At 65.6% G+C, this 114,231-nt stretch carries 100 protein-coding genes, 4 pseudogenes and 1 riboswitch (2 of these 105 only partly in view); of the genes and pseudogenes, 35 read left to right on the top strand and 69 right to left on the bottom strand.

The window, feature by feature from the left end:
• The 9 genes from THSYN_RS32740 to THSYN_RS32700 form a co-directional block, all read right to left on the bottom strand.
• Positions 1-156, bottom strand: the 5' end (the start) of a protein-coding gene (locus THSYN_RS32740; RefSeq protein ID WP_100923227.1) for a hypothetical protein. It extends 606 nt beyond the left edge of the window; the window shows 156 of its 762 coding nt (coding positions 1-156); its start codon is at positions 154-156; its stop codon lies off the left edge, out of view.
• Positions 153-1,979 carry an SUMF1/EgtB/PvdO family nonheme iron enzyme gene (locus THSYN_RS32735; protein WP_236849070.1) on the bottom strand — a complete coding sequence of 609 codons (1,827 nt, stop codon included), beginning with the start codon at positions 1,977-1,979 and terminating at the stop codon, positions 153-155. Before THSYN_RS32735 ends, THSYN_RS32740 begins: the two co-directional genes overlap by 4 nt.
• Positions 1,980-2,241: 262 nt before the next feature.
• Entirely contained in the window at positions 2,242-3,456 is a 1,215-nt protein-coding gene (locus THSYN_RS32730; RefSeq protein WP_100923331.1) for an FtsX-like permease family protein, read from the bottom strand.
• Positions 3,457-3,762: 306 nt separating this feature from the next.
• Complete coding sequence (locus THSYN_RS32725; protein WP_157818105.1) at positions 3,763-4,251, bottom strand: DcrB-related protein; 489 nt, start codon at positions 4,249-4,251, stop codon at positions 3,763-3,765.
• A 4-nt stretch (positions 4,252-4,255) separates the two neighbouring features.
• Complete coding sequence (locus THSYN_RS32720) at positions 4,256-5,035, bottom strand: HEAT repeat domain-containing protein (RefSeq protein WP_100923225.1); 780 nt, start codon at positions 5,033-5,035, stop codon at positions 4,256-4,258.
• Positions 5,036-5,146: 111 nt separating this feature from the next.
• Entirely contained in the window at positions 5,147-6,319 is a 1,173-nt protein-coding gene (locus THSYN_RS32715) for a zinc metalloprotease (RefSeq protein WP_100923224.1), read from the bottom strand.
• A gap of 5 nt (positions 6,320-6,324) precedes the next feature.
• On the bottom strand, positions 6,325-6,834 hold the full coding sequence (locus tag THSYN_RS32710) for a peptidoglycan-binding domain-containing protein (protein WP_100923223.1): 510 nt from the start codon (positions 6,832-6,834) through the stop codon (positions 6,325-6,327).
• A gap of 17 nt (positions 6,835-6,851) precedes the next feature.
• Positions 6,852-7,496, bottom strand: coding sequence for a peptidoglycan-binding protein (locus THSYN_RS32705; RefSeq protein WP_100923222.1), 645 nt, complete (start codon positions 7,494-7,496; stop codon positions 6,852-6,854).
• A 181-nt stretch (positions 7,497-7,677) separates the two neighbouring features.
• Positions 7,678-10,017, bottom strand: coding sequence for a type VI secretion system Vgr family protein (locus THSYN_RS32700; RefSeq protein WP_157818104.1), 2,340 nt, complete (start codon positions 10,015-10,017; stop codon positions 7,678-7,680).
• A 639-nt stretch (positions 10,018-10,656) separates the two neighbouring features.
• Between THSYN_RS32700 and THSYN_RS32695 the strand changes: the two genes are divergently transcribed.
• Genes THSYN_RS32695 through THSYN_RS32685 form a run of 3 tightly spaced genes read left to right on the top strand, consistent with a single transcriptional unit; the run spans position 10,657 to position 13,619 of the window.
• Entirely contained in the window at positions 10,657-11,040 is a 384-nt protein-coding gene (locus THSYN_RS32695) for a PAAR domain-containing protein (protein WP_100923220.1), read from the top strand.
• 50 nt (positions 11,041-11,090) lie between these two features.
• Complete coding sequence (locus tag THSYN_RS32690) at positions 11,091-12,224, top strand: methyltransferase domain-containing protein (protein ID WP_100923219.1); 1,134 nt, start codon at positions 11,091-11,093, stop codon at positions 12,222-12,224.
• Positions 12,225-12,266: 42 nt separating this feature from the next.
• The gene (locus tag THSYN_RS32685) at positions 12,267-13,619 is read left to right on the top strand and encodes a tetratricopeptide repeat protein (RefSeq protein WP_100923218.1); all 1,353 of its coding nucleotides are present in this window, start codon (positions 12,267-12,269) and stop codon (positions 13,617-13,619) included.
• Between the two features lie 296 nt (positions 13,620-13,915).
• Here THSYN_RS32685 and THSYN_RS32680 read toward each other — a convergent pair whose 3' ends face one another.
• The 17 genes and pseudogenes from THSYN_RS32680 to THSYN_RS32605 form a co-directional block, all read right to left on the bottom strand.
• Positions 13,916-14,674: an RDD family protein gene (locus tag THSYN_RS32680; protein WP_100923217.1), complete on the bottom strand. Its 759-nt coding sequence runs from the start codon at positions 14,672-14,674 to the stop codon at positions 13,916-13,918.
• Entirely contained in the window at positions 14,628-15,086 is a 459-nt protein-coding gene (locus THSYN_RS32675) for a DUF2846 domain-containing protein (RefSeq protein ID WP_100923216.1), read from the bottom strand. Before THSYN_RS32675 ends, THSYN_RS32680 begins: the two co-directional genes overlap by 47 nt.
• A gap of 156 nt (positions 15,087-15,242) precedes the next feature.
• Positions 15,243-15,800, bottom strand: a complete 558-nt coding sequence (locus tag THSYN_RS32670) for a hypothetical protein (protein WP_157818103.1) — start codon at positions 15,798-15,800, stop codon at positions 15,243-15,245.
• A gap of 623 nt (positions 15,801-16,423) precedes the next feature.
• Positions 16,424-16,900 (bottom strand): hypothetical protein, encoded by a 477-nt coding sequence (locus THSYN_RS32665; protein ID WP_100923214.1) that lies wholly within the window; start codon positions 16,898-16,900, stop codon positions 16,424-16,426.
• Entirely contained in the window at positions 16,897-17,478 is a 582-nt protein-coding gene (locus THSYN_RS32660; protein ID WP_100923213.1) for a hypothetical protein, read from the bottom strand. Before THSYN_RS32660 ends, THSYN_RS32665 begins: the two co-directional genes overlap by 4 nt.
• 561 nt (positions 17,479-18,039) lie before the next feature.
• Entirely contained in the window at positions 18,040-20,163 is a 2,124-nt protein-coding gene (locus THSYN_RS32655) for a polysaccharide deacetylase family protein (RefSeq protein WP_100923212.1), read from the bottom strand.
• Between the two features lie 308 nt (positions 20,164-20,471).
• A complete protein-coding gene (gene pqqE, locus THSYN_RS32650) occupies positions 20,472-21,623 on the bottom strand; it encodes a pyrroloquinoline quinone biosynthesis protein PqqE (RefSeq protein ID WP_100923211.1) in 1,152 nt (383 codons plus the stop codon).
• Positions 21,589-21,894, bottom strand: coding sequence for a pyrroloquinoline quinone biosynthesis peptide chaperone PqqD (gene pqqD / locus THSYN_RS32645; protein WP_100923210.1), 306 nt, complete (start codon positions 21,892-21,894; stop codon positions 21,589-21,591). Before pqqD ends, pqqE begins: the two co-directional genes overlap by 35 nt.
• Positions 21,891-22,628 (bottom strand): pyrroloquinoline-quinone synthase PqqC, encoded by a 738-nt coding sequence (pqqC, locus tag THSYN_RS32640; RefSeq protein ID WP_100923209.1) that lies wholly within the window; start codon positions 22,626-22,628, stop codon positions 21,891-21,893. Before pqqC ends, pqqD begins: the two co-directional genes overlap by 4 nt.
• Positions 22,629-22,865: 237 nt before the next feature.
• Entirely contained in the window at positions 22,866-23,780 is a 915-nt protein-coding gene (gene pqqB / locus THSYN_RS32635; RefSeq protein WP_100923208.1) for a pyrroloquinoline quinone biosynthesis protein PqqB, read from the bottom strand.
• Positions 23,781-23,875: 95 nt separating this feature from the next.
• Complete coding sequence (pqqA, locus tag THSYN_RS37565; protein ID WP_100923330.1) at positions 23,876-23,950, bottom strand: pyrroloquinoline quinone precursor peptide PqqA; 75 nt, start codon at positions 23,948-23,950, stop codon at positions 23,876-23,878.
• A gap of 415 nt (positions 23,951-24,365) precedes the next feature.
• Entirely contained in the window at positions 24,366-24,962 is a 597-nt protein-coding gene (locus THSYN_RS32625; protein ID WP_157818102.1) for a PQQ-dependent catabolism-associated CXXCW motif protein, read from the bottom strand.
• Between the two features lie 142 nt (positions 24,963-25,104).
• A complete protein-coding gene (locus tag THSYN_RS32620) occupies positions 25,105-25,503 on the bottom strand; it encodes a type 2 periplasmic-binding domain-containing protein (protein ID WP_157818101.1) in 399 nt (132 codons plus the stop codon).
• 265 nt (positions 25,504-25,768) lie between these two features.
• Entirely contained in the window at positions 25,769-27,355 is a 1,587-nt protein-coding gene (gene tnpC / locus THSYN_RS32615; protein WP_100918359.1) for an IS66 family transposase, read from the bottom strand.
• A 223-nt stretch (positions 27,356-27,578) separates the two neighbouring features.
• Positions 27,579-28,016, bottom strand: a complete 438-nt coding sequence (locus tag THSYN_RS32610; RefSeq protein WP_100923205.1) for a hypothetical protein — start codon at positions 28,014-28,016, stop codon at positions 27,579-27,581.
• Between the two features lie 37 nt (positions 28,017-28,053).
• Positions 28,054-28,191 carry a hypothetical protein gene (locus tag THSYN_RS34660; RefSeq protein ID WP_157818100.1) on the bottom strand — a complete coding sequence of 46 codons (138 nt, stop codon included), beginning with the start codon at positions 28,189-28,191 and terminating at the stop codon, positions 28,054-28,056.
• Positions 28,191-29,087: pseudogene (locus tag THSYN_RS32605) on the bottom strand (PQQ-binding-like beta-propeller repeat protein); the annotation flags it as partial. The pseudogene THSYN_RS32605 and the gene THSYN_RS34660, both read right to left, overlap by 1 nt.
• A 229-nt stretch (positions 29,088-29,316) precedes the next feature.
• On the opposite strand from THSYN_RS32605, the gene pip reads away from it, so the two are divergent.
• The gene (gene pip, locus THSYN_RS32600) at positions 29,317-30,267 is read left to right on the top strand and encodes a prolyl aminopeptidase (RefSeq protein WP_100923204.1); all 951 of its coding nucleotides are present in this window, start codon (positions 29,317-29,319) and stop codon (positions 30,265-30,267) included.
• A gap of 514 nt (positions 30,268-30,781) precedes the next feature.
• Here the strand turns inward: pip and THSYN_RS32595 are convergent.
• The gene (locus tag THSYN_RS32595) at positions 30,782-30,952 is read right to left on the bottom strand and encodes a UPF0175 family protein (RefSeq protein ID WP_236849069.1); all 171 of its coding nucleotides are present in this window, start codon (positions 30,950-30,952) and stop codon (positions 30,782-30,784) included.
• An 816-nt stretch (positions 30,953-31,768) separates the two neighbouring features.
• Between THSYN_RS32595 and THSYN_RS32590 the strand changes: the two genes are divergently transcribed.
• The 4 genes and pseudogenes from THSYN_RS32590 (at position 31,769) to THSYN_RS32575 (ending at position 39,593) form a co-directional block, all read left to right on the top strand.
• Positions 31,769-32,983, top strand: coding sequence for an efflux RND transporter periplasmic adaptor subunit (locus THSYN_RS32590; RefSeq protein WP_100923203.1), 1,215 nt, complete (start codon positions 31,769-31,771; stop codon positions 32,981-32,983).
• Between the two features lie 3 nt (positions 32,984-32,986).
• Positions 32,987-36,166 carry a multidrug efflux RND transporter permease subunit gene (locus THSYN_RS32585; protein WP_100923202.1) on the top strand — a complete coding sequence of 1,060 codons (3,180 nt, stop codon included), beginning with the start codon at positions 32,987-32,989 and terminating at the stop codon, positions 36,164-36,166.
• 889 nt (positions 36,167-37,055) lie between these two features.
• A pseudogene (locus THSYN_RS32580) lies at positions 37,056-38,295 on the top strand (NAD-binding protein); the annotation flags it as partial.
• Between the two features lie 365 nt (positions 38,296-38,660).
• The gene (locus THSYN_RS32575) at positions 38,661-39,593 is read left to right on the top strand and encodes a glycerophosphodiester phosphodiesterase (protein WP_100923201.1); all 933 of its coding nucleotides are present in this window, start codon (positions 38,661-38,663) and stop codon (positions 39,591-39,593) included.
• Between the two features lie 63 nt (positions 39,594-39,656).
• Here THSYN_RS32575 and THSYN_RS32570 read toward each other — a convergent pair whose 3' ends face one another.
• Together THSYN_RS32570 and THSYN_RS32565 are read right to left on the bottom strand one after the other, a co-directional pair.
• Positions 39,657-40,943 carry an ISKra4 family transposase gene (locus tag THSYN_RS32570; RefSeq protein ID WP_100917720.1) on the bottom strand — a complete coding sequence of 429 codons (1,287 nt, stop codon included), beginning with the start codon at positions 40,941-40,943 and terminating at the stop codon, positions 39,657-39,659.
• 1,305 nt (positions 40,944-42,248) lie between these two features.
• Positions 42,249-43,276: pseudogene (locus tag THSYN_RS32565) on the bottom strand (DEAD/DEAH box helicase family protein); the annotation flags it as partial.
• 823 nt (positions 43,277-44,099) lie between these two features.
• Here THSYN_RS32565 and THSYN_RS32560 point away from each other — a divergent pair.
• Together THSYN_RS32560 and THSYN_RS32555 are read left to right on the top strand one after the other, a co-directional pair.
• Positions 44,100-44,966, top strand: a complete 867-nt coding sequence (locus tag THSYN_RS32560) for a hypothetical protein (RefSeq protein WP_100923200.1) — start codon at positions 44,100-44,102, stop codon at positions 44,964-44,966.
• A 10-nt stretch (positions 44,967-44,976) separates the two neighbouring features.
• Positions 44,977-46,290: a glycosyltransferase family 4 protein gene (locus tag THSYN_RS32555; RefSeq protein ID WP_100923199.1), complete on the top strand. Its 1,314-nt coding sequence runs from the start codon at positions 44,977-44,979 to the stop codon at positions 46,288-46,290.
• A gap of 403 nt (positions 46,291-46,693) precedes the next feature.
• On the opposite strand, the gene bchO is transcribed toward THSYN_RS32555, so the two are convergent.
• From bchO to bchI, 3 genes are all read right to left on the bottom strand, one after another.
• On the bottom strand, positions 46,694-47,587 hold the full coding sequence (gene bchO / locus THSYN_RS32550; protein WP_100923198.1) for an alpha/beta fold hydrolase BchO: 894 nt from the start codon (positions 47,585-47,587) through the stop codon (positions 46,694-46,696).
• Positions 47,588-47,827: 240 nt separating this feature from the next.
• Complete coding sequence (locus THSYN_RS32545) at positions 47,828-49,723, bottom strand: magnesium chelatase subunit D (RefSeq protein ID WP_100923329.1); 1,896 nt, start codon at positions 49,721-49,723, stop codon at positions 47,828-47,830.
• Positions 49,724-49,731: 8 nt separating this feature from the next.
• Entirely contained in the window at positions 49,732-50,760 is a 1,029-nt protein-coding gene (gene bchI, locus THSYN_RS32540) for a magnesium chelatase ATPase subunit I (RefSeq protein WP_100923197.1), read from the bottom strand.
• A 247-nt stretch (positions 50,761-51,007) separates the two neighbouring features.
• On the opposite strand from bchI, the gene THSYN_RS34655 reads away from it, so the two are divergent.
• Positions 51,008-51,178, top strand: coding sequence for a hypothetical protein (locus THSYN_RS34655; protein ID WP_157818099.1), 171 nt, complete (start codon positions 51,008-51,010; stop codon positions 51,176-51,178).
• Positions 51,179-51,504: 326 nt separating this feature from the next.
• On the opposite strand, the gene THSYN_RS32535 is transcribed toward THSYN_RS34655, so the two are convergent.
• Positions 51,505-52,560 (bottom strand): alpha/beta fold hydrolase, encoded by a 1,056-nt coding sequence (locus THSYN_RS32535; protein ID WP_100923196.1) that lies wholly within the window; start codon positions 52,558-52,560, stop codon positions 51,505-51,507.
• A gap of 106 nt (positions 52,561-52,666) precedes the next feature.
• Here THSYN_RS32535 and THSYN_RS32530 point away from each other — a divergent pair, with 106 nt between their 5' ends.
• Positions 52,667-53,911 (top strand): Coenzyme F420 hydrogenase/dehydrogenase, beta subunit C-terminal domain, encoded by a 1,245-nt coding sequence (locus tag THSYN_RS32530; RefSeq protein WP_100923195.1) that lies wholly within the window; start codon positions 52,667-52,669, stop codon positions 53,909-53,911.
• 114 nt (positions 53,912-54,025) lie between these two features.
• Here the strand turns inward: THSYN_RS32530 and THSYN_RS32525 are convergent, their stop codons facing one another.
• The 7 genes from THSYN_RS32525 to THSYN_RS32495 all read right to left on the bottom strand — a co-directional run bounded on the left by THSYN_RS32525 (position 54,026) and on the right by THSYN_RS32495 (position 60,011).
• A complete protein-coding gene (locus tag THSYN_RS32525; protein ID WP_157818098.1) occupies positions 54,026-54,571 on the bottom strand; it encodes a phospholipase effector Tle1 domain-containing protein in 546 nt (181 codons plus the stop codon).
• 35 nt (positions 54,572-54,606) lie between these two features.
• Entirely contained in the window at positions 54,607-55,965 is a 1,359-nt protein-coding gene (locus tag THSYN_RS32520) for an IS4 family transposase (RefSeq protein ID WP_418219969.1), read from the bottom strand.
• A gap of 211 nt (positions 55,966-56,176) precedes the next feature.
• On the bottom strand, positions 56,177-57,334 hold the full coding sequence (locus tag THSYN_RS32515) for an IS91 family transposase (protein WP_100917452.1): 1,158 nt from the start codon (positions 57,332-57,334) through the stop codon (positions 56,177-56,179).
• Entirely contained in the window at positions 57,327-58,175 is an 849-nt protein-coding gene (locus THSYN_RS32510) for a tyrosine-type recombinase/integrase (protein WP_100917453.1), read from the bottom strand. Before THSYN_RS32510 ends, THSYN_RS32515 begins: the two co-directional genes overlap by 8 nt.
• Before the next feature lie 161 nt (positions 58,176-58,336).
• The gene (locus tag THSYN_RS32505; protein WP_418219967.1) at positions 58,337-58,504 is read right to left on the bottom strand and encodes an IS4/Tn5 family transposase DNA-binding protein; all 168 of its coding nucleotides are present in this window, start codon (positions 58,502-58,504) and stop codon (positions 58,337-58,339) included.
• A complete protein-coding gene (locus THSYN_RS32500; RefSeq protein WP_100917814.1) occupies positions 58,501-59,379 on the bottom strand; it encodes a DUF4338 domain-containing protein in 879 nt (292 codons plus the stop codon). The genes THSYN_RS32505 and THSYN_RS32500 overlap by 4 nt, the downstream gene beginning before the upstream one ends.
• Positions 59,380-59,483: 104 nt before the next feature.
• A complete protein-coding gene (locus THSYN_RS32495; protein ID WP_100923194.1) occupies positions 59,484-60,011 on the bottom strand; it encodes a phospholipase effector Tle1 domain-containing protein in 528 nt (175 codons plus the stop codon).
• A 378-nt stretch (positions 60,012-60,389) separates the two neighbouring features.
• On the opposite strand from THSYN_RS32495, the gene THSYN_RS32490 reads away from it, so the two are divergent.
• From THSYN_RS32490 to THSYN_RS32485, 3 genes are all read left to right on the top strand, one after another.
• Entirely contained in the window at positions 60,390-61,850 is a 1,461-nt protein-coding gene (locus tag THSYN_RS32490) for an NAD(P)/FAD-dependent oxidoreductase (RefSeq protein WP_100923193.1), read from the top strand.
• 111 nt (positions 61,851-61,961) lie between these two features.
• Positions 61,962-62,120 carry a hypothetical protein gene (locus tag THSYN_RS35105; RefSeq protein WP_172965425.1) on the top strand — a complete coding sequence of 53 codons (159 nt, stop codon included), beginning with the start codon at positions 61,962-61,964 and terminating at the stop codon, positions 62,118-62,120.
• A 305-nt stretch (positions 62,121-62,425) separates the two neighbouring features.
• Positions 62,426-63,352, top strand: a complete 927-nt coding sequence (locus tag THSYN_RS32485; protein WP_100923192.1) for an alpha/beta hydrolase — start codon at positions 62,426-62,428, stop codon at positions 63,350-63,352.
• Between the two features lie 267 nt (positions 63,353-63,619).
• Here THSYN_RS32485 and THSYN_RS32480 read toward each other — a convergent pair whose 3' ends face one another.
• Positions 63,620-64,234, bottom strand: coding sequence for an NAD(P)-dependent oxidoreductase (locus tag THSYN_RS32480; RefSeq protein WP_100923191.1), 615 nt, complete (start codon positions 64,232-64,234; stop codon positions 63,620-63,622).
• 195 nt (positions 64,235-64,429) lie between these two features.
• On the opposite strand from THSYN_RS32480, the gene THSYN_RS32475 reads away from it, so the two are divergent.
• Positions 64,430-65,326 (top strand): phosphate-starvation-inducible PsiE family protein, encoded by an 897-nt coding sequence (locus THSYN_RS32475; protein ID WP_100923190.1) that lies wholly within the window; start codon positions 64,430-64,432, stop codon positions 65,324-65,326.
• Between the two features lie 156 nt (positions 65,327-65,482).
• On the opposite strand, the gene THSYN_RS32470 is transcribed toward THSYN_RS32475, so the two are convergent.
• The gene (locus tag THSYN_RS32470) at positions 65,483-66,460 is read right to left on the bottom strand and encodes a lipase family protein (protein WP_216644830.1); all 978 of its coding nucleotides are present in this window, start codon (positions 66,458-66,460) and stop codon (positions 65,483-65,485) included.
• 311 nt (positions 66,461-66,771) lie between these two features.
• Here THSYN_RS32470 and THSYN_RS34650 point away from each other — a divergent pair, with 311 nt between their 5' ends.
• Complete coding sequence (locus THSYN_RS34650; RefSeq protein WP_157818097.1) at positions 66,772-67,011, top strand: hypothetical protein; 240 nt, start codon at positions 66,772-66,774, stop codon at positions 67,009-67,011.
• A gap of 710 nt (positions 67,012-67,721) precedes the next feature.
• Positions 67,722-68,648 carry an alpha/beta fold hydrolase gene (locus THSYN_RS32460; RefSeq protein WP_100923188.1) on the top strand — a complete coding sequence of 309 codons (927 nt, stop codon included), beginning with the start codon at positions 67,722-67,724 and terminating at the stop codon, positions 68,646-68,648.
• A 185-nt stretch (positions 68,649-68,833) separates the two neighbouring features.
• On the opposite strand, the gene cbiB is transcribed toward THSYN_RS32460, so the two are convergent.
• The 6 genes from cbiB to THSYN_RS32430 all read right to left on the bottom strand — a co-directional run bounded on the left by cbiB (position 68,834) and on the right by THSYN_RS32430 (position 74,564).
• Positions 68,834-69,787, bottom strand: coding sequence for an adenosylcobinamide-phosphate synthase CbiB (gene cbiB / locus THSYN_RS32455; RefSeq protein WP_100923327.1), 954 nt, complete (start codon positions 69,785-69,787; stop codon positions 68,834-68,836).
• Between the two features lie 253 nt (positions 69,788-70,040).
• Positions 70,041-70,421: a type II toxin-antitoxin system VapC family toxin gene (locus THSYN_RS32450; protein ID WP_100923187.1), complete on the bottom strand. Its 381-nt coding sequence runs from the start codon at positions 70,419-70,421 to the stop codon at positions 70,041-70,043.
• The gene (locus THSYN_RS32445) at positions 70,421-70,675 is read right to left on the bottom strand and encodes a type II toxin-antitoxin system VapB family antitoxin (protein ID WP_100923186.1); all 255 of its coding nucleotides are present in this window, start codon (positions 70,673-70,675) and stop codon (positions 70,421-70,423) included. The genes THSYN_RS32450 and THSYN_RS32445 overlap by 1 nt, the downstream gene beginning before the upstream one ends.
• A 247-nt stretch (positions 70,676-70,922) precedes the next feature.
• Complete coding sequence (locus THSYN_RS32440; protein ID WP_100923185.1) at positions 70,923-72,044, bottom strand: Fic family protein; 1,122 nt, start codon at positions 72,042-72,044, stop codon at positions 70,923-70,925.
• A 25-nt stretch (positions 72,045-72,069) separates the two neighbouring features.
• On the bottom strand, positions 72,070-73,536 hold the full coding sequence (locus THSYN_RS32435; RefSeq protein WP_100923184.1) for a cobyric acid synthase: 1,467 nt from the start codon (positions 73,534-73,536) through the stop codon (positions 72,070-72,072).
• An 8-nt stretch (positions 73,537-73,544) separates the two neighbouring features.
• Positions 73,545-74,564 carry a helix-turn-helix transcriptional regulator gene (locus THSYN_RS32430; protein WP_100923326.1) on the bottom strand — a complete coding sequence of 340 codons (1,020 nt, stop codon included), beginning with the start codon at positions 74,562-74,564 and terminating at the stop codon, positions 73,545-73,547.
• A 304-nt stretch (positions 74,565-74,868) separates the two neighbouring features.
• On the opposite strand from THSYN_RS32430, the gene THSYN_RS32420 reads away from it, so the two are divergent.
• The 11 genes and pseudogenes from THSYN_RS32420 to THSYN_RS32365 all read left to right on the top strand — a co-directional run bounded on the left by THSYN_RS32420 (position 74,869) and on the right by THSYN_RS32365 (position 83,071).
• Positions 74,869-75,444 carry an AAA family ATPase gene (locus THSYN_RS32420; protein ID WP_418219966.1) on the top strand — a complete coding sequence of 192 codons (576 nt, stop codon included), beginning with the start codon at positions 74,869-74,871 and terminating at the stop codon, positions 75,442-75,444.
• Between the two features lie 31 nt (positions 75,445-75,475).
• On the top strand, positions 75,476-76,105 hold the full coding sequence (locus THSYN_RS32415; RefSeq protein ID WP_100922866.1) for an IS607 family transposase: 630 nt from the start codon (positions 75,476-75,478) through the stop codon (positions 76,103-76,105).
• Positions 76,102-77,505, top strand: coding sequence for a transposase (locus THSYN_RS32410; protein WP_100923182.1), 1,404 nt, complete (start codon positions 76,102-76,104; stop codon positions 77,503-77,505). Before THSYN_RS32415 ends, THSYN_RS32410 begins: the two co-directional genes overlap by 4 nt.
• A 15-nt stretch (positions 77,506-77,520) precedes the next feature.
• Positions 77,521-77,883, top strand: a pseudogene (locus tag THSYN_RS32405) (AAA family ATPase); the annotation flags it as partial.
• Positions 77,884-78,077: 194 nt separating this feature from the next.
• On the top strand, positions 78,078-78,308 hold the full coding sequence (locus THSYN_RS32400) for a type II toxin-antitoxin system Phd/YefM family antitoxin (protein WP_100923181.1): 231 nt from the start codon (positions 78,078-78,080) through the stop codon (positions 78,306-78,308).
• A 25-nt stretch (positions 78,309-78,333) separates the two neighbouring features.
• Positions 78,334-78,714 (top strand): type II toxin-antitoxin system VapC family toxin, encoded by a 381-nt coding sequence (locus THSYN_RS32395; RefSeq protein ID WP_236849067.1) that lies wholly within the window; start codon positions 78,334-78,336, stop codon positions 78,712-78,714.
• Positions 78,715-79,097: 383 nt separating this feature from the next.
• Positions 79,098-79,331, top strand: a complete 234-nt coding sequence (locus THSYN_RS32390; protein WP_100923179.1) for a hypothetical protein — start codon at positions 79,098-79,100, stop codon at positions 79,329-79,331.
• Between the two features lie 438 nt (positions 79,332-79,769).
• Positions 79,770-80,861, top strand: coding sequence for a cell division protein FtsZ (gene ftsZ, locus THSYN_RS32380; RefSeq protein WP_100923325.1), 1,092 nt, complete (start codon positions 79,770-79,772; stop codon positions 80,859-80,861).
• An 80-nt stretch (positions 80,862-80,941) separates the two neighbouring features.
• Positions 80,942-81,781 (top strand): SIR2 family NAD-dependent protein deacylase, encoded by an 840-nt coding sequence (locus THSYN_RS32375; protein ID WP_100923178.1) that lies wholly within the window; start codon positions 80,942-80,944, stop codon positions 81,779-81,781.
• Positions 81,782-81,958: 177 nt separating this feature from the next.
• Complete coding sequence (locus THSYN_RS32370) at positions 81,959-82,582, top strand: hypothetical protein (RefSeq protein ID WP_100923177.1); 624 nt, start codon at positions 81,959-81,961, stop codon at positions 82,580-82,582.
• Positions 82,583-82,780: 198 nt separating this feature from the next.
• Entirely contained in the window at positions 82,781-83,071 is a 291-nt protein-coding gene (locus THSYN_RS32365; protein WP_100923176.1) for a DUF6915 family protein, read from the top strand.
• A gap of 61 nt (positions 83,072-83,132) precedes the next feature.
• Here THSYN_RS32365 and THSYN_RS32360 read toward each other — a convergent pair whose 3' ends face one another.
• Positions 83,133-83,789: a hypothetical protein gene (locus THSYN_RS32360; RefSeq protein ID WP_100923175.1), complete on the bottom strand. Its 657-nt coding sequence runs from the start codon at positions 83,787-83,789 to the stop codon at positions 83,133-83,135.
• Positions 83,790-84,485: 696 nt separating this feature from the next.
• Here THSYN_RS32360 and THSYN_RS32355 point away from each other — a divergent pair.
• From THSYN_RS32355 to prfH, 4 genes are all read left to right on the top strand, one after another.
• Positions 84,486-84,752, top strand: coding sequence for a hypothetical protein (locus tag THSYN_RS32355; protein ID WP_100923174.1), 267 nt, complete (start codon positions 84,486-84,488; stop codon positions 84,750-84,752).
• A gap of 736 nt (positions 84,753-85,488) precedes the next feature.
• Positions 85,489-87,204 (top strand): hypothetical protein, encoded by a 1,716-nt coding sequence (locus THSYN_RS32345; RefSeq protein ID WP_100918684.1) that lies wholly within the window; start codon positions 85,489-85,491, stop codon positions 87,202-87,204.
• A gap of 361 nt (positions 87,205-87,565) precedes the next feature.
• Positions 87,566-88,558: a hypothetical protein gene (locus THSYN_RS34645; RefSeq protein WP_157818096.1), complete on the top strand. Its 993-nt coding sequence runs from the start codon at positions 87,566-87,568 to the stop codon at positions 88,556-88,558.
• 141 nt (positions 88,559-88,699) lie between these two features.
• Complete coding sequence (gene prfH / locus THSYN_RS32330; protein ID WP_100923170.1) at positions 88,700-89,368, top strand: peptide chain release factor H; 669 nt, start codon at positions 88,700-88,702, stop codon at positions 89,366-89,368.
• Between the two features lie 71 nt (positions 89,369-89,439).
• Here prfH and cobD read toward each other — a convergent pair whose 3' ends face one another.
• From cobD to THSYN_RS32310, 3 genes are all read right to left on the bottom strand, one after another.
• Positions 89,440-90,483 carry a threonine-phosphate decarboxylase CobD gene (cobD, locus tag THSYN_RS32320; RefSeq protein WP_236849066.1) on the bottom strand — a complete coding sequence of 348 codons (1,044 nt, stop codon included), beginning with the start codon at positions 90,481-90,483 and terminating at the stop codon, positions 89,440-89,442.
• 196 nt (positions 90,484-90,679) lie between these two features.
• Positions 90,680-91,336, bottom strand: coding sequence for a 5,6-dimethylbenzimidazole synthase (bluB, locus tag THSYN_RS32315; RefSeq protein ID WP_100923169.1), 657 nt, complete (start codon positions 91,334-91,336; stop codon positions 90,680-90,682).
• Positions 91,333-92,625, bottom strand: a complete 1,293-nt coding sequence (locus THSYN_RS32310) for a cobyrinate a,c-diamide synthase (protein WP_100923168.1) — start codon at positions 92,623-92,625, stop codon at positions 91,333-91,335. The genes bluB and THSYN_RS32310 overlap by 4 nt, the downstream gene beginning before the upstream one ends.
• A gap of 122 nt (positions 92,626-92,747) precedes the next feature.
• Positions 92,748-93,003: riboswitch (cobalamin riboswitch) on the bottom strand.
• Positions 93,004-93,211: 208 nt separating this feature from the next.
• Here THSYN_RS32310 and THSYN_RS32305 point away from each other — a divergent pair.
• Positions 93,212-94,501, top strand: coding sequence for a DUF1015 domain-containing protein (locus tag THSYN_RS32305; RefSeq protein WP_236849065.1), 1,290 nt, complete (start codon positions 93,212-93,214; stop codon positions 94,499-94,501).
• A gap of 262 nt (positions 94,502-94,763) precedes the next feature.
• On the opposite strand, the gene THSYN_RS32300 is transcribed toward THSYN_RS32305, so the two are convergent.
• The 14 genes from THSYN_RS32300 to THSYN_RS32235 all read right to left on the bottom strand — a co-directional run bounded on the left by THSYN_RS32300 (position 94,764) and on the right by THSYN_RS32235 (position 106,520).
• Positions 94,764-95,222 carry a chromate resistance protein ChrB domain-containing protein gene (locus THSYN_RS32300; RefSeq protein WP_157818095.1) on the bottom strand — a complete coding sequence of 153 codons (459 nt, stop codon included), beginning with the start codon at positions 95,220-95,222 and terminating at the stop codon, positions 94,764-94,766.
• Positions 95,223-95,224: 2 nt separating this feature from the next.
• On the bottom strand, positions 95,225-95,962 hold the full coding sequence (locus tag THSYN_RS32295) for an ABC transporter ATP-binding protein (RefSeq protein WP_100923165.1): 738 nt from the start codon (positions 95,960-95,962) through the stop codon (positions 95,225-95,227).
• On the bottom strand, positions 95,959-97,554 hold the full coding sequence (locus tag THSYN_RS32290; RefSeq protein ID WP_100923164.1) for an ABC transporter permease: 1,596 nt from the start codon (positions 97,552-97,554) through the stop codon (positions 95,959-95,961). Before THSYN_RS32290 ends, THSYN_RS32295 begins: the two co-directional genes overlap by 4 nt.
• Positions 97,555-97,556: 2 nt before the next feature.
• Positions 97,557-98,579, bottom strand: a complete 1,023-nt coding sequence (locus tag THSYN_RS32285; RefSeq protein ID WP_100923163.1) for an extracellular solute-binding protein — start codon at positions 98,577-98,579, stop codon at positions 97,557-97,559.
• 38 nt (positions 98,580-98,617) lie between these two features.
• Positions 98,618-99,556 (bottom strand): TolB family protein, encoded by a 939-nt coding sequence (locus THSYN_RS32280; protein ID WP_100923162.1) that lies wholly within the window; start codon positions 99,554-99,556, stop codon positions 98,618-98,620.
• Positions 99,557-99,563: 7 nt separating this feature from the next.
• Positions 99,564-100,661 carry a FlgD immunoglobulin-like domain containing protein gene (locus tag THSYN_RS32275; RefSeq protein WP_100923161.1) on the bottom strand — a complete coding sequence of 366 codons (1,098 nt, stop codon included), beginning with the start codon at positions 100,659-100,661 and terminating at the stop codon, positions 99,564-99,566.
• Between the two features lie 3 nt (positions 100,662-100,664).
• Entirely contained in the window at positions 100,665-101,723 is a 1,059-nt protein-coding gene (locus tag THSYN_RS32270) for a hypothetical protein (RefSeq protein ID WP_100923160.1), read from the bottom strand.
• A gap of 35 nt (positions 101,724-101,758) precedes the next feature.
• A complete protein-coding gene (gene tnpC, locus THSYN_RS32265; protein ID WP_100918781.1) occupies positions 101,759-103,360 on the bottom strand; it encodes an IS66 family transposase in 1,602 nt (533 codons plus the stop codon).
• A 64-nt stretch (positions 103,361-103,424) separates the two neighbouring features.
• The gene (locus THSYN_RS32260) at positions 103,425-103,826 is read right to left on the bottom strand and encodes an ankyrin repeat domain-containing protein (protein WP_157818094.1); all 402 of its coding nucleotides are present in this window, start codon (positions 103,824-103,826) and stop codon (positions 103,425-103,427) included.
• A gap of 181 nt (positions 103,827-104,007) precedes the next feature.
• Positions 104,008-104,574: a hypothetical protein gene (locus THSYN_RS32255; RefSeq protein WP_100923158.1), complete on the bottom strand. Its 567-nt coding sequence runs from the start codon at positions 104,572-104,574 to the stop codon at positions 104,008-104,010.
• A gap of 65 nt (positions 104,575-104,639) precedes the next feature.
• Positions 104,640-104,963 carry a DUF1493 family protein gene (locus tag THSYN_RS32250; RefSeq protein ID WP_100923157.1) on the bottom strand — a complete coding sequence of 108 codons (324 nt, stop codon included), beginning with the start codon at positions 104,961-104,963 and terminating at the stop codon, positions 104,640-104,642.
• A 5-nt stretch (positions 104,964-104,968) separates the two neighbouring features.
• Complete coding sequence (locus tag THSYN_RS32245; protein WP_100923156.1) at positions 104,969-105,196, bottom strand: MafI family immunity protein; 228 nt, start codon at positions 105,194-105,196, stop codon at positions 104,969-104,971.
• 353 nt (positions 105,197-105,549) lie between these two features.
• Positions 105,550-105,900, bottom strand: coding sequence for a hypothetical protein (locus THSYN_RS32240; protein WP_100923155.1), 351 nt, complete (start codon positions 105,898-105,900; stop codon positions 105,550-105,552).
• A gap of 311 nt (positions 105,901-106,211) precedes the next feature.
• Positions 106,212-106,520 (bottom strand): hypothetical protein, encoded by a 309-nt coding sequence (locus tag THSYN_RS32235; RefSeq protein WP_157818093.1) that lies wholly within the window; start codon positions 106,518-106,520, stop codon positions 106,212-106,214.
• 88 nt (positions 106,521-106,608) lie between these two features.
• Between THSYN_RS32235 and THSYN_RS32230 the strand changes: the two genes are divergently transcribed.
• Positions 106,609-107,895, top strand: coding sequence for an ISKra4 family transposase (locus tag THSYN_RS32230; protein WP_100917720.1), 1,287 nt, complete (start codon positions 106,609-106,611; stop codon positions 107,893-107,895).
• A 1,677-nt stretch (positions 107,896-109,572) separates the two neighbouring features.
• Here the strand turns inward: THSYN_RS32230 and THSYN_RS34640 are convergent.
• The 3 genes in view from THSYN_RS34640 to THSYN_RS35100 are tightly spaced (at most 20 nt apart) and all read right to left on the bottom strand, a layout consistent with a single transcriptional unit that may run on beyond the window.
• Positions 109,573-109,923: a hypothetical protein gene (locus tag THSYN_RS34640; RefSeq protein ID WP_157818092.1), complete on the bottom strand. Its 351-nt coding sequence runs from the start codon at positions 109,921-109,923 to the stop codon at positions 109,573-109,575.
• Between the two features lie 8 nt (positions 109,924-109,931).
• On the bottom strand, positions 109,932-114,080 hold the full coding sequence (locus tag THSYN_RS32220; RefSeq protein WP_172965424.1) for an RHS repeat-associated core domain-containing protein: 4,149 nt from the start codon (positions 114,078-114,080) through the stop codon (positions 109,932-109,934).
• Positions 114,081-114,100: 20 nt separating this feature from the next.
• A protein-coding gene (locus THSYN_RS35100; protein WP_172965423.1) for a hypothetical protein crosses the window boundary here: on the bottom strand, positions 114,101-114,231 show its end. The gene runs 226 nt beyond the window's last position; 131 of the gene's 357 nt are visible here — the last part of the coding sequence; its start codon lies beyond the right edge, outside the window; it ends in the stop codon at positions 114,101-114,103.

Here is a 114,231-nt window from a genome sequence, read left to right as displayed (position 1 = left end):
GAAGTCCTCACCACAGCCGCCGATCGGCAGCCCCGCGATCGTGAAGCAACCCCCCACCTCGGCCGGCGGCTGATCGGTCCGGGTTTGCTCGCCGGGACCGCAGCCGGGGACGCTGAACGCAACGACGAGCACCAGTCCCAGCCTGGGTAGGTTCATGGCTGCGGCCCCGGCTCGAGCTGCAACAGGTCCTGTTGCCAGCGCGCCTTGTCGGCCGCCCCGCTGTCCCGATAGGCCGCCAGGTGGCGGGCGAAGACCTGGGCATAGGGGATCAGGTAGGCGTTGTCCTTGGCCTTGAGTTCGGCCTCGACGACCTTGAGTTCGCTTGCGATATCCCGGTCGCTGTAGTCCCGCGCGACGCTGACGACCATGTCGGCGTAGTAGGAGAGACTGTTGCTCATGCCCTGCTCGATCTCGGCGAGATTGAGCGTCCACTTGTCCATCTTCCCCGCGAGGGCGGCGCGCGCCTCGGCGACCAGCCGGGGGCCGTCGCGTGACCCCTGCGCCTGGGTGCTGAAGGCGTCGAAATTGTCCTGGGCCAGACGCATCAGGCCGCGCAGCACCTCGGCGCGCTTGGCGTCCGTCACGACCCGCTTGCCCATGAAGGCGCCCATCCGCACCAGGGCGCGCACGGTCCGCTCGCGCGCCTCGTTGAGGCCGGCGTGGGCCTGTTCGACGTTGCGCTGGATGAGCTCCAGCCGGGTGCGCAGGGCCTCGTCCTGGGATTGGCGGGCGGCCTGCTGCAGCTCGACCAGGGCCCGGTCCGCGTCCGCCCGCACATCTCCGGTGCCGGTGAGGCTCGGCAAGCCGGACCAGGATTCCTTGATGGCGTCCAGGCGCCCCGCGGAGACGATGACCGGGGCCGTCACGACCAACCGGAAGCCCAAGCTGTCCAGCGACTTGGCGCGCCCGGTGGCGGCGTTGAAATAGTTGTACTCCTGGCGCGCGGCGCTGCCCAGTTGACCCGGGGCGGTCAGGTAGTCCCCGCCGCGGCTGACGAATCCGCCGGCCTGGCCGTGGGGTCGGCCGCGCCGGTCCAGGTGGAAGGGGGCGAGCGTCATCTCCGCGGCGTTGCCGAGCACGTCATGGAGCCCCAGCGGGTTGGGCTTGAGCAGCCCCGCCGGGTGCAGTTCGCCGGCCGCCGAGCCGGTGCTCTCGTGCCAGGCGTAGCGGGCCAGGTCCCCGTCCGGCATGGGAAAGAGGGGGGCCAGAAAGTCCGCCTCGTCCACCACCAGGCCGCCGCGGGCGGCGAACTCCCATTCCTCCTCGGTGGGCAGGCGCAGGAACCCGGGCTCCTGGTCCTCCCGCGGCAGGGCGGCCGGGGCTTGGGTAAGCAGCCACTCCGTATAGCGGCGCGAGAAGTCCACCGCGTCGAACCAACTCACGGCGGTCACCGGCAGGCGCCCGCGCATGGACGGCGTGGGGCAGGTCGCCGCGGTGAGTGCGGCATACTGGTCACGGGTGGTCTCGTATTTGGCGATGTAATAGCGCCGCGCGGCGGCGCCCGGTTCGCTGAAGGCCCCGGCCAGGTGGCTCAGGCGTCGGCCCTCCTTGTACCCGCGTGCAGCGTCGGCCTGACCGAGTTCGACCGGGCGGTCGTCCAGCAGACCACTGCCCGGGATCGCGACCGGCCGAAAGGCCATGGCACCACCGCAGGCCAGGGGCAGGATCAGGTCGTCCGCCGCCGGGGCCGGGTTGTAGAGCTTCTCGGGCCAGGTGATCTGGGGTCCCGCCGCAGGCGCGGGCGGCGGGTCCGCTAAGGCCGGGGTCAGGGCGAGGCACAGCACGGCGGCGAGGGCCGGAAGGACGTTTTGCCGCAAATGAACGCTAATGAACGCGAAAAATGGAGTCCAGACCATCCGTGCACCGGCGCCCTGACTGCGATCCCGCAGTACCCCCTGCGGATGCAGCAAAGCGACCCCGCAGCGGCGCGGAATCCACGTTGCCAGGTGGGCCGTATTCAGGTCGGTTAGAGGGATCATCCGAAGACTCAATTTGCGTTTATTTGCGTTCATTTGCGGCTGGATAAGTTCATTAATATGTTAAGCAATTCTATTAGGGACTGCACTATAGCGCGATTGTCGTTGTCGTTGTCGTGGTCGTAATCGAGGTTATCGTAGCGCCCCGGATTCTCTCGCGCTCCGAAGTGAATCGTTTCTCCGATTACGATTACGACAACGACAACGACAACGATAACGACAACGACAATGATTGGGTCTGACTGGTTCTTGACCTGTTACTTCGTCAGACATCGCGCAGACCTTCCGCGGGTTCGATGCGCGCCGCCCGCCACCCGGCCCAGGCGGCCGCCGCGGCGGCACCGAGCAGGGTCGCGGCCAGCGCGCTCAGCAGATGAGACGGCAGGAGCCGACAGATGGACTCACCGGCCTGCAGGCTGGCGGCGAACCAGGAATCGAGTGCGACCGCCACCGGCAGATAGACCAGGAGGGCCGCGCCCGCCCCCAGCAGGGCCACCAGCACCGCTTGGGCCACCGGGAACAGGATGAGGCTGCGGGTCGGGAAGCCGATCAGGCGCACCACCGCCAACTCCCGGCGCTTGCGCTCCACGTTGGCCAGCAGATTGGCCGCGAGCGAGGCGAAGAACCCCAGGCTGCCGATCAATGCAATCAGCCAGAAGACCCGCGACAGGTTGCGGTCCAGGCCCTGCATGGCGGCGATCTCCACCGCCGCCGTGCGCACCTGCACCCCGTCCGCGGCCAGATCCGCGGCGAGCCCGGCGACCGCGTAGATACTCGCCGCATAGAGCCGGAAGCGGGCGAAGCCGCGCGCCGTCGGCGCCGCCGTGCCCTCCCAACCCAGCGCGGGTACCGCCCGGCCGTCGCGGTAGTCCTCGGTGGCCACCAGCAAGGGCAGCGCGACCAGGGCCGCCTCCTCCCCCAGCGCGCCCTCCGGCAGGACGGCGCTGACGGCGACCTCCCACACCGCGTGCTCGTCGCGCTCGCCGCGGCGGCGGTCGATGCGCGCCACCAGGCGATCACCGACCCGAGCCCCGAGCGTGCGGGCGGCACCGAAGCTCAACGCCAGTTCGGCGAGCCCGGTCGGCGCGGCCAGCCCGGCGGGGAGCAGTGGATCGCTCGCCCCGGTGGGGATCATGGAGACGACCCGCAGGTCTTGGCCGGTGTCCGGGTTGAGCAGCCGGCTGAGGCTGGCCGCGATGCGTCTGGTGTTGGGGACGAGGAAGGCGACATCGGGGCGGGCCCCGACCCGGTCGAACCAGGCCTGGTCATACTCGCGGCTCCCCAGCGGTTGGATCTCCCGGTTGGCGGGGGACTGAACCAGCCGCTGGGCCAGGGTATCGACCAGCCCGAACTTGAGCCCGAACAGGATCAGGAGCGGGGCCAGCACCGCCATCAGCGCCAGCACGAAGCACAGCGAGATGCGCCGCTCATAGGCGAAGTCCCGGTAGGCCAGGCGCAGGATCTCGGGGGTGGCGCGCATCGGTTGCCCTTGCGTCGGTAGCCGGCCGCCTGGACCGCGAAGCGGGGGTCCGATAGCAGCCGGACGATTGATCAAGTAGGTACTATAAATTAAACAAGTCCACTCGGGAATACCTTTGGTGTCGTTGTCGTTGTCGTTGTCGTTGTCGTTGTCGTAATCGTAATCGAAATCGAAATCGAGGTTATCGTAGCCACCAGGATTCTCTCGTACGCCAAATTGCATCGCTTCGCCGACAATAACGACGACAACGACAACGACAACGACAACGACAATGATTGTCCTCGTGTGTAAATTATTCTTGAGTCGTTACTGGTCCTGTCTTTGTCCCAAATCAAATGCCGATTCTCGACTGGTCGGCGGATCTGCGCTTCGCGGCACGAAGCTCAGGATGGCCCGGTTGAACAGAGCCTCGTTGGACTCGAAGCTGTCCGCGGTATCGGTCGCGGTGAGGCACCAGAGGTGCTGCGGCTGACCGGCGCTATCGACATAGACCAGGCGTTGGCGCAGGCGCGCGCCCGGCTCGCCGGACTCGACGAGCAGGTCGAGCGCCGCGCGGTCGTGCCACCGGCCCGCACGGCGGCGCAGGACCTCGAACCCCGGGGTCGCGCCCTTCAGCAGCGCCACCTGCCCGTCGACATAGTCCGCCAAGGGCCGCGGCGTCCCATGACGCTCGCTGCGGATGACCAGGGTCGGGGTGAATGGCCGTCCTTGAGGAAACGCGAAGGCATACACGGATACGTCGATAGCGTCATCCGGAAGGTCGATTGCGAACCCGGCGCCGAGATAGGTGGGCATGGGTCTATTCCCGCAAGCGCAGTTGAGCGATCCGGCGCACCTCATCGAGCTGCGCCGCGCTGTACCTGGTCGGCAGCGCCGCTGCAAACGAGACCTGGGCCCTGGTCATCCGGATGATGGCGCCCGCCGCCAGGTCGCAGACCCGCATGAACCTGGGCTGATCCGGTGCGATCTCCAGGTTGAGGAAGATGGCATCGTCCTGGTCGTCGAGCATCCCGCTCAGGGTGTCGATGACCCAGCGCCGGCCAATGTACTCCAGGAGCCGAATGATCTCCACCCGCTCGCGCCCGCGCGCGGCGTCGACCCGCCGCCCAAAGGCCGCTTGCGCGTCCGGATTACCGGTCCGGGCGAGGGCGGCGAGACAGCCGGTCTTGGCCTCCTCGACCCGCTCACCCTGACACCGGGCGGCGAGCCTGGTCAGGTCCTCGTCGCTCACCGGTGTGCGCCCGAGCGCGAGCGACAGCAGGCGGCGCGCGGTGGGGTCCGGCGCACGCTCGAGCGCGGCGAGCAGCGGCCCGGCCTCGAGCTGGTCGGGGTAGCGTTCCAGTTGCTCGATCGCCTCGCGCGCGACCATGCCGTCCGCGTCGGCCGCCGTCAGCAGCAGCGCCGCGCGCGCCGGGGGCTGCGGTATCTCGCCCAAGGAGCGCACGGCAACGATGCGCACCCAGGGGTCCAGGTTGTCGAGCAGCCGCGTCAGTTCCGGCACCGCGCCCGACCCTTGGTCGCGCGCGATGGCCGAGGCCCGCAGGTCACCGTCGAGCACGGCAGTCGTCAGGTCGGACATCTCGGTTCCCCCCCTGCCGGCGCCGCCGACAGGCCAATCGCACACAGGAGCCAGGCGGTCGCGGCCGGCGCGCGTCCCCGGTGCCGGGTCGCTGCCCCCGGCGCGGCCGTATCAGTAGATGGTGCCGGACTTGACATAGTTGCGGGCGAGCACGCCATGGGCGTCGCGGCCGGCCTGGTCGCGTCCGGTGCGTACCTCCTTGAGTGGGATCAGGGCACCGCGAAGGTTCGCCCCATAACCGACGTCGTCGTAGTCGGCCCAGGGCGGGGCACCGTAGGGTGGGCGTGCGGTCTGGTTCCAATTGTGCATCAGCAAACGCCTCGACCAGGTCTCATACCTGGCCCAGGGCCAGCCGGCGGCGGGCAGGGTGCCGGTCGTGGGCCCGTCGCTGGGGTGCCAGAGCGAGAAGAAATGCCCGAGTTCATGGGCCAGGTCGTTCGCCCCCCAGGGGCTCGTCCGCCCGCCGCCGCAGACCTCGCCCAGATAGATGCCCGGCTGGAGCCCGGTGTACCCGGGCAGGTTCGCGACGACGCTGCGACTCAGGCCCACGCCGCAGGCACCGAGGACCTCGCGAACGATATAGAGGTTGATCGTGCCCGGGTTGAAGTTGACCGCGGCGATGCGGCTGAAGTCGTCCGGGAAGCGCAGCAGATTGGCGCTCGGGAGGTTGACCGACCAGGCCCGTGGGGCCTGCACCGCCAGGCTGATCCCGCAGCAGGCCCAGATCGCCTTGGTCTGGGTCATGAGCGCCTCGAGGTCGATGGCGGGGGCCACGCCCGCGCTGCCCGCCGGGTTGTTGATGGTGACGAGATGGGGCGTCACGGCGACGGGCAGCGGGCTGAACACATAGACGGTGAGCACGCCGAGGATGGGACCCTGGTCGCTCTGAAACCGCACCTGGACCTCGGCCGACTTGGGCGTGGTCCCGGTGTAGGACTGGCCCTTGAGTGCGATCACGGTGCTGGGACCGGCGGCCACCGGGGCGCCTTTGGCGGGGGTCTCGACCGTCACCACGGTCTCGTCGCTGCTGACCAGATACAGCGGGGCGGCCGGGTCGATCGCCGCGCGCACCAGCCGCAGCCGGATGCGCTGGTCCTTCTGCATCCCCACCACCGGGCCGCGCAGTGCGGGCGAGGCAGCGAGTCCGTTGACCGCCGGGACCTTGGCCGTGTGACCACGGTCGTCCAGGTCCGGCATGGTGCTGTCCGCCGCCCCCGTGGCCGCGCGCTCGAAGCGCACTGGGACCAGGTGCAACTCCTTGTACACTTTGGCATTGATGGCCATCGCCGCTACTCCCCGAACACGGACTTGAGCTTGTGGTAGGTGGTTGCGTCGAGCTTGGCGTCGGGAAACCGGGTCCGATCGAGTCCACCGTCCGGGTCGAGACCGTGGTCCGCCTGGAAGTCGAGCAGGGCGGCATCGGTGCGGGCATCGAAGGCCCCGGTCAGGTCGCCCGCGTAATAGCCGAGCAGCGTCAGTCGCTGTAACTGGCCCGCGAGGTCCGTCTCCGGCGCTAGTCCATCAAGGACCTCCAAGGCGTAGGTCGTGCCCAGGGTCTCGATCGCGACGGCGACCCGCCCGCCCGGGACCAGCACCTCGGCACTGCCATCCGTCGCGAGCTTGCCGAACTGCGTGATCCGGCCGTCGATGCGCACCCTGTACTGCGGTGTCTCGCTGACGCCGCGCTGGTCCGGGTCTCCGATCTTACCCGCAAACCGCTGGAAATAGACCTTGATCCGCCTGAAGCGGAGCCGGTTCCTGTTCTGTTGGCCGTCGCCGGCCCGGCTCACGTCGGCCATGGATCACCCCGTATCCGTTAAAAACCGTAGACGACCCTGGCCCTGTCCTTGGTCGCAGCGTCGAGGTCGCCGCTCTCGGCAAGCCCGTGCTGCCTCTGGAAGGCCTTGATCGCGGCCTGGGAGCGTTCATCGGTCGCGCCGTCGGCGAGGTTGTCGAGACCCAGGTTGTTGAGCCGCTCCTGGGCCCCCGGGGGCTCGTCGTGCGGGTCCAGAAATCCGATCCGCAGCGGCCAATAGAGCGCGTTCTGCTGCTCGTCGTCGAGCCATACCGTCAGTTCCCCCGCATCGGCATCGACCGCAATCTCGTGCTCGACGAGGCCATCGCCCCCGGTGCGGCCAGCGAAGACCTCAGTCCCCACCTCGAGGTGATAGGCCCGGCCCGCCACCGCGGTACCGTCGAACTCCTCGACTAAGAGGCGCAGGTGGATGCGCCGACCCTTGACCTTGAAGGTGAACGGCTGGCCGACCGGCTGGTCGGTCAGCTTCGCGGTCTTGTCCGGGATCCTGACGATATCGCCGGGATAGAGCAGGTTCGGATTGGGCCGCCTGGCCCGCAACGCCTGGTTGGCGGGATCATGGTAAATCGCTTGCCAGTCGCGCAAGCCATATTGCTTCGCGATGCTGCTCACGCATTCGCCCTGACTGACTCGATGGATCAGCATACCGGTAGGTCCACATCGTCGTGACTGGATCGACCCGGCCGCCTCGCGGGCCGACCGGCCGGGTAAGGTCGTTGCGCCGGGATTATAGACCCGCGGACGGCCCGCGGTCGGCGCCAGGATCGACTTCTGTCAGGAGGGTTGACGAGCGAAGCGCTGCCCGCCGCGCCCCACCGGCGCCTCCTCAGGAGTCCTCCCACGCGCCCTGATCGATCGCGGGGAAAGAGACCTGGCAGGGTCCGGACGCGACGGTCGCGACCCGCGCCTTCCCCCGTTCGTCCAGGGTGCCGCTCGCCAGAGTGCCGTCGGGCAAGGTGATCTCATAGGGCTCCCCGGGCACCGGCCTGCCGGCCTCGTCGACCAGTTCGATGTCGATCCACTGGGTGTTGTCCCCCCCGCCCTCTCCCGGCTCCGGCGCCCGGTAGGGCTTGACCTGGACGCTGCCGTACTTGCCGGTCTTGCGCTGTCGTTGCTCGGCCTTGATCCTGGACACCTCACCCGGGTCGGCCTGGTCCGCCTCCGCCGCCGCGTTCGGCGCGAGCGGGGACACCGGCGTGCCGGGCGTGCCGGGGCTGGGTGGTGAACCGGGGCCGGAGGCGATGTTGATCAGGGCACCGTCGATGACGATCAGTGAACCCTTGATGGTCACGCCGGACGGGTCGATGACGACCGCGTTGCCGCCGCACTTGAGGGTGATCCCGGACGAGGACTCGATGACCACGCCGAGCGCCTTCAGGAAGTATTGGGCGCCGGTCTTCTCCGAGTGATTGGCCTTGAATTCGTGCACCATGTCGCCGCTGACCTTGACCGTGCGGCCGGCGCTGACCGCGATCGCCTCCTTGCCCTTGACCCTGAGGTGACGGTCGCCGCCGATCTCTTCGAGATGGTCGGTCCCTACCTTTTCATGGCGCTTGTTCTTCACCTCCTCCAGCTTGTCGCGCGTGACGATCAGGTGGCGGTCGTTGCCGATCCACTCGAAGCGATCGTGTTTCACGCGCAGGTCGAAGTTCTTTTGCGCGTGGATGAAGACCTGCTCCTCACCCAGCCGGTCCTCGAAGCGCAGTTCATTGAAGCCGCCGCCGCCCTTGCTTGAGCAGGACTTGATGCCGGTCAGGGTGGCGTTGGCGGGCAACTCATAGCCGGGCATACAGTCGCCGTTGTAGACGCGCCCGGTCACGATGGGCCGGTCCGGATCGCCCTCGAGGAAATCGACGATGACCTCCTGGCCGATGCGTGGCAGTGCCTGAGCGCCCCAGCGCTTACCCGCCCACACCTGGGCCACACGCACCCAACAGGAGCTGGTCTCATCCGCCTTGGAATAGCGGTCCCAGTGGAACAGGACCTTGATGCGCCCGTGCTGGTCGACCCAGATCTCCTCGCCCGCCTTGCCCGCCACGATGGCGGTCTGGGGGCCGTGCACGATTGGCTTGGGGGTCACCCGCTCGCTGCGGTAGGGGACCGTGGCGGCGATGGCCGTGAAGTCGACCTTGACGTCGAGGCTGGTCGTGGCCGCCGCCGTCGTCTCGTAGTCGTCGCTCGCGATGCAGTAGTCGGTCGCGCTCAGCAGGTATTCCCGATTCTGATCGGCACGCGCAAACCCGGTGAGCGTAAAGAGCGAACCGGCGGCCAGGGTGCGCACGTTGCCGCTCCCGCTGACTTGCTCCTGGCGGGCGCCCAAGACCTCCATGCCGATACGCGAATAATGGTCACCGTCGTCGCGATCGGTGTAGTTCCCCGGATAATCGAAGACCTCCAGGTCGCCGCCATCATGTGGCCAAGGCTGTTTGGTGACGCTGTTGAGGTCCTTTTGCGGCACCTTGAAGTCGAAGTCTCTGAGCGAGTAGCCCCCGCTTTGCACCTGGCGGCCGATAGTGAAGTCGGAAATGGTCTCCTGTAACTGCTCGCGGCGGCGATCGGGGGGCAGATAGGTGACCGTGGCATCGCCGGGAACAGGGCCGTGTGAGCTGTAGGCGTCCGCGAGCACCAGGTTATGCTTGCCGTTCTCATGGGTAAAATAATAGTAAATGCCCTCCTGCTCCAGCAGCCGGCTGACGAAGTCGAAGGCCGTCTCGCGATACTGGACACAATACTCGCGGGGGCGGTAACTGCCGCTGAGCGAGTCCTGGAAGGCGCCGCTGAAACCGGCATCCCTGAACACCTGTTTGACGATCTCGGGGACGCTCTGGTCCTGGAAGATCCGGCAATCGGCGGTGCGCGTCAGGAACCACAGCCAGGGCTTCAAGACTACCGTATAGAGCGCGTAGCGCCCGCTGCTGCCCTGGTAGTTCAGGTGGCTGACGTAGCCATTGAAATAACGGGTGCCGGCGTCGGCCAGGGACAGGCGTACCGTCATGTTCTTGCCGAGCAGATCGTCGAACTTGAGCGTGTGCTGTTCGCTCAGCAACTCGAGCCGAAACTCGAACAGACGGCCCAGCTCCTCGTGGGCGAGCAGGCGCCGGAACAGGAGCACATCCTCGCCCAGGGGCGAGTTGACGGCGACTTGGCGAGCGGTTTGAGTTGGCACGCGGGTCCCTCGGTCCACTGAATCGGTGCTACAGTCTAGAAGATTTCGGCCCGGCGGCCTACCCGCCGCGGCATCGGCGGGGGAGGGGGCGGGTCGGGCCCGCCCCCCAGACCGAGGACAATGCCATTAAGTTTAAGCCCGGCGCGGGCCTCTCGTTCCCACGCTCCGGCGTGGGAATGCAGTGCGGGCGCTCCGCGTCCTGTCTGGTTACTGGACGCGGAGCGCCCGCTCTTGCTCCCACGCAGGAGCGCTCCACCTTATACAGAAGTCCGTAAGTATCTGTTTTTACGAGCTTCGTCACGCGTACCAAAAAGTGCCGTCACATCATAAAATCATAGACTTACGTTGAGCCGGTGACACTTGTGTATAACGAAGAGCGCAGGAGCGTGGGAGCCAGCGGCGGGGCCGGGCCCGCCCCTCCCAGGCCGAGGATTTTCCCAAGAGAGTATTTGGCCGCAAATGAATGCCGATAAGCGCAAATAAATCTGCTGGTTAGCATCGTCGCAGGCGTCACCCGTACGGTGAACATGCAGTAAAGGCCAAGTCTCTGATCATTTGCGTCAATTTGCGTTCATTTGCGGCTAAAATGCTTTTTCTGGGATCACTGTTTCTGCACCGTCACTCAGCGCGGAGGTTCACATGCCCTTTGCCGCTCGCCTCGGCGACCTGATCAGACAGGATGTCCCCCATTGCCATGCCCCGATCCATCCGCCGGGGCCCACGCCCACGCCGATGCCGCATCCGGCACTGCCCCTGGCCATCGTCACCGGGTGCCCTCAGGTCATGATCGGTTTCATGCCGGCCGCCCGGGTCTCCGACCAGTCGCTCCCCTGCATACTCCCGTCCTGCGTGCCGGCAGGTCCTGGGGTGATCGCGAGGGGGTCGACCACGGTGACGATCGGGTTCCTGCCCGCGGCGCGGGTCAACGATCCCACGGCCCACTCCACCTGTGTCGCCCCCATCCCCAGCCCCACCGGCAAGGTGCTGCCGCCCTGCTGCACCAAGGTGAATATCGGTGGCTGAGCCGGTCGTCGGCCCGCCGCCCGGCCCCGGGACGCGTTAGCGCGCCGCCGATGCGCCGCGGCCACTTTGAACTGTTCCGGCCGGTGTGCCCCTATTGCCTGACCGCACGGGGCGCCCTCGCGCCGCTCGTGATCGGGCAGGTGCTGCACGAGGAGGCCGGGCACATCATCGAAGGCGTGCTGCACTGCGCCGATCCGAACTGTTTCCTCGAATACCCGATCATCGACGCGATCCCCTTCCTGGTCCCGGACCTGCGCCGCTTTCTCAGCGACCACCTGTTTCAGGTGTCCATGCGCGAGGATCTCAGCGCGACCGTCGAGGGCCTGCTCGGCGACTGTTGCGGCCCGGGGAGTGCCTTCGACGCCACCCGGGCGCAGTTGAGCAGCTACGCCTGGGGCCACTACGCGGACCTGGACCCGCTGGAGCAACCGGACGGGGTCCCCGGCGGTTCGATCCTGGACTGTCTGGCGCAGGGGCTCGCGCTGCTGCCCGCGCCGCCCGCGGGACCGGTCCTGGATCTGGGTTGCGCGGTCGGGCGTACCAGCTTCGCCCTGGCCGCGGCGACCGGCGGACCCGTGCTCGGGGTGGATCTCAACGTCGCCATGCTGCGACTCGCCCAGCGGGTGCTGCGCCACGGCGCGGTGCGCTATCCCCGGCGCCGGATCGGCATCATCTACGACCGGCGCGACTTCCCGGTCGACCTGCCCGGCGCCGCGGCGGTCGACTTCTGGGCCTGCGACGCCCTGGCCCTGCCCTTCGAGCCGCACCGCTTCGGGCTGGCGGCCGCCCTGAATGTGCTCGACTGCGTCGCCTCGCCGCGCGACCTGCTCCAGGGCCTGTCCCGGGTCCTGACGCCGGGCGGCGACCTGATCCTTTCCACCCCCTACGATTGGTCCCCGGCCGCGACCCCGCTGGAGTGCTGGATCGGCGGTCACTCCCAGCGCGGGCCGACCCGCGGCGACCCCGAGCCCTTCCTGCGCACCCTGCTGACCCCCGGCGCACACCCGCTGGCGGTGCCCGGGCTGTCACTGGTGGGCGAGTGCGAGTCAGTCCCCTGGCAGGTGCGGCTGCACGCGCGCAGCCGTGTCCACTATCGCAGCCATCTGGTCGCCCTGCGGGCCTCGGGCGCGCACGACCCGGCGCCCCAGGGCGGGGGGCCGGCCGCCAGTGAGCGCGCGTGTTGATCCGATCAATTTCTGAATCGCATCGGAGCCTCTTGATTCACTATGACTTTGCCCCCTGAAACCCCCCGCGAGATCGATCTGCGCCAGCCCCTGGCCATTGAGGATGCACTGCAGGTCGCGACGCAACTGCACCGCGCCGGCCATCACGCGGACGCCCAGGAGATCTATCGGCGCGTGCTCGCCCTGGCGCCGGATCACCCGGACGCGCTGCACTTTATGGGCGTGCTGGCGCACGACCAGGGCCGCGACGAGGAGGCCCTGCGGCTGCTTGCCCGCTCGGTCGAACTGGTGCCCGATCATGCCGGGTTTTGCAGCAATTACGGCAATCTACTCCTCGACAACGAGCGTTTCGAGGACGCGGAACGGCAATATCGCCAGGCCCTCGCGCTCGACCCCGATCGCCCGGATGCGCTCCACAACTACGCTGTGCTCTGCAAGGCACTGCGCCGCTACCCCGAGGCGGAACGCCGCCTGCTGCGCGCCATCGAGCTGGCCCCGGACTTCAGCGAGGCCAGGAATACCCTGGCCGGTCTCTATTTCCGGCAGGGGCGGATCGAGGAGGCCGTCACCCAGGCGTGCGAGGCCTTGGTGCGCGAACCGAGCAATGCCTTTACCCGCGAGATGCTGGGCAACGCCCACTGTCGGTTGGGACACCCCGAGCAGGCCGCACAGATCTATCGGGAGTGGTTGGCCGAAGAGCCCGACAACCCCAAGGCCCTGCACCATCTGGCGGCCTGCACCGGGGAGGGCGTTCCGGCGCGGGCCTCCGACGCCTATGTGCAGTGCATCTTCGACCATTTTTCCAAGAGCTTCGATTCCCGCCTGGCGCTCCTGGAATACCGCGCACCCACCCTGGTCGGCGAGGCCGTCGCGGCCTGCGTGGGCGAGCCCGCGGCCGACCTCGACGTGTTGGACGCCGGCTGCGGGACCGGCCTGTGCGCGGCGCTGCTAAAACCCTTCGCCCGGACCCTGACCGGGGTCGACCTCTCCCAAGGGATGTTGGGCAAGGCGCGCGGGCGCCGGGTCTACGACGCCCTGCATCAGGCGGAACTCTGTGCCTATATGCACCAACACCCCGGGGACTATGATCTTATCGTCTCCGCGGACACCTTGGTCTACTTCGGTGCCCTGGATCAGGCCATGGCGGCGGCGGCCGCCGCGTTGCGCCCGGGCGGCTGGCTGTGCTTCACGGTGGAGGCGCTTGGTGCGGGCGAGGCGGCGGACTATCGCTTGCAGCACCATGGCCGCTATGCCCATTCCCGCGCCTATCTGGAGGCGCTATTGGGGTCAGCGGACCTTGCCGGACTGCGATTGGAGCCGGTGGTCTTGCGCTTGGATGCCGGGGAGCCGGTCGCCGGCTGGCTGGTCCTGGCCCAACGGCCAGGCAGCCGCTAAACCCGCGGTCCAAGGCTTGTGCATTGGCCCCGACGCCGCCCGATCGTGCATCCGACCTTTCGTCTCCCAGGAGCTATCCGTGAACAAAAGAGGACTGGAAGATCGGCGACAAGACCGGGACCAATAACACCAACGCCAATGACATTGGGGTGGTATGGCCACCCCGCCGAGCGCCGCTGGCGGTGGCCGCCTACTTATCCGACAGCGCGGCAACCAGTCAGGTCAAGGATGCCATCATCGCCGCGGTCGGCACGTTGGTGTCGGACCTCGCGGTCTGAGCCTGCGCGCATTTGCGGCTAAGCGGCCTTTTCCGGGTTCACGCGCCGCCGGGACCCGATCAGGCGCCCTTGCCAGCCAAGAACGATCGACGCCACCACGCCGGCGATCCAGAGCACGGACAGCACGGCATTCAGCGCATCCTCAGCACTGGAGCAGCGACCAGACACGCTGCAGCGCTCTGAGATCAAAGAAGCCGAGACGAGGGCAATAGCGAGAAGACCCAGAACGTTAGAAATGATGATCATCAGAATCCGCCGTGCTCGCGAGGGGTAGAGATACCCATGCTCCTGCTGCTCTACCCGTCTTTCTCCGAGCACTTCATATGCCGGCAGTTGCTCCGGATGTTTCAGCACCACAAGCGACCCGACCAGCACATCATGGATCGCTTGATGCTGCTTGGTCAGCAGGATGGAGGCAAGAGAAAACAACCCCAATAGCGTTTTCGCGAGAAACCGCACCCCGGCCGCAAAAATTGTGATATTGCCACCGCTGCGCCTGTTCACCACGCGAAGACCTAACAGGTGATGTGCCAGAGTACCCCCGGTGACAGAGATCAGAAAGGGCTCCAGCATAAACACCGCCAGAGCCGCCGTGCCTGCCGCGTAACCGCCCTGCAACCCAAGCTGCGGCGCCAGGACCAATGCTCCGATCGCCGAGATAGGCACGATCAATCCGTCAATCAGCAGGGCTTGAAGACGCCTTGAGATTCTTGGATAGCCTATTCTTCGGCTACCTGCTGCAGGTTCCTTTCCTTGCCAGTTCCAGGTCGGACACATCTCTTTTCCCCTCCTCGTTGTTTACCAGCTCCAGATTGGCGCCGCCAACGAAGACTCCCATTTTGATGTACTGCCTGATGAAGTAATCCTTTCCGTTCTCGGTTCTCACGAGAAGATCGTTCGGCGAAAACTCGGACTCGGTTGAAATCTTGTGCGCCCGGCCGCCTTTCACTTCTTCGTAAAAGAAAACATTCGGCGCAGATTCGCCGATGCATTTGTCGTCGACCCAAATGTCTTTCTTGAGCGCGGTTCCCACCCCCGACCCCCTGTAGAGGTACAGTCCGGCATTGCCTTCAGACGGCGGCTTAAAGGCTTTAACCCTTGCCGAAACCTCTGTGGATTCCATCGGTACAGAGGCGCATCCAGCAAGCAAAGATGCCGCCAAAGCAATCAGTGAGAGTCTCTTGAACATTTCTTTCGCCTCGTTTGTGATATGGTTATCCCGGCGCCGGGGGAGCGTGGTTACCCAGGGTCCCCGGCACGGTCCCGGATAGGATGCCTTTCCGCATCCGGTTCCTCGGTGGTACTCGGATTCGCGCCGATGATCACGGTAGCCTGCTCCGGATGTTCAGTCCAGGAGATCGGAATGACCAGAGCCGTCTGGAGGGGTCGGTGAAGTCTGTCTCGCGTTACCTTCTTTGTCGAACCGCCAGATCTGTCCTTCAAAGTCGTCAATTACGCCGCCTTGAAAAAGAAATTGGTAGTCTGAGATATTCGTTTTCTGGTCCGTATCCGCCGCGTAGACGACCGCTTTGGCAGCCCTTGCCATTGTCTTGCAAAAAAGTTGGCCGCTGCTTCCCGCCGCGGCTTGGCAGGCGTCGATATAGATACGCTCAACCAGTCCTTGAATGATAGTGAAATGTCTGAGATCATCAATGCCGATGCCGGTGCCGAGGCTGAGTCCGGAAAAAGGACCGCCGACACTAGTCACAACCCCATGACAGTGGAGGACTAATCCCCGAATCTTTCCACCGGGAGCACCCCCGGCGATTGACTTGACATTCGTTAGAAGCCAAAACGGTTCGTCACCTTTCTGTACGATACGTGTATTAAACATTCTAGGAGCGGTCGCTGCATCAAGGGCGACATCGTTCAGCGCCATGTTCGGGAAGGGTATCTTTATCATTGTCGGATCTCGCAATCGCGTGTTCTACAACCATTCATGTTCGTTGCACAAAACAAGGACTCTGCCGCGATCCTACGCTGCCGCCGTCGGGGCTCCTCTCGCCCCACGCCACCGGGACCTTCCTGACTGAGGTCGCTATCGATGCTCTGCCTGCCATTGTAGGTCTGGGCCTGCGGGGCCCTGCGTGTGCCTTCCCGGGTCGTCTCCGCGGGGCAGCGGACATCCGTAAAATATGCCTTTCCGTTGGCGTCCCGACAGACAATCATGTTCTTTGCGGCATGGGCCGCGGGGGGGCAACATGGTCAAAGCGATCACCGCGGCGGGCAGCGAACTTTGCATGGTCTCGATCCTCTATTCGATGTGCGACCGTTGCGGCCGTGCTGGGCGGCGGTGCCGTTCCGGGTCATCTCGAGCAATATCGGGAGAGCAATATCAGGAGCGAGATATCGGGACAGACTCCGGACCGACCAGGCTCAATTGCTCAAGGACGCGATGGAGAGTGCGAAGAGCACCGTGGTCCGTCGCCAACTACCCTTATTAGCTCATCCCGCTTATCCTCACGTTAGAGCCCCTAACGAAGCATGGTCCGTAGCCCCTGATTACGCGCGAGTATCAGAGTGAGTTCAGGGACACGGCGCTTCGGATATCCAGCCGGTCAGCGAGGCTTCGGTCACCTCCACCGGCGCCGGAGCGAAGCACACGACGTTTTCGCCAATAATGCCGATTGCAGCAAGCGAGCCCTCGCGCGCCCCCCGGAGTTCTACCTTGGGGATGCGAAATCCGATCCTGATACCTTTGGCTGCCAAACCCGGCCGTTCTACGGAAATGACATCCGCCTGAACGCGCTGAGGATCGGGCAGCGAACCGCCAAGCGACGGGGAGCGACCAATGCCGAACAAACCACTTCCCTCTATCTTGATCTGGATGAGCCGCAGACCCACTCGTTGCTCAAGCGCGCGCTCGGCGCGCCATTCCCACCCCATTTGCACAGACGGATCGGTCATGGCGAAAAGCTCCTCTCTATTTAGGCTGAACACGGTGAGCGCCGCCGCGAGCGACGCAGCCGCCGCAAACCTGAAGCGCCGCAGGTGCGCGCTCATGGGTCTTCGACGACCATGGTCGCGTTGCCCCCCGCCGTCGTGAAGCCGATGTATCCCGAGTAGCTTTCGCAGAGGTCGCGTCGCTGTCTCACGAGTTGCTTATAGAGATTATTCGGCGTGTCGAGCCCGGGGATGCCGGCGGCAAGGATGCCGGCATGGCGAAAGGCGCCCGAAGCGCGGGTGGAGCAGTTCTTGCCGAGCAGGCGGAACGTGCTTGGGTCCGCGCTGAGACGGCTCCAATAGTCGTCGAAGCGCTCTGCCTGTGAACCCGGTACGCGCACTACCAGAGCCGTCGAGACTGTACCGTAGCCGCGAGCGACCTTCGCATCAATGTAGTAGGGTCGATTCTTCTTGAACCCGTCCAAGTCGTAGACCTCGCCGCGGATACCGATGAGCACCGCCGACGTGAGGTAAGCGCTACCCTCGCCAGGCGCGCCGAAATAGCCCACGGGCGAGCCATTCGAGCGCACGCAATCGGCGTGCTGTGCGAGATTTCCAGGTGAATGCTTCGCGGAGGTCTTGCCCCGGACAATAAGCGCTACCTTGTCACCAGCAAACACAATGCTTCGGTCAGGCAAATCGCATCCTCCCCGCAGCGACGGTCTCGATTATGGGAAAAGGGGCCTGGAAAAAGCGGCCGGGGTCAATCCAGAGGTCTGAAGCGAGAAAAGGCTGGTTCGCTGACGCGAATTAACCGACGATGGTCGTAAACATTCCGGCAAAGAGGAGAAACACTTCACGAGATCGCCAAAACCTTTCCTCAATGGCGCCGTCAGCAACGAATGGTACGAGCAACGTCGGTCGCCGGAGCCCCCCGTCGCCGCCGTCCCGCCCGCCCCCGTGCATTCACCTGTTGAGGTTAGTCCACGATCTACAACCCGTCAACCTATGCAGAGAAATGTTCGTCTTTTCAGGACCGAGTCGTTAAGAAACGTTCACCATCGAAGCGCTCAGCCCCCCGTCGACCGCCGCAAGGTGCGTACGCCATGTGGGATGTCACCAGACAGGCGGGCTTGCTGGTGCGGGTTGCGGGTCGGCCAGAACCCGAGCGCGAAACCTCGCTGGCAGATCGCCGGGGGTCAGTCGATCGACAGATACGCGGAGCAGGTCTTCCGCCTCGTCGTCGACGGGGGGCCGGGTCAGGCCAGCCAAATGCGCTCCAGCGCACCCCTGGCGACATTGCCGCAGCGGTCCTCGGCCTCGATGTAGTAACGCACATCACCGACCCCGACCGGCAACTCGGCGGTGAAATAGTGTGCCGTCACCCGCGCGCCGGTATGGGAGGGATAGGGCCCCTGGTTCTGCATCGTCAGGCGGCGTTCTCCGTCTGCTGTGCGCAGCACCAGTTCGACCCGTTTCAGACCGGAACAGTCGGCGACGAAGGTGTGGGCGGTGCCTTGCGCCGGCGCATCGCGCAGGCAGCCCTGTCCCCAGCGCTTGCCGCCGGGATTCTCCGGCATGACCCAGGGCGCGAAGATGGTGGGCGCGGCGCGGTCACGGCCGGTGGCGACCAGTCCCTCGATCGCGGGTTTGATGAGGTCGATGGCCAAGTTGGCGGCGTCGGTGACCTGCTGGTCCCAGATCTGCTGGCCGGTCCAGTACCAGTAGCAACTGGTCTCGGCAGTCAAGAGCAGGCGGGTGGCGGCGGCCAGTTGCGGATGGTCGGGCTCGCAGCATTGCAGGGTATGTACCAGGTCCTGGAAGGCGGTGAGTACGGCCCAGGAGTTGAGATCGGGCGAGTAGGGCTGGTCGTAGCGGCTGAACCACTTCATGAATTGCGGGTCGCCATTGTCGGCACCGGCCCAGGAGCCGGGTTCGATATGGATCACCCGGGCGGGGTCGGGCGGGAAGCGCTGGAGATAGTCCTCGACGGTGGTAAGCTCGAAGCGGCTGTCCTGGCGCAGCCAGTCGACCAGCCGGCCGGTGTTGTCCCGGTAATAGCTGTCCGCCCCGCCGCCGTGATTGTCGCCGTCGGAGTGAAGCAGGAAGAAGGGCGGATGGGCGGGGTCGAAGCCGCCGGTCGTAACGATGCGCTCATAGACCTGGCCCAGCACGTCCGGATATTGGAGCGCGCCGAAGCCGCCGCGGGCGTCCTCGTTGCCGATGTAGCGTTCGGCCGGGACGGCGATGATCTTGTGGAGTGTGCCGTCCGGGTCCTCATAGCCGACATACTCGGGCCGCAGCAGGCCGGGCGAGATGGTCGAGCCGGCCCAGATGTTGCGCAATTGCAGCCAATCATCCATCGGCGGATTGACCTGCTCGGCCGCATTGGGCGGCAGCATGCCCTCCGCGAGGCCGGCATAGGGGTAATCGCGGCAGGCGCGGGCGCGGTGGATCGAGTCATAGATCACCGCCGTCACCCCGGCCTCCACCAGGGCCGGGATCATGCGTACATGGAAGGCCGTCTCCGGTGGAAACAGGACCCGCGAGGCCGCGACCCCGAAGACACGCTGGATCAGGTCGCGATGCCAGAGGATCTGGCGCACGATATCCTGGTGCGGGATCAGCGGCATCAGCGGATGAAAGAAACCGAAGGCCGAGAAGGCGAGACGCGGGTTGCCCAGTTCGGTGTGAGCCCCGGCCAGCCGGCGCAGCGCCTCGCTCCAGCTGGCGAAGCGCCCGCCGCAGAGCCCCTCGGCGGCGCAGCGATCGAGTTGTTCGATCAGCGAGCCGCTCCAACTGGTCGAGAGTCCGGCGTGCGGGAGCCCGCCATCGATGTATTGCTGCACAGCGATGGGAATGTAATCGGTATAGCTACCGCCGCGCGAGCCGAAGATCTGGTCTTTCTCGCCGTCCCAGGCGTTGCGGTCAGTCGTATTGTAATACGGCTGGTGCATGTGCTTGTGGATGCCGAAATACAGCTTGACCTCGGCACCATCGCAAAGTGTCGCGCGGATCTCCGCCCGCGGGCGCGGCGGATGAATGAGACGCAGCTCGCGGCCCTCCTTGATCCAGTCCCCGCCCTGGGCCAGGCCGATATCGGCGCGGCGACAGCCCTCGACCTGGATGTCGATACGGTCGCCGATGACGGTCCCCGCGGGCACGGCGACGGCATAGGTCCACTCGGCCGGTCCGCCTTGGTCGGCGTGAATGGCGTCGCCGTTGAACAAGGTCTCCGTTCCGGCCGCACGCAGTATGACCTGGGGAAAGGGGACCGCGCCGTCTGCGGTGAAGGAAACGGTAAAGGCCGGGTGCTTGCCGCCGGGCTCACAGTGCAGTTCCAGCGGGCAGTCGATGGCCGGAAAGCGGGTGAAAATATTCATCGGTAACTCCGTTCAATAGGCCGGTCGGGCTTGATTGTAACTTCGGCCGTCTTGGTGGGCTAGGGGGGAACCAGACCTTGATGCCAGCTTATCAGCAAACGGCGAGGGGGGCCTTGATGATAACTGCGCCCACAGGTCCTTGCGGCAACCCGTCGCGGCCTGGGGGCCGCTCCTACGCCGTAGGAGCGACCCCCAGGCCGCGACGGATGTCACCCTCAAAGGGGGCCGGAGTGTTGGTGGACTGCGCTGCGCTTGTGCACCCTACAGCCGCGGCGCCAGCGGCGGCAATGGTGGTGGAGGCCCGTCGGTCAGTCCGGTAAGTCGCTGCCCATCTGCCGCTTGGAATTGCGGAAGTTGCGATAGATCAGCGGCGCCGCCGGCCCGGGCCAGGGCGCCGCTGCGTTGATGGCCTGCACCTTCTGCGTCAACTCGGCATGATGGGGCGACTTGGCACAGACCGGGTCGGCGTTGGCGGGATCGCCGGTGAGCAGATAGGCCTGGCAGCGGCAGCCGCCGAAATCCCTGGCCTGCTCCGGGCAGGTCCGGCACGGCTCCTTCATCCACCCGAAACCACGGAATTTATTGAAGTCCGGGGACTCGTTCCAGATCCATTCCAGGCCGTGGTCGCGCACGTTGGGGAAGCTGAGACCCGGCAGTCCGCCGGCGGCGTGGCAGGGGAGCGCGGTGCCGTCCGGGGCGACGGTGAGGAAGATGGCGCCCCAGCCCTTCATGCACGCCTTGGGGCGCTCCTCATAATAGTCCGGGACGACATAGAGTGTCTTCATGCGGCCCTTGAGCTCTTTCTGATAGCGGTGGGCCACGGCCTGGGCATGTTCTACCTGGGCGCGGGTCGGGAGCAGTTGATCGCGGTTCAGCAGCGCCCAGCCGTAATACTGGGTGGTTGCCAGCTCGACATAGTCCGCCTTCAGGGCGTGGGCCATATCCAGGATCTGCTCCACCTGGTCGGTATTGTGGCGGTGCAGGACGAAACACAGCACCATGGGGTAGCCGTATTGCTTGACGAGGCGCGCCATCTCCAGCTTGTGCTGGAACGAAGCGGTGCCGGCGATGAAGTCGTTGAGTTCCGCACCGCTCGCCTGGAAGCTGATCTGGATGTGGTCGAGCCCCGCCTCCTTGAAGGCGCGGATGCGCGGCTCGTCCATGCCGAGGCCGGAGGTGAGCAGATTGGTATAGTAGCCGAGGCCGTGGGCCGCGGCGATCAACTCCTCCAGGTCCTTACGCACCAGGGCCTCGCCGCCGGAGAGGCCGAGTTGCACGGCGCCCATGGCCCGCGCCTCGCGAAAGACCCTGATCCATTCGTCCGTACTGAGCTCATTGCGGTAGCGGGCAATATCGAGCGGGTTGGAGCAGTAGGGGCATTGTAGCGGGCAGCGATAGGTCAGCTCCGCCAGCAGCCATAGCGGCTTAGGCCGGGGCGTAGTCGATCCATTGGTTTTCATGGGCTTTATCGAGGAATTGGTAGACGTCATTGCTCAGGGTCGCCGCGTCGGGAAAGCGCTCGGCCAGTTCACCGATGATCGCCGCCACCGGCCGTACCCCGTCGCAGCAGTTGAGGATCTCGCCGGCCGGCCCGTTGAGCCGGACCATGCCCTCCGGGTAGAGCAGGACCCGGCACCCCTGAGCCTCCTCCCACTGGAGGCGAAACATGGGCGACAGACGCGGCACATCGTCCGGACCTATGCCGCCCGGCGCCTGCTGGGCGGGGCTCATGGCCGACCCCCGACATTGTGATAGGGCGGACGCTTGGCGACATAGGCGAGCCACATGCAGTCCAGCATGGTCCAGAGCACATCGAGCTTGAACTGGAGCACCTCGAGCATACGCTCTTGCTGGGCGCGCGTGCGGTAATAGTCGAGCGTGATTGCGAGCCCGTGCTCCACGTCCCGCCTGGCCTCGGCGAGGCGCTTGCGGAAGTAGGCATAGCCCTTGGGCTCGATCCAGGGGTAGTGTTCCGGCCAGGCGTCGAGTCGCGCCTGGTGGATGGTCGGGGCGAAGAGTTCGGTGAGGGATGAACTGGCGGCGACCTCCCAGGGCTGGCGGCGCGCGAAGTCGACATAGGCGTCCACCGCGAACCGCACCCCCGGCAGCAGGTGCCGGTGGGACAGCAGGTCGTCACGGGTCAGGCCCACCGCCTCCCCGAGTTGCAGCCAGGCCTCGATCCCGCCCTCGTCGCCCTGGGTGCCGTCATGGTCGATGATGCGCTGTACCCACAGGCGGCGCACATCGCGGTCCGGGCAATTGGCCATGATGGCCGCGTCCTTGAGCGGGATGGCGGTCTGGTAATAGAAGCGATTCGCCACCCAACCCTGGATCACGGGCTTCTCCACCTGGCCCGTGTTCATCAGGACATGGAGCTCATGGTGGATATGGTAATAGCGCTCCTTGTCGCGCAGGCGCTGCTCGAATTCGGCCCTGGTCCAGGGCGCGTCCAGGTCTGTAGTCATCGGTGCTCCGCAATTAGGCGCGGCAAAGCGCTAAGTAACCAGTCAAGAACAAGTTAAACACGACACAATCGTTGTCGTTGTCGTTGTCGTAATCGAAGAGGCGATGCAATTCGTGGTGCGAGAGAATCCGGGGCGCTACGATAACCTCGACAACGACAACGACAACGACAACGACGCTGAAAGCAATTCTTAATCGACTTCCTTAAGGAACTTGCTTAACTTATGAGTGAACCGTTCCTACAACTCGATCGTCATGCCATCATACGCAACCTCGATCCCGGCCGCCTCCAGGGCGTGCCGCTCGGGGCTGTCCTCGTCCAGGATCGGATTGGTGTTGTTAATGTGGATCAATATCTTGCGCGGCCCGGTGAGGCGGCCCAGGTGCTCCATGATACCGCCGCGGCCGGATTGATCCAGGTGCCCCATGGCGCTGCCGGGCTTGTCGCCGATGCCGGAGCGGATCATCTCGTCGTCGGTCCACAGGGTCCCGTCCACCAGCAGGCAATCGGCCTCCTGCATACAGGCGAAGACCTCATCGTCGACGCGGCCCAGGCCCGGGGCATAGAAGAGGGTCCCGTGGGTGCGCTCGTCGCGCACCCGCACCCCAATGTTGTCGCCCGGGACCGTATTGTGACGGTGCGGTGAGTAGGGGGGTGCCTCGCTCTTCAGGGGCACGGCGGTAAAGGTCAGCCCCGCCGCCCCGGGGATGGCGAAGTCGGACCGGTCGGTCAGGACCTCGTGCCAGTTGACCCCGCGAAAGTGGGCCAGGATATTGAAGATGGGGAAGCCGCTGCTGAGATCCTGTGCGATCGCCGCGGTACAGTAGATATCCCAGGGCGCCGTGTGCTCGCGCAACATCAAAAGGCCCGTAGTATGGTCGATTTGGGCGTCCACCAGCAGGATGGCGCGGATGGCGGTATCGCGCACCCGGCGGCCCGGCTGCAGGGCCGGAAATGACGCCAATTGGGCGCGGATGTCGGGCGAGGCATTGAAAAGAATCCAGTCGTCACCGTCGGCACTGACCGCGATCGAGGATTGGGTGCGCGGCGTGGCCCTGATGAGTCCGGCGCGGACCCCTGAACAGTTGGGGCAGTTGCAGTTCCATTGCGGGAAGCCGCCGCCGGCACCGGAACCCAGGACGCGGATATGCATAGGCGGACTGCCGAGGGTGCCGTGGGCGATTGACGGGAGTTCGGTGCTCGGTGAAAGGCCCCGGGAGTCCCCGGGGCCTGGTTGTCGCGGGCGATCTACCGGTTGTTGATATACAGGTTGATCTCGAAGCCCAGACGCAGATCCTCGTAAGCGGGGGTTGACCAGGTCATGTCGGCACTCGCCTCCTGAAAGGTGGTTGGTTGGCTGTAATCCGCGGCCGACCCGAGGGGGGCAGCGACCGACCAAAGCCTGCTCCCGGGCGCGGGGGGAAGCGACAGTTTGGTTGATTCAACACTCAGCAAAGGACGTGCCAGCCGGCTCGGATTGGGCAAGCGCCGGGTCCACGCTTGGTTTCGGCGGCCCCCGCCACCTGCGCGGGAGCGGCGGCGCTGTGCTCTGTGTCAGGGGTGGGACACTCTGCGACCGGTTGCGACGGGCCTGACCGAAGGCCGCGGGAGCACGCCAGCGTCCGGCCTTGTACTCACAGTCGCACGGACCTTCACCGTGACCCGATTGCGCGTTCGCCGTCGGCTGGACGCCCAGCCCCGAGAGGGTCCGGCGGCGCCAGTCCCGGGTCCAGGGCAACTACTGCCGCCGCGGCGGCTTGCGCGTCTCCAGCGGCAATCCCGCCTCCTCCCACCCGGTGGTGCCCTGGGGGTACCAGTAGACCGCGGTGTAGCCCAAGGCGGCGAGCCGTTTGGCGGCGTTCCAGGACATCCAGCAGTCGGCGCGACAATAGACGATCAGCCGCCGGGTGTGGTCCCCGCCGGTCAGGCGCTGGAGGTTTCGCTGCAGGTACTCGGTCAGGTCGTCGGAGATGCTGCCATAGCCGACATTGGGGAGCCAGGTGGAGCCCGGGATGTTGCGGTGGGGCGGCGGCAGCCAGCGGTCGTTGTCTCCCAGGCCGACGGGCATGGGGGGTGCGGGCAGGACATCGATCAGGACGGCGTCGCCGGCGGCGATCATCGCCTGGACCTCTGCGGTCCCGACCGTGGCCGCTCCGGGAACGCCCTGCGGTAACGGCGCGACGAAGGCGTCGATCCGATAGCCTTCGGGGTTGAACAGGGGGGCTGGCTCCTCGGCACGGGGGTTTGCCATGAGGGCGAGGAGACCGGCCAGGGCAATGATGCGGCGCCGGGGCCTGGGGTCAGACGGACAGCGGGTAGAGGGTGGGCATGGCATGTCGGATCTCGACTTGGAAGGAGAATGAGTCAGCGCGACGGGCGAGTAGCAGCAGCGGGTCGCTAAACAGCGTCGCTGCGCGAACATAGGGTGAAGCTGCGACCGCCGGTGTGGGACGCCTGGGCGGCTTGCGCAACGATGATCATGGGGCTATCAGTTGATCGTGGTTGTCGAGCAAGGGGACGCCGTAGCCCTGCAGGATGGTCTGGATCTGCGGCGCGAGGCGTTCCAGCAGGGTGTTCAATTCGTGCTTCCAGGCGGTCTCGCGGGGGCGGATGCCCAATGAGACGCTGAAGGCCAGCGGCACCCCGTCCTGTTGCGCCGGGAGCGGGACCAGGGTGAGCGGCACCGGCTGTTGGCGCGCCGCATAGCCCGCGATGGGACCCCAGATGACGGCCAGATCGAGTTCACCCCGGGCGACATCGTTCACCGCATCGCGCGCCGGGGCATACAAGCGGGTGTCGACCGCCCTTTCATAGGAGCGCGTCTGCCCGAGCAGGTCATAGCGGGTGAGCAGGCTGACCGGCGGGGTGCCGGCCACCACGCCGATCCGCAGACCCTTGGCGGCGGGGTCGTCGAGGCCCTTTAGCGTGAGGCCGGCGGTAACCGTTTAGCCCCCCCTGGGTGCTGGGTGCCAAGGAGTCCCGGCGGGTCGCGGCGGCCTTGATCATAAATCCGGCCATCAGCCCTTGCGGCGGCCCGTCGCGGCCGGGAACCGCTCCGACGCCGTAGGAGCGACCCCGGCTGCGACGCGTGCCAGCCGCGGCCGGGCCGCAATTATGATCACGGCCGGTCGCGGCGATCGGTCAGATGGCAGGTAAGGGCAACGGCGGGGCCTGAAGCCCTTGGCGGCGCTGGCGGACTACCTCGGCCAGATACGGCCAGGGCGAGACGGCGCGTTTGCGACAGGTCTCGATGACGCTGGCCAGGTGGGCGAAGGCGCGGGTGCCCTGCGCGGTGCGGGTCCCCATGCCGATGCGGCGGGCGATGACCCAGTGGCGCAGGGCGCGCTCGGCTTCGTTGTTGGTCAACGGCAACTCCGGATGGTCGAGTACCACCCAGAAGGTGTCCCAGTCGTTGAACAACTCGCGCGCCAGCGCGCGCATCTTCTCATGCGGCGCATCGACCTGACGCAGGCACTCGTCGAGCAGGGCGTTGAGCATCCGCGCATGCCGTGCGCGCAACACCCCGACGGGGGGCGGGGCGCCGCGGGCGTCGTAAACGGCGGCCATCACCGTCGCGATGACCGTCAGGATCTCGCTGCCAAAGCGCTGGGCCGCCGGTTCCAAGCCATCTTCCAGCGCCTGGGCCTTGCGGATCAGGTGGGCCAGGCAGCGCAGCCGTTGGTCCAGGTCGCGATAGGCCCAGAAGCCGTCGCTCATCAACCAGCCGTTGAAGGTCTCGCCGAGCACCTGGCGCACGACCTCCACCGAGCGCTTGCCAACGACGAACAGCGTGGCGGTGGCACAGGTGAACACCCACAGCCACCGCAGCCGACCATGCTCCTTCCAACTGGTTTCATCGGCATAGCGCAGTTCGACATTGCGCACCGCCGCGTAGAGTTCCGCCTCGACCACCGGGGCCACCGCCCGTCCGGCTTCGTGAAGGCACTGGTTGATGGTCGCGCTCGACAACTCCAGACCCAGCCAATCGGACAGAAACTCACGGACCCGCGCCCGCGACAACCGCATGCGCTGGCTCAAGGCGCAGATGAAGGACACTAGCAACGGTCCGGCCAAATGCCACTCGGTCAGGGCCACCGTCCACTCGACCTCGCCCGCCGCGCGCCCCGGCTGCGCCTGCGTCCAGTGGCCGCAATCGCAGCAGCATTCAAAATAGATGTGCTTGGTCTGGCGCAGGAGCAGTCCGGTCGCGCCGGCACCGGGCTGGATCAGCTCGATTTCGTAGCGGGCGTTGTGTGCCCGCGCCACATGAGCATCCGTCAACGCCTGGCCGCACCCCGCACAGCAGGTTGGCCGGTGAGGCTGCTCGGCGTCCACCGGCAGGTGCTGGGTGCGGCTGTGCCCCGGGCTGCCCGGGCGCCGACCGGGGGGCTGGCCGGTGACCGTCCGGTGCGAGCCCTGACGGCGCGGCCGGGGCGCCGCCGGCCCCGCCGGCTCAGCGTCGCCGGGGGTGTCTGCCGCAGCGGCCCCGTCCTGCGACCCCGCGGGGACGTCGGGCTGGCCAGCGGGCGTGTCCTGACCGCCCGTGCCCTCCCACGGCAGCCGCGTGCTCGGTGGCCGCGAACTGTTGGAGGGGTTCTGCCCCAGCCGCTCGCGCGCCGCCTTCAGGTCCGCCAGCGCCTTGCCCAACAGCACCCGCGCCTGCGCCGACGTGAGCGTCTGCAGGTAGGCGTCGTCGAATTGTCTGAGGTCGTGATCGCTCAGGTGCATGGCGGGGGCGTGGCGGCGCTGGCGCACTCTCGTATAGAAGCTTGGGCCATAGTTTGCCAGGACCGTCGAGCTTTGTCGCGTAGGCTTATGATCGTCGGCGAGGCATTCATCCGACTCCCGGCCATCCCGCTGGCCGCGCGGTCGCTGGTCCGCACAGCGGACCCTACGGGCGCGCAGCCTCCCCGTAGGGTCCGCTGTGCGGACCGGGCGTGGCTGGCCGAAACTACGTCACGCCGTCCGCGAGGGGGCTAAGAACAGGGGGGGCTAAACGGTTACGGCCGGCGTCGGCCCGATATATCAGGGTGTAGACGGACCTGTAATAGGGGTTGGTGTTCTGCACCAGGTCATTGACCGCGCTGATCCCCATGATCACATCGCACAGCCGGGTCTGGAGCGTATTGCGGATGAAGCCGACGCTCTGGGGCCACCAGCGGTAATGCAGGGTGCGGTTGAGGTCGCCCGCGATCAGCACGGCGATCCTGTTCTCGAAGCCCTCGAGTTGTTCGTTGGAGAAGGGGAGATTGTTGGGGTCACCGCAGACCGTCAGGTAGCGGCCGGCGCGCGCCTCGTGGTCGGTCGCCCCCTGGGAACCCGGGCTCGCGGCGAGGGCGGCCAGCAGTGCCAGGCCGGGCAAGCACCGGGCCCCGGGGCTGTGGCTCATCCGGCGTGACCCGGTCGGCGGTGCCTCGGCATCGGGTCTAGCCCTTCGGTGCCGGTTCGGGAGCGGGTGCCGCGGCGGCCGGCGCGGCCGGTTTGACCTTGGGGAAGTTCTCCGGGCGGCCGTGGCCGATGGCATTGTCCGCGCGTGCCCTCAGGTAGGCATAGATGTCGCTCAATAGAAGAGCCCGGTGCGCGGGGAGTAGGAGGCCGGCTGCTGGTCCTTGGTGCCCAGGGCGGCCGGGCAGATGCCCTTGGTGTTGACGTCCTCGCCGTTGCGGCCGGTGGAGAATTCCGCCACCGTCTGCGGCCGGCCGGTCTTCATGTCGATACCGGTGGCCCAGTTCACCGCCGGGTCGAACTTCTCGGCGACCAGCAGTTCGCCGGTCACCCGGTCGAGGGTATAGCCGAAGCCGTTGCGGTCGAGGTGGACCAGGGCCTTGCGGGGCTTACCCTGGATCTCCTTGTCGACCAGGATCATCTCATTGACGCCGTCATAGTCCCACTCGTCGTGGGGGTTCATCTGATAGACCCATTTCGCCATGCCGGTGTCCGCATCGCGCGCCCAGATGGTCATGGACCAGCGGTTGTCGCCCGGGCGCTGGGAGGGGTTCCAGGTGCTGGGGTTGCCGGAGCCGTAATAGATCAGATTCAGCGCCGGGTCATAGGAGTACCAGCCCCAGGTGGTGCCGCCGCCGATCTTCCACTGATCGCCCTCCCAGGTGGCGGTGCCGGAGTCCTTGCCCACCGGTTTGCCCAGATGGGTGGTCTTTTCCGGGTCCATCAGGGTGTCGGCGTCCGGGCCCATGGAGTAGCCGCGCCACACCAGCTTGCCGTCGGCATAGGCGACACCGCGGTTGACGGTGTCGCAGCACATCACCGGGATGACGCTGGTATCCTGGCGCGGCTCGTATTTCCAGAGGATCTTGCCTTCGTTGTTCAGATCGAGTGCGAAGACCTTATTGGGGAAGGGGGTGTGGACATACATGACGTCGCCGATCACCAGGGGGCCGCCCTCATGGCCGCGCAGGACGCCGGTGGAGAAGGTCCAGGCGACCTTGAGATCCTTGACGTTGGCGTCGGGGTGCGGTTAGCGGTTACGTCGCCCTTGCCAATACGCAAATGTTATGCCAGGAGATTGCCTCCGCTCGGGGTGGGATCGGTGCCGGGTGCGGCGCGTCCGACCTGGTACCGCGCCCGACCGCGAGGCTGCGCCGGGCACTGGTCCGTGGAGCGCGGCGTGTCACGACTGTGTCACTGATGAAACACTGCGTCCGAGCAACCGATTGGGAGGGGCCAAGACCATGAATGCGCTCTATCCGCCGCTCGCACCCGCCGCGGCCCACGCCCTGGACCTCGGCGCCGGGCAGCGCCTTTGTGTGGAGGAGTGCGGCGCGCCCGCCGGGGTCCCGGTCGTCTTTCTGCACGGCGGGCCGGGGTCTGGTTGTCGGCCGGAGCATCGGCGCTATTTCGACCCCGGCTATTACCGCATCCTGCTCGTCGATCAGCGCGGCAGTGGTCGCTCGACCCCGGCCGGCGGCACCGCGGACAACGCGACCCGCGACCTGGTGGCGGACCTGGAACGGGTCCGCGCCGCCTTGGGCATCGAGCGCTGGCTGCTGTTCGGCGGCTCCTGGGGGGCGACCCTGGCCCTGGTCTATGCGCAGACCCACCCCGCGGCGGTCCTGGGCCTGGTCCTGCGCGGTACCTTCCTGGCAAGGGCGCGGGATCTGAACTGGTTTTTCGGGCCGGACGGGGTGGCGCGGCTGCTGCCGGGGCCTTGGCGTGACTTTCAGGAGGGCGTACCGCCGGCCGCGCGGGCGGACCTGATCGCCGGCTATCATGCCGCTGTGCACGGCGGGGACCCGGACGCGGCGGCGACCGCCGCCCCGGCCTGGTCGGCGTGGGCGGACCAGGTGAGTTCCTGGGGGCGCGCGGCGGCGCCCGCGACCGGGGCCGCGGCCGGACCGGTCCTCAGCAAGGTGCGTATCGAGACCCACTATGCGCGGTACGGCTATTTTCTGGAAGACAATGAGATCCTGCGGCGCGCCGGGCGGCTCCCGGCGGTACCCTTGACCATCGTGCACGGCCGCCGCGACCTGGTGTGCCCATTGGAGGGCGCCTGGGCCCTGCACCAGGCGGTGCCTGGCTCGCGTCTGATGGTGGTCGAGGAGACCGGGCACCTGATCGCGGAGTCGGGGATGATCGATGCGCTGGTCGGGGAGACCGATCGGCTGCGGTCTGTGTTCGGCTGAGTCCGCTCCCGGAGTCTGCGCGCAAGATTGTAGATACAGGTTACCGTGAAAGTCGCGCAGTGCCGCGGGGGACCCTCAGCACCAGAGAATCCCGCCCGTGGCTGGGCATCAAGGCGCCGCCCATCGTCCGGGACAGGCCGCCCGCGGCCTGCGCTAAATGACGCCAAGTTCGACTGTTTCCTAAGTCACAATAGCAACGACAAGCACACAGCACGGACGATTAAGTCACTATTCGCCCAAAGAGGCTTGGCCGCCTGGATTGACGAAGATGAACTTCCTCCAGGAACAAAGGGGCAAAACGGTCTTTCCATTGCCATCCGCCAGCAGCGGGAACTCCGGGGACAGCTGACTTAATTCGAGAAATCCCGGGGAGAGTTTACTTAATTGGAGAGGCGAAGGACTCAAGAAAGCCTTGGTGACCGGTCCGGCTCGCGGTCTCTCGGTCCGCACAGCGGACCCTACGGGCCCGTAGCCGGCCCGTAGGGTCCGCTGTGCGGACCGACGACCTCGCAGCTCACGCGAAGGTCCGACTTGTGATCAAGGCCAGCGTCACCTGTATGGCCGGGAGGTTGCGGCGGTATAACTCATCCAGAAAGGGTGACGGCGTGATACCCGATACTTCGCAGGCCTTGGACTGAGAAATGCGCTGCCCGGCATACCACTGAATTACTGCTGCGATCTTCAACTCTTCAGAGAACGCCTGTAGGGCTTAGACGTAGGGCGGAGAACTCACCTGGATCAAAATTCAAGACGATCTGCGTCATTCTCGAGATAGCCGGAATAACGATGAAGGCTGCCCGCTGGGTGTTCAGGCGGGTAAGGATAGCGAATTCCTGGGGTCGGCGCAGGATCGGGGACGCCGGAGGACGTCCAAGGCTGAAGCCTTGGACTCCAGGATAGCGGCCGCAATGGTGATCCAAGCTGCGGCTAGCCGCCCCCCGTCACTGCAATGGCAAAGGTCTGCTCGAAGCGGCGCCCGGCGCCGTCCTTCACCTCGACCCGCAGGTCACCGGCACCACCGCGGCATCCTCGGCGCGGCCTTGATCGTCCTTCCGGCCGCGATCGGCGAGCGGCGTTGGGTGCGGCGCGCGAACCTTGCGCGAGGATGCAGCGGTATCGCGGTGGCACGGGTGCGCGCGGCGCACCCTCCGGGTTCTTTTGCGAGAACGACGAGCGAGGCCCGCGGCGCCCAGGAGACAGACTTCGACGCGGCCTGGATGGGCACGCCCGCTCGACGGCACGACAGGTCCGGACCGTCATGCGCGGGCTTTTGCCCGTCCCAGGGTGTTCGGGCGACCACCTCAGTCTGGATCGCACCCCTTGATGCTCCGGGAATCTGCGCGCGAGTCTCGGTAGTGGCAGAATAGGCGCCTCGGTCCCGTCGGCTCCCAAGACAGAATCATCCGTTATCTCCGCGCCCGCGCGTCAGATCCTTCAAAGAGCCTAACGCAGTCCCACCCATTCAGGCGGGGGCACCAGTCCCCGCGTTCGGAGTTTCCCCATGAGGTCTAAGTTGTTGCGCGGGATAGCGCTCGCTGTCGGCCTGGCCCTGGCGGCCGGATGCGACAAGCCGGCCGGGTCGGCCGCCGCGGGTCCGGGGGCGGCCAAGCCCGTCCCGGAGGTGGCCGTAGTGACCGCCCAGGCCCAGGCGGTGCCGAACACCCGGGAACTGGTGGGGCGCCTGGCGGCGACCCGCTCGGCCCAGGTGCGGGCGCGGGTCGCGGGGGTCCTGCTGGAGCGGGTCTACACGGAGGGGACGGACGTCAAGCCGGGTCAGGTCCTGTTCCGCATCGATCCGGCCCGCCTGCAGGCCGCGCTCAACGCCCAGGAGGCGGCCCTGGTCCGCGCCGAGGCGGATGCCGCCAACGCCGCCCTGACCGCCAAGCGCTTTCTGGAGTTGCGGGAGAAGAAAACCTCGTCGCAACAAGACCTGGATACCGCCCAGGCGGCCGAGCGGACGACCGCGGCGGCGGTCAAGCAGGCGCGGGCCAATGTCGATGCCGCCCGGCTCGAACTGGGCTTTGCCACCGTCACCGCCCCCATCGCCGGGCGCGCCGGCCGCGCCCTGGTGACCGAGGGCACCCTGGTGGGGCAGGGGGACGCGACCCTGCTGACCACGGTGGATCGCATCGATCCGCTCTATGTCAACTTCAGCCAGTCGCCGGCCGAGCTTGCCGACCTGCGCAAGCTCGCGGCGGCCGGGGCCAAGTCGGCCGCCGAAACCCAGGTCGAGGTGCTGTCACCGGACGGCACCCCCTATCCCCATCCGGGGACCCTGGACTTTTCCGACCTGGCAGTGGACCCGAACACCGGAGCCCTGTCCTTGCGCGCCACCCTGCCCAACCCCGATAAGGCCCTGTTGCCCGGGATGTTCGTGACACTGCGCCTGACCGCGGGAGCCTTGGAGCAGGCCTTTCTGCTGCCCCAGCCGGCCCTGTCGCGGGATGCCCAGGGGGCCTTTCTGCTGCTGGTGGACGACGCCGGCAAGGTCGCCCAGCGCCGGGTCACGAGCCGCGGTATGACCCGCAAGGAGTGGATTGTGACCGGCGACCTCAAGGACGGTGACCAGGTGATCGTCGCCGGGCTGCAAAAGATTAAGCCGGGGGACGCGGTGCGCATCGCGCCGCCCGCGCCGTCGGCCGCGGCAGCCCCGGCGCCCGGTCCCGACAAACCCAAGGCGGACGCACCGCCGACCGCCGCTCAAGGGTCGAAATAACTCATGCCCCGTTTTTTCATCGACCGCCCCATCTTCGCCTGGGTCATCGCCATCCTCATCACCCTGGCCGGCGGTGTGGCCGCACTCAACCTGCCGGTCTCGGCCTATCCGCCCATCGCCCCGCCGCAGATCAGCATCACCGCCTCCTACCCGGGGGCGAGCGCGGAGGTCATGGAGAAGACCGTCACCTCGGTCATCGAGCAGCAGCTCACCGGGGTGGATGACCTGCTCTATTTCGACTCCGTCTCGCGCGGGGTCGGCCAGGCTCAGATCACCCTGACCTTCGAGACCGGCACCAATCCGGACATCGCCCAGGTCCAGGTACAGAATCGCCTGAGTGTGGCCGAGCCGCGCCTGCCCCGGGACGTGGTGCAAAACGGTCTGGTGGTCGCCAAGGCCAACGCCGACTTCCTGATGGTGGTGGCGCTGCGTTCCAGCGACCCGGCGCTCGACAGCAACGCACTCGATAACCTGATCGCGGCCCAGCTCCTGGACCCCATCCGGCGCCTCCCCGGCGTGGGCGGGGCCACCCAGTTCGGCTCCGGCTACGCCATGCGCATCTGGCTCGACCCCGACAAGCTGCGCGGTTTCGGGCTCAGCGCCGCGACGGCCCTGGCGGCGGTCGTCGGCCAGAACATCCAGGTGGCCGCCGGCAACATCGGCTCTATGCCGGCCCTGCCCGGCCAGGGCTTCACCGCCTCGGTGACCGCCGCCAACCGCTTCACGACCACGGACGAGTTCGGCGAGATCATCCTGCACGCCAATCCGGACGGCAGTAATGTTCAATTGAAAGACGTCGCCCGCATCGCGCTCGGGGCCGAGTCCTTCGGGCGCGACGTCCACCTGGGGGCGGACGCGGTGGCCGGCTTCGCCATCCAACTCGCCCCGGAGGCCAATGCACTGGAGGTGGCCGCGGCGGTGCGGGCCAAGATGGACGAGTTGATTCACTATCTGCCCGCCGGGGTGTCGTGGCTGAGCCCCTATGACAGCACCCAATTCGTGCGTATCTCTATCCAAGAGGTCGTCAAGACCCTGGTGGAGGCAGTCGTCCTGGTCTTTCTGGTGATTCTGCTGTTTCTGCAGAACCTGCGCGCCACGCTCATTCCGACCCTGGTGGTGCCGGTGGCGCTCACCGGGGCCTTTGCCGGCATGTTCCTGGCGGGTTTCTCGATCAATGTGCTGAGCCTCTTCGCCCTGGTGCTGGCCATCGGTCTGGTGGTGGACGACGCCATCGTGGTGGTGGAGAACGTGGAACGGCTGATGACCGAGGAGGGCCTGTCGCCCAAGGAGGCGGCACGCAAGGGGATGGACCAGATCACCGGGGCCGTGATCGCCATGACGCTGGTGCTGGCGGCGGTCTTCATCCCGATGGCCCTGGTGGGCGGCAGCGTGGGGGTCATCTACCGCCAATTCTCGCTGACCATCGTGATTTCCATGGGCATCTCCGCCCTCATGGCGCTGAGCTTCACCCCGGCCCTGTGCGCCACCCTGCTCAAGCCCGCCCATGAGCCCAATTGGTTCCTGCGCGGCTTCAACCGCGGCTACAACGCGATTGCCGGGGCCTATCTGCGCCGCGTCGCCAAGGCGATCCGCCACACGCCGCGCTGGATGGTCTCGTTTACCGCGCTGCTGGTCCTGGCCGGCTGGCTCTTCACCCAATTGCCGTCTGGCTTTCTGCCGGAGGAGGACCAGGGCTATGCCTTCGCCATCGTGCAATTGCCCCCCGGGGCCACCATGCAGCGCACGACCGCGGTCTTGCAGGAGATGGACCAGATCCTGCGGAAGAACCCGGCGGTCGACCGTGCCATGCTGGTGGCCGGGTTCAGCTTCGTCGGCCAAGGGGAGAACGTGGCCCTGGGCTTTATCCGGCTCAAGGACTGGGATGTCCGCACCAAGCCCGCGGAGCAGATCAAGGCCTTCATCCCGGCCATCAACGGCGCCCTGCAGGCGGTCAAGGGGGCGCGTATCTTCGTGGTCAACATGCCGACGGTGCGCGGGCTCGGCCGCTTCGGCGGCTTCGACTTCCGGCTACAGGACCGCGCCGGTCTGGGCCACGCCCAGTTGATGCAGGCGCGCAATACGCTGCTCGGCGCCGCGGCCAAGGCCCCGGATTTGGCCGGGGTCCGCCCCAATCAATTGGAGGACGGACCCCAGGTCCGCTTCACCGTGGACCGCCTCCAGGCCCAGGCCATGGGGCTCGACCTCGCCGACATCTATGGCGCCATCAAGCTCATGCTGGCCCCGGTCTATGCCAATGACTTCAATTACCAGGGGCGGGTGCTCAAGGTCTTGCTCCAGGCCGATGCCGCCTTCCGCAGCCGCCCCGAGGACCTGGCGCGCTATTTCATCCCCAGCCAGGGGGGCGGGCTGGACGATATGGTCCCCTTGAGTTCAGTGGTGAGCGCGGACTGGACCCTGGCCCCGCCCGCCATCGATCACTACAACGGCTTCGAGGCGATCCAGATCAACGGCGGCGCCAGCCCCGGTCACAGCTCCGGCCAGGCCATGGCGGCGATGGAGAAGATCGTCGCCACCGAGCTGCCCCCGGGGATCGGCTTCGAGTGGTCCGGGGCCTCGCTCCAGGAGATCATCTCCGGCAAGCAGGCGCCCATCCTGTTCGCCCTGTCGCTGGCCGTGGTCTTCCTGGCGCTCGCCGCGCTCTATGAGAGCTGGTCGGTGCCGGCGGCGGTCATGCTGGTGGTCCCGCTGGGCGTGTTGGGGGCACTCTCATTCACCTGGCTGCGCGGCCTGGAGAACGATGTCTATTTCAAGGTCGGGCTGATTGCGGTCATCGGACTCTCGGCCAAGAACGCCATCCTCATCATCGAATTCGCCAACACCATGCACCAGTCGGGGCGCGGCCTGTATGAGTCGGTCATGGAGGCCGCCCGGCTGCGCCTGCGCCCCATTGTCATGACCTCCATCGCCTTCATCCTGGGCGTCACGCCGCTCGTCATCTCCAGCGGCGCCGGGGCCAACAGCCGCCACGCCATCGGCACCGGGGTCATGGGCGGAATGGTCGGCGCCACGCTGCTGGGGGTGCTGTTCGTGCCGGTCTTCTATGTGGTGGTGCGGCGCCTGCTCGGGGACCGGCTGGAGGGGGACAAGGCGCAAGGGGCGGGTGCGGACGCCTGCGGTCAGACAGAGGAAGGTCCGCAAGGCAACGCAACCCAACGCGGCTAGGACGCGGCGGCACTCGGTGCCGCCGGTCTCGATCAGGATTCGGGCCTTAGGGTGGACAAGGTCGCAGGGTGGACAGGCGCAGCGCAGTCCACCGACTCTCGCGCCTGCGGACGCGAGAAAGACGCGGTCCTGTCGATCGCATGGGTCCCCAGGAGAGGCGCGGCGGGACCTCAGCTCAGAATGCTATAGGCAATGATGATCGGTGCGGTGAACGCGATGGCGACGGCCACCATCTCGCCGAGGCTCAGTTCTTTCAGATGGGTCAGATAATTCATTACGGCAGACCTGTGGTTGGGGACTTGTGGACCACGACGGACGTGGCCTTGGGGTAAACCTGGCCGGGGGCCCGTGGCGGGTCGGGGCGGGTTATAGATCACTTTATTAGTATATAACGATATAAAAGTCAACTGGAAATTCGTAAACTATTGTCCCGTATATTTGTTATTTTTCAGTGTACTAGGTGCGTATAAAGGCGGCGCCGCTTCGCAATGATTATTGTCAACCAGGTTCCATCCCGGCGCGACGGATGGGCCCGGCGGGCGAGGCGTCGGCCGGGCGCCGGGCGGGTCAGCCGGCCGATCGCACCCTGTGCGGCAGGGCGCTATAACCTGACGTCAGGGTGCGACCAGGGGGCCTTTCCCGACCGGGTGCGCGATGCCCTTGCCGCCTGAGTCGACTCGGCAACCCGAGGACTGCCCGTTGGGCTTCGTTCCTCAGCCCAGCCTACAATGCGTACCGCGTTCACTCCGCCGGCCGGTTGCGGCTGGCCCCTCCTTCTTGTTCCATGCGCCAGCGTAGGAATGCCGTGCGGGCACCGCGCGTCCGCAATTAAAGGTCAATCATGTCCCATAGTCTTCCGCTGGTCACGACCATTGCCACGGCCCTTGGGCTCGCGCTGCGCAAGATCGCCCTGCCCGGTGCCCTCCTGCAAATCGCCGTCGCGACCGCACTGGGCGCCGGAGCGGCCTACGCCTGGGGCTGGGGCTGGGGCGCCGCCCTGGTCTTCGGTCTGGCGCTCTCGGTTGCGAGTACCGTGGTGCTGCTGCGGGCGCTGGAGGCACGCGGCGTCCTGGACTCGATGAATGGGCGGATCGCCGTGGGCTGGCTGATCGTCGAGGACCTGGCCATGGTGCTGGTGCTGGTCCTGCTGCCGCCGCTGGCCGGGTGGCTCGGCGGCACGGCACCGGGCGGCGGGCACGGGAATCTCTGGTGGACCCTCGGTATCACGCTGGCCGAGGTCGGGGCCTTCGTCGTTTTGATGCTGGTGGTCGGGCGCCGGGTCTTCCCGAAGCTACTGTGGTATGTCGCCCGCACCGGTTCGCGTGAACTCTTTACCCTGTGTGTCGTGGCGGCGGCGGTCAGTATTGCCTTCGGGGCGGCCACCCTGTTCGGCGTGTCCTTCGCCCTGGGGGCCTTTTTTGCCGGCATGGTCATGCGTGAGTCGGAGTTCAGTCATCGGTGAGTTCTCATTCATCCTGGCCGGACTCGGGGTCAGCCTGGGCCTGCTGCCGCTTGCCGGACAAAGCCTGATCGTGGCCGGCGCATTGATCTCCATGGCCATCAATCCGCTGGTCTTTGCCGCGGTCGAGCCGCTGCAGGCCTGGGTCAGGCGCCGCTCCGCGCTGGCCCGACGGCTGGAACGGCCGGTCGATCCACTGGCCCAGTTACCCGCGGCGACCAAGGACCGGTATCTCTCCGGACAGGTCGTCCTGGTCGGATATGGGCGCGTCGGCCGGCGCATCGGCGCCGCGCTCGAGGCGCAGGATATTCCCTATGTCGTCGCCGAGCAGAACCGCGAGACGGTCGAGCGGCTGCGCGCCCGCGGCGTCGCTGCCGTCGCGGGCAACGCGGCCGACCCGGCGGTATTGATTCAGGCCCATTGCGCGCGGGCGAGCATGCTGGTCGTAGCCACCCCCGATACCTTCTACGTGCGGCAGATGATTGCGGTTGCCCGTAAACTCAATCCCACGATCGAGACGGTCGTGCGGACCCATAACGAGGAAGAGGCCGGGCTGCTGGAGCGCGAAGCAGGCGGCAAGGTCTTTCTGGGTGAGGCGGAACTGGCCAGGGCCATGAGCCGCTATGTGTTCGAGCGTTTCGGGCGGGGTCCTCACGCGAATTCCTGCTAACGTTGTACGCACCCAGCAGACCGGAGGTCGAGGCTTCAGCCGGACGGGGCACTCCCCCGCCCCGCTAAGTCCGCCCGAACCGCAGAGCCCGGGGCGATGAGGAACGATTCACCAATAGCTCAAACAAGTCAATTAGGGAATGCCTTTCGCGTCGTTGTCGTTGTCGTTGTCGTTGTCGATGTCGAAATTATCGGAGCGCCTCGGATTCTCTCGCACTCTAAATGGCATCGCTTATACGATTACGACAACGACAACGACAACGACAACGACAACGAACGCGTTTGTGCGTGACTTGTTCTTGACTCGTTACTGAACGACCCCGAGACCAATCCCCATCGTTTTCGAGTTATTGCCGGAGATCCGCCATGACTGCCCCATCGAATCCGTTGCGCGCCACGGGCGCCCTGTCCACCCAGGTCTATAATATCGCCCATCGCGGCGCCCGCGCCTTTGCCCCGGAGAATACGCTCGCTGCCTTTGCCAAGGCACAGGGCTTTGGCTGCCCGATGTTCGAGCTGGATGTCCATAAGTCCTGGGATGGCGAGTTGATCGTGCATCACGACGACAACTTGCTACGCTGCACCGATGTCAAGGCGAAATTCCCCAGGCGCGCGCCCTATCTGCTCTCCGATTTCACCTTTGACGAATTGCGCCGCCTGGATGCCGGCAGTTGGTACCTCGCGGAACTCGCGCTGCCCCCGCCGCGGCGGCAGCCCTTCCTGCAAACCCTGAGCGATGCCGAGATCGCCGAATTCGTCAGCGCCGAGGACCGTAAACAGTACGGCTCCGGCGAGATTCGCCTCCCGACCCTGCGCGAGACGCTCGAGCTGGCCGCCGCTGCCGGCATGATGGTGAATATCGAGCTCAAGACCCTGCCGCGGCAGTACCCGGGGCTTGCCAAGGAGGCCGTCGAACTGGTGCAGGCCATGGACCTGGAGACCCAGGTCCTGATCTCCTCCTTCGACCATGAGCAGTTGGTCATCGTGCGTGAGTTGAGCCAGGTGATCCCCACCGGCGTCCTGACCAGTGACCGGATCGCCCGGCCGGCGGACTATCTGCGGCTCCTGGATGCCGACGCCTACAATCCCGGCTGCTATGGCGATTACGATTCGCTCGGCTTCAACTCGGTCACCGGTCAATTGGACCCCCACGGCATCGCGGCCGTCCGCGCCGCCGGCCGCGGCGTCAACGTCTGGACCTGCAACGACGTGGACCAGATGTGCCAATTGATCACGGCCGGCGTGACGGGGCTGATCACCGACTTTCCCAATCGCGTGCGCGACGTGCTGGCCGTTTGAGTCGACTCCGCAACCCGAGCACTGCTTGTTGGGCTCAAGGGGTGCGGCCTCCGAATAATGTGCCTAACCGTAGCACTCAGCCCCAAACTGGTCGATCTTCTGCCAGAACTGTGCCCATCGTCCGGTGGTCTGCGTCAGTGCGCGTAGGCTGAGCACAATCTTGGCCCCTTTGTTCTTCCAGCGCATCCCGGAGGCACATAGCCGTTGCTTGACCAAGGTCTTGCAGGCGGCCTCGGTGACGCCCGATCCGATCGGCAGTCCCGCGGCGACGAAGCCCGGGTAGTCCATTTGATGGCGATGGTTGGTGAAGTAGGTCCAAGCGCTGAGAACGTCGTCGCGCAGCGTCTGCGAGAGGGTGTGCCGCTGCGACAGGCGCGCGGCCTCGCCGATGAGCAGGTCAAGGGCGGCGGGGTCGTGCTTGAGCGTCGTGCAGTGCGCGCTCTGCCACTGCGCGCGCGGGCCCTCGGCGTGGCGCTGCGGATGGGTCGCTTGGGCGATTTTGCCCACGTATTCCGTTGCATGGAAAAAATCGATCAACTGGCGGTCGGTGTGTTGCTCGAGGAACCGCCAGTTGCTTGCCGCCCCGTCGGCGATGCCCAGGTACAGTGCCTCGGGGAGGTGCCGCTTGACGCGTTGGATCTCGCGCTCCATGCGTTGCCGGAACTCCTGCTTGCCGTACTCGGGTGCCGCAGCGAGGTAGATGGTGTGCTGGCGCTCGCCCTCGCCGTCGTAAAGCGAGAGGGTTCCGACCATGGCTTCGCGCCAGCCCGCACTGTCGGCCATGGGGATCATGGCGCCGTCGAGGCTGACCACGACGGTCGCGATGGGCGTCTCAAGCGCCGGCATCGCGTACTCCCAGTCCTCCTCTTTGGCCGTGGCGATGGTGCCTACCCACTCCGCAACATTTTGAATATACGAGGTAGCGATCGTCCGACCGTGGTTCTGCTCAAGGTCAGTCTGCACCGCGCGCACGTTGAGCTGCGCATACTTGTGGCTGAGTTGACTGGCGAATCGGGGGGTCGCCCCGCGCACGATCCGCGCCTGGTGCTCGAGCGGACAGTAGATCCGCCCGCCGCGCGAGCTTTGGTAGACATAACGCTCGACCTCGACCGGCCCGTAAGGCGTCTGGTACTCCTTCGGATCGCGCCCGCGCGCGGTCAGCTTGATCGCGCCGACACGGATCGCACTGCCGTCGGTGTCGAAACGCTGCAGCGCCTCCTCGGTGGCGCAGCGCCCCACCGCGTTGGTGGCCTCCTGGATGGCTCCTTCCATGTCCAGCAGGCTACCGCTGAGCCGCACCGTTACCTCGACCGTCACCTCGTCACCCGAGATCCTGACTACCTTCGCCACGACTGCACCTTCTCGTCTAGTCACAGAAGGTTACGAAATACTCCTCAAAGGCACATCATGTCAAGGCCGCACCCGGCTCAAGCCCCGAAGGGGCGCGACATACCAGCCCAGGGCAACGCCCTGGGTATGAGGTATAAAGACCCCCTAGCCCTGAAAGGGCGTGACATAAGGAGCCCACCCTTATGTCACGCCCTTTCAGGGCTAGGCCGGATAAAAAAATGCTATCCCAGGGCGTTGCCCTGGGCTGGTATGTGCGACCCCGTTGGGGTCGGTACGCAAGAAAAGGTGGAACCGGGTACTGCAATACGGACCGCCCTTGCAAAGCTAGCCCGTCGCGGCTGAAGCCGCTCCCACCGGTGGGAACCGCTCTCTTTTTCTCGTTCCCACGCTCCAGCGTGGGAATGCCGTTCGGCCGCTCCAGCGGCCCGAGGCCAGACGCGACGCTGGAGCGTCGGGACTTGCTCCCACGCTGGAGCGTAGGAGCCAGGTGAACCGAGCCGGACGGGGCATTTGCCCCGTCCGTAACGTTCTCTTCGGGCGTGCGGGTTCGCGGCGGAGCGGCAACGGAATAAACGTCTGGGACGGGGCGAATGCCCCGTCCCGCCCGGCGCAGCGATGCCTATCAGGCCCGTGCGGTCCATGCGATGTGCGGCCTTGGTCATAACTCCGGCCACACGCCCTTGCGGCAACCCGTCGCGGCCTGGGGGCCGCTCCTACGCCGTAGGAGCCGCCCCCAGGCCGCGACGGATGTCACCCTCGTGGTGGCCGGAATAATGATCAAGGCCCGATGGGCATCGTTCCCGCTCTGCCCATCCTACAGGACTAAGTGGAATTGCCGGCGGCGCCCGCTCTCAGGTCATTAAATTCCGAGCTAAGCGCTGCACCGATCCAGGGACCACAAGCTAGAAATAATCCGATCACGACGGGATACCAAGGTACGCCGAGGTCGCCCCAATCCAGTAATTGTGCGACAAGCGAGGCCCCAAGAAGAGCGAGAACGGCATCTGAGACACAATAATTACGATCGCCAAGAGATTTGAACGCTTAGTAGCCTACCGTGCCCATCGCTCATCAGCCCCTCACCGCCAGATGCCGCGCAGCGCTCCGGCGCTTGCGCGGGCGAGCTGACTCACCGGCTTCCATTGCCAGTCGGCGCGCGGCTCCCGCTCGACTGCGAGCGCGCAAGCAAGATACTGGAACCGCAGATGAACCTCCTCCACGATGGCTTTGGAAATCTCCCAACTGAGATGACGCGCGAGGCGGCAGCAAAGCTGCCGTCCCCGCTCGGTGGTCGGCGGGCAATAAGGCCAACCCCAGCGCGCCAGGCTGCTCCAGCAGGGTGTCGAGGATACCGCGGGCCGCAGCGCTGTACTGGTCAAAGAAGTGCGTGCGGTTGCGGGCGCAGGTGCTCGGCGCGCTCGCGGCGCGCTCGCGGCGGGCGCGCAGGAGGCGCTGGAAGGCCAGGTGGCAGAGGAGGTCCAGGGGGTCGGCGTCCGGGGTCCCGTTGGCTTCGGCCAGGTCCGCAAAGCGGATGCCGATCAGTTCCAGGCGCGCCAGCAGGGTCTCGCGCGTGACCGGATCGGCCCAGTCGGCGCTCAGTGCATCGGCCGTGCGGAACAGGGTGCGAAGCTGGGCGGCGGTATAGTCGGTGTACTGGATGAGCCGCAGTTGTTGGCCCTCGCCGTCCAGTTCATAGACGACGTGCCCGATGATCTGCTTGAATTCGGTCAGGCCATTGATGACCCGGACCAGGACGACGTTCTTGCAGGTGGTGACATCGACGCCGGTGGTGAGCATCTGGGAGGTGGTCAGGATGACCGGGGTGCTCTGTTCCGGATCCGGGAAGTTGCTCAGGAAGCCCCGCCCCGTCTCACCCTCGTCGGGGGTGACGCGCTCCACATAGTGCGGGTACTTGGCGACCAGGTCCTGGTTTAAGTTGGTGAGGGCCTGGCGCATCACCGCGGCGTGCTCTTGATCGACGCAGAAGACGATGGTCTTGGCCCAGCGCTCGGTACGCCGCATGAAGTCGGTCAGGTGCCTGGCGATGACCTGGGTGCGAGCCTTCAGGGCAATGACGCGCTCGAAGTCCCGGCCTTGTCCTTGGGGTCATCGACCAGGATATTGCGGTCGGCCAGGAACAGGATCCGCGGCCTGCGGGACGCGCCGTTGCGGGTCCAGCGGGCGTTCCAGAGCTTCCAGCAAATCTGGAAGGCGACCACGGTCTTGCCGGTGCCGGTGGCCATGCACAGGAGCACGCGGTGGTCGCCCTGGAGGATCGCCTGCACGGTGCGGTTGACGGCAATCTCCTGGTAGTAGCGCGGCGGCTTCTCCGGGACCTGGCAGGAAGTAGTCCACCCGCTTACGCTCGCTGCGTACCGCCTGGCCGGCGACGATACGCACGCGCCCGTCCGTGAAGGTCTGCTGCTCCGCGATCAGATGGGGCGGCTCTTCCCACCCGGCGGCCCGCAGCTTGGGGGTGACATAGACCCGGCAGGTATCGGCTTCGTTGAGGGACATCCTGGGGCTCCGATGGTGGGCACAAACGGCCGGGGGCGGCCCGGGGTCTGATCCGCAATCTACCATGTACGGACGATGGGTGGCACGGCCTTTCCCGCCCCCGCGGCGGGCACCGGCCGGTCAATCCTTGACCGCCGGCCCCAATCGGCCTGCCCGCCAGTCCCTTGGAGCCCGCCCACACAGGCTATCCACAGAGGCGACCACAGGCACTGTGGAATGTTCCGCGCGCCCCTGGTCAAGGACTGACCGCCGGCTATTAATCCAGTGCCACCAGCGCGGCGCGACGCCGGCCCACAGGTTATCCACAGAACCGGCCACAGCGATTGTGGATGGACTCCGCTCGCCGACGTAGCCGGTGCGCCGGCAGCGGATAGAGTGCACTCCGCGGCCGGAACGGCCAGGCGGCCCGGCCGGCAACCCCGCTCACAGGCTGGGCAAGCAAACCGCCCAGCGGGGGCGGCGGGGCAAGCACAGGTCACGGCGGTGCCGATCGACTTGCCGACTGTCAGAAAATTTTACAGTCATCCGCCCAAGGACTGCGGGTTCGCCCCTAAAGTATTGAATCATATATATAGGTCATATCGGCATGGGGTTTGCTTATGATTGGCACCCAGCACCAACTCAACGGCGAAGAGCATTGTGACAACCCCTATCCAAACCTTCGATACGATCTGCCGAGAGGCGCTGAGCGTGGCGCGTGGGCACGCGGTGACTGCCGCCTTGGTCGCGAGCCTGGTCCCCATCGGGGCCATGCTCTCCAGCGGCAGTGCCGGCGCCGCCACTGAGGGCCCGGACTATAGTTCCCGGGTCGACGCCACGGTCACCCCGCAGGGCAACGCGTATTCCTATGAGTTCAAGGTCGTCAACACCACTAATTCCGGGAGCGGTGCGGGCGGCGAGTTCATCATCGTCGACTGGGAACTGCCGCTGTTCAGCGCGAATGACGTCGTGTCCGGCAGCATGAGTGCCCCCGCGGGTTGGGCCTACGAGCTGATCCATCCTGGTGACACCACGCTGACCTACAACAATGCTGAGGGTCCCTACGGGCACTACCAGTGGGACTACGAGGCGGCGAATGACCCATTGCTGAACACCACTCCCGACCTCTACGGCCCGAGTCCGGGCGTGTTCGATACCCCACCCTGGATCATTCACTGGTACCTGACACCGGTGTGTCAAGCCACCGAGTCGGCAATCAGGCTTAACACCGGGCTCGACTGTGAGGTCTATGACCTGAGCGGCGGCATCTGGGAAAACAGGTCGCTGACCGGATTCGGCTTCACGAGCGCTTACAGCAGCGGCAATGCCCCTTATCTGAGCAGTTGGGCAAGCCTGCCGCCGGTGTCCGGCGACCCACCGATCCCGCAGCAGGGCTTAGGTTCCCCCAACAGTCCCGCCCGTCAGGAGGCACAGGGGATCCCGGCGCCGGGGGCACTGGCATTGATCCTGGCCGGACTGGCCGGGCTGGGGCTCACCCATCGCCGCGGGCGCCGCCACTGCGCCTGAGCACGCGCCGATGCACAAGGGGTCGGCGGCAGTGCAGCGCCGACCCGTGCGCGCGGCCGGTCTGCGCGTTCTGTTCGCGGCGCATAACGCCTATACCGACAGCAACAGCGGTGCCGCCCGCTCGGTGCGCACCCTGTTGGAGTGGCTTGCCGACGCGGGATACCGGTGCCGCGTCCTGTGCACCGCTCGCTTCGACGCCAATCCGCCCGAGCGCCTCGCCGATCACCTCCAGGCGCTCGGTCTGACCCCGCGGCTCAGCGACCCCCCACCGGCCTTGTTGCGCCATCTCGCGCGCACCCATGCCGGCCAGCCGCCCTGCCCCGTGCTGCACTACCGCGTGCACGGCCTGCCGGTCACCCAGGTCGTCACCCGCCACCACCAATTGAGCGCGCCGTCCCGGATCGAGTATGAGCAACTGGTCTTCGCGTTCGACCGGATCGCGGCCGAGTTCCGCCCCGACCTGGTGGTTTCGGTCGGTGCCCATCCCATCGTCGGGGAGTTCATGCGCCGGGCCAAGGCCTATGGGGCACGTACCCTGTTCACGGTACGCAACCACGGCTATGAGCACCCGGAGTACTTCCGTCACGCCGACAATTGCCTGCTGACGAGCCCCTACCTGGCGCGCCAGTATCGGGAAAAAATCGGCTTGGCCGGCACCGGTATCGCCTCACCCATCCACTGGCAAGAAGTGCTGGCCCCAACCGAGACCCGCGCCTGCGTCACCCTGGTGAATCCGTCACCGCGCAAGGGACTCCTGCTGTTCGCCAGACTCGCGCAGATGCTCGGACGCACCCGCCCGGACATCCCGCTGCTGGTGGTGCAATCGGCGGCCTCGGCGGTGGCGCTGGGGCAGTTTGCGGGTCTGGGCTTGGAACGCTACCCACAGATCCTCTGTGCTCCCGGGACGCGCACCCCCGCCGAGTTCCTGGCGCTGACCCGGATCCTGCTGATACCGTCCTTGTTCGACGAACCCTTCGGGCGCGTGGCGGCCGAGGCCATGATCAACGGCATCCCGCCCTTGGTGAGCACCCGCGGCGCCCTGCCCGAGACGGTCGGCACGGGCGGGATCATCCTGCCGGTTCCCGACGGGCTGACCGCCGAGTCCACGCAGGTACCCACCGAGATGCAGGTGAGGCCTTGGTACGAGGCGGTGTGCCGTCTCTGGGATGACCCGGCCGCCTATGCGCTGCTCAGTGCCAAGGCAACGGCGGCGGCGGCGCTGCGCTACGACGAGACCAGCCAGCGCCGCCGCTATGAGGCCTATTGCCGCGCCGCCGTGCGCACCCCCGGACTGGTGGATCGCGCCGGGCTCGATGCGCCTTGAACCGGTGCGAAGGTTCTCCGTGACCGCTTGCTGAGCCCGGGTCCCCCCGACCTGGACCGGTACCGCGGCGGCCGCCCACACAGGCTATCACCGACATGGGGGCTCGTTCACGCAACGACGAGGCCAATTTACGGATCGGAGGCAAATCGGACTTGCGCTTGAACAGAGTATCTACGGTCGCGGTGCGGTCAATGGCCCGAGCCTTTCCGGGCGGGACGGCGCTTTGACCCCGTCCATAACGTTTTCTCCGGGCTGCGGATTCGTGCTACCGATTCGGCGACGCAATAAACGTTTGGGACGGGGCGAATGCCCCGTCCCGCCCGCGGGCTCTGGCCGATCGCGTTGACTCGTCGCGGCTGAAGCCGCTCCCACAGCGCGGCTGAAGCCGCTTGCAGTGGGGTACTCACTGCGGTCCGCGCACTCCGAACCGTCCGGCGATGCCGCGGATGAGTGCCGCGACGGTCGCGGGCTCCTCCTCGTGCGCCAGGTGCCCGAGCGCGGGGATGGTCTCGACCTCGACCGACGGCAGCACGGCGCGCACGCGCCGCGCCTCGGCGGGGCTGACGGTGCTGTCGCGTTCGGCGACCAGCATGACGAGCGGGGTCGTGAGGCGCGGCAGGTCGCGCTCTAGGGCGTCCAGGTCCCAGTTGGCCATCATGCCGATGGCGGCGGCGACATGGCCGGGGCTGACCACCAGGCGGCGGTAGAGGTCGACCCCGCGTTGGTCCAGGCGCGAGCCGGTGCTGTCGACCAGGTCCTGGACCCCGCCCGCGATCCCGGCGCGCCAGGCGAAGAATTTGGGGATGAGTGGATGGGTGGCGAAGAAGCGGGCGGCGGGGGCGAACCAGTGACCGGCGATGCCCCGCAGCGGCAGCAGGGCGCCGTTCTCGCTGATCAGGGCGCGCGGGGCGATGCAGTGGTCCAGGCACATCCGGGCGAGGATAGCGGCGCCGGCCGAGTGGCCGAGCACCAGGTCCGGGGTCACGCCCATGGTGTTCAACAGCGCCGAGAGGCTGGCGGCCATGCCGGGGAGCGACAGCCCCTCGTCGCCCTTGGGGCTCGCGGTGAAGCCATGGCCGGGCAGGTCCGGGGCGATGACGGTGAAGTCCTGCGCCAGCAGCGGGGCCAGGTCCCGCCAGGAGTGGGTGGCGGAGCCGGTGCCGTGGACCAGCAGCAGGATGGGGCCGGCGCCCAGTTGCTGGACGTGCCAGCGCAGGTCGCCGACCGCGATGAAACGGCTGGCGTCGCGGTTCGGCCAGTCGCGGCCTTCATTGTCCCATTCGGGTTTTTGGTGCATCGCTGTTTGAGGCTCTAAGAAGGATTGTCCGCAAATGAACGCAAATGAACGCAAATGAAGAAAAAAATATGCGTTCTGTCGGCCTTGGTTCCGGTTCCGGCGATCTCGCGGACGGCACGGCCGATGGTCCGCACAGCGGACCCTACGAGGCCAGTCCCTCGGCCCCGGCCGCTAGCGGCACCTGGATACTCCTTAATTTGCGTTCATTTGCGTTTATTTGCGGACAAAAATCCCCGGGCTTTACAGCCCCGCCTTGGCCTTGACCGCCGCGTTGAGCCGCCCGGCGTCGGCGTGCGGCAGCGGCATGTAGGTGGCGTCCATGGCCTCGGCGAGGGCCTTGGCCTGGGGGTGGGGGTGGTTGGAGGTGTCGACCACCATGGCGGCCACGCCGGCGGCGCGCACCAGGCGGGCGACGATCAGGGCCTCCTCGGTCGCCTTGGGGCGCCCGCCCTCGCCGTTGCGGGCGACGTTGGCGCGTCCGTCGGTCAGCAGGACCAGGAGCGGGGTGCCGCCGCGGCGCTTGACGGCATCGGCGAGCGCGAGCCCCACCTCGATCCCGGAGGCGAGCGGGGTGCCGCCGCCGCCGGGCAGGTCCGCCAGGCAGCGCTTGGTGCGCACCAGCGAGCGGGTCGGCGGCAGTAGCAGCTCGGCCATTTTCCCACGGAAGGCGACCAGGGCGACCCGGTCGCGGCGCACATAGCAGTCGGCCAGCAGGAGTTCGACCGCGCCCTTGGCCTCGCCCAGGCGGTGCAGGGCGGAGGAGCCGGAGGCATCCACCACGAAGACGGCGGTGGTCTCGGAGCGGTGCTTGTACTTCTGGATCCGGAAGTCGTCCTTGCGCACCTCGATCCGGGGCATGACGACGGGCGCCGCCTTCTTGCGCCCGCCGCGCTTGGCCGGGGCCGGGAGCGGCGCCGCGCGTTGGTCGGGGGTCAGGCCGCGCTCGCGCTCGGCGCGGCGCACCCGCTGCCAGGGGGCGGCGGCGCGCAGGGTCTCGATCAGGTTCAGCCGGTCGCCGGGGCGCAGCTCGCCGCGGCGCACGCCGGCCGGGCGGCCGCGCATGTTGGCCTGCTGGACCTGGCCGGACTTGCCGGTGCTGCGCACCTTGGCGCGGCGCATCTGCCCGAGCCGCAGCCGTTCCAGCAGGTCTTGCGGGATGGTTGCCTTGGTGGCGTCCAGGATCTGGTCCGCCAGGGGGTCGTTGCGCTGTTCCTGGTTGGCGTCGGACTCGCCGTCCTGGTCGGGCGGGGGCGGTTCCGGGGGCGGCGGTTCCTGGTCCGGCGGGGGCTCCATAGAGGGGAGTTGGGTCGCCCGCGGGGCCATCACCAGCCGGGCGGCGAGGTTGACCTGGCCGTCGGTGACCTCCGGGTCCCCGTCCAGGGCGGCGGCGATGCGTGCCACCCGTACCGCGTGCAGGGCGGCGCGCAGCGAGTGGATGCCGAGCGCGAGCGCGGTCTCGCAGATGGCGTTGACCTGCGCCTCGCTGATGGTGACCTGGGGCAGGCGTTCGCGGGCGGCGACGATGTCTGCCACCTCATAGGGCAGATCGCCCATGTCGCGCACGCCGATGGGGCTCAGATCCACCAGGAAGGCGAGGCGGTCGACCAGTGCGTCGGCGACCTGTTCGTCCTCGTTGCTGCCCTCGTCGAGCGCGATGACGCCCAGGCGCGCGGGGGAGCGCAGCGCAATCCCGTCGCGCTCCAGCACGACCTCACCGGTGTCCAGGGCCGCGCACAGATAGGAGACCGGTGAGCCGCGCACGCGCTCGGCCATCGCCAGTTCCACCACGCCGCCGTGGGCCTCGGCCAGCAGCCCATGCTCGGCGACCGGGCGCCCGGCGCGCAGGGTCGCCGTGAGGTCCAGGCCGCCCAGCAGGCGCCCGTCGGTCACATGCAGCGGGATCTTGCGCCGGTGCATGTCGGGCGGGAGCAGTTCCCGGGTGTCGGCGAGCCACTGGTCGCGCACCGGGCCGGGCAGGGCGCGCAGACAGACGCCGCCCACGCCGGACGGGTCCACCGCGAACAGGGTGGCGATCAGGGCGGCGTCGTCCCAGGGGTGGTAGCGCGGTGGTGCCGGTGGTGGCGCACTGCCGCCCATCGGGCTCTTGGCTAAGGGGTTCGCCGGAGGTGCGCTCATGCCGGCCATTATGCGGGAAAGAGTTCCTGCACCACCCGATCGACCCGGGCGGTGGAGCCCGACTCGTCCAACGGGTCGCGCCGCAGCCGGTGGCGCAGGGCCGGGGGGGCGAGCCGACGCAGGTGGGTAATCTCCACCGACTTGTCGCCTTCCAGGGCGGCCAGGGCGCGGCCGGCACGGATCAGGGTCAGCTCACCGCGCAGGCCGTCGGTGCCGAGCGCCATGCACAGGCGTGCCGCCTGTTCCAGGGCCTGTTCCGAGACCTCGATCTCCGGCAGCAGGGCCTGGGCGTCGGTGATGCGTTTGCGGACCTTGGCGTCCTTGCGCTTCCACTTCTCGGCGAAGGCATTGGGGTCGCGTTCGTACTCGTCGCGCAGCCGCACCACCTGGACCCGGGTCGCCAGGTCCTGGGGCGTGCGGACCTCGACCGAGAGGCCGAAGCGGTCCAGGAGCTGGGGCCGCAGTTCGCCCTCCTCCGGGTTGCCGGAGCCGATCAGGACGAAGCGCGCCGGGTGGCGGACCGAGAGGCCCTCGCGCTCGACCAGGTTCTCACCGGAGGCGGCGACGTCCAGCAGCGCATCCACCAGGTGGTCCTCCAGCAGGTTGACCTCGTCGATATAGAGGAAGCCGCGGTGGGCGCGGGCGAGCAGCCCGGGCTCGAAGGCCTTCTCGCCCCGGGTCAGGGCCATCTCCAGGTCCAGGGCGCCGATCACCCGGTCCTCGGTGGCACCCAGCGGCAGGTCCACCACCGGTACCGGCACCTGCTTGGTCTTGAACGGGGTGTCCCCGCGGTGCGCGCGGCACTCGGCACACAGCACGTCCGGCGCGGCGTCCGGGTCGCAGCCGTAACGGCAGTCGGCGACCACCTTCATCTTCGGCAGGAGGGCGGCCAGGGCGCGGATGGCCGTGGATTTGCCGGTGCCGCGGTCGCCGAAGACCAGAACCCCGCCGATGCGGGAGTCGACGGCCCCGATCAGGAGCGCGAGCTTCATCTCTTCCTGGCCGACGATGGCGGAGAACGGAAATGGGACGGGCATAGTTTGAGGTCTCGAGTCTCTGATGTCAGGTGCGCGGGTTGAAAAGGGCGTCCATGGTAACCGGACGCGCGTCGCGATGGGACCCGAAAACCTGTCGAAAGGGGGTGTGTCAAGGTGGCGTGACACACTATACTGTAAATCTCACGAGACAGCGGCGCGGCACTGTCGTCGAGCGCCGCCGCGTGACCCCAAAAAAATCCCAGTCCAGGGCCCGTGACGGCCCTTGTTCAACAACCGGAGTACATCGATGGTTCAGACCTACCGGGCGGACGTTCTCGTCGCCGACGCTGCGAAGGAAACTGCCCCGATCGAGTTCAAGTCCTTTCTGGTGACCTGCACGCTCTGCTCCGTGGCGGGGTTGACCGTGCTGGCGATCCTGGCCCAGGCCCTGGTGTCCTTCCTGGCCCCGGTCGCGTAGGGTCCGCTGCGCGGACCGGCGACCTCGCGGCGGGGGAGGTGGGCGGCACGATTCGCAAGCGGTCGGTCCGCACAGCGGACCCTACGGGTCGATCCGACGCGAAGCAGAATCCCCGGTACCAGTCTGGCAGTCAAGCAGGCACCAAGAAATTAGACAGGATTAACAGGATTTTGCAGGATTAACAGGATAAGTAGGGTGCTGCGTACGGCAACGACGCATCCTGTAAATCCTGAGAAATCCTGTTAATCCTGTCTATTTCTCAAGCTCACGGTCAATCTCGATAAAGTATCCGAGCTATGGTCCGCCGTCAGCGCGTCAACCGCTGCTCAAGGTCCCCCGTTGCCCCCGGGCGCCGTCTCACCAGGCGCTTGCGCGCCGGGCGCCCCCGGCCCGGCCGGGGACTGCAGCCACTCGCTCACCGCGGCCATGAACGCCCGCGGGCATTCCTCCTGGGGCACATGGCCGCAGCCCGGCAGCACCTTGAGGGTCGCGTGCGGCAGGGCCGCCGCGACGCGGCGCGTATCCTCGGGTTTCACCAGCTTGTCCTGGTCCGAGGTGATCAGCAGCACCGGCACCCGTACCTGACCGAGCCGGTCGCTGATATCGACGGCGCTGGAGAGTGAGCGGTCGAGCAGGGCGCCCCAGGCCAGGTCCCAGTTCGCTACCCGGGTGTGGATGATGGCCTGGTCCCGGCGGGCCGCCGTCAGGCGCGCGGGGTCCTGATAGGAGTATTCGAGCAGGGTCGGGTTCCCCAGTTTGCGCGCGATGAAGAGGCTGAGGCGCTGCAACTGGGTCAACTGTGCCACCGCAGCCGGGATGGTCGGGCGTTGGGCGTGGACCCAGGGGGCGACCAGGATCAGGCCGGTTACCCGTTCCGGGTAGGCCAGGGCCGCCTCCAGGGCCAGGGTGCCGCCCGACGAGTTGCCGACCAGGATGGCGTGGCCGAGCCCCAGGCCCTGCATGACGGCACCGACCTGGGCGATGGCGGACTCCTTGGCGTAGGGGTCGGCGCCGCTCCAGTCGCCCGCCAGCGGTTTGGCGCTCAGCCCATAGGGAAGTTGATCGTAGGCGACGGTCCGTCCCAGTTCGGCCAAGGGGTCCAGCACCGCCCCCCAGGTGAAGCTGTTGAAGGTGAAGCCGTGGAGCAGCAGGAAGGCGCGCTGCTCGGCCCCCGCCGCCGCCGGACGCTCCAGATAGTGGATCTCAAGCCCCCCGGTCCCCGGGAAGGGGATGGTCATAAAGCGGCTGTCCGGGGTCGCCGCGGCCCGGGCGCTGCCCTGGGGCTGGAGCGTCTGCGCGGGGATCAGCAAGGGCAGCAAGACCGCGGCCCCGATCGCCAGCACCACCAAGGCCGCAAAGACCTGCACCAACCGCTTCAACATCGCGATAATCCCCAGTTGTGAACAAGAGCCCCGGGCGGCCGACCGCCGGGGCGCCCCAAGATACCCGAAAGACAATCCCCACCGCGAACTTCAAGAGGACCCCGCAATGGAACAAGGCCCGTCGAAAGGTCTCCACGATGTCAGCCTGATGAGTCACGACCGGCGCCTCGCCGGTCGGCCGCGGCTGTGCAGCGACTGCGGACTCTGTGACAGTTGGCTGCGCCCGCAGATGGCCGACACCTGTCTCTTCGTGCGCAACCGGATGGAGGAGATCGAGAGCCGACTGCACGGGCGCCGCCGCCACCCCGGGGACGAGATGCGCTTCGGCATCTACCGCGAGCAGGCGATTCTGCGGATGCGCCGCCCGGTGGCCGGGGCCCAGTGGACCGGCATGGTCACGACGCTGGCCGCGCGCCTCCTGGAGCGCGGCGAGGTGGAGGCCGTGATCCTCACCGGCACCAACCCGGGCACCCGCTTCGAGCCCCTCCCGGTGCTGGCCCGCACCCCGGAGGAGGTACGCGCCTGTGTCGGCAACAAACCGAGCCTCTCGCCCAACCTGGGGCTGCTGGACCAGGTGCGCGAGTCAGGCATCCGCCGCCTCGCCGTCATCGGCACCGGCTGCCAGGTCCAGGTCCTGCGCCAGGCGCAGGATCAACTTGGACTGGAACGGCTGGACGTCATCGGCATCCCGTGCAGCGACAACGTCACCTACGCGGACCAGCAGTTCTTCCTCGACACCATCTCCAGTTCGCCGCGCACCGTGGTCCATTACGAATTCATGCAGGACTTCAGCCTCTGGCTGCACCACGAGGACGGGCACCGGGAGCGGGTCAACTATATCGACTTCCCGATGGACAAACTCCAGGGCATCTTCCCGTCCGCCTGTCTGTCCTGCTTCGACTATCCCAATGCACTCGCGGATCTGACCATCGGCTACATGGGCGCGCCGCTCGGCTGGCAATGGGTCCTGGCCCGCACCGCCCGTGGGGTGGAACTCCTCGACCTGCTGCGCCCGGACCTGGAGTCCCGCCCGCTCAGCGAGGCCGGCGACCGCACGCGCGGCATGCCGCGCTTCATTGCCATGCTCGCCAAGCGCCCCGGCAAGCCGCCCAAACTCATCCGCCAACTCATCGCCTTCCTGCAGCGCCGCCGCGGACCGCGCGGGCTCGAATTCGCCCGCGCCATCATCGAGATGAAGCTTCTGCGCAACTACACTTATGTGCGCGACAAGTTTCCCCAGATGGAAGAGAAAATCGTGCCCTATCACGTCTACGAGGCGACCAGGCCCTATGCCGCCGAATATGCCGCGACCTTCGGGCGGGCGCCGGGGGAGGGGCTGGAACAAGCCTGAGCCACGAGGAGCGGGGGCGTCCCCCCGCGGTTGCGGCCACGCAATTGGTCCGCACCGCGGCGCCGCGGTTTGACTCAGGCCGTAGGGTCCGCTGCGCGGACCAGCGACCAGGCCTCAGGCTTGGTCGGGCTCGCCGCAGCGCGTCAGTTCTTTGACCTCGTGCCCGATGGACGCGCCTGGCGGAATGGCCCTCACGTAATCGCCCGTCCAGGTGATGCGGGCAACATCCTCGCGGTCGATCCCCGGCAGCGCAATGCCGATGGCGGAGGGTATCTTCACGAACGCGAGGGTGGCCAGCCGGTAACTCAATTTCTGCGAGTCGTGGCCCGCCTGCGCCGGATCTGGGGCGACGGCCGGGTCGCTTACCCGCCGCAGGTCTAGGCAGAGGCCGCGGCCGCAGGCCTTGCCGGCCATCCAGTCCAAGGCAATGTCGGCGAGCCCCGCCTCCGGGTAACCGCCGCCGACGTCCGAATGCACGCCCTTGAACCAACGCTCCTCGAAATCCGCGGGTTGATGGGATTTATCCAGTGTCCACAAGGTCGGACGGAACGGCCAGCGGTGCTCGTCGATGGCTACCGCATGGGCGGCACTAAGGGTGCTGAGATTCAGTCGGGTGTTGTGGAATCCGCAGTGGAACAGCTTGTCGATCAGCCAGCCCACGATCACCCCATAAGGCGCCCCCAGGGCCCTGACTATTAACCATATCTCCCATCCCCGACGCCGCGCTGGGCCTCCATCGCCAGCACGAAGTCGGCCGCGCGCTGGAGTCCGATCCAGAGGGTTTGCGGGCCGGGGAAACCGTCGGACTTGCGGTTGAGGAAGCCGCCGAGGCCGGCGATCATGCGCACCATTCGATCCAGCGTAGGTGGGGTGTCGGGCGGGGGCTTGCGCTCGGTGACGATGTAGACGGCGTGCCACTCGGCGGTCTCGAAGACCACGTCGCAAGGCATGTCGGGGCATTCACGTCCGAGCATCGTGAGGAACAGTACTCGCCAGGCGACGATCATGTAGCAGGCGAGCGCCGGTTCCAGACGTTCGCGTTTTTCCAGTTGCAGCTTCTCGATCCGGCAGCCGCTCTTCAGGATGCGGAAATAGACCTCGATTTGCCACCGGCACAGGTACCATTGCAGCTTCTCCAGGGCCTGCGCGGGGGTATCCACGGGCAGGTTGGTGAGCAACAGCCACACCACCGGCTCCTCGCCCGTCGGCGGCGCCGGCTCGCTGGCCAGGAGCGCGGTGATTTCCACCGCGGGCAGGGTGCGATCGGGGCGGCGCGGGGCCGGGAGCGTGATCCGCACAGCCCGCAGTTCTTGATGGACCGTGCGGGCCGTGCACCCATGGCTGGCGGGTCGCTCGAAGGTGGTTGCGGCCAGCACCGGCGCTTCGGCCACCTGTTGACGCAGGGTCTTGCCATCGGCCAGTACCCGGTCGTGCTGGCCGCGGACCAGCCAGTCGGCGGCGGTGTCGGGACAGGGGGCCTCGACAAACAGGTCATAGATGTCGGCCTCACGGTCGGCCACATAGGTCAGGCGGGTGTTCGGAAGTTGCTCGGCCAGTTCGTCGACCTGCCGGTAACCGTCCACCCAGCGCACACTTTCCTTCTCTTCCAGGGCGCGCTTGGGATCTTTGTCCTGCCCCAGGCTGCCGGGCTCACGGACCCACCGGTGGACATTGAGCAGCCCGAGGCACAGCCGCTCGGGAGTCACCGCCAACGTCGGATGCAGATACAGGCCCTGGCGGGTCTCCAGGTTGAGCGGCCCCAGGCCCTGCATGGAAGGTCTGCCGGTATAGTCGAGCTCGCTGGTGTCCTCGATACATAGCACCCGCGGGTGCGCGCCCATCCGCGCGACGGTGCAGGCGATGTGCGGGGCGAGTACGGCCTCGGCGGTGACCGCATCATGGTCGAACGAATAAGCGTTTATCCGTCGTGCGCGCCCAACTGACCCCGAGTCGGAGCGCGACGCCGCGCGCGCACGACGGATAAACGTTTGTTGGACTAATCCGCTCCTGGCACGACGCCTGCTGCGGCCGCGGTCCTCTTTAAGAGAGGGAATTGTATCCCTGAGGCCGGGGCGCCGGTCGGTCCCGGACCACGTTGCAGCACCCGGATGCCGCTCGGTGCGGCACCAAGCGGGCCTCCGCAGGGCTCCGCGGGGCTGGACAACGGGCTATTGAGGACGAAGTGTAGCCCATTTCCCGGATGTTGGGCGAGCGCGAACGCAGGCCGCGGGCGGCCTGTCCCGGACGGCCGGCGGGCGCTGAGGCTTAGCAGGTGGCGGGCATCAGCGAAACCCCCTGACCACGCCGTAGCGGGGCCAGGTGCGCGGTGACGTGCAAGCGCCCAGTGCGGCACTTGGGACAGGGATAGCCGTCAAAGGGCGCCGTCGCCGCCGGTGCCGTGGCGGGTTCCGGCGTCGGCGGCGGGGCCGCCAGCGCCGCACGGATCAGCGCCAGACAGCGCGCCCGGCAGCGGTTGGCCAGGAAACCGAAATGACGAACGCGCATGAACCCTTTGGGTAAGACGTGCAGCAGGAAGCGCCGGATCAGTTCCTCGCCGGTCAGGGTCATGACCTTGTTGCGACTGCCGTCGCGGTAGTCCTTGTAGCGGACGTCCACCGTGTCGTCCTCTTCATCGAAGGCCAGCAGCCGCCGGTCCGACAGGGCGATGCGATGGCTGTAGCGGCCCAAGTACTCGATCACGGTGTCGGTGCGCGCCAGACAAGGCTTGGAATAGACCACCCACTCGGGCTGCATCAGGGCGTTGAGGACGCGGTCAACCTCCGCGGCCGTGAGGCGCGACAGTCGCCCGTCTTTGAAGGCCCGGCGCAACCGGCTGACCAAACCGCCGCGGAAGTGCCGCGACAGCGCCCGCACCGGGAACAGATAGGTACTCTTGGCCGGATGCCAGGTCCCGTCGGCGCCAAAGGCCCCGCCCGGCACCAGACAGTGCAGGTGGACATGGCGTACCAGCGTCTGCCCCCAGGTGTGCAGCATCGCCGTCATCCCCAACTGCCCGTCCAGGCGCTTGGGGTCCTCAGCGAAGGCGGACAGGGTCGCCCACACCGTCTCGAACAGCAAGGCGTAGATCACCTCGGGGTGGACCTCGACCCAGCCGTTGAGGGTGTCGGGTAGCGTGAAGACCAGATGGTGATAGGTCACCGGCAGCACCGCCGCACGCTGGCGTTCGACCCATTCCTCGGAGGCCCGGCGTTGGCAGCGCGGGCAATGGCGATCACGGCAGGCGTGATAGAGGAAGGGGCAATCCCCACACTGGTCGCATTCCAGGGCGAAGCCGCCCAGCGCGGCGGTACGACAGTCCAGGATGTGATGACAGACCTGCCATTGGTGCGGGCTCAACGGGTGATGTTCGGCATAACCGGACAGGCACGCCGCCATGACCGCTTGCAGGGAGGTATTAGCCATGGCCGGCCTCCAATTGGGCAAGCAGGTCCAGGGTCCCTTCGCCCTCGCTGGCACTGGGCAGCCAATGCACATAGCGCAGGGTGGTCTGGATGCTGCGGTGGCCCATCAACCGTTGCAGGCGCTCCACCGACAACCCGCCCGCCAATTGATGGGTGGCGTAGGCGTGGCGCAGCCCATGGATCCCGCCGACCGTGGTTACGCCGGCCTGGCGCTTGGCGTCGGTGAAGGCCTTCTGCAAGCCGGTCGGCGACAGCGGCGTCCCGGCGCGCCCGGCGAACAGCCAATCCGCTGGCCGATAGAGGCGCCAATAGTCCCGCAACGCCTCCAGCAGGGTCGGTGAGAGTGGGACCAGGCGGTCCTTCGCCCCCTTGCCCTGGGTGATCCGCAGCAGTCGGCGCTCGCCGTCGATGTCCTGCACCCGCAGGGCCAGGACTTCGCTCAGGCGCAGTCCGCAGCCATAGCAGACCGTCAACATCATGCGGTAACGCGGATTGTCGCAGGCGGCCAGGATGGCGGCGACCGCGCCGCGGGTGAGCAGCTCCGGGATGCGCTGCGGGCGCTTGGGTAAGGTGACCTCCAGGTCGACCGTCGGCCAGCCGAGCACCCGCAGATAGAAGAAGCGGATGCCGTTGTACATCAGCCGCACGCTGGCCGGGGCCAAACTGCGCTGCACCACCAGATGCTCGAAGTAGCGCGTGAGATCGGCGTGCTCCAGGGTGTCCGGGGAGCGCCGGGTGAATTTGGCGAGGTCACGCACCGCGTCGAGATAGCTTTCGTGGGTGCGCGGCGAGAAGCCATGCATCTGCATGGCCGTGATCATCTGCTGACGCAGGGGTGTCATCGTCTGGTTCTCGGTCAACGACCCGGAGTGGGCCGTTACGAGTGTGGACGATGGGGGACGGGGCGGGGCCGCGGGTAACCGTGGGACGGCTGGGCTTATCCGCGCTTCATTCGCTATTCAATGGCGCTGCGGGATGGCCGCGGAAGGCCCCGCGGAGCGGATTAGTTCAACAGGCGATAGGCCGCGCGGGTTTCGCGCCAGCCACCGCAGGCGGCGGGAATGCTCACCGTGGGTTTCTCCCCGAGCTTGGCCAACACCCGGCGCGCGCGCCGGTTCAGACGTTGATCGCCCAAGTCGATGCCGTCGAGCTCGGCGGCCAGGGCGCTCATGCGACCCCCAGCAGGGCGCGGAAATCCGCCGCCAGCGGATAGACATAGAGCGCCTTGCGCGGCAGCGCCGCCTGGTGGGTGCGGTCGCATTTGCCGCGCCCCGCGGTCTCGCCAAGATAGCGCCAGTTGGCCGCGCGGTAGCAGGTACCACGAAACCGGGGCGTCTCCACAAAGGTCTCCAACAGGACCGGGCGCTCGCCATAGCGCGCGGCGAAGTCCTCGCCGACCCGCGCGGCGGCCAGTGCCAAGACCTTGGAGGCGAGGTTCTTCACCTGCACCCAGGGCAGGATGAGAAAGCGGGCGTTGTTGAGCACGCGTCCCAGATGGGCCTCACGGGCGGGGCGCTCCCAGCCGATCCAGCGGTCGCGCGCCGCGACCTTCCAGGCCGCCGCCCCGAAGCCGAGCGCACCCAAGAGCCCGTGATCCGACTGGATCAGATAGCGCAGTTGCGCACCGGGCAGCGGCGTGTAGCCCAGGTAGTGCCAGCGCTCGATCAGCCCGTTCCACAGCCGCGAGGCGCTCCGATCGGCGACCGGCGCCAGGCGCAGACCGCTCAGTTGCCCGACCGATCCCGCCAGCGGCTGCTCGCTCGGCCAGGCACTCGGTTGCTTCACCAGGCCGCGACCGTTACCGTTGCCGTTGCGCGCCGCCGGCAGTTCGATCAGCCCCGCACGGTGCAGGCGCAGCAGTCCCACCCGGCAACTCATCAGCTTCGGGCGGCCCAGGGTGTCATGCCACCCCAGCGCCGCACAGACCCGTCGCGCCACCTCGGCGCGCAACGGCGGGGCGGCGGCGTCGATGGCCCGCCGAATCGTCTCCAGGTCCGCCGCACTCAGCGGCCGTCCGCACAGCTTGCCAACACGTGCCTCGGTCATCTACCTTTGCCCCATCGCTCGCGATGGGAACGAATTTCACCAGCTTTGCTGCTCTGTGTCCAGCACCGGCGCCGCGCGCCGGCCAGCCGAGATGTGGGTAATAGTCAGCCCAGGGCCCCCACCGTATCCCAGACGCCGAGAAAATGGATGTCCTTCTTCGGCCACCCATAGGTGTCCTGGAAGGCCAGGGATCGTTGCGAGCCGGGCTGCCACTCGGGCGTCTTGTCCCGGTATCGCTCATAGGCCTCGTTGATCTTATGAAAATTGACCCGCCGGATGATGCCGAGGTTATCGATAAGCCCGGCGATACTGCGAGCGGTATAGGCCCCGCGGCTGAAGCCGAACAGGAAGATCCGGTCCCCGTCCTCGTAGTTGCTGCAGATGGCCTTATAGCCGCTCTTGATATTGTCGGAAATACCGTATCCGAAGCCGCCACCGGTGATGCGGTCGCGGAAACTCGTTCCGACGCCGGGGATGTAATGCACGATCTGCGGGATTCCGGTCGCATCGCAGGGGGTGACGGCCTCGAACAGCTTGGCCACGTTGGTGGGGCAGGGTTTGCCGTTCTTGGACTCTTGGTCCGGGCTGTTCCAGGTGCCGTCGCAAAAGACGATGATGTTCTTCGGATGCATGGTGCCTTTCCTCGCGATTATCGCCGCACGCCTGAAGCGGTACCTGACGGAGCGGACACTCAACCGCCTGAGGCGACCCGGGAGTGAGGATAACGCCACCGCGGGCAGGGGACAAGCCCGGCGGAGGCCTGGTCCGGCCTGGTCCGCCCTGGGGCATCGACTCCGATCAAAGACCGCGCCGGTCGCGGCGCGGAACTGGTGACTTCGTTACTTTTTGCCTATCGTCGCGGTCGACAACAAGGATCTTCATCAGACCCGTGGCCCGCGCCCGGATTTGCGCAGGAAATCACTGATCAGTAATATTATCTTTAAGTTTGACAGCCCCCCTCAGGCTTGCTAGCGTGGCCCGGCTACACCTAACGTGAGGACATCAAAATAATGGCACGCATCGTGATACTGGGCGCCGGCATCTCCGGACACACCGTGGCCCGCTACCTGAGCCTCTGGCTCGGCAGGAAGCACCAGGTGACCGTGGTCTCGCCCAAGCCCAAGTGGAACTGGATCCCCTCCAACGTCTGGGTCGGCTGCGGTGAAATGACCGTGGAGCAGGTGACCTTCGACCTGGCTCCCGTGTACGCGAAGGCCGGCGTGGAGTTCGTGCAGGCCCGCGCCCTCTCGACCCACCCGGAGGGGGACGCCACCCGCGCACGCCCCTTCGTCCGCGTCGAGTACACGGAGAGTTCCCGCGCCGGCCAGACCGAGGACCTGGACTACGATTACCTGGTCAATGCCACCGGACCCAAGCTCAACTTCGGCGGCACCCCGGGCCTGGGCCCCGAGGGGGGCCACACCGTCTCGGTCTGTACCCCCGAACACGCGCTGCAGGCAAACGCGCAGTTGCAGCAGTGCATCCAGGCCATGAAGAAGGGCGAGCGGCGGCGCTTCGTCGTCGGCACCGGCCATGGCATGTGCACCTGCCAGGGGGCGGCCTTTGAATACATCTATAACGTCGATTATGTCCTGCGCAAGGCGGGCGTGCGCGAGCTGGCCGATATCGTCTGGATCAGCAATGAATACGAGCTGGGCGACTTCGGGATGGGCGGCGTGCATATCCACCGCGGCGGCTATGTCACGAACGGCAAGATCTTTGCCGAATCGCTGATGGTGGAGCGCGGCATCGGTTGGATCACGCGGGCGGCGGTCAACAAGGTCGAACCCGGCAAGCTCCATTACGAGACCCTGGATGGGGCCTACCATGAGTTGGACTTTGACTTTGCGATGCTGATCCCGCCCTTCGCCGGGGTCGGGCTCAAGGCCTTCGACAAGGCCGGGGCCGACATCACCGGGGAGGTCTTTGCCCCCAACGGTTTCATGAAGGTGGACGCGGACTACCAGCCGAAGGCCTTTGAGGAATGGAGCAAGAACGACTGGCCCAAGACCTATGAGTCGCCGAAATACAAGAACGTCTTCGCGGTCGGCATCGCCTTCGCCCCCCCGCACCCGATCAGCAAGGTGATGAAGAGCCCGAACGGGACCCAGATCAGCCCGACGCCGCCGCGCACCGGGATGCCGTCGGCCGCCATCGGCCGGGCGGTCGCGGCGAATATCCGTGACCTGGTGAGCGGCAAGATCAAGACCCCGGTCCATACCGCCTCCATGGGCGAGATGGGCGCCGCCTGCGTCGCCTCGACCGGCTCCGATATCTTCAAGGGGACGGCGGCAACCATGACCGTCTATCCGGTAGTGCCGGACTACGAGACCTATCCCGAATACGGTCGCGACCCGAGCCTGACCTTCGGCGAGATCGGGCTGGCCGGGCATTGGATGAAGTGGATCCTGCACTATGTCTTCATGTATCAGGCGAAACTGCGGCCCGGCTGGTCGATCCTGCCGGATTGATGGGCGCGCCGCGGCGCTGAACTGAACGGCGGACGGTCGCGGCCGGCGGCAGGGCCGACCGGGCGCGACCGTCCGCAAGACCCCGTCGTTGTTGCAACCCCTGGAGGCACCATGACCGCCAAGAACAAAGAACCCTATCAGCAGGCTTATTACCCGCCGGTACCCACGCCCTTCGTCAAGTACATGCGCACGTCGCTCGCCTGGCAGTTCATCCGCTTCTGGATCATCAATTACAAGATCCTCAGGCTGCTGCTCAAGTCCGGTCACTGACCCGGTGGGAGCGGCTTCAGCCGCGACGCGACCGCGCAAGTTGCCGTAGCCTCGTCGCGGCGTAAGTCGTTCTCACGCACGACTTTCATCCTAGAAAGAGTATTTGGCCGCAAATGAACGCAAATAAGCGCAAATAGATCTGCTGGTTGGCATTGCCGCGGGCGTCTCCCGGACGCTGAACATGCAGCAAACGCCAAGTCTCTGGTTATTTGCGTCCATTTGCGTTCGTTTGCGGCTAAATTGTTTTTTTGGGTTCATGGTCCGGGGTGGCTGACCTTGCTGCCGTAGCCGTTAACCGGTCGAGAATGCTCCGCAACGACGCACCTTTTGCGACTCACCCAAGGGCGTCCTGGCGCTCGGCGCTCCAGTGGCTCGCCGCGCTGCTGCTCACCGCACTGATCGCGGTCGGCAGCGCCGCCTGGTGGCTGGGGGGCCAGCAATTCGCACCCAACCTGCACCCCGTGGGTGCGCCGCCGGTCGAACTCGGTGCCCGTGCGGTCAGCTTCACGAGCCTGAGTGGCCGCCCGGTCTCCGGTTGGCTCATCCCCGGTACCGGCGCTGCCGCGGTGCTCCTGCTGCATGGCAGCGGCGGGGACCGGCGCAGCCTCATGGGTCGTGCCCGGTTCCTGCATGAGGCGGGCTACACGGTGCTGAGCATCGACCTCCAAGGCAGCGGCGAGAGCCCCGGGACCCACGAGACGCTGGGCTTTCTGGAGTCACTCGACGCCCAGGCCGCCGTGACCTACCTGCGCACGGCGCTCGGCGCGCGCCGGGTCGGGCTCATCGGCTTTTCGCTGGGCGGCGCCGCGGCCCTGCTGGGTCCCCAGGGGCCGGTAGCCGCGGATGCACTGGTGCTGGAGGCGGTCTATCCGACCATCGAGGAGGCCCTGGCGAACCGTATCCGCCTCCGGCTCGGCCCCTGGTCCGGCTGGCTGTACCCGTTCTTTACCTGGCAGATCCGTCCGCGCCTCGGGCTCGCCCCCGCGGACCTGCGCCCGATCGAGCGGATCGGGGCCGTCACCGTGCCGGTCTTTGTGATCGGCGGTAGGGCGGATCGGCATACCACCCCGGCAGAGACCCGGCGGCTGTACGCCGCCGCGCCCGAGCCGAAGCGTCTGTGGCTCGTCCCCGGCGCGGTCCACGGTGACCTGTACGCGGCGGCGCCGTTGGAGTATCAGCGGCGGGTGCTGGCGTTCCTCGCCGCGGCCCTGGGGCCGCGGGACCAGCAGTGATCAGGTGATCAGGGGGGTGCGATCAGAACTGATGTTTTAACGCATATATCGTATGGTAAGCATCGCGTGCCCGCCAAGCTGCCACGGCCGCCGGAGCCGGGCACGCGATGCGTACCCTACAGTTACGGTTACCGGACGTTCTCGCGGACCGGGCGTCGTTGTCGTTGTCGTAATCGTGGTCGGATTATTCGATTACGACAACGACAACGACAACGACAACGACAGCGTACCCGGGATCGCCGCCACCACATCAGTTCTGATCGCACCCTACGAGATGGCCGGGGTCTGCCGCAAGAACTGGTCGTCAGTGAGTTGCTTGAGTACGAACTGGGCCACATCGGCGCGCGACACCTGTCGGGCCCGGATGGATTTTGCCAGCCCCGCGGCGTAGGTGCCGGTCAGCGGCCCGTCGGTCAGGCCGCCCGGGCGCACGATGGTCCAGTCCAGACCGCTCGCACGGATCAGCCGCTCCTGCTCCTCCTTCGCCGCCATGATCTTTTTCAGGGCGATCTGCATCACGATCCTGAAGATGAACGACATCTGTTGGGCGCTGTCGCCGACCCCCATGGAGGTCACCGCGATCAGGCGGCGCACCCCCTGTGACTGCATGGCCGCGAGGATGGCGGCGGTGCCGCGCGACTCGATGGGCGCGGCGCCCGGACGGGTCCCCAGGACACAGATCACCGCGTCGGTCGCCCGCACGCAGTCGTCGACCGCCGTTTGATCCAGGACATCGCCGACGATCGGCGTGAGTCCGGGGCAGTCGGCGGGGACCTTGTCCGGGTCGCGCACCAGGGCCTGGACCTGATGGCCTTGCGCCAGGGCCTGCTGCAGGACCTCGCGGCCGGTGCCGCCGGTGGCGCCGAAGAGTGCGATATTCATGCGGTGGTGGTCTCCTTCATCGCTGTGGATGGATTTGTGGGGGGCGCGGCCCTCGCCCGGGCGCGCGCTTCTGCGGTTAATATGGGGGCCGATCCCTGAACCAACATCAGGACCTTGCCCCGCCGTCGGCGCGCGCTGTCACCCCTGACAACCGCGGCGCCTGGCGGTCCACTCAAGCCCCCCACTGGAGGACCCATGATCCAGCTCTCCTATATCAGCTCCGCCACCGAGCCCATGTCGACCCACGACCTGCTGGCGCTCCTGCGGGGGTGCCGGGAAGGCAACGCCGACCGCGGTGTGACCGGCATGTTGCTCTACGGTAACGCGACCTTTCTGCAGGTGCTGGAGGGCGAGGAGGGCGTTGTCGATGACCTGCTCGAGCGCATCCGCCGCGACCCGCGCCATACCGGTCTGCAGGTGCTGCATCGCAAGTCGATTGAGCGCCGTCAATACTCGGACTGGAGCATGGGGTTCAAACGGGTCGCGGACAAGGAGTTGGGCCAGGTCGAGGGTTTGCGTGATTTCGCCGAGAAGGATTTCAACCCCGCCTTTCTTACGCAACACAGCGCCGTGGTCGAGAGCCTGATGAATCATTTCCGCAAGGAGCGCTTCAAGGCGATCGGCCAGGGTGAATTGGGTGTCGATGAAGAAGACCGGATGATCAATGTCCTGCACCGCATCATCCGGGGTGCCGTGCGGGTGCTTGCGGTGGCGATGGTCGTCACCATCCTGTGGGGCGTCGTGGACGTGCTCACCGTACTCTATTACGAGCTGTTCCGGCCGGGGATCGAGGAACTCAAGATCCATGATATCGTCATTACCTTCGGCGCCTTCCTGGCGGTGCTGATCGCAATCGAGATCTTCATGAATATCACCCTGTATCTGCGCGACGATGTGGTCCACGTCAAACTGGTGATCGCCACCGCCCTGATGGCGATCGCGCGCAAGGTCATCGTCTTCGACTTCCACAAGCTCGAGCCCATGTACGTCCTGGCCACCGCCGCGGTGGCGTTGGCGCTCGGTATCGTCTATTGGCTCATGGATCGCAAGACGCTCTGGGGCGAGGCGGGGTCGCGGCATTCGAGTCACTAATATCGCGAAGGGCTCATCTAATCCAAAAATCCACAGATGAACACAGATTTTCTTTGAATTGTCATGCGCTTATCGCTATTGTCACAATCGTCGGCAAGGTGAGTCACCGACCAAGCGTAAGTCAACGAACAATCCGTGAGGAGTAATAATCGATGCTCATCTGTGTTCATCTGTGTTCATCTGTGGATAACTGCTCTTTCCAGGCCAATTGGTAGCGAGGATTCCGCTTGACGGTACCGGAGCCTGATGAAGGAATAGCCCGCGTGCGCTCGCGAAGCGGCGGCCGTGGGTGGATGGCCTCTCCGGGTCAAGGAACCCGATTGGTACAGGGTCCGCGCCTGGTCGCGCCAGGCCGACGAGGTCCGCGACCGCCGCGACCGCGGCCGCGATGATGGCCGCACGCCGTGCCGCGGACCCGCGATCTCCGTCCGAGCAAACGGCTCGGCAGAGCCAATCCGTGGGTGACTCGAAGTCGCAATGACCGGCCCCGCGGATACGGGCGACCCGCCCGCCGGGACTGGCCGCGAACACCTTAAGCCCATTGTTATGCGCATTGCACGCGGCCGGGTCGCCCGCGAGGCCCAGCAGCGGCCGGTCCAGGGCGCGCGCCATCCCGACCCCAAGGCCGGCCTGGTCCACCAGGTCCAGGGCCAGGGCGCCGCGGGTATGCGGGTCCAGCCGCCCGGCGATCAGGGCCGCCAGGGCCCCGGCCGAGAAGCCGCCATAGACCACCTGCCGCGCGCCGAGCCGGCGGGCGACCGCGATCATTGCCAGGGCGTTGCGCACCGGCGCTCCATCCCAGGGGCGGCTGCACTGGGACAGGGTCACCGCCGGGATGCCCTGGTCCGCCAAGGCCCGGGCCAGCCCGCTGAGGTGGCGCCGATCACGCAGGAAGCCGGGGGCCAGGATGACCGGGACCGCGGTGCGCGGGCGCCGGGGTTCAAAGCGGGTGGTGTCGATCGGGCAGCCGGTGTCTGATTGGATGGAGCCCCGCCCGACGGTGATGCCCCTGTTTCCCGCCAAGTATTGGAGCCTGGGCGCCGCGCCGCCGACGATGGTGCCCGGACCGTCCGCGTCGCCCCGGCCCAATCCGGAGCACCCGGCGATGGCGATGGCCGCCGCCACCCAGACCATGGCTGCGAGTCCGCCGACCCGCCCTGACGCGCGCGGCCGGGCGGATGGCTGAGTCTGGGGTTGCGCTCGGGGATTCATCGTCACTCTCAGATGGGGGTGATCCAGGATAAACTCCCTGGATTTGCAGCGTCGCGGCGCGACGTTAACGGCAAAGCTCGACCTCCAGTGCAGGCCTGATCGCCCCGGTGGGAGCGGCTTCAGCCGCGACGCGACCGCGCAAGCTGGCGTCGTCGCTAGGGTATCTCCGCTTGGGCAGATAGTCCGGGAAGCGCTGCTTCCCGAGTTGGATAAACGCAATGGAGCCGTTTCGTATGGCGACCGAACCGACCGAACCGATCGAGGTTGAAGCCCTGCAACGGCAGATCGCGCAATTGCAGGCCAAACTCGCCGCCGCGCAACAGGCGAATCTGTGGATGATCTTGTGGGCGGGCGCGACGAGATGCGCGTTGTGGTCACCTGCCGCACGGCCGCCTACCGCAGCCGGGGCACTGCCCTGGATGCCTGGTTTCGGGAGATCCTGGTCCAGCCGCTCGAATTCAACGACCATATAGCCCCAATGGTGCGGCCTGCCCCTGTTTCTTAAGCCCCGTTTTCTCTTCGATCTGAACTCCGTGACTCCGATCCTAAGCCTCCCGGAGGGTGTGCGGGGATGCTCTTCCCGCGCTGCGGCCCGCGCTGGTGGCTCGCCCATGACCCCGCCCAGCCCGCAACCGGCGAGCCCAGTCGCCGAGCCCCCTGGGAGCGCCGCACCCCAGTGCGGCGCGGCCTCGCGTGCGACTGCGGCCTTGCGTCCTGGCGATAGACCGCGCCGCACTGGGGTGCGGCGCTCCCAGTGGCGGATCAATGCCGGCGATGGCCCCGCGGGCGGCGCACACCCTTTCGTCGCGTGCCCAGGCCCCGAGACGCCGCAAGCATTGCCGATGCGCCGACGGCGCCCCCGTCCGGCTGAAGCCTCGACCTCCGGTTGCTTCGCGGGCCCAAGCACTGCTTGGGCATGGGGTCCGGCAAGCGCCGCCGTCCGAGCCGGCGCGGGCGCTGCCCGACCAGAGGGGCAATCACTCAGGCCCAGGCGCCGCTATCGCTGACTCGGTACCGCGGCCCCCGGCGTCAGGATCATGACGCTCAATCACCAGGTCCCAATCACCGGGCCCGTTCGTGTCCCGGTGAACGGGGTTGCTATACTGTGCAGTCGGCAGGACGCCCGCGGGCGTCGGCCACCCCGGAGTTTCTCCCTTCATCGCGCAACCGCGACAGGATTTCCATGAATCTCAGCAACGTACATACACTGAATTTCCCCGGTGACCGCGGCGCCGCGCGCCGCGTGGCCCTGCCCGACGCCCTGGACGCCGAGCGCGCCCGGATCGCGGTCCCCGGTTTCGGGCAACTGAGCTACTACAGCACCGGCCCCGGTCAGGGCCGCCCGCTGGTGTTGGTGCACAGCATCAACGCCGCCCCCAGCGCCTATGAGATGAAGCCGCTGTTCGACCGCTACCGCGGGCAGCGCCCCGTGCTGGCGCCGGACCTGCCGGGCTTCGGGTTCACCGACCGGCCGGACATCCACTACCAGCCGGATGTCTATGTGAAGGCCCTGACCGAGTTCCTGCGCCGGGTGGCGACGCAGCCGGTGGACCTGGTCTCGCTGTCGCTGGGCGGTGAGTTCGCCGCCCGGGTCGCCGCCGAGGCGCCGGAGCTGGTCAACTCACTGGTGCTGATCTCGCCCACCGGGTTCAGTACCCGCACCATCCCCGGCGGCAAGACGGGGATGCGCATCCATGGCGTGATCAGCCTGCCCGGACTGGGCCAGGGGGCCTATGCGCTGCTGACCACCAGGCCCAGCATCCGCTACTTCCTGGGCAAGTCGTTCGTCGGCCCGGTGCCGGCGGCGATGGTCGAGTATGCCTATGCGACAACCCACCAGCCCGGCGCCCGCTTCGCCCCGCTGTGCTTCCTGGCCGGACAGATCTTTACCCCGGACGCGCCCAATCGGATCTATGCCGGGGTGAAGCAGCCGGTGCTGGTGATCTACGATCAGGACCCGAACATCGACTTCGACCACCTGGCGCCCTTCCTGCGCGGCCGGGCCAACTGGCAGGCGCAGCGCATTGGTCCGACCCTCGGCGTCCCGCATTGGGAGAAGCTGCCCGAAACCGCGGCGGCCATGGAGACGTTCTGGGCGGCACAGGGCTGAGGGACGGCCTTGGTCCCGGCGGGAGGCGGGGAGCCGGGGTCGGGGACGGTATTGCGCGGTCTGCCTGAGCCCTGCTTATTGATCGGGCATCCCGCGGGCCGCGGGGGTGTTGGTCCGCACAGCGGACCCTACGGCGCAACGGCACCCGTAGGGTCCGCTGTGCGGACCGATGACCGCAGGTTCTCTCAGCCCCGCAGCGCCGCCAGCCCCAGCCCCACTCCCAGGGCCAGCACCGAGCACAGCAGAATCAGGCCCAGGGCTCGGCGCAGGTGCCCGGCATCCAGATCAATGGGCCAGGCCGGGTCCCCCAGATAGGCGTAGTCGCGCAGCGCCCCGCCGTAGCGGGTCGGGCCGACCAAGCGTACCCGCAGGGCGCCGGCGCACGCGGCCTCGCTCCAGCCGGAGTTGGGGCTGGGCAGCCGGGCGTGGTCGCGCCAGGCGGTGCGCACCGCGAGCCAGGGGTGCAGGCCAAGCGGCACGGCGGCGAGCGCGATCAGGGGCACCGACAGGCGTGCCGGCAGCCAGTGCACCAGGTCATCCGAGCGCGCCCCCGCCCAGCCGAAGCGGCCATACCTGGCGTTGCGATAACCGACCATCGAATCCAGGGTCGACACCGCTTTGACGATAATCAGCCCCGGCAGGCCGAACAGGCACAGTGCCCACAGGGGTGTCAGTACCCCATCGGTGAGGTTCTCCGCCAGGCTCTCGATGGTGGCGCGCACGATGCCGCCGCGCCCGAGCGGCTCGGTGTCGCGCCCGACCAACAGCGAGAGGCGTTGCCGGGCGCTCGGCAGGTCGTCCAGGGCCGCCAGGACGCGCCGCCCATGCACCAGCAGGTCACGCATACACAGCAGGCTGTAGGCGATGAAGCAGTCCCAGGCCAGGGCCAGCCAGGGGTGCCATAGCGCCAGGCCCAACCGCACCGCCCACCAGACCGCCAGGGCCCCGCCGACGACCAGGAACCAGTGCAATACACCCCCGAACCGGCCGTTGAGGCCGACGCCGAACAGTGCCTGCTCCCCGACCAGGCTCAGGGCGCCGATCAAGCGGACCGGGTGCAGCCGATAGACCGGATCGCCGAACAGGGCGTCCAGCAGGCAGGCGGTGAGGATGACGCCCAGGTGTGGGCTGAAGTCGATTGGCACGAGTATCCTGGCGCTATCGTAAGCGCGGGCGAGCAGGCAGTGGTGAGGTTGTTCGCGAGGCTGCGAACGTTGGGTGAAGTGGGTGATTGTGCTCCGCGCGGTCCTGATCATGGTTCCGGCCACTGCGCTTGCCGCTGGTCCGCACAGCGGACCCTACGGGCTCGGAGCCGGCCGTAGGGTCCGCTGTGCGGACCGAGCGCTGCTCAAAGACCCAAGCCTCGCGCCTTTACTGGAAGACCCATGTTGGTCAGTTGTCTGTGGCGATATCGGTTCGACCAAAATCGTCCCCCTTGTAGAGTAGGGGCTCGCCGGTTTGTTTGGCCAGGGCATAGGCGAAGCAGTCACCGAAGTTGAGACCTGCCGGATGGCGACCCTTGCCGAAATCCAGAAAGGCTTGGGCCGCCAACCGGCATTGGTCGGCAGTGAATGGCTCGATCTCGACCGCCGCCGCGGCGAGCCAGGCCTCCAGTTCCGCGGCGATCTCCAGATTGGCCGCCACGATCCGGCATTCAAGAAGGCTTGCGGTGCTCAGTCGCCGACGAGGTGCTGCTGCGATCGACTGCTGCAACCGGTCCGATTCGGGTTCACCACGCAGGATGGCGATGATCGCTGAGGTATCGATAACCATCAGCTTGGCAGGCCGTTTTCGTCGTAGCCGATGATTGCCTCGTGACTGCGCCGGTCGGCGCAGCACTTGTGCGCACTGCGGGCTGCGATCTCGCGCATCTGCTCTAGTCTGGCGCCGCGACTCGCTGTCTCGCGCAGCTGCTTTACTTGTTCGCGCAGTGCGCGAACGACTACGGCCGAGACGCTCTCGTTGGTCAGTTGGGCAATCTCGAGGGCGAGGCGATCCGCTTCCGGGTTGACGATATGAAGTGACATAGGAAATACCTTCTTACTGCTGCCTTGTGGGCTTAGGGGGCCTTGGTCATGACTCCGGGCACGACCCTGGCGGCTGGACAGCGTGGCCCGGGAGGGGCGCCCTTGCGGCCTAGGAACGGCCCAGGCCGCGATGAATACCGATCGCGCAGTAGCCGGAGCGCTTAGGGCGGAACGCGATAGCGGTTCCGCCATCCCGGCGCGCGGGCAATGGCGGATCGCCCTGCGGGTATCCGCCCGTGGGCTGAAATCAGGGCGCCACGCACGGCAGGACATAGCGGGCACTGCGCCCCCCGCCGGGCAGGCTGGTCAAGGCGCCCATCTCGACCAAGGCCGCGAGGTCGCGGGTCGCGGTCGCCTTGGAGCAGCCGGTGATGCCGACATATTTCCCGGCCGTCATGCCGCCCTCGAACCCGGCCGGACCCGCGGCGAACATGCGGGCAGCCACCTTGTGTTGGCGCTCGTTGAGCCGGTCTCGGTAACGGTCGAACCAGCGCGTCTTCGCGACCACCAGATCGACCTGAGCGCGGGCGACCTCCTGGGACTTGAGTACCGTGGCGACGAACCAGGCGAGCCAGGCATCGATCCGCAGGTCCTCACGCTGGGTACTCTCCAAGTGGGCGTAGTAGCTCCTCTTATCTGCCTCGATACAGGTGGCGAGGCAGGACAGCGGCGGGTAGCCCAGGTCCTGGGCGATCGCGTGATCCGCGATGGCCCGTCCGACCCGGCCGTTGCCATCGTCGAATGGATGGATCGATTCAAACCACAGGTGCGCGATGGCGGCCCGCAGCGGTCCGGGGAGCGGGTCCTTGCCGTCGACGGGGCGGGTCGCCTGGTACCAGTCAAGGAACCGGTCCATCTCCTGCGGCACCCGCGTTGACGGCGGTGCCTCGTAGTGAAGGCGCTGCTTGCCGATGTACCCCGAGACGATCAGCATCGGAGCATCGCCGCGGCGATAGGCGCCCCACTGCGTCGCGTGGGACGGCCGGGGCGGGATCACCATGGTCTGCCAGGCCCCGAGCAGCGCCGCGTCCAGAGGCCGCATGAAGTGCTCGCGAACCGATACCATCAGGGCGGCGATACCGTCGGCCCGTGGATCGCTGGAGGCGGTTGCCGGTGGGGCAAGCCCGATGTGGGCCTTGATCGAGGAGCGTACCGAGACGCGATCCAGCGGCTCGCCTTCGATGGCGCTGGTCTTGATGGCCTCGGACACCAGGAGGTCCACCAAGGCCTCCTGGCGGTCGGCAACCGTCAGTCGCGCCACGGTGCCCGCGAGTTGCCCGGCCCGGCACCGATACTCGGCGACGGGCGCGGCAAGGCGGTCCATATCAAAGCTGAAGGTCGGCCAGTCGGGCCTTTGCCAGATCCACATGAGCCGATTATAAGGGCTATTCGGCTCAGGTCGACTTCTCCAACCCCAGCAGGCGTCCGAGCGCCCCGGTATCCAGATGCGCCTCCACCATATCCGCCAGCCGCTCGATGGTCGCCTCGCGCAGGGCCCCGTAGTCCGCGGCCTGGGGCCGGTCCAGACCAGCCCAGGCGAGCAGCACGGCGCAGGCCTCCGGGGCGTCGAAGAGTCCGTGCAGGTAGGTGCCGAGCACCTGGCCGTCGGGGCTGATGGCACCGTCCGGTCCGTCGTTGAGCAGGACCGCGGGGCGGGCCAGGCCGGGGCCGGTGGTGATGCCCGCGTGGATCTCGTAGCCGGTGACGGGGGCCTCGTCGAGGCTCAGCCGGCCGCTGACGTTGGTCAGGCGTTTGTCCGCCGCCAGCGTGGTCTCCAGGTCCAGGAGCCCCAGCCCGGGCGTGCTGCCGGGCGGTCCCTCCAGGCCCAGGGGATCATGGATGGCGCGCCCGAGCATCTGGAAGCCGCCGCACACACCGATGACCTTGCCGCCATAGCGCAGGTGGCGGGCGATGGCCGCCGACCAGCCCTGGGCGCGCAGCCAGGCCAGATCCGCGGCGACCGACTTGGAGCCGGGCAGGAGCAGCAGGTCGGCGGGCGGGATCGGCTCGCCCGGTCCGATCAGGCGCAGGTCCACCCCGGGGTGCAGCCGCAGGGGGTCTAAGTCCGTGTGGTTGCTCAGGCGCGGCAGGACCGGGACCAGGATCCGCAGGGCGGCTTCCAGGGTGTCCCCCTGGGCGCGCTCGAGCGAGTCCTCGGCCGGCAGGTGCAGACCCTTGAGATAGGGCAGGACGCCCAAGACGGGCTTGCCGGTGTATTCGGTGAGCCAGTCGAGACCGGGTTCCAGGAGTGCGATATCGCCCCGGAAGCGATTGATGACGAAGCCCTGGACGCGCGCCTGCTCGCTCGGGGAGAGGAGCGCCAGGGTGCCGACCAGGTGGGCGAAGACGCCGCCCCGGTCGATGTCCGCGATCAGGATGACCGGGCAGTCGACGGCCTCGGCGAAGCCCATGTTGGCGATGTCCTGGGCGCGCAGATTGATCTCGGCGGGGGAGCCGGCCCCCTCGACCACGATGGCCTGATACTGCCCCGCCAGCCGGTGGTAAGACTCCATCACCGCGACCCGGGCGCTGGCCTTGTACGCCTGATAGGCGACGGCGTTGAGGTTGCCGATGGCGCGCCCCTGGATGATGACCTGGGCGCCGATGTCGCTGTTGGGCTTGAGCAGCACCGGGTTCATGTCGGTGTGGGGCGGCAGGCCGCAGGCGGCGGCCTGCACCGCCTGGGCGCGGCCGATCTCCCCGCCGTCGATGGTCACGGCGCTGTTGAGCGCCATGTTCTGGGGCTTGAAGGGCGCTACCCGCACCCCGCGGCGTCTGAGCCAGCGGCAGATGGCAGTGACCAGCAGGCTCTTGCCGGCGTCCGAGGTGGTGCCTTGGACCATCAGGGTGGGTGTATTCATGTCATCCTCTACTCGCCATCCGGATCGGCATAGAGCGCCGCCATCTTCGCCGCCTGCACCGCCACCACGCGGCGCAAGTCCGGCGGGGCGACCACCTCGACATTGTTCCCGGCTCCCAACAGCCAGCGCAGCAATTGGCCCGTCGAGGGGACCTGCGCCCACACCCGGATCTCGAAGTCGGAGTCGAGCGGCTCGTCCTCCCACCGCTGACCCGCCGCCAGCCGACAGTCGGTCAGCACCGCCACCAGATAGCCGCGCACCCGTAACTCCAGGTCGATCAGCTCCCCCTGGCCGAAGTCCACTTGGCCGTTCGCGATGTACTCATCCAGATCGAATCCCGCCGCCGCCCGTGCGGGCGTTTCTGCCAGCGCCTGGGCCCGGATCATCCGGTGCAGTGCATAGAGTCGCACCGGCTCCTCCTCGTCGTTCTTCAGGGCGAGCAGATAGGCAATTGGCCCGCGCTGCACCAATGCCTGGGGATGCACGCAGGCCTCGCCGCACTCATCGTCGGCGTTTTTGTACAGCACCCGCAGGGCAAAGCGCCGCGCCAGGGCCTCGATCACGGCCTCCAACACCCCCGGATAGAGTTCCACCGCTTGCAGGCGCAAGGTGTCGGGGACGATCCGCAATCGGCCCTCATCGAGCCTGGGACCCTCGGCGTTGGTCAGTAACCGCTGCCACAACCGATCGATCTGGCGCTCGGGCAGGGCCTCCGCCACCAGCTCGCGCATCACCCTGAGGTTGTACTCCCAGATCGCCTGGTCGTCGTCCGGTTCGTCCGTGACCCGCCGGTAGCGCAGCGGCTTGCCGCCGGGGTTGACCGCCTCAATGCGTCCCGCCTTCACCAACTCGTCCAGATCGCGTTGCAGTGCGCGCCGACGTGCCTGCGGCGTCTTACCGGCATAGCCCTCACCGAGAATCGCGAGCAGCCGCGCGCCGTCCGGGCAAGCGTCGGCCGCCCGCCCAGGGGCCAGCAGGGCTTCCAGGCGCTTGAGGCGCGCGATCCGGGTTTCATGGGTAGCAGCCATGGCCGCAGTGTACGACAGGCGCTGACGCATGACGATGGTTCAATGCATTTCGCTGCCCCGTTTCGACGGCAAAAAGTATATTTTCGGATCCCGCACGCGTTTCAGCACTGAACGGGGTTCCCAGTCGCTGCAAGGCCCACCTGAACGAACCCAGAGGAATCCGCCATGGCCCAGAAGAACCAAGACCTGTCATCGCGCCAACTGCTTGACCTGATCGGCCTGAGCGACGCAGCCCCGCTGGACCTGCTCGGCGACGAGCCGCTGGACGGACTGACCGGTCGCCTTCGTCACCCCGCCGCGCTCGGTGCGCCGCGCCATCGTCGAGAGCCATCTGGGCGACCGCGACCTGCCGCCGGCCCTGCTCGATGAACTGGCCGCCGACGCGGTCCTGGCGCCGGCCCAGTTGGGTGCGGCCCGGCGCCTGCTGGACCTGCACCCGCAGGCCCCGGCCGAGCAGACGGTGCGCGCCGGGGTGGCCGCGGTGCGCACCCTGCTCTATGGGGCGCCGACGCCCCGACGGCGGACCCCGGCGACCCGCTTCGACGTGGCCTTTCTCAACCTGGCCGGAGGGATCGGCCCGAGCGCCATCGCCCGCGCATTGGCCGAGCAGGGACGCGGCAGCCTGTGCTTCTATGGTCCGCCCGGAACCGGCAAGACCGCCTTTGCCGAGGTCCTGGCCGAGGCCCTGGACCGCGAACTGGTGGCGCGTCAGGCGTCGGACCTGATCTCGCCCTATGTCGGGGAGACCGAACAGAACCTGGCGCGGTTGTTCCGCGACTGCGACCCGGCGCACTCGGTCCTGCTGCTCGACGAGGTCGACAGCTTCCTCAGTGACCGGCGGGCGGCCCGGCACGGTTGGGAGGTGTTAACTGTTGTTTGATTCTTATTTATTATTATCTATAATTGCTCGCGTGAGCAAAACTTACCGCATCAACGAGTTCGCGAAACGGATCGGGAAAGCGCCCTCGACGATCCGGCGTTGGGAGCGCGAGGGTAAGCTCGTGGCCAAGCGTCATCCGTCCGGGCATCGCTATTTCGACGAAGCGGACGTGCGCTTGCTGACGGGCGGCGTGCCGGAGCGGCGCGCGGTGGTGGTGTACTGCCGCGTGTCGAGCGCCGGTCAGAAGGACGATTTGGCCTCTCAGGTGAAGGCGATGGAGACCTACTGCCTGGGCGCTGGGATCGCCGTGGATGAATGGATGACCGAGATTGGCGGCGGGATGAACTTCAAGCGCAAACGCTTTCTCGCCCTGGTGGAGCAAATCGGGCGCGGCGAGGTCCGGCAAGTGCTTGTCGCCCATAAAGATCGGCTGATGCGCTTCGGGTTCGACCTGTTCGAGCACATCGCCAGGCATAACGGTTGCGAGGTGGTGGTAGTGAATCAGGAATCGCTCTCGCCGCAACAGGAGATGGTCGAGGATTTGCTGGCCATCGTGCACACCTTCTCCTGCCGGCTGTATGGACTGCGCAAATACAAGCACGAAATCAAGGCCGATTTCCCCGACTGTGCCGCAACACAACCCAAGGCGCTTTGCGAATGAAGGTCACGCGCACCCTGCAAGCCGATGTCCCGCCGGAACTCACGCCGATCTGTCAGGCGATGGGCTACCTGCGCGCCGATATTTGGCGACGATACGGGGCGCTGGGCAACGTCGGCAAGTCCGCTAGCGACATCCGTAAGGCCATCAGCGCCCAAGACCTCTATTCGGGCCTGTGGGTGGACGGCACCGTCCGTAACGAAACCACCAAGGATGTAGTCAACGATATTTTGACATACAAGGCGGCGGCGAAGCTCAAAGTTCGACAGGCTATCGCGGCCAGGACCGCGGACCCAGCCGAGCGGAAACGGCTCTACACCCTACTCACGGCCGATCAGTGGATGGAAGACCCTTTCCTCCATCGCCAGATGCGCAAGCACTTCCGGCACGGCGTCAGTCACACGACGAACCAGTTCATCGTCCGTTCCGATAAACATTCGTCTGAAGTTGTTGATGGTCAACTGGTTATCACGATCCGCGTGGCCAAGAAGTACGGTGATGACATCCAGTTGGTCACGACGTCCAATGGCAAGAACGTCGACCTGACCGGCAGTAACCTCCGTGTGTGCGTGAAGGACGGCTTCACGGAAATCCACTACGCGACCGACAAGGATGAGGGACGCCCGCACGGGGACCAGGCACTTGGGATCGACAAGGGCTATACCGAAGCGTTCACGGACTCCGACGGCGCCGCGCATGGGCAGGCCTTCGGTGCCGTACTGACGGCATATAGCGACACGGGTGCCAAGACCGGTCAGCAGCGCAACCAGCTTCATGCGCTGGAAAAGAAGCACCGTAAGCGCGGCCACCAGGCCAAGGCCGACCGGATTCTCACTAATAACCTGGGTCGCAAGAAGCTCGAAGCAAGAAGGGTGCGCACCAAGAAGCGCTTGCGCACGATCGCCTATCAATCGGCGCACTCCATCGTGGATAAGGCGGCCCTGGTGGTCTCCGAAGATTTGACCTCGCCCATTGCCAAGAAGCAGCAATGGAAGCGATACAACAGACGTATGAGTTCATGGGCAAAAGGCGTGCTCGCCGAGGCCCTGGACTCGGTGTGTAAGCAGCGCGATGCCGAGCATGTGCTCGTCAATGGTTCCTTCACGTCGCAAATGGACTCGACTACTGGCTTGCTGGAAGGCAAGCGCCGTGGCGACAAGTTTTACCGGGTCACCGGGGACGTTCTGCAGGCAGACCATAACGCGGCTCTGAACGTGCTGGCAAGGCTCGCGGACCCGGAGATCAAGCGGTACATGCCGCACCGGGAAGTCCGACGGGTGCTGCTGTCACGTTCTCCGGCGCAACTGAGCGTCAAGAGGCTTGAGTTGCAGGCCGCAACGCCTATCAACCAAGTGCGGATAAATCCTAACTTCATCACTGAGCAACTTTGCTCAGAATTTTAGGAACAGCGTACCCAGGTCAATGAGCTGTTGCAGCAGATGGAGCGTTACCCCGGCATCTTCATTGCCGCGACCAACCTGATGGCGGGGATCGATGCGGCGGCCCTGCGGCGGTTCGATTTCAAGCTGCATTTCCGGGCGCTGAACCCGGCGCAACGGCTTGCCCTCTTTGCGCGGGAGGCGCTGGACGATACCACCGAGGCGGTCGCGCCGGAGCTGGCGCGCTATCTGGAGACGCTCCAGGGATTGACGGCCGGTGACTTCGCCAACGTCTGCCGCCAGCGCATCCTGCTCGGGGAGACCCTGACGCCCGAGCAGTTCCTGCGGCGGCTGGCGGCGGAGTGTCGATTGAAGCAGGTGGATGGGCGCGAAGCGGCGTAGCGGCCGTCGATCATCCCTGCGGCCGCGCCGAAACCGGAAACCAACCGGAGGTCGAGGCTTCAGCCGGTTCGGTCGGCCGTCGGGCCGACCCCCAAACCGGCCCGGCTGCGCGCACGCCCTGCGGTTATCGCTACGCGGCCCAGTCTGACTGCTACACTTAGCCAATCAATGTTAGCTAGGCGTCAAAAAGCCCCATGATCCAGGTCAATATCCACGAGGCCAAGACCCAACTGTCCAAAATCATCGACCAGGCATGCCGTGGCGAGGAGGTCGTGATCGCCAAGGCCGGCACACCCGTCGTGCGCCTCACCCCCATCGCGCCTCGGCCCAGCCGCCGGCAATTCGGTGCGTTGAGCGGTAAGGCCCGGGTCGACCAGCGTTTCTTCGAGCCGTTGCCGGAGGATGAACTGCGTGCCTGGGAATGAGCCACCTGAGGACAGACCGCCGCCCTTGCTGCTCGACACCCACGCGTTGCTCTGGTGGCTCGACGGCGACCACGACCTGTCGCGTCCAGCGCAGCAGGCGATAGGCGACGCCCACCGCGTGGTGTTCGTGAGCGCCGCGTCCGCGTGGGAGATCGCGACCAAGGTGCGCATCGGCAAACTCCCCGACGCAGTGCATGTCGCCGAACACTTCGCGCAGATCCTTGACGATCAGGCGTTTCGGCAATTGCCGATCACCATCGCGCATGGACGCCGCGCCGGACTCATGCCCGGCGCGCATCGCGACCCGTTCGATCGGATGCTGATCGCCCAAGCCCAGATCGAAGGACTGATACTGGTCAGCAACGAGACCCTATTCGATCACTTCGGCGTGCAGCGGCTTTGGTAGCATTCACCCGGCGACAAAAAAAATGCCGGACGGGGCATTCGAGACTGTGAAAGTATTATGCTATTGTAAATCATAGAGATTGCTCAGCGCCCCGAGGCGAAATCGGCACAAAATAGCAATTTTCGGCGCTTTTCTCTCGAAACCGTATCACGATTAAGCGCTATGTAACTGATAAAAAAGGCTCGAATACTTGCCCAATCTCATTCGCCCCGTCCGAAACGTTTTCTCCGGACTTGCGGGTTCGTGCCAACGGTCGGCGACGGAATAAACGTTTGGGACGGGGCGAATGCCCCGTCCCGCCGCGGGGTTCGACGCCGCCGAAGGAGCCGCCGGATTCTCGGGGCTGGCGGACCAGGCCGCATGAATCAACCAGAGTCGAACCCATGAACGCAATTGAGTTTCAGACCACTGCCCACGACGGTATTCTCGACATCCCACGGGAGCACCAGCAAAAACTGGATGGTAGGGTTCTGCGCGTTGTCTTAGTTGACGCCCAGGCCGAGGACGCCGACGAGGCCGAAACCATTTTCGCACGACTGCGCCGGATCCGCATCCACGGGCCGGCAGACCTTTCCACCAATCACGATACCTCGATCATCGGCGAACAGGATGCCTGAGTCCGTCTTTATCGATACGGGATACGTCATTGCGTGGTCGATTGTGTCTCCTTTGTCGTTATGCGCCGAATGGGGCTATCGACCGCCCTCGCCTTCGATCAGCATTTCGTTCAGGCAGGATTCTTGTTGCCTCGTGCTTGATCGGTCCCAAGAGTGGATAAGGTGGGCGGCACAAGAAACAAGTGCATCCCAGACGGGTGATGGTAAATGCCTCGCCCTCGTCCGTCCGATCCGACAAACAATGACGCATCCCTCTGGTCTAATCACGCCACGATCTCACCCGTCGCCGACACGCAAGCGCCAGGCGACCACCAAAGAGGAGACAGCGTGATGAAACGCCGGATTTTTCTGCAAGGCTTGGGGGCCGGTAGCGCCCTCTGCCTGGGCAACGCCTGGGGCCTCAGCGATGACAAGACCCAGACCGCGACGGTTCGGCCCTTGGTGCCGGTAATTGATACTCACGACCAATCTGCTGTTTTTAAAGTGATTGGTATCGGAGGTGGGGGACGCAACGCAATTAATCATATGGTCGAGTCTACCATTGAGGGGGTAGAGTTCATCTGCTTTGATACCGACAAGCAGGCACTCAAGGGGGCGCGGGCGAAGACCCTCTTGCAACTCGGTTTAGGCACCACCAAGGGGCTCGGTGCCGGCGCCAATCCTGAGGTGGGTAGACAGGCAGCGCTGGAGGATCGGGAAAGCATCGCGGCGGCATTGGCTGGTGCCGACATGATCTTCATCATCGTCGGCATGGGCGGCGGTACTGGTACCGGGGCCGCCCCAGTGGTGGCTGAGGTTGCTAAAGAACTGGGCATTCTCACCGTCGCCGCGGTGACCATGCCGTGCCCCTTCGAGGGAAGTAGGCGGCGGCGTATCGCAAAGGATGGCATTGCCGAACTGATCAAGCATGTTGGTTCACTGATCACGATTCCGAACAATAAGCGGTTTGCGGATCACGGCAATGATCTGACCCTGCGCGGGGCCTTCAAGGATGTCAACGATATCCTATGGAACGCCACCCGTAGCATCGTCGAGATTAACTGCCAGGACTTGATCGGCGTCGATTTCGGCGACGTGACGACTGTGCTGTCTGGTATGGGGGTGGCTATGGTTGGCACTGGTACCGCCGTTGGCCCGGAGCGGGCGCGTGAGGCCGCGGAGGCGGCGGTTTATTGCCCTCTGTTTGAGTCTATCGATCTCGCCGTGGCCAAGGGTATGCTGATCACCATCACTGCCGCCTGTAGCTTGACGATGAACGAGATCGACGAGGTCGGTAACACGGTTCGCGACTTGATGGATGATGACGCCCTCGTAGTAATGGGCGTGCGGCGCGACCTGGAGATGAAGGACGAGTTGCGGGTTACCATCGTGGCCACCGGTCTGGATGATCGGCTGATTTCCGCAATTGGACGCGATGCGATCGAGCGTGAGAAGGAGATACGATGGAACCTGGAAGCATTTTCGACGACAGACAACAGTTTGTCTGATTATCAGGATATTCCTGCCTTCCTGCGCCGCCCGACGGGTTGAGGGGGTGTTTATGCGAGACTATGGATGCTTAGCCAACAATATTCCGTTGGTCCGGATAATGATCGCCACCAATCCGCACCATGAACATGCCGTTTGAGACTGATTTCGCCCGCGCAGCGGACCTGATCGAACAGGCGGATGCACTGATCGTGGCCGCAGGCGCCGGAATGGGGGTGGATTCCGGGCTTCCGGATTTTCGAGGCAACGAAGGTTTCTGGAAAGCCTATCCCGCGTTGGGTCGAGCCCGGATCAATTTCTACGAAGCCGCATCCCCCGCAACGTTTGAGCGTGATCCCCGGTTGGCATGGGGCTTTTACGGTCATCGGCTGATGCTGTACCGGGAGACTATACCCCATGCCGGCTTTGATATCCTCAAGCGTTGGGGGCAGGGGATGCGGCACGGGGTGTTCGTGTTCACCAGTAACGTGGATGGACACTTCCAGAAGGCCGGTTTCGATGCCAATAGAATTGTTGAAGTGCACGGCTCCATCCACCACTTGCAGTGCCTGTCTCGGTGCCGGGACTCCATTTGGACGGCCGAAGGCCTTGAGCCCGTCGTGGATTCGCAGGCGTGTCAGTTACTTAACGCCTTACCCACTTGCCCACATTGTGGTAGTCCGGCTAGGCCCAACATCCTGATGTTTGATGATGTCGACTGGGTCGAGGAGCGCCAGTTGCAGCAACTGGAGCGACTGCAAGAGTGGTTGAAGCCCTTGCGGTGCCCGGTGGTCATCGAATTGGGGGCCGGGACTGCAATTGCCACGGTGCGGCACTTCAGTGAGGATGTGATTCATGACTGGGGCGGGAGACTCATCCGCATCAACCCGACCGAATGTCGAGTGTCGGGCGGGTTAGATGTGGGACTGGTATGCGGGGCGCTGGAGGGCTTGAGGATGATAGATAAATGTCTGAAGGGCTAAGGGAGTCGGGCTTTGATATTGTCTCGCAGCCGAGTGTTGAGAGGGTATGCGCCCATTGCATCTTTTTCACCATGACATTCATTTTTCAGTTTCGAATAAATCCGTAATGGCAGCAATTATAATCATGTGACTGCTGCATTCCCGTGGCCTCTCCTACTCACTCAAGAGGATTTGATCATGACTATCACCATCCCTCAAAGCGTACAAGATTATTTTTTTGAGAAACCCGGGCGGCTGCAGATGGTGGATGACCTTTTTGATCGCACAAACCACTGGCTTCCGCCCGGGATCAAACTGGGCGGTTTACGCGAGCATTATAATAATTTGCTTATTACTGCGGTCGTCAGAACGGACTATGCCGTCTTGCTCGTCGATGCTTGGGATGCCGTTTGGGGGGCGGGATTATCTGCCTGCGATATCAAAAAAGTAATTGCGATAGACGATATGGATAGGGCCGGGAAGCCAAATCCGTATATAATCAAGCATGATGCTCTTTATCAATACTATTGGGACCCGAGAAACGAGGATGCCCAGATATGCACGGCTTTACGCTACGAGGGGCCTATCAATGGTTTTAGGATTTTACTCGCTCATTTTGACGAAGATGGCGAGCCGACGCTCAGTGAGGATGCGAACCTTGGGGGGGAATGGGCTGCGAACACTCCCGGAGCATTTGATGGATGGTTTACGACAAAAGGGAAGTCGTTCCTCATGAGCCAGCAAGGAAATATATTTGATTCGAGAAAAATGCAGGAGGTCGCAGAAACCGCGTTGCGGGAACTGTTAGATAAAACCCGCTGAAATCATCGATTATGCGGGCTTCGCGCCCGCATTTTCCGGATTCGTCAAGCCTCATGTCTATGCTAGGCGCTCCACTCCGCAAGAGAACCCGAGTTTGACAAATATGGCGAATCGGACGGAAGTTTTGCATACTCAGTAACGGCATAAATGTCGGCGGTATCGGGCGATATTTCAGTCATTCCATTTCTGTAATATGTCATGTCAAAATTTGAAGACCATTGTAAAGAATCAATCGAGTTGTTTGGGCGGCCTTACGAGCTGGTGCATCAATGGCTTGATGCGCTCCATGGAACTGAGCGCTACAGGATGCGCCACCGTCGCGTGAGACACCATGAAGCTGGAATAAAAGAAGCAACGAGGATTTTTGGTGAAGAGGTCGGTGTCGTCGCGAGACAGCACATAATTTCTGACTTGAAAGAGGAGGGGTGGACGGAAAACGATCATTTTCCGGTCGATGAATTGGATTATGTGGCAATGGGGCTATTTTAGAAATCAAGTGCGCAGGGATATTTGTTAGTTTCCTGCGCCGGCATCCCTATCATGCATTTTATTAGCCGAATCGTTGCAAGAGAGCAGGTATATCGAGAAATGTGTTTTCCGAGCATTCATAGGTTTCTTCATCTATTTTTTCAGATGCATAAGCCTTTATCCAAAGTTTTCGGTACCCTGAAGAAAGAACGAAGCCTGTATCTGCTTCACCTAGAGGGAGTCGCTGTGGACGCGCCCATCCCCTTCTCTCAAGTGCTGCAATAGTAACTATAAGATGAGCCATAGCTGGTAGCTCGGGCGAAAGATTTTCATGAAACCATGGCCAATGATTCTTATCTGTGTCGCTTGCGCGCCAGCCTCTTATGCCTATTACGTCGCGCTGGCCGCTATATGGGTGTGAGTGAAAAGTCCCAACAAGCTCAATATTAGGCCAGTAACTCTGGAAAAAATCTCGCTTCATTATTAGAGACTCAGGATTAGGCATTACCCAGTCTTCATGCCTGATCGCAGAAGTCTCAACTGTTGCCATATTGCAAATTATACACAAATCTCTGTCATTCCGGGCTGGCAAAACGTAACCCCAAAGCAGTCCATAGGTTTCAACGGCTATTTGCGCTCTTCCATTTCTATGGAAGCGATGCTCAATCTCATATGCTTCAATGGCTGAGGTAAGGAGCTGAGGAACGACGTGATCTTCAATAGTAATGCGGGTTGTCATGATCGAAGCCTAGTGGCTGACAATGGTTAATGCCTACGGCTTGCGGTGGACAAACCACATCAGAATCCGCCGGATCTATAGTATCCGGCTATATCCCGCACGGCGATCCACCATCTGTCTCATGGCCCGCTACGCAGGCGATCAGTTACGCCCTGTTCGATGCCTTTACCCGTCGCGCCAGTAAAATACACCATGCGAACCGAGCCTTTCCGGACGATTTGCTCGGCGAAGGTTAGCTTGAAACTGGCTCAGTTTGCACCTATTCGTTGGCTTTTTCAAATAGCTGACGCCCCACTTTCTAGCCCATCTTTAACATGACCCCATTGATATTCGGCCAGAATGCACTCTAAGCCTCTGACTCGAAATGCATCGACCTCAGGATTCTAAATGTAGTGCCATGAAATTTTCCAGGCGGACTAGGCCCCGGCTGCAGTAGGTGGTAGCGTCTAACACGTACGCTCTGCCAATAACTGCCAGCACGGCCGTAGTGCGGATGTTCGTAACCAACTGATCTCCTTGCAGCGACCAGCGAGCACGATAAGTGGAAAAATATGATTTTCTGAGTCAAAAATTTCAAAGAATGGCGAACTTGTAGTGCCACTCAGCCGTTTCATCTTCTGTAAGTAGATGGAACTAAGAGAAAAATAAGTACAGGTGTTAAACTTGGGCTAGGCCTATTATCCTCGCGAGCCAATCATGATGTTTAAGCTGCCCTTGAAGTTGGCCTTGCTCATGCGGGCTATGGTCTCCGCCGGTGTCCTCTGGCAACAGGGCCAACTCGCCGTTCTCGCGCTGAGCCGCATCGACCAGGTACCAGAAACCCGGGAGATGGTCGCCGCCGGGCACTATGCCGAAGAGGCAGGCTATCTCGATTTCTTCAGGGAGTACGACTACGTCAGCGAGGACCCCGCCGCGCAGGCCCTGCACGCGCAGATCGAACAGGAGCGTGGTCGAGTGGCCTAGCAAGCCGGAAAATTGAAAGAGGGGCCACCGTGCGACCTCAGGGAAGGCTCGTCGAGGCTTGGGATATCCAGCGACCTGATGCGGAGGAATCGGTCGGATGATCAAACCCGAGGTACCTACCGATGATTCGCCGAACACTGCACGCAGGAGACCATCAATGCCATCGTCGTTTGCCATTCGCCGCTGGCTTGGTTGGTTAGCGCTGATCCCACTGGCCAGTCTCGCCGACGGGTCCATGACACCGCAACCGGTGGTCAAGCTTGGCACCTGTCCGAGCGGTTACAGCACCAGCGCTCAGTATTGCATCCCCGGCCCCCGGGCCCGTCTGGCTCTCGCAAAGCGGGGGCGTTGTCCAAGTGGCTACGTGACCAGCGGGGCCTACTGTCTGGCGGGCTCACAGGCGCGGCCAGCGCTCCCGAAGATCGGCGCGGCCTGCCCAGGGCAATCGCATCAAGAATCTCTAATATTAGCCGTTCCAGATTTAGCCCGGCCTTAGGTCAGTTCTCCGCACCTCTACGCCAGGGGTGTGCCTAGGATGTTCAATCTGACCCAAAAAGGCGCTGAAAAGCCCATGCAAGAAGCGTGTTGCCGGGAAGGCCCGGCTGTCGGTTCTGTGCTCGGGTGGGTACGATGACGGTGCGACACTAGCTCATGCCCAGCCCTTGACAAACGGCGAACGGTTGGCCAGCCTACTGGCGCGGTGATCTGACCGCCTTGCCGGAGCGCGCACGACGTGATGAACGCATTCAAGAGCCCAGTGAGCCGTCTGGCCAACCTGTTCCAGCGGTCACGTGATGCCTGGAAGGCGAAAGCGTTGGAGCGGCAGCAGCGCCTGCGGGCCGCGGAGGTCAAGATTCGGGATCTGGAGCACAGCCGCGCGCAGTGGAAGGCGCGTGCGCTAAAGGCGGAGCGTGGGCGAACGGGCGCCGAAGAGGCCGCGGCGCCGGCGGCTGACGAACCAGTGGATGAGCCACCACAGCTTGCGCTGTCCCCGCCGGTCGGCCATCACTATTCGGTCATGGTCATGCAGTTGACCATGCGGCTGTATCTGCACGCGGGGCTTGGCAGTCGCGGCGTGGCGCGGGTCTTGAATCTGTTCGGCGCGACATTCCCGGTGGCGGCGCCAGCCCACACCACGGTGCTGAACTGGATCTATCGCTGCGGTCTCGCGATCCTCAATCGCCAACCGGAATGGCGCACGGATTGGATCTACGTCGCTGATCATACCATCGCCTTGGGGGCATCCAAGTGCCTGGTAATCCTGGGTATTCCGGTGAATGCACTGGCTCGGAGCGGTTACAGTCCGGGTCACGGCGCCATGCAGGTGCTGGCCGTGGAGATCACCACACACAGCACGGGGGCGTGGGTCGCGAACGTGCTCAGGCGCGTTGCGCAACGCACCGGTCCCCCGGTCCAGATCGTTGCCGACCACGGCAGCGACCTGCGCAAGGGCATCGCCTTGTTTCAGGAGCACGCCACTGCCTGCGTCTATACTTATGATATTTCTCATCTGATCGCGACGCTGCTCAAGGCCGAGATGGGCCGGGACGCGCGCTGGGAGTCCTTGCTGGCGCACTGTCGCAACGCCTGGTCAGCCTTGCAGCAGACCGATCTGGCCTTCTTGCTGCCGCCTCGGCAGCGCCTCAAGGCGCGTTTCATGAATCTGGATGTCCAGGTGCGGTGGGCACAACGGCTCCTCGCCTACCATGATCGCGGCGACTTCAGCGCGATCCGCGCGCAATACGTCCTGAAGTGGCCGGCATGGGAGCACCTGTGCGCGCGGTTCGGCGCCGCCCGGGCGCACCCATTGCGGGCCATCGTCGGCATTCGCTATCCCGACCGGGCGGCTTTTTGCCAGGCACTGCAGACACACTCAGACCTCGAGAGTGATACGCTCGACGATGTGTTCTGGCAGCAAGCGGACGCTGGGTACAGCCGCTTCCTTGACGGCTTTGCCTGGCTACTGTCCTACCGGGATGACCTGGTGGATTACGCGCAAATGATGGCGCAATCCAAGCTGATTCAGTCGCACCTCAAATCCAAGGGCCTCCAGCGGGGCTCCCAGGAATCACTCCAGGCCACGCTGCCACCGCAGTCAACGCTCACCCCACGCACGGCGGCCTTTACCCAACAGATGCTCGCGAAGGTGGCAGTGGAAGCCGCCAAGATCCCGACTGATAATGTCTGGCTGGCATCCTCCGATATCATCGAATCGGTCTTCGGGAAATACAAATGCTTCACCGCCAGGGGGCCACTCAAGGAGATCGGCAAGCTGCTGCTTGCGATTCCTGCCTTCATCGCCGACCTGGCGACTCCGTTGATTCGGGAGGCGATGGAATCGGTGCGTACGATTGATGTCGAGCACTGGGCGCAAGCGCATATCGGTGCGTCGATGCTGGCCCGGCGTCGGCATGCTCTCATTGATTCGTTATCAAACACTAAAACTGTATGAAGATAATTTGTGAAATAGGTCCGATATTGAACACCCTAGGGTGTGCCCTTTTCAGAGGCATTTTCCCCAACTTGTCGGGCCAATCACACAAGAAAAGTGTAAACATGAAGACGCGCAGTGTTCGCAAAGTGTTCGTGACATAGGAAAGGGACACGGCATGTAGCCTTGGGGGGCAGTTCAGATGTAGGGTTTGCGTGATATATCAGTGAGCGCGAATATTAGTAGAACTTGATGCGATTGCCCTGGCGGCCTGCCCGTCCCGCTGGTCAACGAGCGGCGATTATTGCCTGTTGAATCATTGACCCGCCAACCCGCCCGCACCACTAGACCTCTTTGACAACAGCACCCTGGGTATCCGCGCATGCACCGACGTCAGATTCTGCAAGCCTTCGCGATGGGCGCCACGCTGAAGGTCACCGGCGGACTGGCCGACATCATCGGCGAACCGGGCAAACTGGCCCCGGCGCCGCCGCCGGCATCCGCAACGCCGACCAAGACCGAGGCTTGGCTCGCGAATCTGGGACCCTTCGATGATAGGAGGCCGCCAGTACCGGCGTGTATCGCGCTGGGTCCGGAAGCGGATGCGGTGATCGATACCCTGCGCGTCCGGGCCAGGGCGTCCTGGGACGCCGCCAGTCACATGACCGGCTGGGATATCGACTGTTTCCGAACTGGCAGGGATGATCCGGCGGGACTCGATCGCTGGATCGAGACGCGCCTGCGTCCCTTCGATTTTATCGCGCTGGTGGTCGATGCCAACGACCCCGCGACGCGCGCCCAGGTACCCGGTTGGGTGGACCGCCTGGCCGGACTGAAGGAGGCGGCCCTGCGCATCGCGTTCATCGTCGGCGACGACGCCCGCGACCCCGACGCACCTTGGCGCGCCCCCCTGCACTCAGCCCTGGATGGCGTGTTCGATATCGGTCCCCAGCGGGGGGTCCTGCGCGCCGCGGCGATCACCACCCATGTCGATGGCCTGCTGATGCTGTCGCGTACCTCGATTGGCTATGATGTCGCCGATATCCACAAGGTGCTGAAGACGGGTGTGAGGCTGCGCACCGGTGCGACACTCTGGAGTCGCGAGTCCCGCCGCACGGGTGCGTTCCGGCGGCTCTGGACGCAACTGGATGTGGGGCCTGCCGGCGGGGTACTGGCATGGCTGCACGGCGGGTATGATAGTTCCATGTCTGACTTCAATTGGTTAAACGATCAACTCACCGAACATCTGCCGGATACGGGTACCCGCTTAGCGGTGATCTACGGGCATCCCGAGTGGCCGACCGGCCGGCGGGTGTTGGGGCTGACCTGGATAGGCCCTGACCAGACCAGTGCCACCCATCCTTCGAGGATCTGAGCCCATGCCCCCGTCCTACCAAATCATCGCTTCCGATCAGTCCTGGATCGAAGGTGAGGCCCTGCGGCCGGTGCTCACCTACAAGGTCAGGCGTCCAGCCCATCGTCAACCGGGAGCGCGCAAACCGCGGCGCGGTCGGCCGTGAGCGGGGACGCGCCGACCCTGTGGCTGCAACTCTCCGCCGGGCGCGGCCCGGCCGAGTGCGAATGGGTGGTGGGGCGCCTGGTCCCGCTGCTGATCCGGGATCTCAGCGAGCATGGGCTCACTGTGGCGGAAGTCGCGCGCACGCCCGGCGAGCATGGCGGCGATGCCCGTTCGATCCTGCTACGGGCCAGTGGCACGGGGGCGGCGGCGCAGGTCCGCAGTTGGTTGGGGACCATCCAGTGGATTGGCGCCAGCCCCTACCGGGCGCATCACCCCCGCAAGAACTGGTTCGTCAGCGTGGCCGCCTTCGCGGAACCCGCCGCCGACCACTGGGATAGTACGGCGGTGCGGGTCGAGACACTGCGCGCGAGCGGTCCCGGCGGACAGCACGTCAACCGCACGGAGAGTGCCGTCCGGGTCACTCATCTGCCGACCGGGCTCCACGCCATTGCCCAGGAAGAGCGCTCGCAACTCCTGAACCGCCGGCTCGCGCTCGCCCGGCTGGCGAGTCTCTTCGCTGAACGTGCCGAAACCAAGGCGCGCGAGGGCGGCACCGCGCGCTGGCAACAGCACACCCGGCTGGTCCGCGGCAATCCGGTTCGGGTCTATCGCGGGCAAGAGTGGGTGCCTGTTGTCACGGGCAGGTGCGGACAGTCCTGTGTCTGATCATCGGTTACTGATCGGCGTGAATCGCGTGTTGGCAGTGACGATCAACCAGACCGACCGCACCGTGGTGTTCACGTACTCCCGTACTCCCGTACTAACGTACTTCTTAAAGCGTCAGCGAGGCGCGTCCACTCGTCCTCGCTCCCGGGCAGGCCGAAGCGCACGGCGAGCGGCGCCTCAAAAAGGCGGGTCAGGATGCCGGCGCGGGCCAGGTGTTCATGGAGCAGGGGGGCCCGCACGGTAGGGACCCATTGAAACAGGGCGCAGCCGCCCTGCGGCGGGAGACCGTGGCGGGTGAGGAGCGCCGCAAGCCGGGGGCCGGCGGCGGCGAGGTGTGCGCGGGCCGCCGCCTGCCAGGCGTGATCCTCGAGGGCCTTGGCGGCGACCCAGCGGGCCGGGGCGGCGATGGTCCAGGGGCCGAGCTGGGCGGCGAGCGGTTGGGTCAGCGCCGGGTCGGCCAGCACGAAGCCGACCCGGGCCCCGGCCAGCCCGAAGAATTTGCCGAGTGAGCGTAGCAGGATCAGGCCGGGCAGCGGTCCAAGGTTCGCCAGGCTTTCGCCCGGGGTCGCGTCCATGAAGGCCTCGTCGATCACCAGCCAGCCGCCGCGCTGGGCGAGCACCCGGCGCCAGCGCAGCAGGTCCGCGCGCGCAAAGCGCGCCCCGGTCGGGTTGTTCGGATGGATCAGCACCAGCACGCCCAGGTCGGGGAGGGCGGCCTCGATCATCGCCACCGGCAGCAGTTGCACCGCGTGTCCGGTCCGCCGCCAGGCGTGGGCGTGTTCGCCGTAGCCGGGTGCGATCACGCCGACCCGTCCGGGCGGGCGCAGCCGCGGCAGGGCCTGGATCGCGGCCTGGGAGCCGGCCACCGGCAACAGTGCGCCGGCCCCGCCAGTCCAGTCGGTGCCGTAGTAGCGCGCCGCCGCCTGCTCCAGGTCGTCGTCCTCCTCCGGCAGGCGCTGCCAGAGGTCCGGCACCGGCGGGACCGGCCAGCCCCGGGGGTTGATGCCGGTGGAGAGGTCCAGCCAGTCGGCGAGCGGTATCCGGTAGCGCGCGGCGGCGGCCCGCAGCCGCCCGCCGTGGGGCAGCAAGGTACCCGGACCCATGTCGTTACCCATAGCTCCGGAATCCTCTCACGCAGACACGCAGACCCGGAACATACAGGGCTGGCGACAAGTCCACGGGATGGAGCCTCGTCGTGGTCGTCGATGGTTGTACATCAAGCATTTCCTACTTTGTGTCTCCGTGTCTCCGTGAGAGAAATTCTTCTTCTTGGCCGATAGGTCAAGGTCCGGTCAGGCCCAGGCTGATCGCTCATGGCGTCGGCACCGCCCGGCCCCAGGTGTCCTGGTACACCAGGTCCGCCATGGGCCGGCGCCGGTCCCAGCCCAGGGTCTCCAACATCGGTTCCGGATAAAAGGCGTCCACATGCCCCAGGCAGAGCACGGCGATGGTGCGGGCGCCCGCGGGCAGCCCCAGCAATTGATCGAGCCGGACCGGGTCATAGATCGACACCCAGCCCATCCCCAGCCCCTCGGCGCGGGCAGCCAGCCATAGGTTCTGGATGGCGCAGGCGGCCGAGCACAGGTCCATTTCGGGCATGGTGCGGCGGCCGACCACATAGGCCTCGCGCCCCTCGGGCAGGGCCACGACCAGCAACTCGCCGCACTCCAGGATGCCCTCCAGCTTCAGGCCGCGGACCAGCTCGGCGCGCTCCCCGCAGGCCTGCGCCGTCCGTCCCTGCTCCTCGCGGGTCAGGGCATGGATGGCCAGGCGCAGCTGCGGGTCCTGGACGCGGATGAAGCGCCAGGGCTGCATATAGCCTACGCTCGGGGCCTGATGGGCGGCCGCGAGCAGGCGGGCGAGCACGGCCTCGTCGACCGGGTCGGGCTTGAAGTGACGCATGTCGCGCCGCTCGTAGATGGCGCGGTAGACCGCGGCGACCTCGGGGTCGGGATATCGGTGGCTCATGGTAGAAACAGCCGGGTGGCGGCGCTCGGGTTGGAAGGGAAATAGAGGTGCAGATAGGACGCGGTGAGTCGGCCCAGCCGATAGACCGACTCCGGGGCGCCGTGTTCGCGCAGGGCCCGGGAGCGGGCGATGGGTTCCAGTGCGATCTGCGCGTGCGAGTGGTGGAAGGTATGACCGCGCAGTTGACCCTCCGGCAGGCTGACCCCCTGGAGCCCCAGGTTGGCCAGCCGCGGCTGCATCCGCGCCTGGCCCGGCAGGAGGCCGACCATGGGGGCCGGGTCGCCCTCCACGGCGGCCAGGGTGTCCAGCAGATACAGGAGTCCGCCGCACTCGGCCAACAGTGGGCGCCCCGCCGCCTGATGGGCCCGAATGGCGGCCTTCATGGCCCCATTGGCGGCGAGCCGGTCCAGATACAGTTCCGGGTAGCCGCCCGGCAGATAGAGCGCATCGCAGGCGGGCAGCGCCGCGTCCGCCAGGGGCGAGAAGAAGCAAAGGTGCGCCCCCGCGGCCTCCAGCGTATCCAGATTGGCCTGATACAGAAAGGAAAAGGCCAGGTCCCGGGCCACGGCGATGCGCCGGCCCGCGAGTGTGCGGGCGGGCGGCGGCGGGTCTGCCGCCGGGCGGAAGGCGACGGGGGCGGGCAGGTCAGCAAGCGCGGACCGGGCCAGTGCGTCGGCGATCCGTTCCAGCCGCGCGTCCAGGTCCGCCACCTCGTCGGCCTGCCAGAGTCCCAGGTGACGGTGGGGCAACTCCAGCCCCGGGTCCCGTGGCAGGGTGCCCAGGAAGGGGAGGTCCGCCGGCAGCTTCGCGGTCAGTGTCGCCGCATGACCGGCGCCGCCGACCCGGTTGGCCAGGACCCCGGCGGTGGTGAGCCCCGGGCGAAAACGGGTCAACCCGAAGGCCAGGGCGGCGAAGGTCTGGGCCATGGCGGCGGCATCGATCACACACAGGAGCGGCAGCTCGAAGCGGGCGGCGAGATCCGCCCCGCTGGGTTCGCCGTCATAGAGACCCATGACACCTTCGACCAGGATCAGGTCGACCGCGCGCGCGGCGCGGTGCAGCAGGTCCCGGCAGTGGTCCTCGCCGCCCATCCACAGGTCCAAGTTATAGACCGGGGCCCCGGCGGCGCGCGCGAGGATCATGGGGTCCAGGAAGTCCGGTCCGGTCTTGAAGACCCGCACCCGGCGCCCGAGCCGGCGCTGGAGCCGGGCGAGTCCGGCCGTGACGGTGGTCTTGCCCTGACCGGAGGCGGGGGCGGCGATGAAGAGTGCCGGGCACGAGACTGACATGAAAAACCCACCGGATTGCAGACGGCGGCGGGCGGGGGCAGAGACAGGCGCGGACGCAAAGCGCGCGTGCGCGCCTCGCGGGCACCGTGCAATTGCCCACCGCAATGCCGGATCGATCACCGCGTGGGTGACCGCTTGAGGCCGGTCTCCGGGCTCACGAGCGGCCTGCGAGCGAGCAGGCACCGGGCGGATCGCCTTCCCGCGTGGTCACGCAGTGGCTGGCTACCCGGGGGCACCGGATAGGATCCGCCGCAACTCGTCTACCGTTGCGGGGGCAGCGCCGGGATGGCACACCGTGCGAGCGGGGTGGGCACCGGCTTCCCGTTTCATCCCTTGGGGCGCGAAGGCCAGCGGGACACCTGAAGCGGACTGAAGTCTACGCTGCCCGGGTGGCGCCGGGCAAGGTGTGCGGTGCCCCTGGGTGCGCTCAGAACTGATGTGGTGACCGAGATCCCGGGTACGCTGTCCTGGTCGTTGTCGTTGTCGTTGTCGTTGTCGTGATCGGATTGTTCGATTACGACAACGACAACGAAAGCTTGGACCGGCCGCGCCCCAACACCGCCGCCGGGTAGGTATAGTGACCGCTATGACCCCGAGCGAACCCCCTGCCATGCCCCTGATCGCCCCCTTCGCCGGCCTGCGCCCGGCCCCCGGTCGTGCCGCCGAAGTCCTCGCTCCACCCTACGATGTGCTGGACCGGGCCGAGGCGCTGGGACTCGCGGCCGAGCGCCCCTGGAGCTTCCTGCACCTGTCGCGCCCGGAGATCGACCTGGCGCCCGGCGTCGACCCCCATAGCCCGGCGGCCTATGCCCAGGCTGCTGACCAGTTCGCGCGGATGCGCGAGGCTGGTCTGCTGGTGCGCGATCGGCAACCCTGCTACTACTGCTACCGGTTGAGCCGCGGCGATCAGATCCAGACCGGGCTGGTCGTCGCGGCCTCGCTCGCCGCCTACGGGGCCGGGCGGATCAGGCGCCACGAGGTCACCCTCGCCGACAAGGAAGACGACCGGGTGCGGCAGATCGCGGCGCTCGGCGCCCAGACCGGCCCGGCCTACCTGATCCACAACCCCAGTCCGGCCATCGACGACACCCTGGCCGCGGTCGCCCGCACGACCCCGGCGCTCGACAGCACCATCGCGGACGGGACCTGGGATGGGGTGCGGCATCAGATCTGGGTCGTCTCGGACCAGGGGGCGATCGAGCGACTCACGGCCGGTTTCGAGGCCCAGAAGCGGCTCTATATCGCCGACGGTCACCACCGCACCGCCGCCGCGGCGCGCATCGGCGCGGCCCGCCAGGCGGCCAATCCGGACCACCCCGGGGCCGAGGCGAACAACCGCTTCCTGGCGGTCAGCTTCCCGGCCGATCAACCGCGGGTGCTGGCCGTCAACCGGTTGGTGCGCAACCTCCAGGGCGGGGACGCCGCAACCTTCCTGCGCCGGCTGGGGGAGTGCGGCGCGCTGGTGCCGAGTGCCGCGCCGGTCATGCCCGGCCGGCGCGGTGAATTCGGTCTCTACCTGGACCGCGCCTGGTACCGGCTGACCTTGAATCCCGATTGCACCCGGTCGGCCGAACTGCGGCTGGACCCGGCAGCACGCCTGGACGTGCGCCTGCTTCAGGACCAGGTCCTGGCCCCGCTGCTCGGCATCGCGGACCCCCGCCAGGACCCCCGGATCGGTTTCGTCGGCGGCATCCGGGGTCTCCCCGGGCTCATGCAGCAGGTGGACGGCGGGGCCTGGCGCCTGGGGTTCTCGCTCCACCCGACCGCCCTTGTCGACCTGCTGGCCCTGGCCGAGGCGGGTGCCGTCATGCCGCCCAAGTGCACCTGGTTCGAGCCCAAGCTGGCGGATGGGGTGGTCAGTCTGGTGTTAGATTGATCCTTGAGGTGACGGGGCGGGCGCTCTGCGGCCGTGCGCTCGTCGCATCGCTTGACGTGCGTCTTATCTGACGTACGAATCGCCAACTCGCCGGTCTGGCCGAGCCCCGCGCATTGACCGCGTGGTTCGAGCAATGGATAGCCGTCGCGGCCCGGGGGCCGCTCCTACCGTAGGAACGGTCCCCGGCCGCGACGGGTTGCCGCAAGGGCGCATGGCCTGAGTTATGATCGCGACCCGGCCGCGCGGCAGCAGCGGGAGGTTCTTAGGGGGCTGGGTGACGAACATAATAATGATCGAAATACTCCAGACACACACCGACCAATCGCGCCGCGTCACTGCCCGCGAGTAACTGCTGCAACTCATCCTGGATCTCTCGGGTGGCCGCGAGCGCCTTGCGCTCCCACACGTTCACCTCGATGTCGTGGATCAACCGCCCCAGATGGGCCAACCCCGGGCCCTCGAGTCGGTAGTGCTTGAGCAGTGTTTCAAAGGTCGAACTGTCGTGGTAGCGGCGGAATGTGGCATCGGGCGTGTCGAACGCGATCCCCGACGCGATGGTTTCGCCGCGCGGGTAGAAGCGGAAGACGGCGCCGGGATCGATGTGGCGTTTGATCAGCCAGATGGACGCGCATTTGTCGGGCTCGAAAACATCCCAGGTGGAGTAGACCTGGCCCTCCCCGCCGGCCGGTTCGGCGGCGGCGCAGCAAGCCAACAGCCACAAGCTCAGCAATCCGCTTGGCCAACCACGCAGGCTTCGTACCATTCGAGTAAGTCCGACTGAGTAAGAGAGGCGACTTGCCCCCGGTTCAATGATCCGGCCACGCGGCCCCCGCTCATGAGAAGGATTCGATCCCCGAGCGCCAGCGCCTCGTCCAGGTTATGCGTCACGTAGAGTACACCCAGCCCAAGGCTCGCCCGAAACTCCTTCAAGAGCGCGATCATCTGCCGCTTCAACAAGGGATCGAGACTGCTGAACGGTTCGTCCATCAACAGGTACCGCGGACTGCCGGCCAGCGCCCGCGCAATCGCCAGACGCTGGCGCTCGCCACCCGAGAGCTGGTGGGGATGGCGCTCACGCTGCTCGAACAGAGACACCCGGCGCAAAGACTCCTCGACCGTGGCGCGAACCGCGTTCCGCGACTGCCCGTTACCCCGCAGTCCGAAGGCAACGTTCCCGAAGGCGCTCAGGTGGGGCCACAAGGCCAGGTCCTGAAAGATCATACTCAACTGTCGCCGGTGGGGCGCGACCAGCCGTCCGGGCGAGCTGACGCGCGTGCCTTCGATGTCGATCGCCCCGGCGTCCGGCCCATCCAGTCCCGCGATGAGCCGCAACAGTGTGGTCTTGCCGCAGCCTGAGGGTCCCAACACGACCACCGTCTCGGAGCGTGCGCAGGCGAGCGACACGCCGCCCATTGCCAGGACGGTTCCGAATCGCTTCGAGACCCCGGACACACCGATCATTCGCCGCCCCCCCAATCCCACCGCACCGCGGCGAGCACGAGCAGACACACGCCAAGCTGCGCCCCCAGCAGGATCAGGCTCAGCGCCGCGACCGCCTCCTCGGCCCCATAGTGCATGAGATTGTAGATCCGCACCGGTAGCGTCTCCACGCCGGGCGGGACGACCAGCAGGGTCACGCCCAACTCACCCATCGCCAGTATGAACACGATGAGAAAACCGGCCACCAGCCCGTTGCGGACCAAGGGCAGCGTGATGCGCCAGACGATGCGCAGTCGGTTCGGGGTTGCCAACCAGGCCGCCTCCTCGACGCGGGGATTGAGCTGTTGCAGACCGGCATAGACCGCCCGAATCGCGAAGGGCAGGAAGTGCGCCACGTAACCCAGCACGACCATCGCCACGGTGTCGTACAGCCATCCGGTCGCCGGTCGGTTCCAGACCCCGATGAGTGCGATCCCCAGCAGGATCGGGGGCACCGCAAAGGGCACCTGGGTCAGGTCGTGCAAGGCCGTACGCACCCCCGCGCGGCTGCGCACCAGCGAATGGGCGATCACGAAGGCCAACAGCGTCGTGATCCCGGCCGCCGCCACCGCGAGAGCCAGGCTGGTCCCCAGCGACGGCAACGCCGGTCCCAGGACCCGCGCGTAGGTCCCTGCCGGTCCGGCGACCACCGCAAAGGTCGCGACCGGCACCAGCACCGCGAGCGTGACGACCACACCGCAGAACAGCAGCGCCGCCGATCGTGCCTTGCCGAGCGGAAACCGGCGCGTCCCGGCCGCGCCTTGGGCCAGGCTCACATAGGCCCGCCCCCGCATCAGCCATGCCTGCACGCCGACCAGGGCCAGCGTCACGATGAGCAGGGGCAGCGACAACACCACGGCGGCGCGCTTGTCATAGAGCGCGCTGAACTGGATGAAGATCTCGACCGCGTAGACCCTGACCCGCAGGATGTCCGGCACGCCGAAGTCGATGATCGCGAAAACGAAGACCAGGATCGCACCGGCCAGGATGTGCGGCGCCGTCAGCGGTATGCTGATCCCCGCGATCACCCGCGTCGGCCCCCGGCGCAGCAGGGCGGACTCCTCCAGGGACGGGTCGATGGCCCGCAGCCCGGCCTTGGCAAGCAAGGTGACGAACGGAAAGTAGGCCAGCCCGAGCACAAAGACCACCCCGGGAAGGCTGAACACGTCAAGCGGCGCCGCCTTCAGACCCAGTGCAGCCTGGAAGAACCGGTTGCCCGGCCCCGTGTCCGCAAGCAGACGCGACCAGACGATGGCATGCAGGTGCGGTGGGATCAGGAGCGGGACCAGGTAGAGAACGCCGAGCAACCGGCGCCCCGGCAGATCCGTGCGTTCCATGACCAGGGCGAAGGGGACGCCGATGGCGACCGCCAGCGCACTGGCCCCGCCGGCAACCAGCAGGCTGTTGGCAAGCAGCCGCCACTGGCTCTCGGTGAGCAGCAATTCGCGCAGCGCGGTCAGGTCCCAACCGCCACCCCCGCGCACGGCGTCCCAGGCGAGTTGCCCCAGCGGGAGCAATGCCGCGATTGCAAAGGCCGCCCAGGCCGCCGCGACGGCCCACCGGGGTTGGTGCATCCCTAGCGGGCAAACAACTCGCGGCTGAAGCGCGCGGCCCGTTCCATGTTGTCGGCGATGGCACGGTACTCGACCTTCATCGCACGGATAGAACCGTAATCCGGCACCCTGGGGGGTTTGCCGACCCCGTCGCGCAGCGGAATCTGCATCGACTCGGAGAAGGCGAGCTTGCTCTCGACGTCTCGCGAGAGCAGGAAGTCGATCAACCGCCTGGCCTCCTGCGGGTGCGGCGCCCCCGCAACCAGGGCGACCGTATTGGGGATCAGCAGGGTCCCCAGGCCGTCAGCGTCGGGGAAGATCATGCCGACCGGCTTGCCCGCCTGGATGGCGACATTGGCATCGTCCGTATCGGTGAAGCCCAAGGGTACCTCGCCCTGCACGACCGTATCCCGGGAGGTCCCGTTGCCATCGACGATGACCACGGCGTTGGCCTTCAGCGCCTGCAGATAGGCTTCGGTCCGCTCCGGACCCAGCACGGCATACCAGGCGGCGACCTGGGTGGCCGTGGTCCCGAAGAGCGGATAGGCCATGGTGAACCTGCCCCGCCAGGCGGGCTGGGTCAGGTCGAAGATGGACTTGGGCAGGTCCGCGGGCGCCAGCCGATCCTTGTTGTAGACCAGGACCCGGGCGCGAGCCGCGAAGCCGGTCCAGTAGCCGTCCGCGTCCTTGAATTGCGCCGGGATATCCTCTCCCGCGGGAGACCGGTAGGGTGCGAGCACGCCCTTGTCCTGCAACACCAGGGTCCGGGCGACCTCCGAGTTCCAGAAGACATCGGCCCGGGGACGGCCCTGTTCGGCGATCAACCGGTTGACCAATCCGGTGGTCTTCGATGCCTCCACATCGTAGACCGCCTTGATCTGGATCCCGGTGCGCGCCTGAAAGTCGCGCAGGATCGGTTCCGAATAGACCTGGTCGAGCGAGGTGTAGACGACCACCTCGGCGGCGCGCACCGGGCACGCGAACAACAGGGCCAGGACCGCAAACACCAGGGTCGCTGAGCGGCCGAGGTTGGCATAGATGGACATCGGTGCGTCTCCCGATACGATGGAGTTGAGTCGTTCTGTTATGGTTGACGGGCGGCGACCCAGTCCGGGTCCTTGATCTGGACCTGCGCATCCGGGCCGAACGGGGTCATCGGCTCGTCGGCTCCGCCCTCGGCGCCAACGAGCGAGAGCCCGGTGCGCCCCTCCCGGGTGTGAGTGAAAAGGATGCGCGAGCCATCCGGCGACCAGGCCGGCCAGGTCTTCTCACCCGGACCCGCGGTCACCTGGCGCAGTCCGGTGCCGTCGGCGCCGACCGTCCAGATCTCATAGCGGCCGGTGCGGTTGGAGGAGAAGGCGAGCCGCGCCCCGTCCGGCGACCAGCGGGGATGGATGTCGCTGGCGTTGGACAGCAGCAATTGCCCGGCCCGGCCGCGCACGAGGTCGAGCGTCCAGAGTTGCTGGACGACGGCTACCTGGCCGCGGTAGGGCATGACCGTCAGCCAGGACGTATAGGCCAGGCGGCCCCCGTCGGGCGCGACAGCGGGAAAGTCCTGGATGCCCGTCTGCTCGATGACGGGCCGGATTTGGTCCAGGTCGCCGGCGGCCAGCTCGATGGTGGACTGCTCCGCGTCGGCCGTGAAGGCGTAACGGACAAAGACCAACTCGCCGGTGCGTGGATGCCAGGCGGGGCGCACCGCGGACCCCGGGCCGACCGCGAGGGCGCGACAACCCGCCGTCCCCGCGACGGGACAGACCCAGAGTCCGCCCCCGGTCACCTCGAAGGCGACGCGCGTGCCGTCGGGTGACAGGCGTGGGGCCGCCTTGTCGCCCGCGATCCCCGGGGTCGGGATCGGTTGGGGCGGCGAGCGCGGATCGGCTTGGCCGTAGAGTTGCCAGGTACCGTCTTGCAGGGCCGAGAAGACGAGGTCGGCATCCGCGCCGACCGAGATTGCCAGCAACAGGGGCACGACGAGGACCGCCACGGTTCGGTATGAAAGCTTGAAAAAGGGCGTGGTCATCGTCGCGCTACTTCTCGACCAGGATTTTGCGGCTGGCCACGCCGACCTGACCCCTGAAGCTGGAGATATTCACCGTCAGGACATGCTCGCCGGGCGGAAACTGCGTCAGTTCCCAGGTCCAGTTCAGCGGCAGATAACCGCGCTCGGCCTCGGCAAAGAACTGGCTGTCGACGAACAGCAGGACCTCGAACTGGTCCCCCAGCAGCCGGGGCTTGTCCTCCGCCGCGACCTCGATGCGCACAGCGACCGTGCGTTTCGCCGTCGGCACCGCATCCGGGGCCGGGAAGTCCGGGAAGCTCAGCATGACGTCCGGCGCCCGCGCCCAGGCGGGCGGCACCAGCGACTCCGGGCGGAAGCGCTGCGTGGCGTCTGCGGCGGGCGGACGCTCCGGCTTGACGGGGCGGTCCTTACCGCGGCCGAGCTTGTAGGCACGGTAGGTCTCGGCGGCATTGCCATACGCGATTACAGTGGCCTCCGGCAGGGTGGCGTAGGTGACCAAGGCGCTCAAGTCCTTGTGGCCGCGCAGCTTGACGATCTGGTCCAGGTCGAAGCCGTCCCACTGCTCCGTGACCGAGCCGGCCGGCCGGGGCTTCCAGTCGACCAGGGTCCGGTACATGGGACCGTTGTGGACACCCAGCCGGATCAACACACGGGCCGGCGCCGGCAGCCGGTAACCGACGGCACCCGAGTCACCGAAGGTCAGGTCCGTGAGGTCGGCAACCTCGCCGCCGGAGAAGGTCGTCGGGTCGTAGACGGCCCCCGCGGCGGTCTCGATCACGAAGGTATAGGCCTCATCGGGAACCGCCTTGCCGCTGTCGTCACGGCCGTCCCAGGTCACCCGCTGATCGCTCCCGTCGGGCCCGGCCGGGACCGGCAGGGTGCGGATCAGGCCGCCGTCGGGGTCATAGACCTGAATCCGCGCATCGGCCGGTTGCTCCAGGCGAAACCCCAGGGTCACGGACTCCCCGGCGCCGGGGTTGAACGAGCCCTTATCGACTTGCACGGCCGTGACCGGCTGCGCCGCGCCATGGGCGGTGCCGACAAGCATGGCAGCCAGCAGCACCAAACGGGTGAGCAACGCGGTGGGTATGGTAGAGATTGGCATGACTCAATCCGAGGCAAGGGCGAGCTTCTCGCGAAGCAGGGTTTCCAACTCGGGCGAGACCGGGACCCGCTCCGAGTAGATGCGCAGCACATAAAGGACATTACCCGATTCGATGGCGTACCAAAAGCCCCGATAGGCACCGTCCTGGGTGAAGACCCGCAACTCGCTGCGTTCCCCCAGCCGACCCGCGCGTTCCTCGGTGGCGTAGCCGCGGCGACGGGCATCCCCTGCCGCTTGGGCGCGCAGACCGGCCCAGAGTCCGGGGGCGCCGTCGCTCTTCTGGATCAGGTTGAACAACTCGACCGCGCAGCCGGAGCGGCTCGTCAGGGTGAAGACCCGCGCGCCCGGTATCCCCGGCGCCGACAGGTCTTTGAACTGCCCGAGTCCGGCGGCGACGGTGCAGCCCAATTCGGCCAGGTCGGGTTCGGTGAAGAAGGCCCGGGTCTCGCGCTCGCCCGCCGGGCGCGCCGCCGACTCCGCCCGCACCTGACCAGCCATCCGCTCGCCCAACTGTCGCGCCTCGTCCGCGGACAGCGGCACGCGCGGCAGCGAATCGGCGGTGGTCGTGACCCGCGCGGCCCGGTCGCGCTCGTCTACATCGCCGACCCGGCGCAACACCCCCCGATCGATAGACCCATAGCGCAGGGCGTCGCGCCGATCGTCGAAACGGGCCTGGTAACTGAACCCATTCGCCGTCCGCTGGATTTCCCGGCGCACCGGATAGCCGAGTTCCGGCCAGTGCTCCACCCAGGAGCCCCGGTCACCGTTCAACTGCACCTCGCTCGCCTGCGCCTTGGAGACCACAGATTCGCCGCTCGTCATCGTCAGGCGGCTCACCAATATCCCGTCGGGAAAGATGGTGAGTTCGGCATCGCGAACCCCCAACCCCTGGAGATCGACGACGGCACCGCTGGGAAAGGTCAGGCTGGACTCGTCGTAGACGTAGCGCCCGGCCAAGGCATCCAGGTCCGCCGCACGGGCGAGCGCCGGCAGGAGCCAGATCAGCCCGATGACCCATAGCCGCGCAATGGTATTGCAGTTGACACGCCTAAATTTCGACAACGCCCACCCCCTCATTCAGGTTGAGACGTAGCCGTTCAGAGACCCAGCATTGGAGCCGGCAGCGGAGCGGCGGCGCGACCGGCGCGGCGCTCAGCGATCACGCCGGCCAGATAGGACCACGGCACATGGCCGCGCTGGCGACAGGTTTCAATCACGCTGGCGAGCAGGGTGAAGGTGCGCGACCCGGCATCACAACGCGTGCCCATCATGATCCGCCGCGCGATTACCCAATGGCGCAGCGCCCGCTCGGCGGCGTTGTTGGTGAGCGGCCACTGGGGATTCTCCAGCACCCGAAAGATGGCGTCCCAGTCGTTCCACAACTCGACGGCCAAGGCGCGCGTCTTGACGTGCCGGTGCCCGAGCAGCTGCACGCAGGCCGCATGCAACTCGGCCAGCAACTTGGCGTGGATGTGCGGCAGCTCGGCCGGCGGCCCCGCGCGCGCCGCATGGATGGCGCCAATCAGGGTGTCGAAAGTGGTTTGGACTTGGTGCCCAAAGGCTTGCCCCTCGCGATCGAAACTCTCGATCAACCCCTGCGCCTTGCGCGTGAGGTGTGCCCAACAGCGCAGCCGTTGCGGCAGGTGGCGATACGCCTGCCAGCCGTCGCTCATCAGCCAGCCGGCGAAGCCCGGCAGGAGGCGATCAAGCACCTCACGCCCGCGCTTGGCCACCACGAACAAGGTGACGGTGGCACTGGTGAACACCCACAGCCACAGCAAGTCGGCGCCTTGCGGCCAGGAGGTTTCATCGGCGTGCAGCAGGTCGCTGGCCACCACCGCCGCGATCAATTCTTGTTCCAGCGGGAGCGCCGCGGCGGCGGCCTCGCGTAGGGTGCGATCCAGGGTGCCGACGCTCAGGCTCAACCCCAGCCAGTCGTGCAGAAACTCCCGTATCCGTCGGTACGACATCCGAAAGCGCAGATGCAGCGCCACGATCAGGGTCGCCAGCCCCGCCCCGACCACCCGCCATTCGCTCAAGGCCACCGGATCTAACGTTGAGTCATCCACCAGACCTTCGCCGGGACGCGCGCGCGTGTGATGACCGCAGCCGCACAGACTGTCATAAAAACGATGGTCGGTGACCCGCAGGTGCAGGCCCGGTTGCGCGGGATCACCCCACACCAGATCGACCGACTGGAAGCCGGCGTAGGCGACACTGGGCGCGTCTCCCGCCAGCGCTTGGGCGCAGGCCGCACAGGCGCTGGGACGGTGGTGGAGCGTCTCCTGCGCCTTGAACACCTGGGTGCGCCCGCAGCCTGGCGCGCCGGGTTGCTTGCCGGCGTTGCGTTTAGGCTTCTCGGTCGCGCGCCCAGCGCGCGCTGGCGCGGGCGTCTCGGGGGTGCCGGGCGAATCTTCCGGGGGCGTGCTCGCCTCGTCCGGCGACTCGTCGTCCTGCCTCGCCGTGAGCGCGTCGGCGTCCGCCGCCTCGATCGCCTCCGCGTCCCCCGCCGACGGGCGCTCCCAGGGCGCACGGCTGCTGGGCGGACGAGAACTGTTGGTCGGATTCTGCCGCAACCGCTCGCGCGCTTCCTTCAGATCCTCCAACAGCCGCAGCGACAGACCACGCAACGCACCCTCGTCCAGGGTCTGGACATAGGCTTCGTCAAGCTGGTCAAGGCTGTGGTCGCTCAGGTGCATCGGTCAGTGGCGCGGTATCATCGGGCAACGTAGGGGGACATCCTGATCGGGCTGGAGGCAGCGGTCAAGGGGTCTCTGAACGGCTACGTTGAGACTTGACATACTGCTCGAACAAATCGCTGAGCCCCGCCCTGCCGGACGCTTGAGCAATATCCATCGGTGATTCTCCGAAATCGTTTCGTATTCCGACGTTTGCGCCAGCCTTCAGTAACACCTCAGCCGCGCCGAAATTATCCTGCCCTGCCGCCTCGTGAAGGGGCGAGTTGCCGAGTTCACCCACCGCATTCACGTCGGCCCCTGATGCAAGAAGGACCTGAACCTCGGCCAGAACGCCTCTTGCCGCAGCCACATGCAGCGGCGTATCTCCGAAATTGCCGATTGTTTTCACGTCAAGCGCTGGGACCTCCACGAACTCCGGGAGATCACCATAGAGTTCCAACAATTTACCAAGTTCAGTCTCCGCCATTTCACACATTTGCCTTTCCTGGTTCCATCTGCCCCCTCGGTCCAAGCATTTGTCAATTTCCCAATACCGGCAGCAGGATGGAAGCGGGAACATCACTATCGCTACGGCGAGTCTCGACATCTTTCGTTATGGAATGGGGGGAACTGATACAGTAATACGGCTCCGATTCCCCATTGGCTGATTACCCGACACGCCGGAGGCGCGTTAAGGCGGCAAGCGCCTCCACTCGTACCGCCGACGAAGGGTGCCGACTTAGCTTATCAAGCTGATCCAAACACTCGACCCGAACGCCGGTATCCGAAGTCCTTTTCGCTAACCAGTCAAAGCCGTGCGTAACCAAGGCGAACGTCTCCTCGGTCCTGGCCCTCTCCTTGACAAGGATGATCGCTTCAATCGATCTCCTGTCTTTCCAGATTTCTGCGATAATCTCCACTGCAAGAAAGGCAGCAATAGCATCGCGGGCGCAGGGAACATAGGCGACGATCGCGGACCCGAGCTTATCCCTCTGCGAATCGGTCAACAGGTTGAGATTGTACTCGAAGACTCTCATCAAGAGAAGGCCGTCCGACATTTTTGCGTAAGCCTCGCTTTGAATGATCCGCGTCAGTTGGTTCAGCAATTCGTTCGTGAATGCGCCGTTGTCGAAGACAGCCGACCCCAGCCCTTCGCTCAAACGGCGAAGCTGCTGCTTATCATCAGCCCGCACGGCCGCCTCCAATTGGAGAAGCAGCCTTCTTTCTTGGCCCAATTAACACTCCCAGCGGAAGTTCAGATTTTGCCCGACATTATCAGCAAGGCCGCACTCGACTCTGGTCAGAACTTACGTTTCTCGGCCGCACGAACAAGGTCACCCACGGTAAAGGGCTTGAGGCCCTGCGTTGTCTTGGTTAGGCGCCACAACCAGGAAAATGGGTTGAAGCCCGCCTCGGGGCCAAAATATTCAGCGCAGTCGAAATCACCAGCATCGACGTCGAAAGCCTGCGAGAACCTCTCAAGCAACTCCACGGCGTCATCTCCATCAATCCCAAGATCCTTTTTCAGATCGGAGTCTGAAGCGAACCGTCTAACGCCCACTTCATTACGCAAGAAATCGAAGACGGCGCATGCGATTGGCCCCATTGGCCGATGCTCACTCATTTCCGTCAACACCGCATTGAATCTGCTAACTCAATAATCAGTCGTAACGCCTCTGCAGAAATAGACTTTTCTTCTTCGGTTACAATATCGACAAGGGTTTCTAAGGCTAAGCCATATTCACCGACATCGACGAAGTCTCGCACTTCTTGTGCTTCCGACCAGGACAACGCGGATGACAACAGGCTCAGCAATAGCGTCAGCGAGCCTTCTATGGCTGCAAGATCATTACCCATCTCGGGTTCCTTGGCACGTTGACTGGGAAGCCTGAGACAATGTCCCCATCGGATTCTTGGATGACCCCAATGTCAAAACCATCACGAGTACCCTCGGTAATTGTTCGCCCCTCGCGCCGAGCGTGAGCAACGCCTTGCTGACTTCGCTCTAGTTGCAGCGTCGCCGGGTCAAGCAGCGTCGGGCCTGGACTCTCTGCAAATCCACGCGAGAGTCTCGAAAAAAGCCATTGCTTCATGTGCAGCCTGTCGTAGCATTTCGATCTGCAATTGATCGAAAACCGGGTTGTATACTTCTCCAACAGGGGTGATTGCGGGAAGGTTGTTGCCGTAAAAAAGTCTCTTATATACCACGCTTACCCGTCTGAGTCGAACCACGCCCTTTCCAGATCAAGCGTTCTGGCGAAATCATCAAAAAAATTCCAGGCATTGAGCAGAATGGCACACTGATCCACCGTTAGCTTCCGGGCGGGCGTCAACGCGCTGATCTCTTGGCAGAAGCGATTCAGATTCAGAGTCCCCAGTTCCTCCCAAGCTACAATCAAAGCATGAGCCGACGCAAAGTCCCGCAAACGTCGCAGGGAATCCATGGCGATAATCTTGCCTGGCTCGTCTCCCGCGATAAAACGATCAGCCTCATTTTCACGATCCTCCCAAAGCATGAACCATTGATTGCTGCCAAGGATAACCTCATAAGCGTAGACCATAGGCAATACTCTTAACGACTTGACAGACCCTCATTTCAATCGTTCCAGGTCGAAATATTTTTCGAATCAGGGATTTGCCCCTGCTCTGGCCTTGAACATCGTTCCGGCTGGCCGCGGACGGTCCGCACAGCGGACCCTACGGTAACACCGTGACCTGTAGGGTCCGCTGTGCGGACCGGCGACCGTGCAGATCGCGCGGTGGCCGTTTTGTGGGCTGATCACCGGTCGCCGTATATGAGACCGTAACTCTATCGTCTGCAATCCAAGAAACCACTACATGTGATTATCCGTCTATCGCTTTCGTGGCTTCGTCAGTCGTCGAAATATCTCACAGAAACAATAATATCGTCCTTCAGCCTGAAGGCCAAATCGCCCACAAGGATTTCATCCCCTTCTCGCTTCACAAGCAATTCATCTAGTGCAGCCTTGTCAAAGCTCGCCAGAATCTTATCGCTCCGCTGACCGAGAAAGCCCTTGTTCAACATCAGTAGCGCCACTGAGACACGCCTCTTCAGAGCCTCTTGCTCCATTCGAGAACCATCGAGACTGATTGCTGAATCCATTAACAGTACAGCAAGTATTGCGTTAAGAAAGATAGACGCCGAGAGGAGGAGCTTCAATATCATTTCCGACCGGGTGCGGCCTTGACATGATGTGCCTTTGAGGAGTATTTCGTAACCTTCTGTGACTAGACGAGAAGGTGCAGTCGTGGCGAAGGTAGTCAGGATCTCGGGTGACGAGGTGACGGTCGAGGTAACGGTGCGGCTCAGCGGTAGCCTGCTGGACATGGAAGGAGCCATCCAGGAGGCCACCAACGCGGTGGGGCGCTGCGCCACCGAGGAGGCGCTGCAGCGTTTCGACACCGACGGCAGTGCGATCCGTGTCGGCGCGATCAAGCTGACCGCGCGCGGGCGCGATCCGAAGGAGTACCAGACGCCTTACGGGCCGGTCGAGGTCGAGCGTTATGTCTACCAAAGCTCGCGCGGCGGGCGGATCTACTGTCCGCTCGAGCACCAGGCGCGGATCGTGCGCGGGGCGACCCCCCGATTCGCCAGTCAACTCAGCCACAAGTATGCGCAGCTCAACGTGCGCGCGGTGCAGACTGACCTTGAGCAGAACCACGGTCGGACGATCGCTACCTCGTATATTCAAAATGTTGCGGAGTGGGTAGGCACCATCGCCACGGCCAAAGAGGAGGACTGGGAGTACGCGATGCCGGCGCTTGAGACGCCCATCGCGACCGTCGTGGTCAGCCTCGACGGCGCCATGATCCCCATGGCCGACAGTGCGGGCTGGCGCGAAGCCATGGTCGGAACCCTCTCGCTTTACGACGGCGAGGGCGAGCGCCAGCACACCATCTACCTCGCTGCGGCACCCGAGTACGGCAAGCAGGAGTTCCGGCAACGCATGGAGCGCGAGATCCAACGCGTCAAGCGGCACCTCCCCGAGGCACTGTACCTGGGCATCGCCGACGGGGCGGCAAGCAACTGGCGGTTCCTCGAGCAACACACCGACCGCCAGTTGATCGATTTTTTCCATGCAACGGAATACGTGGGCAAAATCGCCCAAGCGACCCATCCGCAGCGCCACGCCGAGGGCCCGCGCGCGCAGTGGCAGAGCGCGCACTGCACGACGCTCAAGCACGACCCCGCCGCCCTTGACCTGCTCATCGGCGAGGCCGCGCGCCTGTCGCAGCGGCACACCCTCTCGCAGACGCTGCGCGACGACGTTCTCAGCGCTTGGACCTACTTCACCAACCATCGCCATCAAATGGACTACCCGGGCTTCGTCGCCGCGGGACTGCCGATCGGATCGGGCGTCACCGAGGCCGCCTGCAAGACCTTGGTCAAGCAACGGCTATGTGCCTCCGGGATGCGCTGGAAGAACAAAGGGGCCAAGATTGTGCTCAGCCTACGCGCACTGACGCAGACCACCGGACGATGGGCACAGTTCTGGCAGAAGATCGACCAGTTTGGGGCTGAGTGCTACGGTTAGGCACATTATTCGGAGGCCGCACCCTTTCCGACCTGCCTCCAAAGCCTCACGAGCGAAAGTTTTGCAATGGTCTTGGTTTATTGGGCTCCAGCTATATGGGTCCCGCTTCTGGAATAGATGTCTGACCCTGAGGTATCACTATGGTATCACCACGAACGCGAACAAGAAATCAGCGGGTTAGCAAAATTCCTGTGGGTTCTGGGGCACCGCTAGCCGCTTGATGTCTTTGGCCTTTACGCATGTAACTGATCTAAAGCGATATTTCGTGGGGATACCTCAGGGTCTGACCACTATGCCTCGACCCCTGTTCCTCTGATCCTAAGCATGTTATCACCAATTAGAGTCAATTATTCGGTTCGCATCGGGTTCTCAACCAAGTCTGCCCTGGCCGCTGCCGCTCTGCTTCCCAGTTTGGTTCCAGGTCACTGAGATCTTGAATAGTTGGATCGGTGTCGAATAGGTGTCCGATACCCACCACACGATAGGACGAAGCATCATCTTCGTGTTCACTGCCACAGAGAAAACACCAGTCTCCGTCTGGCCTGGACACCAATGTCACTGGCTGCGACCCATCGAAAACATGGGTGCATACGTAAACTTTTTGGTGGGGGTCGAACTGAATCATCGGTCGTGGTTTTCGGTACCGCTTCTTGCCTGCAGCAGAATCAAAGCCGTGGGCATTCACCCACTAAGACTTCTGGGGCTCAACACCTTCGAGGTCGGCCCTACCCGTTACCTGTACACCTCGCCTGCTCCAGTCAATACTTGCGTAAACGTAACCTGCGCGAATATTAATGAAGAGTGCATCGATTTCATGATAATTGCGGTCCCTGAGATAAACCTTGAGGAACTTGGTGTTCCGGACTCCGAAGCCAACGTCCTCATTCTGCGAAAACCGCAATTCCAGTTGATGCGTCCAGTTTTCCGTCCCGGAACCCTCGGTTCTTGGGAAGTACGCAAATTGCTGGTACGTCCACTTACCAACGCAATTGTCTGCGCAGCCACCTGTGGACAGCACGCATAGGAAAACCCCTAGACTAAGCCAAACTAGGCGCACCTTCGACCGGGACCACAGGGACGTAGCGGGCTGCCCCTATTCCTGCACCCCAATTCCAAAAAAATGCTTGTCATCTGCCATTGGGCGGCTTTGGGTTTGGTATCAAGCTTAGATCAGCGATCACCGCAGCACCGCCTCGCCACCAACTCAGATCGAACGGCTTGGTGGGATCGTAGCGACCATTGGGAACACACGTGACTGCAGAACCAAGAATTCCTTTGCTGAGTAGTATTGCCAGGGAATCGCCCGCGAGGCGAGGATGTGCTACCGCAAATTTGTATGTTTGGGCGCCCACCTGAACAGGTGGTGCGAACTCTAGCAGCAGCGACCGGGAGTCCGAATCAATCAGTCGAATTACCGCAACAGCGGGTATGTCAAAGATGTCTCCCGCTCGTACATAGACCTGATATCCAATGAGTGGAGTAACGTTCATATCTCGTCAACCTTGATGACCCGCACGGGTACATTGCCGGTCGCAGCCCGCTCCATGCCACCGCCTGGCATATTGAATGCCGGCTCAACCTTCGACGGGGCCGTCAGGGTGTTCTTGGGAAACGTCATTGGGAGAAATGGGGATCTGACCTCTATTCCCTCTGCTATTCCGCCCCTACAAATCTGCCCTAGGCGTCATCGCCGATCTCCGTCTGTTGAAATGTTCGCCCAATACCGTCCACCACCAACTTTATCACTTCGGCTGCTGTGTGCGCAGAGAAATCCCATCCAGAAAAAAAGTCATCTACAACCCAAAGTTCGTGATGCGCAACCCCGCCGGGAAGTCCCGATGCATGTGCACCAAGCACCTTAACCTCAAAGCAATCCTGCCTGTAGATCCTAGCGGAATACGCGTTAGAAGCGCCCGATCTCAGAACATCGACATGAAACACGATGCGCTCTTGCTCTGGGCCAACTTGCACCTCGACATAAAGTTGCTCTACGACTGTAAAAATGTCTAGTCTGTCGTTATTGGACATAATTTCCCCTACGACTTGCTGCAACTACATTGGCAATGGCGTGCATAACATCCGGGCGGAGCAGATTGCGTGGCCGCACGTTTGGCTTCCACACAGGCTTCTGGCTGGTTACGTCCGCGGGCACTACCGGTAACTCTTGGTGGACATTTTGCACAGGGATTAATCTGCTGGACATTGCAGCTTGCGGAGCAAGACCATCTACCAGATCGGGCATTTGCCATCGCGTTCGCTACAGCATTAACGATATCTTCGATTGCGCTTCCGGCGACGGCTCCTCCTACAGTTCCGATGATACCGCCAATCCCCGCACCTTCCATGGCCCCGACTGCACCCCCGCCAACCGTCCCAACACCTGGAGCGACGAGCGTTCCGCCGACAGCGCCTCCACCGCCACCGATCACGCCACCGACAACCGTGCCGGCCACTCCACCAATGACTCCACCTACGATAGCGCCTGTCTCACCCAAGCCATACATATCCCTGTAGCGTAATGGGCTTCCATACGCATAGAGGTAGGTACTGACCCCGCCGTCCAGCCCGATCGGATCGGACTGCACATAGCGCCCGATGGCCGGGTCGTAGTCGCGGAAGTAGTTGTAGTGCCGTCCGGTCTCGGAGTCGTAGAACTGGCCGGGGAACCGCAAATTGAAGACGAACGCGATACCGTTACCGTCCGGGTCCTGGTGCGGCGCCGCCGCGCCGAATGGGTCGCTGGTCCAGCGCCAGACCACGGCGCGGGTTTGGTCAGTGACCAGCCGCGGCGTGCCCAGATGGTCCGTGTGGATATAGTAGCGACTGCCGCCGCGGACCGTGGCGACCGGCACGCTACCGAGGTAGACGATCTCCTCGACGGCAGCGCCGGTGGTGCCGCTGTAGACCCCGAACAGTTGACCATCGGGGCCGTAGACGAAGTGGCTGGTCTGCCCGCCGACCGTCTTGGCAACCCGTTGTCCCTCGGCGTTGTAAGTGTAAGTGGCGAGGGTCGCCCCGCCTTGCTTGACCTCAGCCAAGCGGTTGGCCTGATTGTAGACGTAGGTGAAGCGGCTGTCTTGGATCAGGTTGCCGGCCGCGTCGTAGCGATAGTCGACGGAATCGGCGCCGGTGGTCAGTTGGAGGCGGTGACTGTCAGTCGCGTAGCTGTAGAGGGTCTGGGCGGCCCCGACGGTCTTCGACAACCGGTTGCCCACCAGGTCGTAGCTGAAGGCGACGGCGCCGTAGGGTCCATCGGCATCGGTCAGGCGGTCCAAGGCGTCGTAGTCGAAGCGCTGGGTCCGGGCGGCGTCGAGGGCGTCGGTCCAGTCGGTGATGTTGTCCGCCGCGTCGTAACCGTAGGCGAGGTCCTGGACGGTGCCGACGGTGATGGCGGTCGGGCGGTAGTCGGTATCGAAGGTCTCGGTATGGGCGAGCCCCGAGCCGTCGGTCCAGGTGCTGGCGGGGCCGAAGGGCAGGTAGGCGATGTTGCTCAACACCGGCTGACCGTCGGCACTGATGCTGCGCACCCGGCCCTGCGCGTCGTAGGTGTAGGTGACGGCGAGACCGCTCGGATAGGTCAGGGTGGTCAGGCGATCGGCGCCGTTGTAGGTGTAGCCCAGCGCGTAGGTCCGGCCTTGGACGGCACGGCTTTCGGTGAGTACATTGCCGCGGGCGTCGTAGGTGAAGCGGGTCTGTCCGCTCGGGTCGTCGTAGCCGGTCAGGCGGCCGGGTCCGTTGGTGCCCTGGTCGTAGAGGTAGGTCCGATCCTCGCCGGGGGATGGGAAGTCGGTGGCGGTGCGGCGATCCGCGGCGTCATAGGCGTGGGTGACGGCGACGCCGCGGCTGTCGGTTTGGGCGACGAGGTTGCCGGCGGGGTCATACTCGGCGTTGGTGACGCCGGTATCGGGGCTGTCGAGCCGGGTCTGACGGTCCAGGGCGTCGTAGCTGTAGGCGGTGACCAGGCCCTTGGGATCGGTGACACCGGTGAGGTTGCCGACCCGGTCGTAGGCGTAGCGGGTGACGCCGGCAGCGGCATCGGTGAGTTCGGCAATGCGGTCCAACGCGTCATGGGCGCGGGTCGAGGTGCGGCCGAGCGGGTCGGCGATGGTGGTCAGGTTGCCGTTGGCGTCGTAATCGAGGTCGGTGCTTTGGCCCATGCCGGCGACCACCTGGATCGCCTGGGACAGGGCGTCGTAGGCGAGGGTCTCGGTGTAAAAGACTTGGTTGGCACTGTCCTTGCGCTCGGTGCGGGTGCGATTGCCGAGCCGGTCATAGCCGTAGGTCTCCCGCGCATTGGCGGCGTCGGTCCGGGCGCTCAGGCGATCGATCGCATCATAGGTGCGCACGAGCCGCACGCCGCTGGGGTCGGTGACCGCGGTCTGGTTGCCGGCGTTGTCGTACTCGTAGCGGTATACCGCCGAGCCGGGCAGGGTCTCGGTGGTGAGTTGATCGGCGCCGTCGTAGGCGTAGGTCGTGGTGTTGCCCGCCATATCGACGCGCGTGGCCGGGTTGCTATTGAGATCATAGGTCCGCCGCTCTACCTGGGCCAGCGCATTGGTGGTGGTGATCAGCCGGTTGCGGCTGTCATAGGCATAGGTCGTGACCGCGCCCCGCGCATCGGTGACGGCGGTGATGTTGCCGTTGGGGTCATAGGCGAAGGCGGTCTCGCCGCCCAAGGCATCGACGATCTTGGTGCGGCGGTTGAGGGTGTCGTACTCGAAGCGGGTGGCGCGGCCCTCGGCGTCGGTGATGCCGGTCAGATTGCCCACCGCGTCATAGGTCATGGTGGCGGCGTTGCCGAGCGCGTCGGTGACGCTCGCGAGGTTGCCGCCGGTATCGTAGCCATAGGCGGTGGCATTGCCGCGCGGGTCGGTGGCGGACTTGAGCCGGCCGCGTGCGTCGTAGGTCAGGACGGCCTGTCTGCCCTGGGCATCGACGATCCTGGTCAGGTTGCCGCGGCTGTCGTACTCGAAGCGGGTGACGTGGCCCGCGGCGTCCGTCTGGCTGGTCACCTGGCCATAGGTCGATTCGTAGCTGTAGGTGGTGACCTGATTGAGCGCATCGGTCTCGGTGAGCAGGTTGCCTTGGGCGTCGTAGGTGTAGGTGGTGGTATGGCCGTTACCGTCGGTGCGGCTCAGGCGGTTGTAATTGGCGTCCCAGGTCGAGCGGGCGGTACGGGCGAGCGGGTCGCGGATCTCGGTGGGCTGGCCGGTGGCATTGAAGGTATAGAGCGTCTGGAAATTGCGCGGGTTGGTGACGCGGGTCTGGGTGGCGCTCAGGTAGGTGAACTGGTCGGCGGCGCCATCGGCGAGAACCTCGCGGGTCACGCGGTCCTGGGTGTCGTAGGTGAGACTGATGGCGGTGTTGCCGCGGGCATCGACGACGGTGCTGAGGTTCCCGCCGGTATAGGTGTAGCGGGTCTCCCCGCCCGCGGGGTCGGTGGCGCGGGTCAGGTACCCGCCGGCATCGTAGGTGTAGCGAAAGACACGCCCCAGGGGATCGGCGACACTGGCGATGCGCCCGTCGGCACCCTTGGTAAAGGTCAGCGCCCGAGCGTCGGCCGCGGTGGCCGCGGCGATCAAACCGGCCGCGTCATAGGCCAGCGTCAGCGCGTTGCCGTTGCGGTCCTGGATGCGGGTGAGCCGGCCGGTGCGATCGAAGGCGTGGATCGTGCCGTCCTTGTCGCGCAGTTGGGCGTTGCCGTCCGCGGCCACGCTCAGGGTCTGATAGGTACCGGGAGCCGTCGCCCAGACCCCGTCGCCCTGGTGTTCAAAGCGTTTGCGCTTGCCGTCGCCCTGCACCACGATCGCGGTTTCGGTCGTGCCGTCCGTGACCAGGATCAGCCGCGTGGTCAGGTTGGTGTGCCAGCCCTGGCCGAAGGGACCGTCGGCGAGGTCTTGGGAGTGATAGGCACGGATCAGCGCCAGCGTCGGCCCGAAGCCGGGGACGGTGAAATCGATCGAACGCTGCACCTTGTCCCCGGCCCCGATATCCACCGGGTGGCCGGTTTCGCAGCGGTTGTCCTCGTCGGGGCAGTCAGGCTTCTGGCTGTCGTCGGGGGGATTGGGTTGAAAGGTGTCGTGCCCCTGGTCCCAGGGGAAGTGGAAGGCAACCGCGGGCGCGGCGGCCAACAGGCCCAGCACGAGCGCCGCCATCAGGTGCAGAAAAATGCCGCGGGTCCTCATGATCGGGATCTCCCTGGTCTCTATTCCGCAATGGCGCCGGCGATAGCGGCGCTCAGCGCGTCGATGCGTTGCCGCGCCTGCGGGTGCGCGGACAGGTAGCCGTCGATCGCCTCGCGGTGGGCACTGGTGTAGGCCAGATAGTCGGTCTCGT

Source organism: Candidatus Thiodictyon syntrophicum, from assembly GCF_002813775.1.
Taxonomy (GTDB): domain Bacteria; phylum Pseudomonadota; class Gammaproteobacteria; order Chromatiales; family Chromatiaceae; genus Thiodictyon; species Thiodictyon syntrophicum.
Note: the sequence above shows the minus strand (reverse complement) of the source record. Positions and strands in the feature narration are given on the sequence as shown.

What these genes read in the sequence shown, in the direction of transcription:
- THSYN_RS32735 (WP_236849070.1), bottom strand. Translation starts at nt 1,979, where the DNA reads ATGATCCCTCTAACCGACCTGAATACGGCCCACCTGGCAACGTGGATT.
- THSYN_RS32730 (WP_100923331.1), bottom strand. Translation starts at nt 3,456, where the DNA reads ATGCGCGCCACCCCCGAGATCCTGCGCCTGGCCTACCGGGACTTCGCC.
- THSYN_RS32725 (WP_157818105.1), bottom strand. Translation starts at nt 4,251, where the DNA reads ATGCCCACCTATCTCGGCGCCGGGTTCGCAATCGACCTTCCGGATGAC.
- THSYN_RS32720 (WP_100923225.1), bottom strand. Translation starts at nt 5,035, where the DNA reads ATGTCCGACCTGACGACTGCCGTGCTCGACGGTGACCTGCGGGCCTCG.
- THSYN_RS32715 (WP_100923224.1), bottom strand. Translation starts at nt 6,319, where the DNA reads ATGGCCATCAATGCCAAAGTGTACAAGGAGTTGCACCTGGTCCCAGTG.
- THSYN_RS32710 (WP_100923223.1), bottom strand. Translation starts at nt 6,834, where the DNA reads ATGGCCGACGTGAGCCGGGCCGGCGACGGCCAACAGAACAGGAACCGG.
- THSYN_RS32705 (WP_100923222.1), bottom strand. Translation starts at nt 7,496, where the DNA reads ATGCTGATCCATCGAGTCAGTCAGGGCGAATGCGTGAGCAGCATCGCG.
- THSYN_RS32695 (WP_100923220.1), top strand. Translation starts at nt 10,657, where the DNA reads ATGCCCTTTGCCGCTCGCCTCGGCGACCTGATCAGACAGGATGTCCCC.
- THSYN_RS32690 (WP_100923219.1), top strand. Translation starts at nt 11,091, where the DNA reads ATGCGCCGCGGCCACTTTGAACTGTTCCGGCCGGTGTGCCCCTATTGC.
- THSYN_RS32685 (WP_100923218.1), top strand. Translation starts at nt 12,267, where the DNA reads ATGACTTTGCCCCCTGAAACCCCCCGCGAGATCGATCTGCGCCAGCCC.
- THSYN_RS32680 (WP_100923217.1), bottom strand. Translation starts at nt 14,674, where the DNA reads ATGTGTCCGACCTGGAACTGGCAAGGAAAGGAACCTGCAGCAGGTAGC.
- THSYN_RS32675 (WP_100923216.1), bottom strand. Translation starts at nt 15,086, where the DNA reads ATGTTCAAGAGACTCTCACTGATTGCTTTGGCGGCATCTTTGCTTGCT.
- THSYN_RS32670 (WP_157818103.1), bottom strand. Translation starts at nt 15,800, where the DNA reads ATGATAAAGATACCCTTCCCGAACATGGCGCTGAACGATGTCGCCCTT.
- THSYN_RS32665 (WP_100923214.1), bottom strand. Translation starts at nt 16,900, where the DNA reads ATGAGCGCGCACCTGCGGCGCTTCAGGTTTGCGGCGGCTGCGTCGCTC.
- THSYN_RS32655 (WP_100923212.1), bottom strand. Translation starts at nt 20,163, where the DNA reads ATGAATATTTTCACCCGCTTTCCGGCCATCGACTGCCCGCTGGAACTG.
- pqqE (WP_100923211.1), bottom strand. Translation starts at nt 21,623, where the DNA reads ATGAAAACCAATGGATCGACTACGCCCCGGCCTAAGCCGCTATGGCTG.
- pqqD (WP_100923210.1), bottom strand. Translation starts at nt 21,894, where the DNA reads ATGAGCCCCGCCCAGCAGGCGCCGGGCGGCATAGGTCCGGACGATGTG.
- pqqC (WP_100923209.1), bottom strand. Translation starts at nt 22,628, where the DNA reads ATGACTACAGACCTGGACGCGCCCTGGACCAGGGCCGAATTCGAGCAG.
- pqqB (WP_100923208.1), bottom strand. Translation starts at nt 23,780, where the DNA reads ATGCATATCCGCGTCCTGGGTTCCGGTGCCGGCGGCGGCTTCCCGCAA.
- THSYN_RS32625 (WP_157818102.1), bottom strand. Translation starts at nt 24,962, where the DNA reads ATGCCATGCCCACCCTCTACCCGCTGTCCGTCTGACCCCAGGCCCCGG.
- tnpC (WP_100918359.1), bottom strand. Translation starts at nt 27,355, where the DNA reads ATGCACCTGAGCGATCACGACCTCAGACAATTCGACGACGCCTACCTG.
- THSYN_RS32610 (WP_100923205.1), bottom strand. Translation starts at nt 28,016, where the DNA reads ATGAGCCACAGCCCCGGGGCCCGGTGCTTGCCCGGCCTGGCACTGCTG.
- pip (WP_100923204.1), top strand. Translation starts at nt 29,317, where the DNA reads ATGAATGCGCTCTATCCGCCGCTCGCACCCGCCGCGGCCCACGCCCTG.
- THSYN_RS32590 (WP_100923203.1), top strand. Translation starts at nt 31,769, where the DNA reads ATGAGGTCTAAGTTGTTGCGCGGGATAGCGCTCGCTGTCGGCCTGGCC.
- THSYN_RS32585 (WP_100923202.1), top strand. Translation starts at nt 32,987, where the DNA reads ATGCCCCGTTTTTTCATCGACCGCCCCATCTTCGCCTGGGTCATCGCC.
- THSYN_RS32575 (WP_100923201.1), top strand. Translation starts at nt 38,661, where the DNA reads ATGACTGCCCCATCGAATCCGTTGCGCGCCACGGGCGCCCTGTCCACC.
- THSYN_RS32555 (WP_100923199.1), top strand. Translation starts at nt 44,977, where the DNA reads ATGCACAAGGGGTCGGCGGCAGTGCAGCGCCGACCCGTGCGCGCGGCC.
- bchO (WP_100923198.1), bottom strand. Translation starts at nt 47,587, where the DNA reads ATGCACCAAAAACCCGAATGGGACAATGAAGGCCGCGACTGGCCGAAC.
- THSYN_RS32545 (WP_100923329.1), bottom strand. Translation starts at nt 49,723, where the DNA reads ATGAGCGCACCTCCGGCGAACCCCTTAGCCAAGAGCCCGATGGGCGGC.
- bchI (WP_100923197.1), bottom strand. Translation starts at nt 50,760, where the DNA reads ATGCCCGTCCCATTTCCGTTCTCCGCCATCGTCGGCCAGGAAGAGATG.
- THSYN_RS34655 (WP_157818099.1), top strand. Translation starts at nt 51,008, where the DNA reads ATGGTTCAGACCTACCGGGCGGACGTTCTCGTCGCCGACGCTGCGAAG.
- THSYN_RS32535 (WP_100923196.1), bottom strand. Translation starts at nt 52,560, where the DNA reads ATGTTGAAGCGGTTGGTGCAGGTCTTTGCGGCCTTGGTGGTGCTGGCG.
- THSYN_RS32530 (WP_100923195.1), top strand. Translation starts at nt 52,667, where the DNA reads ATGGAACAAGGCCCGTCGAAAGGTCTCCACGATGTCAGCCTGATGAGT.
- THSYN_RS32515 (WP_100917452.1), bottom strand. Translation starts at nt 57,334, where the DNA reads ATGGCTAATACCTCCCTGCAAGCGGTCATGGCGGCGTGCCTGTCCGGT.
- THSYN_RS32510 (WP_100917453.1), bottom strand. Translation starts at nt 58,175, where the DNA reads ATGACACCCCTGCGTCAGCAGATGATCACGGCCATGCAGATGCATGGC.
- THSYN_RS32505 (WP_418219967.1), bottom strand. Translation starts at nt 58,504, where the DNA reads ATGAGCGCCCTGGCCGCCGAGCTCGACGGCATCGACTTGGGCGATCAA.
- THSYN_RS32500 (WP_100917814.1), bottom strand. Translation starts at nt 59,379, where the DNA reads ATGACCGAGGCACGTGTTGGCAAGCTGTGCGGACGGCCGCTGAGTGCG.
- THSYN_RS32495 (WP_100923194.1), bottom strand. Translation starts at nt 60,011, where the DNA reads ATGCATCCGAAGAACATCATCGTCTTTTGCGACGGCACCTGGAACAGC.
- THSYN_RS32490 (WP_100923193.1), top strand. Translation starts at nt 60,390, where the DNA reads ATGGCACGCATCGTGATACTGGGCGCCGGCATCTCCGGACACACCGTG.
- THSYN_RS35105 (WP_172965425.1), top strand. Translation starts at nt 61,962, where the DNA reads ATGACCGCCAAGAACAAAGAACCCTATCAGCAGGCTTATTACCCGCCG.
- THSYN_RS32485 (WP_100923192.1), top strand. Translation starts at nt 62,426, where the DNA reads ATGCTCCGCAACGACGCACCTTTTGCGACTCACCCAAGGGCGTCCTGG.
- THSYN_RS32480 (WP_100923191.1), bottom strand. Translation starts at nt 64,234, where the DNA reads ATGAATATCGCACTCTTCGGCGCCACCGGCGGCACCGGCCGCGAGGTC.
- THSYN_RS32475 (WP_100923190.1), top strand. Translation starts at nt 64,430, where the DNA reads ATGATCCAGCTCTCCTATATCAGCTCCGCCACCGAGCCCATGTCGACC.
- THSYN_RS32470 (WP_216644830.1), bottom strand. Translation starts at nt 66,460, where the DNA reads ATGGTCTGGGTGGCGGCGGCCATCGCCATCGCCGGGTGCTCCGGATTG.
- THSYN_RS34650 (WP_157818097.1), top strand. Translation starts at nt 66,772, where the DNA reads ATGGCGACCGAACCGACCGAACCGATCGAGGTTGAAGCCCTGCAACGG.
- THSYN_RS32460 (WP_100923188.1), top strand. Translation starts at nt 67,722, where the DNA reads ATGAATCTCAGCAACGTACATACACTGAATTTCCCCGGTGACCGCGGC.
- THSYN_RS32450 (WP_100923187.1), bottom strand. Translation starts at nt 70,421, where the DNA reads ATGGTTATCGATACCTCAGCGATCATCGCCATCCTGCGTGGTGAACCC.
- THSYN_RS32445 (WP_100923186.1), bottom strand. Translation starts at nt 70,675, where the DNA reads ATGTCACTTCATATCGTCAACCCGGAAGCGGATCGCCTCGCCCTCGAG.
- THSYN_RS32440 (WP_100923185.1), bottom strand. Translation starts at nt 72,044, where the DNA reads ATGTGGATCTGGCAAAGGCCCGACTGGCCGACCTTCAGCTTTGATATG.
- THSYN_RS32435 (WP_100923184.1), bottom strand. Translation starts at nt 73,536, where the DNA reads ATGAATACACCCACCCTGATGGTCCAAGGCACCACCTCGGACGCCGGC.
- THSYN_RS32430 (WP_100923326.1), bottom strand. Translation starts at nt 74,564, where the DNA reads ATGGCTGCTACCCATGAAACCCGGATCGCGCGCCTCAAGCGCCTGGAA.
- THSYN_RS32410 (WP_100923182.1), top strand. Translation starts at nt 76,102, where the DNA reads ATGAAGGTCACGCGCACCCTGCAAGCCGATGTCCCGCCGGAACTCACG.
- THSYN_RS32400 (WP_100923181.1), top strand. Translation starts at nt 78,078, where the DNA reads ATGATCCAGGTCAATATCCACGAGGCCAAGACCCAACTGTCCAAAATC.
- THSYN_RS32390 (WP_100923179.1), top strand. Translation starts at nt 79,098, where the DNA reads ATGAACGCAATTGAGTTTCAGACCACTGCCCACGACGGTATTCTCGAC.
- THSYN_RS32375 (WP_100923178.1), top strand. Translation starts at nt 80,942, where the DNA reads ATGAACATGCCGTTTGAGACTGATTTCGCCCGCGCAGCGGACCTGATC.
- THSYN_RS32370 (WP_100923177.1), top strand. Translation starts at nt 81,959, where the DNA reads ATGACTATCACCATCCCTCAAAGCGTACAAGATTATTTTTTTGAGAAA.
- THSYN_RS32365 (WP_100923176.1), top strand. Translation starts at nt 82,781, where the DNA reads ATGTCAAAATTTGAAGACCATTGTAAAGAATCAATCGAGTTGTTTGGG.
- THSYN_RS32360 (WP_100923175.1), bottom strand. Translation starts at nt 83,789, where the DNA reads ATGACAACCCGCATTACTATTGAAGATCACGTCGTTCCTCAGCTCCTT.
- THSYN_RS32355 (WP_100923174.1), top strand. Translation starts at nt 84,486, where the DNA reads ATGATGTTTAAGCTGCCCTTGAAGTTGGCCTTGCTCATGCGGGCTATG.
- THSYN_RS32345 (WP_100918684.1), top strand. Translation starts at nt 85,489, where the DNA reads ATGAACGCATTCAAGAGCCCAGTGAGCCGTCTGGCCAACCTGTTCCAG.
- THSYN_RS34645 (WP_157818096.1), top strand. Translation starts at nt 87,566, where the DNA reads ATGCACCGACGTCAGATTCTGCAAGCCTTCGCGATGGGCGCCACGCTG.
- cobD (WP_236849066.1), bottom strand. Translation starts at nt 90,483, where the DNA reads ATGGGTAACGACATGGGTCCGGGTACCTTGCTGCCCCACGGCGGGCGG.
- bluB (WP_100923169.1), bottom strand. Translation starts at nt 91,336, where the DNA reads ATGAGCCACCGATATCCCGACCCCGAGGTCGCCGCGGTCTACCGCGCC.
- THSYN_RS32310 (WP_100923168.1), bottom strand. Translation starts at nt 92,625, where the DNA reads ATGTCAGTCTCGTGCCCGGCACTCTTCATCGCCGCCCCCGCCTCCGGT.
- THSYN_RS32305 (WP_236849065.1), top strand. Translation starts at nt 93,212, where the DNA reads ATGACCCCGAGCGAACCCCCTGCCATGCCCCTGATCGCCCCCTTCGCC.
- THSYN_RS32295 (WP_100923165.1), bottom strand. Translation starts at nt 95,962, where the DNA reads ATGATCGGTGTGTCCGGGGTCTCGAAGCGATTCGGAACCGTCCTGGCA.
- THSYN_RS32290 (WP_100923164.1), bottom strand. Translation starts at nt 97,554, where the DNA reads ATGCACCAACCCCGGTGGGCCGTCGCGGCGGCCTGGGCGGCCTTTGCA.
- THSYN_RS32285 (WP_100923163.1), bottom strand. Translation starts at nt 98,579, where the DNA reads ATGTCCATCTATGCCAACCTCGGCCGCTCAGCGACCCTGGTGTTTGCG.
- THSYN_RS32280 (WP_100923162.1), bottom strand. Translation starts at nt 99,556, where the DNA reads ATGACCACGCCCTTTTTCAAGCTTTCATACCGAACCGTGGCGGTCCTC.
- THSYN_RS32275 (WP_100923161.1), bottom strand. Translation starts at nt 100,661, where the DNA reads ATGCCAATCTCTACCATACCCACCGCGTTGCTCACCCGTTTGGTGCTG.
- tnpC (WP_100918781.1), bottom strand. Translation starts at nt 103,360, where the DNA reads ATGCACCTGAGCGACCACAGCCTTGACCAGCTTGACGAAGCCTATGTC.
- THSYN_RS32260 (WP_157818094.1), bottom strand. Translation starts at nt 103,826, where the DNA reads ATGGCGGAGACTGAACTTGGTAAATTGTTGGAACTCTATGGTGATCTC.
- THSYN_RS32250 (WP_100923157.1), bottom strand. Translation starts at nt 104,963, where the DNA reads ATGAGTGAGCATCGGCCAATGGGGCCAATCGCATGCGCCGTCTTCGAT.
- THSYN_RS32245 (WP_100923156.1), bottom strand. Translation starts at nt 105,196, where the DNA reads ATGGGTAATGATCTTGCAGCCATAGAAGGCTCGCTGACGCTATTGCTG.
- THSYN_RS32240 (WP_100923155.1), bottom strand. Translation starts at nt 105,900, where the DNA reads ATGGTCTACGCTTATGAGGTTATCCTTGGCAGCAATCAATGGTTCATG.
- THSYN_RS34640 (WP_157818092.1), bottom strand. Translation starts at nt 109,923, where the DNA reads ATGTCCAATAACGACAGACTAGACATTTTTACAGTCGTAGAGCAACTT.
- THSYN_RS32220 (WP_172965424.1), bottom strand. Translation starts at nt 114,080, where the DNA reads ATGAGGACCCGCGGCATTTTTCTGCACCTGATGGCGGCGCTCGTGCTG.